General features: G+C 71.3%; 101 protein-coding genes, 2 rRNA genes and 2 pseudogenes (1 of these 105 cut by a window edge). 64 read left to right on the plus strand and 41 right to left on the minus strand.

The window, feature by feature from the left end; genetic code table 11:
* The 4 genes from LJ657_RS28255 to LJ657_RS28270 form a co-directional block, all read left to right on the plus strand.
* Window positions 1-101 (plus strand): 23S ribosomal RNA (locus LJ657_RS28255); the annotation flags it as partial.
* Window positions 102-205: 104 nt separating this feature from the next.
* Window positions 206-322 (plus strand): 5S ribosomal RNA (gene rrf, locus LJ657_RS28260).
* Between the two features lie 197 nt (window positions 323-519).
* Window positions 520-1,689 (plus strand): hypothetical protein, encoded by a 1,170-nt coding sequence (locus LJ657_RS28265; protein WP_232651827.1) that lies wholly within the window; start codon window positions 520-522, stop codon window positions 1,687-1,689.
* Entirely contained in the window at window positions 1,626-2,384 is a 759-nt protein-coding gene (locus LJ657_RS28270; protein ID WP_232651828.1) for a tetratricopeptide repeat protein, read from the plus strand. Before LJ657_RS28265 ends, LJ657_RS28270 begins: the two co-directional genes overlap by 64 nt.
* A gap of 55 nt (window positions 2,385-2,439) precedes the next feature.
* Here the strand turns inward: LJ657_RS28270 and LJ657_RS28275 are convergent, their stop codons facing one another.
* On the minus strand, window positions 2,440-3,732 hold the full coding sequence (locus tag LJ657_RS28275) for a DUF1015 domain-containing protein (protein ID WP_232651629.1): 1,293 nt from the start codon (window positions 3,730-3,732) through the stop codon (window positions 2,440-2,442).
* Between the two features lie 72 nt (window positions 3,733-3,804).
* Between LJ657_RS28275 and LJ657_RS28280 the strand changes: the two genes are divergently transcribed.
* The 4 genes from LJ657_RS28280 to LJ657_RS28295 all read left to right on the plus strand — a co-directional run bounded on the left by LJ657_RS28280 (window position 3,805) and on the right by LJ657_RS28295 (window position 7,887).
* The gene (locus tag LJ657_RS28280) at window positions 3,805-4,833 is read left to right on the plus strand and encodes an HAD hydrolase-like protein (protein ID WP_232651630.1); all 1,029 of its coding nucleotides are present in this window, start codon (window positions 3,805-3,807) and stop codon (window positions 4,831-4,833) included.
* A gap of 101 nt (window positions 4,834-4,934) precedes the next feature.
* On the plus strand, window positions 4,935-5,978 hold the full coding sequence (locus LJ657_RS28285) for a FecCD family ABC transporter permease (protein ID WP_232651631.1): 1,044 nt from the start codon (window positions 4,935-4,937) through the stop codon (window positions 5,976-5,978).
* Window positions 5,975-7,012, plus strand: a complete 1,038-nt coding sequence (locus tag LJ657_RS28290) for a FecCD family ABC transporter permease (protein WP_232651633.1) — start codon at window positions 5,975-5,977, stop codon at window positions 7,010-7,012. Before LJ657_RS28285 ends, LJ657_RS28290 begins: the two co-directional genes overlap by 4 nt.
* A complete protein-coding gene (locus LJ657_RS28295) occupies window positions 7,009-7,887 on the plus strand; it encodes an ABC transporter ATP-binding protein (protein WP_232651634.1) in 879 nt (292 codons plus the stop codon). Before LJ657_RS28290 ends, LJ657_RS28295 begins: the two co-directional genes overlap by 4 nt.
* On the opposite strand, the gene LJ657_RS28300 is transcribed toward LJ657_RS28295, so the two are convergent.
* Window positions 7,871-8,218 carry an SCP2 sterol-binding domain-containing protein gene (locus tag LJ657_RS28300; RefSeq protein WP_232651635.1) on the minus strand — a complete coding sequence of 116 codons (348 nt, stop codon included), beginning with the start codon at window positions 8,216-8,218 and terminating at the stop codon, window positions 7,871-7,873. The two genes, LJ657_RS28295 and LJ657_RS28300, sit on opposite strands and share 17 nt — an antisense overlap.
* A gap of 42 nt (window positions 8,219-8,260) precedes the next feature.
* Here LJ657_RS28300 and LJ657_RS28305 point away from each other — a divergent pair, with 42 nt between their 5' ends.
* The 5 genes from LJ657_RS28305 (at window position 8,261) to LJ657_RS28325 (ending at window position 13,752) form a co-directional block, all read left to right on the plus strand.
* Window positions 8,261-8,584 (plus strand): hypothetical protein, encoded by a 324-nt coding sequence (locus tag LJ657_RS28305; protein ID WP_232651637.1) that lies wholly within the window; start codon window positions 8,261-8,263, stop codon window positions 8,582-8,584.
* A 7-nt stretch (window positions 8,585-8,591) separates the two neighbouring features.
* Window positions 8,592-9,407: a TlyA family RNA methyltransferase gene (locus LJ657_RS28310; RefSeq protein WP_232651643.1), complete on the plus strand. Its 816-nt coding sequence runs from the start codon at window positions 8,592-8,594 to the stop codon at window positions 9,405-9,407.
* Complete coding sequence (locus LJ657_RS28315) at window positions 9,404-10,309, plus strand: NAD kinase (protein WP_232651647.1); 906 nt, start codon at window positions 9,404-9,406, stop codon at window positions 10,307-10,309. The genes LJ657_RS28310 and LJ657_RS28315 overlap by 4 nt, the downstream gene beginning before the upstream one ends.
* Before the next feature lie 204 nt (window positions 10,310-10,513).
* Window positions 10,514-12,232: a DNA repair protein RecN gene (recN, locus tag LJ657_RS28320; RefSeq protein ID WP_232651829.1), complete on the plus strand. Its 1,719-nt coding sequence runs from the start codon at window positions 10,514-10,516 to the stop codon at window positions 12,230-12,232.
* Between the two features lie 383 nt (window positions 12,233-12,615).
* Entirely contained in the window at window positions 12,616-13,752 is a 1,137-nt protein-coding gene (locus LJ657_RS28325; protein ID WP_232651648.1) for a glycosyltransferase family 4 protein, read from the plus strand.
* A gap of 10 nt (window positions 13,753-13,762) precedes the next feature.
* Here the strand turns inward: LJ657_RS28325 and LJ657_RS28330 are convergent, their stop codons facing one another.
* The 3 genes from LJ657_RS28330 to LJ657_RS28340 all read right to left on the minus strand — a co-directional run bounded on the left by LJ657_RS28330 (window position 13,763) and on the right by LJ657_RS28340 (window position 18,962).
* A complete protein-coding gene (locus tag LJ657_RS28330) occupies window positions 13,763-15,418 on the minus strand; it encodes a PucR family transcriptional regulator (protein ID WP_232651650.1) in 1,656 nt (551 codons plus the stop codon).
* Between the two features lie 292 nt (window positions 15,419-15,710).
* A complete protein-coding gene (locus tag LJ657_RS28335) occupies window positions 15,711-17,093 on the minus strand; it encodes an FAD-binding oxidoreductase (protein WP_232651651.1) in 1,383 nt (460 codons plus the stop codon).
* A 66-nt stretch (window positions 17,094-17,159) separates the two neighbouring features.
* On the minus strand, window positions 17,160-18,962 hold the full coding sequence (locus LJ657_RS28340; RefSeq protein WP_232651830.1) for a glycoside hydrolase family 15 protein: 1,803 nt from the start codon (window positions 18,960-18,962) through the stop codon (window positions 17,160-17,162).
* A gap of 508 nt (window positions 18,963-19,470) precedes the next feature.
* Between LJ657_RS28340 and pyrG the strand changes: the two genes are divergently transcribed.
* From pyrG to LJ657_RS28400, 12 genes are all read left to right on the plus strand, one after another.
* Complete coding sequence (gene pyrG, locus LJ657_RS28345) at window positions 19,471-21,138, plus strand: CTP synthase (RefSeq protein ID WP_099927835.1); 1,668 nt, start codon at window positions 19,471-19,473, stop codon at window positions 21,136-21,138.
* A 97-nt stretch (window positions 21,139-21,235) separates the two neighbouring features.
* Window positions 21,236-21,862 carry an NUDIX domain-containing protein gene (locus tag LJ657_RS28350; RefSeq protein WP_232651652.1) on the plus strand — a complete coding sequence of 209 codons (627 nt, stop codon included), beginning with the start codon at window positions 21,236-21,238 and terminating at the stop codon, window positions 21,860-21,862.
* A 161-nt stretch (window positions 21,863-22,023) separates the two neighbouring features.
* On the plus strand, window positions 22,024-24,096 hold the full coding sequence (locus tag LJ657_RS28355) for a tetratricopeptide repeat protein (protein WP_232651654.1): 2,073 nt from the start codon (window positions 22,024-22,026) through the stop codon (window positions 24,094-24,096).
* A 135-nt stretch (window positions 24,097-24,231) separates the two neighbouring features.
* Entirely contained in the window at window positions 24,232-25,356 is a 1,125-nt protein-coding gene (gene ald, locus LJ657_RS28360; protein ID WP_232651657.1) for an alanine dehydrogenase, read from the plus strand.
* 369 nt (window positions 25,357-25,725) lie between these two features.
* Entirely contained in the window at window positions 25,726-26,901 is a 1,176-nt protein-coding gene (locus LJ657_RS28365) for a ParA family protein (protein WP_232651658.1), read from the plus strand.
* Window positions 26,886-27,473 (plus strand): hypothetical protein, encoded by a 588-nt coding sequence (locus LJ657_RS28370; RefSeq protein WP_232651659.1) that lies wholly within the window; start codon window positions 26,886-26,888, stop codon window positions 27,471-27,473. The genes LJ657_RS28365 and LJ657_RS28370 overlap by 16 nt, the downstream gene beginning before the upstream one ends.
* A 633-nt stretch (window positions 27,474-28,106) precedes the next feature.
* Window positions 28,107-29,189, plus strand: coding sequence for a segregation and condensation protein A (locus LJ657_RS28375; protein WP_269787054.1), 1,083 nt, complete (start codon window positions 28,107-28,109; stop codon window positions 29,187-29,189).
* Window positions 29,186-29,839 (plus strand): SMC-Scp complex subunit ScpB, encoded by a 654-nt coding sequence (gene scpB / locus LJ657_RS28380; protein ID WP_232651662.1) that lies wholly within the window; start codon window positions 29,186-29,188, stop codon window positions 29,837-29,839. The genes LJ657_RS28375 and scpB overlap by 4 nt, the downstream gene beginning before the upstream one ends.
* Window positions 29,839-30,960 (plus strand): pseudouridine synthase, encoded by a 1,122-nt coding sequence (locus LJ657_RS28385; protein WP_232651663.1) that lies wholly within the window; start codon window positions 29,839-29,841, stop codon window positions 30,958-30,960. Before scpB ends, LJ657_RS28385 begins: the two co-directional genes overlap by 1 nt.
* Before the next feature lie 106 nt (window positions 30,961-31,066).
* On the plus strand, window positions 31,067-32,029 hold the full coding sequence (locus tag LJ657_RS28390; protein WP_232651664.1) for a sigma-70 family RNA polymerase sigma factor: 963 nt from the start codon (window positions 31,067-31,069) through the stop codon (window positions 32,027-32,029).
* Window positions 32,026-32,583, plus strand: coding sequence for a TIGR03086 family metal-binding protein (locus LJ657_RS28395; RefSeq protein WP_232651665.1), 558 nt, complete (start codon window positions 32,026-32,028; stop codon window positions 32,581-32,583). The genes LJ657_RS28390 and LJ657_RS28395 overlap by 4 nt, the downstream gene beginning before the upstream one ends.
* A 54-nt stretch (window positions 32,584-32,637) precedes the next feature.
* Window positions 32,638-34,053: an MFS transporter gene (locus tag LJ657_RS28400; protein ID WP_232651666.1), complete on the plus strand. Its 1,416-nt coding sequence runs from the start codon at window positions 32,638-32,640 to the stop codon at window positions 34,051-34,053.
* Here the strand turns inward: LJ657_RS28400 and LJ657_RS28405 are convergent.
* Entirely contained in the window at window positions 33,936-34,907 is a 972-nt protein-coding gene (locus tag LJ657_RS28405; RefSeq protein ID WP_232651667.1) for a DUF72 domain-containing protein, read from the minus strand. The two genes, LJ657_RS28400 and LJ657_RS28405, sit on opposite strands and share 118 nt — an antisense overlap.
* Before the next feature lie 115 nt (window positions 34,908-35,022).
* Here LJ657_RS28405 and LJ657_RS28410 point away from each other — a divergent pair, with 115 nt between their 5' ends.
* From LJ657_RS28410 to LJ657_RS28420, 3 genes are read left to right on the plus strand one after another with little or no spacing between them, the layout of a single operon-like run.
* Entirely contained in the window at window positions 35,023-35,739 is a 717-nt protein-coding gene (locus LJ657_RS28410) for an NUDIX hydrolase (RefSeq protein ID WP_232651668.1), read from the plus strand.
* Window positions 35,736-36,758: an ADP-ribosylglycohydrolase family protein gene (locus tag LJ657_RS28415; protein WP_232651669.1), complete on the plus strand. Its 1,023-nt coding sequence runs from the start codon at window positions 35,736-35,738 to the stop codon at window positions 36,756-36,758. The genes LJ657_RS28410 and LJ657_RS28415 overlap by 4 nt, the downstream gene beginning before the upstream one ends.
* A gap of 3 nt (window positions 36,759-36,761) precedes the next feature.
* A complete protein-coding gene (locus LJ657_RS28420) occupies window positions 36,762-37,511 on the plus strand; it encodes a nucleotidyltransferase domain-containing protein (protein ID WP_232651670.1) in 750 nt (249 codons plus the stop codon).
* Here the strand turns inward: LJ657_RS28420 and LJ657_RS28425 are convergent.
* From LJ657_RS28425 to LJ657_RS28440, 4 genes are read right to left on the minus strand one after another with little or no spacing between them, the layout of a single operon-like run.
* Window positions 37,443-38,180 carry a nucleotidyltransferase domain-containing protein gene (locus tag LJ657_RS28425; RefSeq protein ID WP_232651671.1) on the minus strand — a complete coding sequence of 246 codons (738 nt, stop codon included), beginning with the start codon at window positions 38,178-38,180 and terminating at the stop codon, window positions 37,443-37,445. The genes LJ657_RS28420 and LJ657_RS28425 overlap by 69 nt on opposite strands.
* A gap of 22 nt (window positions 38,181-38,202) precedes the next feature.
* Window positions 38,203-38,610, minus strand: a complete 408-nt coding sequence (locus LJ657_RS28430) for a Rieske (2Fe-2S) protein (RefSeq protein ID WP_232651672.1) — start codon at window positions 38,608-38,610, stop codon at window positions 38,203-38,205.
* Window positions 38,607-39,191, minus strand: a complete 585-nt coding sequence (locus LJ657_RS28435) for a DUF6529 family protein (RefSeq protein ID WP_232651673.1) — start codon at window positions 39,189-39,191, stop codon at window positions 38,607-38,609. The genes LJ657_RS28430 and LJ657_RS28435 overlap by 4 nt, the downstream gene beginning before the upstream one ends.
* Window positions 39,192-39,216: 25 nt before the next feature.
* Window positions 39,217-39,873, minus strand: a complete 657-nt coding sequence (locus LJ657_RS28440) for a hypothetical protein (protein ID WP_232651674.1) — start codon at window positions 39,871-39,873, stop codon at window positions 39,217-39,219.
* A gap of 231 nt (window positions 39,874-40,104) precedes the next feature.
* On the opposite strand from LJ657_RS28440, the gene aroH reads away from it, so the two are divergent.
* From aroH to der, 5 genes are all read left to right on the plus strand, one after another.
* Window positions 40,105-40,467, plus strand: a complete 363-nt coding sequence (aroH, locus tag LJ657_RS28445; RefSeq protein ID WP_232651675.1) for a chorismate mutase — start codon at window positions 40,105-40,107, stop codon at window positions 40,465-40,467.
* Window positions 40,464-41,558 (plus strand): prephenate dehydrogenase, encoded by a 1,095-nt coding sequence (locus tag LJ657_RS28450; protein WP_232651676.1) that lies wholly within the window; start codon window positions 40,464-40,466, stop codon window positions 41,556-41,558. The genes aroH and LJ657_RS28450 overlap by 4 nt, the downstream gene beginning before the upstream one ends.
* A 215-nt stretch (window positions 41,559-41,773) precedes the next feature.
* Window positions 41,774-42,460 carry a (d)CMP kinase gene (cmk, locus tag LJ657_RS28455; protein WP_232651677.1) on the plus strand — a complete coding sequence of 229 codons (687 nt, stop codon included), beginning with the start codon at window positions 41,774-41,776 and terminating at the stop codon, window positions 42,458-42,460.
* Window positions 42,461-42,513: 53 nt separating this feature from the next.
* Entirely contained in the window at window positions 42,514-43,101 is a 588-nt protein-coding gene (locus tag LJ657_RS28460) for a lysophospholipid acyltransferase family protein (RefSeq protein ID WP_269787058.1), read from the plus strand.
* Window positions 43,102-43,179: 78 nt separating this feature from the next.
* The gene (gene der / locus LJ657_RS28465) at window positions 43,180-44,655 is read left to right on the plus strand and encodes a ribosome biogenesis GTPase Der (RefSeq protein ID WP_232651679.1); all 1,476 of its coding nucleotides are present in this window, start codon (window positions 43,180-43,182) and stop codon (window positions 44,653-44,655) included.
* A gap of 51 nt (window positions 44,656-44,706) precedes the next feature.
* On the opposite strand, the gene LJ657_RS28470 is transcribed toward der, so the two are convergent.
* Both LJ657_RS28470 and LJ657_RS28475 read right to left on the minus strand, forming a co-directional pair.
* On the minus strand, window positions 44,707-45,057 hold the full coding sequence (locus tag LJ657_RS28470; RefSeq protein WP_232651680.1) for a hypothetical protein: 351 nt from the start codon (window positions 45,055-45,057) through the stop codon (window positions 44,707-44,709).
* A 61-nt stretch (window positions 45,058-45,118) separates the two neighbouring features.
* Window positions 45,119-45,901 (minus strand): DUF8842 C-terminal domain-containing protein, encoded by a 783-nt coding sequence (locus LJ657_RS28475; protein WP_232651681.1) that lies wholly within the window; start codon window positions 45,899-45,901, stop codon window positions 45,119-45,121.
* A gap of 511 nt (window positions 45,902-46,412) precedes the next feature.
* Between LJ657_RS28475 and LJ657_RS28480 the strand changes: the two genes are divergently transcribed.
* Window positions 46,413-47,060 (plus strand): LysM peptidoglycan-binding domain-containing protein, encoded by a 648-nt coding sequence (locus LJ657_RS28480; protein ID WP_232651682.1) that lies wholly within the window; start codon window positions 46,413-46,415, stop codon window positions 47,058-47,060.
* Window positions 47,061-47,172: 112 nt separating this feature from the next.
* The gene (locus LJ657_RS28485; protein WP_232651683.1) at window positions 47,173-47,820 is read left to right on the plus strand and encodes a LysM peptidoglycan-binding domain-containing protein; all 648 of its coding nucleotides are present in this window, start codon (window positions 47,173-47,175) and stop codon (window positions 47,818-47,820) included.
* Here LJ657_RS28485 and LJ657_RS28490 read toward each other — a convergent pair.
* The 3 genes from LJ657_RS28490 to LJ657_RS28500 are packed head-to-tail and all read right to left on the minus strand — an operon-like array spanning window position 47,720 to window position 51,632.
* Window positions 47,720-48,430, minus strand: coding sequence for an ATP-binding cassette domain-containing protein (locus LJ657_RS28490; protein ID WP_232651684.1), 711 nt, complete (start codon window positions 48,428-48,430; stop codon window positions 47,720-47,722). The two genes, LJ657_RS28485 and LJ657_RS28490, sit on opposite strands and share 101 nt — an antisense overlap.
* On the minus strand, window positions 48,427-51,144 hold the full coding sequence (locus LJ657_RS28495; protein ID WP_232651685.1) for an ABC transporter permease subunit: 2,718 nt from the start codon (window positions 51,142-51,144) through the stop codon (window positions 48,427-48,429). The genes LJ657_RS28490 and LJ657_RS28495 overlap by 4 nt, the downstream gene beginning before the upstream one ends.
* An 11-nt stretch (window positions 51,145-51,155) precedes the next feature.
* Window positions 51,156-51,632: a hypothetical protein gene (locus LJ657_RS28500; RefSeq protein ID WP_232651686.1), complete on the minus strand. Its 477-nt coding sequence runs from the start codon at window positions 51,630-51,632 to the stop codon at window positions 51,156-51,158.
* A gap of 135 nt (window positions 51,633-51,767) precedes the next feature.
* Between LJ657_RS28500 and LJ657_RS28505 the strand changes: the two genes are divergently transcribed.
* The 4 genes from LJ657_RS28505 (at window position 51,768) to LJ657_RS28520 (ending at window position 55,629) form a co-directional block, all read left to right on the plus strand.
* Window positions 51,768-52,343, plus strand: coding sequence for an MTB12 C-terminal domain-containing protein (locus LJ657_RS28505; RefSeq protein WP_232651687.1), 576 nt, complete (start codon window positions 51,768-51,770; stop codon window positions 52,341-52,343).
* On the plus strand, window positions 52,312-53,613 hold the full coding sequence (locus LJ657_RS28510; protein WP_232651688.1) for an ABC transporter substrate-binding protein: 1,302 nt from the start codon (window positions 52,312-52,314) through the stop codon (window positions 53,611-53,613). Before LJ657_RS28505 ends, LJ657_RS28510 begins: the two co-directional genes overlap by 32 nt.
* A gap of 108 nt (window positions 53,614-53,721) precedes the next feature.
* Window positions 53,722-54,531, plus strand: a complete 810-nt coding sequence (locus LJ657_RS28515; protein WP_232651689.1) for a hypothetical protein — start codon at window positions 53,722-53,724, stop codon at window positions 54,529-54,531.
* Window positions 54,532-54,585: 54 nt separating this feature from the next.
* Window positions 54,586-55,629 (plus strand): helix-turn-helix transcriptional regulator, encoded by a 1,044-nt coding sequence (locus LJ657_RS28520; protein WP_232651690.1) that lies wholly within the window; start codon window positions 54,586-54,588, stop codon window positions 55,627-55,629.
* Here LJ657_RS28520 and ctaD read toward each other — a convergent pair.
* A pseudogene (gene ctaD, locus LJ657_RS28525) lies at window positions 55,529-57,196 on the minus strand (aa3-type cytochrome oxidase subunit I); the annotation flags it as partial. The gene LJ657_RS28520 and the pseudogene ctaD sit on opposite strands and share 101 nt — an antisense overlap.
* A 460-nt stretch (window positions 57,197-57,656) precedes the next feature.
* Between ctaD and LJ657_RS28530 the strand changes: the two are divergent.
* The gene (locus tag LJ657_RS28530; protein ID WP_232651691.1) at window positions 57,657-57,872 is read left to right on the plus strand and encodes an I78 family peptidase inhibitor; all 216 of its coding nucleotides are present in this window, start codon (window positions 57,657-57,659) and stop codon (window positions 57,870-57,872) included.
* A 91-nt stretch (window positions 57,873-57,963) separates the two neighbouring features.
* On the opposite strand, the gene LJ657_RS28535 is transcribed toward LJ657_RS28530, so the two are convergent.
* Both LJ657_RS28535 and LJ657_RS28540 read right to left on the minus strand, forming a co-directional pair.
* Entirely contained in the window at window positions 57,964-58,986 is a 1,023-nt protein-coding gene (locus LJ657_RS28535) for a phosphatase PAP2 family protein (protein WP_232651692.1), read from the minus strand.
* Window positions 58,987-59,236: 250 nt separating this feature from the next.
* Window positions 59,237-60,487 (minus strand): mannosyltransferase family protein, encoded by a 1,251-nt coding sequence (locus tag LJ657_RS28540; protein WP_232651693.1) that lies wholly within the window; start codon window positions 60,485-60,487, stop codon window positions 59,237-59,239.
* Window positions 60,488-60,748: 261 nt separating this feature from the next.
* On the opposite strand from LJ657_RS28540, the gene LJ657_RS28545 reads away from it, so the two are divergent.
* Together LJ657_RS28545 and LJ657_RS28550 are read left to right on the plus strand one after the other, a co-directional pair.
* A complete protein-coding gene (locus LJ657_RS28545) occupies window positions 60,749-62,350 on the plus strand; it encodes an MFS transporter (protein WP_232651694.1) in 1,602 nt (533 codons plus the stop codon).
* A gap of 168 nt (window positions 62,351-62,518) precedes the next feature.
* Entirely contained in the window at window positions 62,519-63,709 is a 1,191-nt protein-coding gene (locus LJ657_RS28550) for an acyl-CoA dehydrogenase family protein (protein WP_232651695.1), read from the plus strand.
* Window positions 63,710-63,745: 36 nt separating this feature from the next.
* Here the strand turns inward: LJ657_RS28550 and LJ657_RS28555 are convergent, their stop codons facing one another.
* Window positions 63,746-64,186 carry a cell division protein SepF gene (locus tag LJ657_RS28555; protein ID WP_232651696.1) on the minus strand — a complete coding sequence of 147 codons (441 nt, stop codon included), beginning with the start codon at window positions 64,184-64,186 and terminating at the stop codon, window positions 63,746-63,748.
* Between the two features lie 311 nt (window positions 64,187-64,497).
* On the opposite strand from LJ657_RS28555, the gene LJ657_RS28560 reads away from it, so the two are divergent.
* From LJ657_RS28560 to LJ657_RS28600, 9 genes and pseudogenes are all read left to right on the plus strand, one after another.
* A complete protein-coding gene (locus LJ657_RS28560; protein WP_232651697.1) occupies window positions 64,498-65,661 on the plus strand; it encodes a DUF5685 family protein in 1,164 nt (387 codons plus the stop codon).
* 771 nt (window positions 65,662-66,432) lie between these two features.
* Window positions 66,433-66,981, plus strand: a complete 549-nt coding sequence (locus tag LJ657_RS28565) for an ABC transporter permease subunit (RefSeq protein ID WP_232651698.1) — start codon at window positions 66,433-66,435, stop codon at window positions 66,979-66,981.
* Window positions 66,978-68,732 (plus strand): FAD/NAD(P)-binding protein, encoded by a 1,755-nt coding sequence (locus LJ657_RS28570; RefSeq protein WP_232651699.1) that lies wholly within the window; start codon window positions 66,978-66,980, stop codon window positions 68,730-68,732. Before LJ657_RS28565 ends, LJ657_RS28570 begins: the two co-directional genes overlap by 4 nt.
* A 31-nt stretch (window positions 68,733-68,763) precedes the next feature.
* Window positions 68,764-68,910 (plus strand): annotated as a pseudogene (locus tag LJ657_RS28575) (ATP-binding cassette domain-containing protein); the annotation flags it as partial.
* Between the two features lie 50 nt (window positions 68,911-68,960).
* Window positions 68,961-70,040, plus strand: coding sequence for an LLM class flavin-dependent oxidoreductase (locus tag LJ657_RS28580; RefSeq protein WP_232651700.1), 1,080 nt, complete (start codon window positions 68,961-68,963; stop codon window positions 70,038-70,040).
* Window positions 70,037-71,401 (plus strand): NtaA/DmoA family FMN-dependent monooxygenase, encoded by a 1,365-nt coding sequence (locus LJ657_RS28585; RefSeq protein ID WP_232651701.1) that lies wholly within the window; start codon window positions 70,037-70,039, stop codon window positions 71,399-71,401. The genes LJ657_RS28580 and LJ657_RS28585 overlap by 4 nt, the downstream gene beginning before the upstream one ends.
* Window positions 71,402-71,585: 184 nt before the next feature.
* Window positions 71,586-72,485 (plus strand): S1 family peptidase, encoded by a 900-nt coding sequence (locus LJ657_RS28590; RefSeq protein ID WP_232651702.1) that lies wholly within the window; start codon window positions 71,586-71,588, stop codon window positions 72,483-72,485.
* 111 nt (window positions 72,486-72,596) lie between these two features.
* Window positions 72,597-73,508 carry a slipin family protein gene (locus LJ657_RS28595; RefSeq protein WP_232651703.1) on the plus strand — a complete coding sequence of 304 codons (912 nt, stop codon included), beginning with the start codon at window positions 72,597-72,599 and terminating at the stop codon, window positions 73,506-73,508.
* Window positions 73,509-73,739: 231 nt separating this feature from the next.
* Window positions 73,740-74,819 (plus strand): S1 family peptidase, encoded by a 1,080-nt coding sequence (locus tag LJ657_RS28600; RefSeq protein WP_232651704.1) that lies wholly within the window; start codon window positions 73,740-73,742, stop codon window positions 74,817-74,819.
* Between the two features lie 89 nt (window positions 74,820-74,908).
* Here the strand turns inward: LJ657_RS28600 and LJ657_RS28605 are convergent, their stop codons facing one another.
* A complete protein-coding gene (locus LJ657_RS28605; RefSeq protein ID WP_232651705.1) occupies window positions 74,909-75,943 on the minus strand; it encodes an ABC-2 transporter permease in 1,035 nt (344 codons plus the stop codon).
* A 152-nt stretch (window positions 75,944-76,095) separates the two neighbouring features.
* Here LJ657_RS28605 and LJ657_RS28610 point away from each other — a divergent pair, with 152 nt between their 5' ends.
* Window positions 76,096-79,608: a DNA polymerase III subunit alpha gene (locus tag LJ657_RS28610; RefSeq protein ID WP_232651706.1), complete on the plus strand. Its 3,513-nt coding sequence runs from the start codon at window positions 76,096-76,098 to the stop codon at window positions 79,606-79,608.
* Window positions 79,605-80,579: a DNA polymerase Y family protein gene (locus tag LJ657_RS28615; RefSeq protein WP_232651707.1), complete on the plus strand. Its 975-nt coding sequence runs from the start codon at window positions 79,605-79,607 to the stop codon at window positions 80,577-80,579. Before LJ657_RS28610 ends, LJ657_RS28615 begins: the two co-directional genes overlap by 4 nt.
* A gap of 17 nt (window positions 80,580-80,596) precedes the next feature.
* On the opposite strand, the gene LJ657_RS28620 is transcribed toward LJ657_RS28615, so the two are convergent.
* Window positions 80,597-80,971, minus strand: coding sequence for a cupin domain-containing protein (locus LJ657_RS28620; RefSeq protein WP_232651708.1), 375 nt, complete (start codon window positions 80,969-80,971; stop codon window positions 80,597-80,599).
* A gap of 107 nt (window positions 80,972-81,078) precedes the next feature.
* Here LJ657_RS28620 and LJ657_RS28625 point away from each other — a divergent pair, with 107 nt between their 5' ends.
* Window positions 81,079-81,525: a MarR family winged helix-turn-helix transcriptional regulator gene (locus LJ657_RS28625; protein WP_232651709.1), complete on the plus strand. Its 447-nt coding sequence runs from the start codon at window positions 81,079-81,081 to the stop codon at window positions 81,523-81,525.
* Between the two features lie 172 nt (window positions 81,526-81,697).
* Window positions 81,698-82,567 (plus strand): esterase/lipase family protein, encoded by an 870-nt coding sequence (locus LJ657_RS28630; protein ID WP_232651710.1) that lies wholly within the window; start codon window positions 81,698-81,700, stop codon window positions 82,565-82,567.
* A gap of 60 nt (window positions 82,568-82,627) precedes the next feature.
* Here LJ657_RS28630 and LJ657_RS28635 read toward each other — a convergent pair whose 3' ends face one another.
* Window positions 82,628-83,596 carry a lytic polysaccharide monooxygenase auxiliary activity family 9 protein gene (locus LJ657_RS28635; protein WP_232651711.1) on the minus strand — a complete coding sequence of 323 codons (969 nt, stop codon included), beginning with the start codon at window positions 83,594-83,596 and terminating at the stop codon, window positions 82,628-82,630.
* Window positions 83,597-83,764: 168 nt separating this feature from the next.
* On the opposite strand from LJ657_RS28635, the gene LJ657_RS28640 reads away from it, so the two are divergent.
* Entirely contained in the window at window positions 83,765-84,214 is a 450-nt protein-coding gene (locus LJ657_RS28640; protein ID WP_232651712.1) for a GNAT family N-acetyltransferase, read from the plus strand.
* Between the two features lie 30 nt (window positions 84,215-84,244).
* Here the strand turns inward: LJ657_RS28640 and LJ657_RS48265 are convergent, their stop codons facing one another.
* Window positions 84,245-84,379: a hypothetical protein gene (locus LJ657_RS48265; RefSeq protein WP_123964172.1), complete on the minus strand. Its 135-nt coding sequence runs from the start codon at window positions 84,377-84,379 to the stop codon at window positions 84,245-84,247.
* A gap of 139 nt (window positions 84,380-84,518) precedes the next feature.
* Here LJ657_RS48265 and LJ657_RS28645 point away from each other — a divergent pair, with 139 nt between their 5' ends.
* Window positions 84,519-85,133, plus strand: a complete 615-nt coding sequence (locus LJ657_RS28645) for a class I SAM-dependent methyltransferase (protein WP_232651713.1) — start codon at window positions 84,519-84,521, stop codon at window positions 85,131-85,133.
* A gap of 4 nt (window positions 85,134-85,137) precedes the next feature.
* Here LJ657_RS28645 and LJ657_RS28650 read toward each other — a convergent pair whose 3' ends face one another.
* Both LJ657_RS28650 and LJ657_RS28655 read right to left on the minus strand, forming a co-directional pair.
* On the minus strand, window positions 85,138-85,638 hold the full coding sequence (locus tag LJ657_RS28650) for a ribonuclease FAU-1 family protein (protein WP_232651714.1): 501 nt from the start codon (window positions 85,636-85,638) through the stop codon (window positions 85,138-85,140).
* Window positions 85,619-86,551: a GNAT family N-acetyltransferase gene (locus LJ657_RS28655; RefSeq protein WP_232651715.1), complete on the minus strand. Its 933-nt coding sequence runs from the start codon at window positions 86,549-86,551 to the stop codon at window positions 85,619-85,621. The genes LJ657_RS28650 and LJ657_RS28655 overlap by 20 nt, the downstream gene beginning before the upstream one ends.
* A 71-nt stretch (window positions 86,552-86,622) precedes the next feature.
* Between LJ657_RS28655 and LJ657_RS28660 the strand changes: the two genes are divergently transcribed.
* On the plus strand, window positions 86,623-86,991 hold the full coding sequence (locus tag LJ657_RS28660; protein ID WP_232651716.1) for a GntR family transcriptional regulator: 369 nt from the start codon (window positions 86,623-86,625) through the stop codon (window positions 86,989-86,991).
* A gap of 257 nt (window positions 86,992-87,248) precedes the next feature.
* Here LJ657_RS28660 and LJ657_RS28665 read toward each other — a convergent pair whose 3' ends face one another.
* Entirely contained in the window at window positions 87,249-88,019 is a 771-nt protein-coding gene (locus tag LJ657_RS28665; RefSeq protein WP_232651717.1) for a DUF72 domain-containing protein, read from the minus strand.
* Window positions 88,020-88,052: 33 nt separating this feature from the next.
* Complete coding sequence (locus LJ657_RS28670; RefSeq protein ID WP_232651718.1) at window positions 88,053-89,162, minus strand: DUF5925 domain-containing protein; 1,110 nt, start codon at window positions 89,160-89,162, stop codon at window positions 88,053-88,055.
* A 212-nt stretch (window positions 89,163-89,374) separates the two neighbouring features.
* On the opposite strand from LJ657_RS28670, the gene LJ657_RS28675 reads away from it, so the two are divergent.
* Window positions 89,375-90,796, plus strand: a complete 1,422-nt coding sequence (locus LJ657_RS28675) for a GH39 family glycosyl hydrolase (protein ID WP_232651719.1) — start codon at window positions 89,375-89,377, stop codon at window positions 90,794-90,796.
* Window positions 90,797-90,843: 47 nt separating this feature from the next.
* Here LJ657_RS28675 and LJ657_RS28680 read toward each other — a convergent pair whose 3' ends face one another.
* From LJ657_RS28680 to LJ657_RS28700, 5 genes are all read right to left on the minus strand, one after another.
* The gene (locus LJ657_RS28680; RefSeq protein WP_232651720.1) at window positions 90,844-94,704 is read right to left on the minus strand and encodes a lipopolysaccharide biosynthesis protein; all 3,861 of its coding nucleotides are present in this window, start codon (window positions 94,702-94,704) and stop codon (window positions 90,844-90,846) included.
* On the minus strand, window positions 94,697-95,497 hold the full coding sequence (locus tag LJ657_RS28685) for a polysaccharide deacetylase family protein (RefSeq protein WP_232651721.1): 801 nt from the start codon (window positions 95,495-95,497) through the stop codon (window positions 94,697-94,699). The genes LJ657_RS28680 and LJ657_RS28685 overlap by 8 nt, the downstream gene beginning before the upstream one ends.
* Window positions 95,490-96,491, minus strand: a complete 1,002-nt coding sequence (locus tag LJ657_RS28690) for a glycosyltransferase family 2 protein (RefSeq protein WP_232651722.1) — start codon at window positions 96,489-96,491, stop codon at window positions 95,490-95,492. Before LJ657_RS28690 ends, LJ657_RS28685 begins: the two co-directional genes overlap by 8 nt.
* Window positions 96,488-97,309, minus strand: coding sequence for a glycosyltransferase family 2 protein (locus LJ657_RS28695; RefSeq protein WP_232651723.1), 822 nt, complete (start codon window positions 97,307-97,309; stop codon window positions 96,488-96,490). Before LJ657_RS28695 ends, LJ657_RS28690 begins: the two co-directional genes overlap by 4 nt.
* A gap of 345 nt (window positions 97,310-97,654) precedes the next feature.
* Window positions 97,655-98,218 carry a hypothetical protein gene (locus tag LJ657_RS28700; protein ID WP_232651831.1) on the minus strand — a complete coding sequence of 188 codons (564 nt, stop codon included), beginning with the start codon at window positions 98,216-98,218 and terminating at the stop codon, window positions 97,655-97,657.
* Between the two features lie 56 nt (window positions 98,219-98,274).
* Between LJ657_RS28700 and LJ657_RS28705 the strand changes: the two genes are divergently transcribed.
* A complete protein-coding gene (locus tag LJ657_RS28705) occupies window positions 98,275-99,081 on the plus strand; it encodes an SGNH/GDSL hydrolase family protein (protein ID WP_232651724.1) in 807 nt (268 codons plus the stop codon).
* On the opposite strand, the gene LJ657_RS28710 is transcribed toward LJ657_RS28705, so the two are convergent.
* From LJ657_RS28710 to LJ657_RS28725, 4 genes are all read right to left on the minus strand, one after another.
* Window positions 99,082-100,707, minus strand: coding sequence for a serine/threonine-protein kinase (locus LJ657_RS28710; RefSeq protein ID WP_232651725.1), 1,626 nt, complete (start codon window positions 100,705-100,707; stop codon window positions 99,082-99,084). It abuts the gene before it with no gap.
* A 63-nt stretch (window positions 100,708-100,770) separates the two neighbouring features.
* Window positions 100,771-102,459, minus strand: coding sequence for an urease accessory protein UreH domain-containing protein (locus LJ657_RS28715; RefSeq protein WP_232651726.1), 1,689 nt, complete (start codon window positions 102,457-102,459; stop codon window positions 100,771-100,773).
* Window positions 102,456-103,982: a tetratricopeptide repeat protein gene (locus LJ657_RS28720; RefSeq protein ID WP_232651727.1), complete on the minus strand. Its 1,527-nt coding sequence runs from the start codon at window positions 103,980-103,982 to the stop codon at window positions 102,456-102,458. The genes LJ657_RS28715 and LJ657_RS28720 overlap by 4 nt, the downstream gene beginning before the upstream one ends.
* A gap of 170 nt (window positions 103,983-104,152) precedes the next feature.
* Window positions 104,153-105,685: a DUF4331 domain-containing protein gene (locus LJ657_RS28725; protein WP_232651728.1), complete on the minus strand. Its 1,533-nt coding sequence runs from the start codon at window positions 105,683-105,685 to the stop codon at window positions 104,153-104,155.
* Window positions 105,686-105,961: 276 nt separating this feature from the next.
* Between LJ657_RS28725 and LJ657_RS28730 the strand changes: the two genes are divergently transcribed.
* From LJ657_RS28730 to LJ657_RS28740, 3 genes are all read left to right on the plus strand, one after another.
* On the plus strand, window positions 105,962-106,504 hold the full coding sequence (locus LJ657_RS28730) for a sigma-70 family RNA polymerase sigma factor (protein WP_232651729.1): 543 nt from the start codon (window positions 105,962-105,964) through the stop codon (window positions 106,502-106,504).
* Window positions 106,501-107,322 (plus strand): anti-sigma factor, encoded by an 822-nt coding sequence (locus LJ657_RS28735; RefSeq protein ID WP_232651730.1) that lies wholly within the window; start codon window positions 106,501-106,503, stop codon window positions 107,320-107,322. The genes LJ657_RS28730 and LJ657_RS28735 overlap by 4 nt, the downstream gene beginning before the upstream one ends.
* A 126-nt stretch (window positions 107,323-107,448) precedes the next feature.
* Window positions 107,449-107,718, plus strand: coding sequence for a hypothetical protein (locus LJ657_RS28740; RefSeq protein ID WP_232651731.1), 270 nt, complete (start codon window positions 107,449-107,451; stop codon window positions 107,716-107,718).
* 212 nt (window positions 107,719-107,930) lie between these two features.
* Here LJ657_RS28740 and LJ657_RS28745 read toward each other — a convergent pair whose 3' ends face one another.
* Window positions 107,931-108,713 carry an ABC transporter permease gene (locus LJ657_RS28745; protein WP_232651732.1) on the minus strand — a complete coding sequence of 261 codons (783 nt, stop codon included), beginning with the start codon at window positions 108,711-108,713 and terminating at the stop codon, window positions 107,931-107,933.
* Window positions 108,710-109,657 carry an ATP-binding cassette domain-containing protein gene (locus LJ657_RS28750; RefSeq protein ID WP_232651733.1) on the minus strand — a complete coding sequence of 316 codons (948 nt, stop codon included), beginning with the start codon at window positions 109,655-109,657 and terminating at the stop codon, window positions 108,710-108,712. The genes LJ657_RS28745 and LJ657_RS28750 overlap by 4 nt, the downstream gene beginning before the upstream one ends.
* A 63-nt stretch (window positions 109,658-109,720) precedes the next feature.
* On the opposite strand from LJ657_RS28750, the gene LJ657_RS28755 reads away from it, so the two are divergent.
* Window positions 109,721-110,434, plus strand: a complete 714-nt coding sequence (locus LJ657_RS28755) for a TetR/AcrR family transcriptional regulator (RefSeq protein WP_232651734.1) — start codon at window positions 109,721-109,723, stop codon at window positions 110,432-110,434.
* Window positions 110,435-110,522: 88 nt separating this feature from the next.
* Here LJ657_RS28755 and LJ657_RS28760 read toward each other — a convergent pair whose 3' ends face one another.
* The 3 genes in view from LJ657_RS28760 to hmgA are tightly spaced (at most 40 nt apart) and all read right to left on the minus strand, a layout consistent with a single transcriptional unit that may run on beyond the window.
* Entirely contained in the window at window positions 110,523-111,683 is a 1,161-nt protein-coding gene (locus LJ657_RS28760; RefSeq protein WP_232651735.1) for a type ISP restriction/modification enzyme, read from the minus strand.
* 40 nt (window positions 111,684-111,723) lie between these two features.
* Window positions 111,724-112,473 carry a GntR family transcriptional regulator gene (locus LJ657_RS28765; RefSeq protein ID WP_232651736.1) on the minus strand — a complete coding sequence of 250 codons (750 nt, stop codon included), beginning with the start codon at window positions 112,471-112,473 and terminating at the stop codon, window positions 111,724-111,726.
* A gap of 27 nt (window positions 112,474-112,500) precedes the next feature.
* Window positions 112,501-112,651 carry the 3' portion of a homogentisate 1,2-dioxygenase gene (gene hmgA, locus LJ657_RS28770; protein ID WP_232651737.1) on the minus strand. It continues 1,166 nt past the right edge of the window, so only the last 151 of its 1,317 coding nucleotides appear in the window; its start codon lies beyond the right edge, outside the window — the gene reads right to left on this strand; its stop codon occupies window positions 112,501-112,503.

Below are 112,651 nucleotides of genomic sequence, written 5' to 3' on the forward strand. Positions count from 1 at the left end.
TGGGGTAAGGCTCCCAGTAGACGACTGGGTTGATAGGCCGGATCTGGAAGCACCGCAAGGTGTGGAGGTGACCGGTACTAATAGGCCGAGGGCTTGTCCTCAGTTGCTCGCGTCCACTGTGTTAGTTCTGAGACAACGACCGTTGTCGGCTTTGAGCAGAATGCATAACAGAAGAGTGTGCTTGTTCGCTCGAAACCATTAGGGTTTCGGTGGTTATAGCGTGAGGGAAACGCCCGGTTACATTTCGAACCCGGAAGCTAAGCCTTACAGCGCCGATGGTACTGCAGGGGGGACCCTGTGGGAGAGTAGGACGCCGCCGAACAATCTTTGGAAGGACCCCTGGTCCCAGCGTTCAGCTGGGACCAGGGGTCCTTTTGTTTTTACTATGCTTGCAGTACCGAAGACAGGAGTCACCGATGTCCACCAACTCTCCCGACGACCGACCGGAGCGCGACCAGCGGCGACGGGACAGTGGGGACCGCGGGGACCGTGGCGGGTTCCGTCGGGACGACCGGCGTGATGACAACCGCGGTGGTTCCGACCGCGGTGGCCACGGCCGCCGGGACGACAACCGGGGTGGCGGACACGGCCGGCGTGACGACCGCCCGCGTGACGACCGCCCGCGTGATGAGCGCGGGGACCGTGGCGGTTTCCGTCGGGACGACAACCGGGGTGGCGGCTACGGCCGGCGGGATGACCGGCGCGAGGGTGACCGTGGCCCTCGTCCGGCGTTCCAGCGCGACGATCGCGACCGTGGGCCGCGTCGGGACGACCGGGACCGTGACCGTGGCTTCCGTCGGGACGACCGCGGGGACCGTGGGGACCGCCCCTCCTTCCGCCGTGACGACCGTGGCGGCGAGCGGCGAGACAACGACCGCGGTGGTTTCCGTCGGGACGACAACCGGGGTGGCGGCTACGGCCGGCGCGACGACCGCCCGAGCGATGCGCGTGGGGACCGCGGGGACCGTGGCGGGTTCCGTCGGGACGACCGGCGTGATGACAACCGCGGTGGTTCCGACCGTGGCGGCTACGATCGACGCGACGACCGCAGGGACGACCGTGACCGTGGCTTCCGGCGCGATGACCGTGGGGACCGTGGAGAGCGTCCGTCGTTCCGCCGTGACGACCGTGGGGACCGCCCCTCGTTCCGCCGTGACGACCGCGGAGAGCGTCCGTCCTTCCGCCGTGACGACCGCGGCGACCGCGGAGAGCGTGGGGACCGTCCGTCGTTCCGCCGTGACGACCGTGGCGACCGTGGGGACCGCCCCTCGTTCCGCCGTGACGATCGCGGCGACCGAGGAGAGCGTGGTGACCGTCCCCCCTTCCGTCGTGATGACCGGGGTGACCGTCCTCCCTTCCGTCGTGATGACCGGGGTGACCGTCCCCCCTTCCGTCGTGATGACCGGGGCGAGCGTCGGGAAGGCGACCGCGGGGGCTTCCGTCGGGACGACAACCGGGGCGAGCGCGGTGGGTTCCGTGGCCGTGATGACCGTGGTGGACGCGGGGGCCCGCGTCGGGACGACCGTGGTGGCCGCCCCGGAGGCTTCCGTGGGCGTGACGACCGGGGCGGTGGCGGCGGTCGGTTCCGTGACGAGCGGGACCGCGACCGTGAGCCGATCAAGCGGCTGCCCATCCCCGAGGACGTCACTGGCGAGGAGATCGACAAGGACGTACGGCAGGAGCTGCTGAGCCTGCCCAAGACGCTCGCGGAGGATGTCGCCAAGAACCTGGTGATGGTCGCCCGGCTCATCGACGAGGACCCCGAGGGCGCCTACGCCTACTCCAAGATCGCGCTGCGGCTGGCGTCACGCGTCGCCGCCGTACGCGAGGCGGGCGGGTTCGCCGCGTACGCGAACCAGAAGTACGCCGAGGCGCTTGCGGAGTTCCGGGCCGCGCGGCGGATGACCGGCAGCGTGGAGCTGTGGCCCGTCATGGCCGACTGCGAGCGGGGGCTGGGGCGGCCGGAAAAGGCGCTGGACATGGCCGGGGCGCCCGAGGTGCAGAAGCTGGACAAGGCCGGGCAGGTCGAGATGCGGCTCGTCGCGGCCGGCGCCCGGCGCGACATGGGGCAGCTCGACGCCGCCATCGTGACGCTGCAGAGCCCCGAGCTGGCCTCCAGCTCCGTACAGCCGTGGACCGCGCGGCTGCGCTACGCGTACGCCGACGCGCTGCTCGCCGCCGGTCGTGAGGGCGAGGCTCGGGAGTGGTTCGCGAAGGCCGTCGAGGCCGACAAGGACGGCAGCACGGACGCCTCGGACCGTCTTGCCGAGCTGGACGGCGTGGAGTTCGTCGACGCCTTCGACGAGGGCGACGAAGGTGACGCGGGCGACGCCACGGAGGCCGAGGTCGAGGCCAAGGCCGAGGTCGAGGACGACAAGGACTGAGCTGTGAGCAAGGGCGGGACCGTGAGGTCCCGCCCTTTCGCATGTCCAGAGGGACTCAGAGGTCCAGCGCGCGCAGCACCAGTCCTGACGCGGGCTTCGGGCCGAACGACGTCGACTTGCGGGGCATCGTCACGCCCTGGCGGGCCAGGTCGCGGACGACCTCCTCGCGGACCGGGTGCATCAGGACAGCCGTACCGCCGTCGCGTTGCGCCTTCTCGACCGTCGCGGCCGTGTCGTGGATGTAGGCGATACGGGCCGGGTCGTCCTCGGGGATGTGCCAGACATGGTCGAGGAGCGTGGCGTGCAGGACCGTGGCGTCCAGGGTGCGCCAGGCGGCGGGGCGTTCGGCGGGGATCGTACGGGCCAGGAGGTCGGGATCCGGGCGGTCGATCAGGTGGAAGGCTCCGTCGCCGGTGAGCAGGAAGGCGTTGCCGGCGCAGGCGGCGTCCGCCAGTGCGTCCAGGGCCTCCGGCAGGGGCACGGGCAGGTGCCGTATGCGGAACAGGCCGTCCAGGGCGGCCAGGGCGTCGGCGACCGGCAGGCCGTGCAGGAGGCGGTGGATGGCGCGGACGCGCAGCGGGTAGCGGGCCGTGTCGACCAGGAGGACGAGACCGTAGTCCCAGGGGCTCGGCGAGGTGTGCTCGGTGCGGAGGCGGCGATATGTCGCCCAGCGGTGGTGGCCGTCGGCGATCAGGGCCTGGTGCTGGGCCAGGTCGGACTGGATGCGGGCGAGGTCGGCCGGGTCGGTGACCGACCACAGGCGGTGGCTGAAGCCGTCCTCCGTGGTGGTGGCCAGGAGCGGGGGATGCCCGGCGACGCGTTCCACGACCTCGATCGCCGAAGACGTCGAGCCGTTGCCGCGGTAGGTCAGGAGCAGGGGCTCGAGGTTCGCTGAGGTGGCGCGCATCAGGGCCGCGCGGTCGGCGACCACGTGCGGCATGACGTCCTCGTGCGGCAGGACCACGCCCTCCGACGGGTCCGAGATGCGCAGGGCGCCGATGATGCCGCGCTGCAGCATTCCGTCGCCGTCGCGCTGCTCGTAGACGTACAGGCCGGGTTCGGGGTCGGTGGTCAGGACGCCCTCGGAGAGCCAGCGGCGCAGGGTGTCGGCGGCCTGTTCGTTGCGGGCCGTGGGGATGGTGGCCTGCGGCAGGATCAGGCGGACGATGTTGTGCGGGTCGGCGGACTGGAGGTGGTGCAGGCCGTCGGGGCGTACGACGACGTCGTACGGCGGGGACGTCACGGCGGCGAGGCTGCCGACCCGGTCGGGGTCGTAGCGAAGGCCTCGGAACGGGGTGAGTTCCAGGCCTCGGCGCGCCGTTGCTTCCGGGTGACCTGCTGTGTTCATCCCGGCATCGTACGTGTGTCAGTGGCGTGAGGGATGATCGGGGGAAAGCCGTCGAACGAGGAGCGATGTGGAATGAGCCAGAGCGTCAGGACGAGGCCCGAGGGCAGTGGGCAGGCCCTGAGCGAGGCGTATGACACGGCGCTGCTCGATCTGGACGGGGTGGTGTACGCGGGGGGCAACGCCATCTCCTACGCGGTCGAGTCGCTGGCCACGGCTCGGGCGGGCGGGATGCGTCTCGCGTACGTCACCAACAACGCACTGCGGACGCCGGACACCGTGGCGGATCACCTGACCGAGCTGGGGATACCGACCGGCGCCGATGACGTCATCACCTCCGCGCAGGCGGTCGCACGGCTGATCAGCGAGCAGGTGCCGGCCGGGGCGCGTGTGCTGGTCATCGGCGGGGAGGGGCTGCGGGTGGCGCTGCGGGAGCGGGGGCTCGTGCCCGTCGAGTCGGCGGAGGACGAGCCGGTGGCGGTCGTGCAGGGGTACGGCGGGCCCGAGTTGCAGTGGGCGCGGTTCGCGGAGGCCTGTTACGCCATCGCGCGCGGGGTGGCCTGGTACGCCTCCAACACAGACCTGACGATTCCGAGTGCGCGCGGGATCGCACCGGGCAACGGCGCCGCGGTGGAGGTGGTGCGGATAGCGACCGGTGCCGAACCGCAGGTCGCGGGCAAGCCGCTGCCGCCCATGCACCGGGAGACGATCCTGCGGACCGGCGCCGAGCGGCCGTTGGTCGTCGGGGACCGGCTGGACACGGACATCGAGGGCGCGTTCAACGGGGAGGTCGACTCCCTGCTCGTGCTGACCGGTGTCACCGACGGCGCGCAGCTGCTCGCCGCGCCGCCGCAGCACCGGCCGACCTATGTCGACGCGGATCTGCGCGGGCTGCTCACGGGACAGCCGGAGGTCGTCGAGGCGGGGGACGGCTTCCGGTGCGGGGGCTGGACGGCGACGGCGGGTGTGGAGCGGCTTGAACTGGACGGTGACGGGGAGGCGTTGGACGGACTGCGGGCGTTGTGCGCGGCGGCCTGGACGGCGGCCGGCGAGGGCGTGTGCGAGCTGGATGCGGGGAAGGCGCTGGCGCGGCTGGAGTTGTGAGGCGACACACCGGGCGGGTGGCGGACGGGGAACCCGTGGTTCGCCCGGCCGTCCGGACCGGGGATCGAGAGGCGATGCAAGGGTAGGCTAACCTAACTTACGTGTTGGTTGAGAGTCCTCCAGAACAGCGCGCGGAGACCGCCCCCGCGCCCCCAACCCGCCGGGCGATACGTGCCTTTGGGCTCGTTGTATCGGTCGCCGTCCTGGTGCTCTTCGCGCTGGCGAGCATCGCGATCGGGGCGAAAGGGCTGTCCCTGGAGCAGGTATGGCACGGGCTGTTCCAGGACACGGGGACGTACGGCGACGTCGTGGTCGACGAGCGGCTGTCGCGGACCGTTCTCGGGCTGCTCGCCGGCGCGGCACTGGGCCTGTCCGGGGCGGTGCTGCAGGCGCTCACCCGCAATCCGCTGGCCGACCCCGGGCTGCTCGGCATCAACGCGGGCGCGTCGGCCGCGGTCGTCACCGCCATGACGTACTTCGGTGTCACGACCCTCAACGGCTATGTCTGGTTCGCCTTTTTCGGGGCGGCCGCCGTCGGTGCGCTGGTCTGGTTCCTCGGCGGCAGCCGGGGCGCGACCCCGGTGCGGCTCGCGCTCGCCGGTACCGCCGTCAGCGCCGCGCTGTACGGCTATCTGCAGGCCGTGATGATCACGGACGACGCGGCGCTCAACAAGATGCGCTTCTGGACCGTCGGTTCGCTCTCTTCGGCGACCGACTCGACCATCCTTCAGGTGCTGCCGTTCCTCGCGGTCGGCACGCTCCTCGCCCTCCTGCTCGCCCGGCCGCTCAACGCCGTGGCCATGGGCGACGACACCGCCAAGGCCCTCGGCGCGAACCTGAACCGCACCCGGGCACTGTCGATGCTCGCCGCCGTCGTGCTGTGCGGTGCGGCGACCGCCGCCTGCGGGCCGATCGCCTTCGTCGGCTTGATGGTCCCGCACGTCGTGCGGTCCTTCACCGGCCCCGACCTGCGCTGGATCCTGCCGTACGCCATGATCCTGTCGCCCGCGCTGCTGCTCGGTGCCGATGTCATCGGCCGGGTCGTCGCCCGTCCTTCGGAGCTCCAGGTCGGCATCATCACCGCGGTCATCGGCGGTCCGGTCTTCATCTTTCTGGTACGGCGACGGAGGACGGCGCAGCTGTGAAGAGCAACCGTGTGCTGAGGACGCCGGGCGGGCTCTCCCTGCGCCTGGACGTCCGGGCCGTCACCGTCGTCGCCCTGCTGCTGCTCGCCGCGCTCGCCGCGAGTGTCCTGCTGATCGGCACCGGCGACTTCCCGATCCCGGCCGGCGACGTACTGAAGGCACTGGCCGGGGACGGAAACGCCGGACAGGAGTTCATCGTCAACGAGTTGCGGCTGCCGCGGGTCCTGGTCGGGCTGCTGGTCGGTGCCTCGCTCGGGCTCGGTGGGGCGCTGTTCCAGGCCGTCACCCGCAATCCGCTGGGGAGTCCGGACGTGCTCGGCCTCGGGCAGGGAGCGACGGCCGGGGCGCTCGTGATGATCGTGCTGTTCTCCGGGAGCGCGGCCCAGGTCACCATCGGTGCGCTCGTGGGGGGTCTGGCGACCGGGCTGGCCATCTATCTGCTGGCCTGGAAGCGGGGCGTGCACGGTTATCGGCTGGTCCTGGTCGGTATCGGAGTGTCCGCGATCGTCACGGCCGTCAACAGCTATCTGCTCACGGTGTCCGACATCGCCGACGCCGCCCGCGCGGTCGTCTGGATGACCGGGTCCCTCAGCGGCCGCGACTGGGACCAGGTCTGGCCGCTGCTCGGGCTGTCCGCCGTACTCGTACCGCTGGTCCTAGCCAACGCCCGCGGGCTGCGGATGATGGAGATGGGCGACGACGTCTCGAACACCCTCGGGGTGCGGGTGGAGCGCGTACGGGCGCTGCTGATGGTGGCCGCTGTGCTGCTCACCGCGACCGCCACCGCCGCGGCCGGGCCCGTCAGCTTCGTGGCGCTCACCGCGCCGCAGCTCGCCCGCCGTCTGACCCGCTCGCCCGGCCCCAACCTGCTGTCGTCCCTGTGCATGGGCGCCGCCCTGCTGGTCACCGCCGACTGGATCTCGCAGCGGGCCTTCGGCGCCGACCAGTTGCCCGTGGGTGTGGTCACCGGCGTCCTCGGCGGTGTCCATCTGCTGTGGCTGCTGGTCATCGAGCGCAGGGCGGCCCGGATATGAGCGCCCCCTCGAAGCCGGACACGAGCGGCCCGAAGAACACGTACACCCCAAGGAGCACCGTGAACCGCCTGTCCGCCGAGAAGGTCACCCTCGCCTACGACCAGCGGGTCATCGCCGAGCAGCTCTCGGTGGAGATCCCCGACGGTTCGTTCACCGTGATCGTCGGCCCGAACGCGTGCGGCAAGTCCACCCTGCTGCGGGCCCTGTCGCGGATGCTGAAGCCGAGCCGGGGGCGGGTGCTGCTGGACGGGCAGGTGATCCAGTCGATGCCGGCGAAGAAGGTCGCGCGGACGCTGGGCCTGCTGCCGCAGTCGTCGATCGCGCCCGACGGCATCACCGTCGCCGACCTGGTGGGCCGTGGCCGTTATCCGCACCAGGGCATCCTGCGCCAGTGGTCGGCCGAGGACGAGCGGGTCGTACAGGAGGCGATGGCGCAGACCGGGACCGCCGCACTCGCCGATCGCCATGTCGACGAATTGTCGGGCGGTCAGCGGCAGCGCGTATGGATCGCCATGGCGCTCGCCCAGCAGACCCCGCTGCTGCTGCTCGACGAGCCGACGACCTTCCTGGACATCCAGCACCAGATCGACGTCCTCGACCTGTGCGCCGAGCTGCACGAGGAGCAGGGCCGCACGCTGGTTGCCGTGCTGCACGACCTCAACCACGCCGCCCGGTACGCCACCCACCTCATCGCGCTGCGCGACGGGCGGGTCGTCACCGAGGGCGCGCCCGGCGAGATCGTCACGTCCGATCTGGTCGAGGAGGTCTTCGGGCTGCGCTGCCAGGTGATCGACGACCCGGAGACGGGGACGCCGCTGGTGGTGCCGGCGGCGCGGAAGGCACGCGCGCGCGTGGTGGCTACAGAAGCTTCCTGAGCTGGAACAGGTCGCGCAGGCCGGCCTCCAGCTTGACCCGGCCCGAGCCCCAGGCCTTGGCGAAGTTCAGCTCGCCGTTGACCATCGCCACCAGGTCGTCGCCCTTCATGGTCAGTCTGATCTCGGCCTTCTCCCGTGGTGGGCCCTGGATCGTGTCCTGCACCACGATCCGGCCGCCCGTCATCCTGCCGACGAACGTGATGTCGAGGTCGGTGATCCGGCAGCTCACCGAGCGGTCCAGGGCCGCGGCCGTGCGGACGTCCCCCTCGGCGGTCTGCATGTTGTCCGAGAGCTTTTCGAGTGCGGCGCGGCACTCCTCGATCGTGGCCATCGCGATCGACGGTACCCCAGCCGTTCGGGGTAGCGTCTGGGCATGAGCGACTCTGTGCCCGACGCCACGGTGGGGGACGAAACGGTCGAAGTCGAACCCGAGCAGGAACCCGAGTACGACCCCGCCGCCCCCGCGCCGCTGAACGTGCCCCGCACCCCGACCGGCAACGCCGAGGTGGACGCCCAGCTGGAGCGCCTCGGCGACGCCGACCACCTCGCCACCGACGGCCACCTCGAGGTGTACGAGGATGTACACCGGGGGCTGCGCGACGCGCTCACCGCGCTCGACGCCCGCCCGGGACCCCCGGCGCCCTCGCCGTCGTACGACGCGAGGACGCCTTCACCCTCGTATGGCCATAGGAGCTGAACCGAACGTGGCAGGAGTCGCACGCCGCCGTCTGGACGCGGAGCTGGTCCGCCGGAAGCTCGCGCGCTCGCGCGAGCACGCCAGCCAGCTGATCGCGTCCGGGCGGGTCACCGTCGGCAGGACCGTCGCGACCAAGCCCGCCACGCAGGTGGAGACCGCGGCGGCGATCGTCGTCAAGGCCGACGACAGCGATCCCGAGTACGTGTCCCGGGGCGGGCACAAGCTTGCGGGCGCGCTGCAGGTGTTCGTGCCGCAGGGGCTGGTCGTCGAAGGACGGCGGGCGCTGGACGCGGGCGCTTCCACCGGCGGTTTCACGGACGTCCTGCTGCGCGCGGGCGCCGCGCATGTGGTAGCCGTCGACGTCGGATACGGACAACTTGCCTGGACTCTTCAGAGTGATGAACGCGTCACCGTCAAGGACCGTACGAACGTACGCGAGTTGACGCTTGAAGAGATCGATGGGGAGCCTGTGGATCTTGTCGTGGGGGATCTGTCCTTCATCCCGCTCGGGCTGGTCCTGCCCGCCCTGGTGCGGTGTGTGAAGCCGGACGCCGACCTGGTGATGATGGTCAAGCCGCAGTTCGAGGTGGGGAAGGAACGGCTGGGGAGTGGGGGAGTCGTACGGAGTCCGCAGCTGCGGGCGGAGGCCGTGCGGGGGGTGGCCCACAAGGCGTGGGAACTCGGGCTCGGGGTGAAGGGTGTCACCGCCAGTCCGTTGCCCGGACCTTCCGGGAATGTCGAGTACTTTCTGTGGCTGCGGACCGGGGCACCCGAACTGGACCCGGCCGACGTTGACCGTGCAGTGGCGGAGGGGCCGCGTTGACCCAGAACCGAGCTCGTACTGTTTTCCTGCTCGCCCACACCGGGCGGCCCGCGGCCATTCGCAGCGCCGAACTCGTGGTCAAGGGGCTGATGCGCGAGAACATCGGCGTGCGTGTCCTGGCGTACGAGGCACGTGATCTGCCGCTGCCCGAAGAGGTGGAGCTGGTCGAGGAGGCCACTCCGCAGTGCCTCGACGGGTGCGAGCTGCTGATCGTGCTCGGGGGTGACGGGACGCTGCTGCGGGGCGCCGAGTTCGCCCGGGCGTCCGGGGTGCCGATGCTCGGCGTCAACCTCGGGCGGGTCGGGTTCCTCGCCGAGGCCGAGCGGGACGATCTCGACAAGGTCGTCGACCGGGTGGTGACGAAGGCGTACGAGGTCGAGGAGCGGATGACCGTCGATGTCGTCGTTCACCAGAACGGGAACATCGTGCACACGGACTGGGCGCTGAACGAGGCGGCGGTACAGAAGGCCGGCGCCGAGAAGCTGCTCGAGGTCGTGCTGGAGATCGACGGGCGGCCGGTGACCGGGTTCGGGTGCGACGGGATTGTGCTGTCCACGCCGACGGGGTCGACCGCGTATGCGTTCTCGGCGGGTGGGCCCGTCGTGTGGCCTGAGGTTGAGGCGCTGCTGATGGTGCCGATTTCTGCGCATGCGCTGTTTGCGAAGCCCTTGGTCACGTCGCCGGATTCTGTGCTGGCGGTTGAGGTGCTGCCTCATATTCCGCCCGGGGTTCTGTGGTGTGACGGGCGGCGGACTGTGGAGTTGCCGCCGGGGGCGCGGGTCGAGGTGCGGCGGGGGGCTGTGCCGGTGCGGCTGGCTCGGCTGCACCACGCGTCGTTCACAGACCGGCTTGTGGCCAAGTTCGCGTTGCCCGTTTCCGGGTGGCGAGGGGCGCCGCACTAGCGCTCTGCAGGGGGCAGGGGTTTTTGCGCGTCTGCGGGTTGTTTGTGGTTGCTCGCGCAGTTCCCCGCGCCCCTGAAACCCCACTCGCCCGGGTGATAATGCGCAGCCGATGCACATTCGTCACCTGCACCTTCACACAAGGGGCCCGGGGGCCGTCGCACTCCCTGCCCCCGACCTCGTAAGGTCGTGTTCGTGCTGGAAGAGATGCGGATACGGTCGCTCGGAGTCATTGACGACGCGGTCGTCGAGCTGTCGCCCGGGTTCACTGCCGTCACCGGTGAGACGGGTGCGGGCAAGACCATGGTGGTCACCAGCCTCGGGCTGCTGCTGGGCGGGCGGGCGGACCCGGCGCTCGTGCGGATCGGGGCCGAGAAGGCGGTCGTGGAGGGGCGGATCGCCGTTCCCGCGGGCGCCTCGGCCGTCGTACGCGCCGAGGAGGCCGGAGCCGAGCTCGACGACGGGGCGCTGCTGATCAGCCGTACCGTTTCCGCCGAGGGGCGGTCGCGGGCGCATGTCGGCGGGCGCAGCGTGCCCGTGGGGCTGCTCGCGGACCTCGCCGACGACCTGGTGGCCGTGCACGGGCAGACCGACCAGCAGGGGTTGCTGAAGCAGTCCCGGCAGCGGCAGGCGCTGGACCGGTATGCCGGGGACGCGGTCGCGGGGCCGCTCGCGAAGTACGGCGAGGCGTACCGGCGGCTGCGGGCCGTCTCCGTGGAGCTGGAGGAGATCGTCACGCGCGCGCGTGAGCGGGCCCAGGAAGCCGACATGCTGCGGTACGGGCTCGACGAGATCGCCGGTGTGGAGCCGAGGGCCGGGGAGGACGTGGAGCTGGCGGAGGAGGCCGAGCGGCTCGGGCACGCGGAGGCCCTGTCGTCCGCCGCTACGGCCGCTCATGCCGCCATGGCCGGCAATCCGGAGGATCCCGAGGGCATCGACGCCGCCACGCTCGTCGCGGGGGCTCAGCGGGCGCTGGACGCCGTACGGTCGCACGACCCGGCCCTGGCCGCGCTCGCCGACCGGATCGGGGAGATCGGGATCCTGCTGGGTGACGTCGCCGGGGAGCTGGCTGGGTACGCCGACGACCTGGACGCGGATCCCCTGCGGCTCGCGGCCGTTGAGGAACGGCGGGCGGCGCTCACCGGTCTGACCCGCAAGTACGGGGAGGACATCAACTCGGTGCTCGCCTGGGCCGAGCAGAGTGCCGCGCGGCTGACCGAGCTGGACGGCGACGACGAGCGGATCGACGAGCTGACCGCCGAGCGGGATGCGTTGCGGGCCGAACTGGGCGGGCTGGCACAGGCGTTGACGGATGCGCGGGCGGAGGCGGCGGAGCGGTTCGCGGCCGCTGTGACAGCGGAGCTCGCCTCGCTCGCGATGCCGCACGCGCGCGTGTCGTTCGACATCCGGCAGACCGAGGACCCGGAGGGCGTGGAGGTCGGCGGGCGTACGGTCGTCTACGGGCCGTCCGGTGCCGACGAGGTCGAGCTGCTGCTGGCCCCGCATCCGGGGGCGCCGCCGCGGCCCATCGCCAAGGGTGCCTCCGGTGGTGAGCTCTCGCGCGTGATGCTCGCCGTCGAGGTCGTCTTCGCGGGGACGGATCCCGTGCCGACGTATCTCTTCGACGAGGTGGACGCCGGTGTCGGCGGCAAGGCGGCGGTCGAGATCGGGCGGCGGCTGGCGAAGCTCGCGAAGACCGCACAGGTCGTGGTCGTGACCCACCTTCCGCAGGTGGCCGCCTTCGCCGACCGGCAGTTGCTGGTCGAGAAGACGAACGACGGGTCCGTGACACGGTCCGGTGTGAAGGTGCTCGAGGGCGAGGAACGGGTGCGGGAGCTGTCCCGCATGCTCGCGGGCCAGGAGGACTCCGAGACCGCTCGGGCGCATGCGGAGGAGCTGCTGGCTACGGCCAGGGCGGACGGTTAGCGCCGCCGGGGGAAGGACTACGCCGGTCGTACGGCCGAGTCGTGGGCGGGACCGGCTGCTGCGCGGTGGGTGTCGCCTTGGCGGGCGGGCCCGGCCCGCCGCCGGGTTCGCCGTGCCGGTCGGGGGCACCGGCCCCGGTCGAGGGTTCAGGCAGTACCTCAGCCCGCCCCGGAAGCGCCTCTTCCTCACCCGTGTGAGTGAGTCCTCACCCCGTTCAGGGGCGCCTCCGGTGGGTTCCCGCCCCGTCCGCGTTGCAGGAACACCCGTACGTCCTGGCATTCTTGGCGTAGTACGTGGAGGAAACCGCGCGGTACACCCCCTCCGCTCGATCCTTCTGTACTTTCTTCGTGACCGCCCGACGCCGAACCAGGAGCCCCGGCCACGTGAGCCCCGTGACCAGCCACTCACCGCCCGGTCAGTCACCGCTGCGCACCGTGCAGGTGCTGGGCGGCGGCAACGCCGGCAGCAGCGCGCACGTGCGTTCGCTGACGGCGGGGCTGGTCGCGCGGGGCGTGCGGGTCACCGTGTGCGCTCCTGTCGAGGCCGATCGCGCCTACGACTTCACGGGTACCGGCGCCGAACACGTGCACGTGCCGCGCAGCAGCGACCCGGGAGCCGTGGCCGCGCTGCGGGACGCGTGCAAGGACGCCGACCTGGTGCACGCGCACGGGTTGCACGCCTCCTTCCGTGCCGCGCTGGCCCTCAGCGGCCGGCGCACCCCGCTCGTGGTCACCTGGCACGACCGCGCGCACGCCGAGGGGGCGCGAGCGCATCTGCTGCGGCTGCTGGAGCGGCGGGTCGTGAAGGCCGCCACCGTGGTGCTCGGCACCTCCTCGGACCTCGTGGACCGGGCCCGTCGGACCGGGGCACGGGACGCTCGGCTGGCCGCCGTGGCGCTGCCGGGTCCGACTGCGGCCGAGGAGCCGGAGGACCCCGACCGGCCGAGCCCCAAGATCCGGGCCGAACTGGGTGCCACCGGCCGTCCGTTGCTGATGGCCGTCGGCTCCCTCGACCGGCACCGCGGGTACGGCACCCTGCTGGACGCCACGCGCGCGTGGCGGCTTCTCGACCCCGTGCCGCTGGTGGTGATCGCGGGGGAGGGCCCGCTGCGGACCGTTCTGCAGCGCCGTATCGAGGACGAAGGACTGCCCGTCCGGCTCATCGGGCGGCGCGACGACGTGCGGGCGCTGCTCGCCGCCGCCGACCTCGCGCTGCTGCCCAGCAGCTGGGAATCGCGCTCCGTGCTCGCCCAGGAGGCCCTCCACGCGCGCGTGCCGCTCGTCGCGACCCGGGTCGGCGGCATCCCCGAACTCGTCGGCGACGCGGCCGAGCTCGTCCCGTACGGGGACGCGGAGGCCCTCGCCGACGCCGTCACCGGTCTCCTCGGCGACCCGGAGCGTCGTGAGCTGCTCACGGAGAAGGGCGTCCGGCAGGCCGCCACCTGGCCCACCGAGGACGAGACGGTCGCCCAAGTGCTCAGCGTCTACGACGAGTTGACCCAGCATCGGCCGCTCGTTTGAGGGGCTGGTCCTAGGAGGCGTGCCGGCGTGCTCGCAGTGCCAGGCTCAACGCCAGTACCGTCTGCGGGTCGTCGAGGTCGGTGCCGAGCAACTCGCCGATCCGGGCGAGCCGGTTGTAGAGGGTCTGCCGGTTGAGGTGGAGTTCGCGGGCGGTCTCCGCCTTGCGGCCCGCGTGTGCCAAGTACGTCTCCAGAGTGGGCAGCAGGGGCGGCCTGGAGCGGTTGTCGTGGTCGCGGAGCGGACCGATCGCACGGTCCACGAAGGCCGCCAGGTCCGGGTGGTCGCGCAGCCGCCACAGCAGCAGGTCGATGTCGAGGCGGCGGGCGTCGTACCAGGGGCGGTCCGAGAGGCCCTGCGCCGCCGTCGCCGTCTCCGCCGCGTGTCTGAGGCCGGCCGACGCCGCCGCCCAGCCGCCGGCCACCCCGACGACCACCACCGGCGGCTGCGCCCCGGGCCGGTGCATCCCGGCCCGCTCCACGCCCGCCCGCAGCGCCGCCGCGACCCGGTCCGCGACCGCCGTCCGCTCCGTCTCCGCACGCAGGCCCAGCAGCAAGGGCACCCGGCCCTCGACAGGCCGTACGCCCAGCAGGACCGGAACCCCCACCGCGGCCAGCTCCTCCGCGACCGCGCGGGCCAGCACCGCCCAGCCCCCGCCCGGCGACAGGGTGTCGCCCAGCCGCATCACGACCGGCAGCAGCGGGCTGTTGCCGGGCTTGAAGCCCAGCACGCGCGCCTGCGCGGGGGCGTCCTCGGCGGCGATGCGGCCCTCGGCGAGGTCGGTGAGGAAGTCCCCGCGACCGCGCGCCGCCAGCTCCTCCTCCTGGCGTGCCTGCATCAGGACGACGGCCAGGATGCCGGCCGTCCGCTCGGCCGCGATGCGGTGCACCGGGGCCAGCGGGGCCCGTACGGGGAGGAGGACCAGGCGGGCCCGGACCGAGCCCGTTCCAGGGCCGCCCCCGGGCACGTCCACGAGCACCGACCCCGAGGGCGGCGGGGCGTCCTTGTGGTGGCCGCGCAGCCCCTCCCACACCTGGAGCGGGTCCGCGCCCTCGGGGCCGGCCCCGGCGGCGTACAGCAGCTGCCCGTCCGTCGTCTCCAGGAAGACCGGGTTGCCGCTGAAGTCGGCCAGGATGCCCAGCACCTGCGGCACTCCGCCACCGCCCAGCAGGGCCTCGGTGCAGCGGCGGTGCACCTCCTCGGCCCGCTGCAGCAGCGCGTAGTGGCCGTTGACGATCTCGGTGTGGACCTCCTCCGTGACCGCCACGAAGGGCACCTCGCGGTGCAGTTGGACCAGGGGCAACCCGGCCGCGCGTGCGGTGTCGACAAGCGCGGCGGGCAGGCGGGTGAAGCGCGGTCCGAGCTCCACGACGAGAGCCGCGATGCCGCGCTCGGCCAGGGTGCGCACGAACGCCCGCTGCTCGGCCGGCCGGGTGCCGAGCCCGTAGCCCGTGGTCAGCAGCAGCTCGCCGCCCTTCAGCAGCGAGGCGATGTGCGGCACCTCGCCCGCGTGCACCCAGCGCACGGTGCGCTGCAGCCGGTCGGCGCCCGCGAGGACCTCGGGCAGCCCGCTGCGCAGTCCGGGCAGCTCCAGCGCCCGCTGCACGGTGATCCCGGCGCCCTGCGTGTCGAATCTGCTGCCCGTACCGCTGCCCGTACCGCTGTCCATGAGCCGGACGCTACCCGCGCGAGTGCCTCCGGGACATCTCCGGGCGGGGTTGGACCGCCGTCGGCCGGGTTACTCGGGTTTGCCTCGCGATGTCTGTCCCGGTCATGTCGGCCGACCTGCTTTTCTGCCGGGGTTCCGGGGTTGTGCCCCGGCCCGCGGCGGACGGGCCGTGGAGAGCGTGCACAGGCGGCCCGCGGCCGTACTGGACCGCCGGGCGAGGCCGGACCGGACGAGATCGCCCTCGTACCGGCGACGGCCGGCGATCCGGTGGGGGAGCGCACGCTGGAGGTGCTCAGGCCGGCTTGACGTTGTGGTTGAAGCGGAACACGTTGTCCGGGTCGTAGCGCCGCTTCAGCGCCGCCATCCGTGCGGTGTTCTTGGCACCCAGGCCTGCCACCACGCGCTCCGGGCCCTCGTCGCCGATGAAGTTGAGATAGGTCGCGCCGGTGCTCCACGGCCGGACGTCGGCCCGGACGCCCCGCACCCACTCGATGCAGCGCGCGTCGTCCACGGGGTCCGCCCACATGCCGAAGGGGTGCACCGCCCATGGCGCGCCCCGGTACGGCACCGGGTACTCGGTGGGCCCGTCGGCGATCGCGCCGCCCTGCGGGAACAGCACGTGCTGGGTGCCGGTCGGCACGGGCACCGAGTCCCCGCGGGCGCAGTAGACGTCCACCAGCTCGTCGGGCAGACCGGTCAGATACTCCGCCGACCAGTAGTTCCGCAGGTCCGGCGGGTCGTCGAACATCGTCTGGAAGTCGGCGTACGGCACCCCGCCGACGATCTCCGCCTCGTGCGGCAGCGCCAGCAGCGGCTCGGCCAGCTTGCGCATGTCCTCCTCGCCGCCCACGTACGTCAGGACCGCACCGCACATCAACGTGCCGACCAGGTGCGGCGGTACGAACTCCTCGGGCGGGCCGGTGACGTAGAGGACGGCGCCGGACGCCTCCACCGGCGCGGCCGTGATGATCTCGCGGAAGGTGCGGACGGTGTCTCGGCCGAACTCCGGGAGGTACAGCACCAGCGCCATCGAGAACCGGGGGAGTTCATGCAGCGCCAGGGTGATCGCGGTGGCGATGCCGAAGTTGCCTCCGCCGCCGTGCAGCGCCCAGAACAGCTCGGGGTTCTCGTCGGCGCTGGCGTGCACCTGGCTGCCGTCGGCGGTGACCAGTTCGACGCCGAGGAGGTTGTCGACGGCGAGGCCGAAGGAGCGGTCCAGCCAGCCCGTGCCGCCGCCCAGGACATAGCCGCCGACGCCGGTCGTCGAGGCCCGGCCGCCGGTGGTGGCGAGGTGGTGCGGCTCGGTGGCGCGGTCCAGATCGCTCATGGTGGCGCCGCCCGCGATCCGTACCGCCTCGGCCGCGGGGTCGACGACCACGGCACGCATTTGGCGCAGGTCGACGACCAGCCCGCCGTCGTTCACCGCCATGCCCGCCACACTGTGCCCGCCGCCGCGCACGGCGATCTTCAGGTCGAGCTCCCGGCCGAAGCGGACGGCCCGCACGACGTCGGCCGCGTCCACGCACTGAGCGATCACCGCCGGACGCCGGTCGATCATCGCGTTGAAGACGGTCCGGGCCTCGTCGTAGCCCGTGTCTCCCGGGGCGAACACATCGCCGACCAGATCCTCGCGCAGCGCGGCGAGGGCCGCGCCCGCCTTCGATGGGGAAGCCATGCGGCGCCCCCTTCCGTGCAGGGGCTGTTGGCTCCAGCGTAGGCGGGCCCGGCTCGGCGGTCCTGTTCAGCCGCCGTACGCCCCGGACGCCGTCAGGCGCAGTGCCGTGTCGATGAGCGGGACATGGCTGAAGGCCTGCGGGAAGTTGCCGACCTGGCGCTGGCGGCGCGGGTCCCACTCCTCGGCGAGCAGGCCCAGGTCGTTGCGGAGCGAGAGCAGCTTCTCGAACAGCTTGCGGGCCTCGTCCACGCGGCCGATCATCGCGAGGTCGTCCGCCATCCAGAACGAGCAGGCGAGGAAGGCGCCCTCGTCACCGGGCAGCCCGTCGACGCCCTCGTCCGCACCCTCGGTCGGGTAGCGCAGGATGAATCCGTCGGACGTGGACAGCTCGCGCTGGATGGCCTCGATGGTGCCGATCACGCGCTTGTCGTCGGGGGGCAGGAAGCCCATCTGCGGGATCAGCAGCAACGACGCGTCGAGCTCCTTCGAGCCGTACGACTGCGTGAAGGTGTTGCGCTCCTTGTCGTAGCCCTTCTCGCACACGTCCCGGTGGATGTCGTCGCGCAGCTCGCGCCAGCGCTCCAGCGGACCGTCGGCGTCGCCGGACTCGATGAGCTTGATGGTGCGGTCGACGGCGACCCAGGCCATGACCTTGGAGTGCACGAAGTGCCGGCGCGGGCCGCGCACCTCCCAGATGCCCTCGTCCGGCTCGTCCCAGTGCTGCTCCAGGTAGCGGATCAGCTTGAGCTGGAGCAGCGAGGCGTAGTCGCTGCGGGCCAGGCCGGTCATGTGGCCCAGGTGGAGGGCCTCGGTGACCTCGCCGTACACGTCGAGCTGGAGCTGGTGTGCCGCGCCGTTGCCGACGCGGACCGGTGCCGAGCTCTCGTAGCCGGGCAGCCAGTCCAGCTCGGCCTCGCCGAGCTCGCGCTCGCCCGCGATGCCGTACATGATCTGCAGGTTCTCGGGGTCGCCTGCGACCGCCCGCAGCAGCCACTCGCGCCAGGCGCGGGCCTCCTCGCGGTAGCCGGTGCGCAGCAGCGAGGACAGGGTGATCGCCGCGTCGCGCAGCCAGGTGTAGCGGTAGTCCCAGTTGCGGACGCCGCCGATGTCCTCGGGCAGGGAGGTGGTGGGGGCGGCGACGATGCCGCCGGTGGGGGCGTACGTCAGCGCCTTCAGCGTGATCAGGGAGCGGATCACGGCCTCGCGGTACGGGCCGTGGTACGTGCAGTGCTCCACCCACTCCCGCCAGAAGTCCTCCGTCGCCTCCAGCGAGGCCTCCGGCTCCGGCAGCGGCGGCGGCTCCTTGTGCGAGGGCTGCCAGGAGATCGTGAAGGCGATGCGGTCACCGGGGGCGACCGTGAAGTCCGAGTAGGTGGTCAGCGACTTGCCGTAGGTCTCGCACTCGGTGTCGTACCAGACCGAGTCCGGGCCGGCCACGGCGACCGTGCGGCCGTCGTGCTTGTGCACCCACGGCACGACCCGGCCGTACGAGAAACGCATCCGCAGGGCCGAGCGCATCGGGACGCGGCCCGAGACGCCCTCGACGATGCGGATCAGCTGGGGGGCGCCGTCGCGCGGGGGCATGAAATCGGTCACTCGGACCGTGCCGCGCGGGGTGTCCCACTCGGATTCCAGGATCAGCGAGTCGCCGCGGTAGCTGCGCCGGGCCGCCGTGGGCGGCTGGGCGTCGGAGGCGTGCGCGGGGCCGAGCCGCCAGAAGCCGTGTTCCTCGGTGCCCAGCAGGCCGGCGAAGACGGCGTGCGAGTCGAAGCGGGGCAGGCACAGCCAGTCCACTGTGCCGTCCCGGCAGACCAAGGCGGCGGTCTGCATGTCTCCGATGAGTGCGTAGTCTTCGATGCGCCCGGCCACGTGCAACTCCAGTCGAACGGCCACGTCACCCCCGCGGAAAGGGGGCTGTCGCTAGTGCGGTCAAGGGGTCGTTGTAATGCGTCGTTGAGCGGTGAAGCAAAGCAGTCGTCCTGGCCGTGTGGCAAAACGACAATTGATGCTCAACGAACTGACGAGCTCTCGTTGTTCCGGTCATCACGTGCGGGGGTGGTGACGTGTACCCGGCCGGGCTCGGCAGCGAGTGTCCGAGCAGGATACGACGCACGTAGATGATCTGCGTGCCGCTCCGGGCAACCCGAATACGCCGAACGGGTGAGCAACGAGTGAGAAACGCGAAGGACCGTGCGGGTCCGTGGTGACTCGTGTGCGGTGCGTGGCCGGAAGCCATCTCCTTCCGGCGCTGATACCCTGGTAGCCCGTGGACCGGTGGGCACGAAACCCCCGAACCGCAGCGACGGCACCCCCGGAAATCTCCGGTCGGCAGCCGCACAGCACCCCAGACCGCGACCACGGGAGCCCCCCTTTGGCCATGCCGCCCGCTGCTTTCCGAAACAGCACAGCCACGACGACCAAGCACATCTTCGTCACCGGGGGTGTCGCCTCCTCGCTCGGCAAGGGCCTCACCGCCTCCAGCCTGGGCATGCTCCTGAAGGCGCGGGGCCTGCGGGTCGTGATGCAGAAGCTCGACCCGTACCTGAACGTCGACCCGGGCACGATGAACCCCTTCCAGCACGGTGAGGTGTTCGTCACCAACGACGGCGCCGAGACCGACCTGGACATCGGACACTACGAGCGCTTCCTCGACCGTGACCTGGACGGCAGTGCCAACGTCACTACGGGCCAGGTGTACTCGACGGTGATCGCCAAGGAGCGGCGCGGCGAGTACCTCGGTGACACCGTTCAGGTCATCCCGCACATCACCAACGAGATCAAGCACCGTATCCGGCGCATGGCGACCGACGAGGTCGACGTCGTCATCACGGAGGTCGGCGGCACGGTCGGCGACATCGAGTCGCTGCCGTTCCTGGAGACGGTCCGCCAGGTCCGCCACGAGGTCGGCCGGGACAACGTCTTCGTCGTCCACATCTCCCTCCTGCCGTACATCGGCCCGTCGGGCGAGCTGAAGACGAAGCCGACCCAGCACTCGGTTGCGGCACTCAGGAACATCGGTATCCAGCCTGATGCCATTGTCCTGCGCTGCGACCGCGAGGTCCCCACCGCGATCAAGCGCAAGATCTCGCTGATGTGCGACGTCGACGAGGCCGCCGTGGTCGCCTGCCCCGACGCCCGCTCGATCTACGACATCCCCAAGACCGTGCACGGCGAGGGCCTGGACGCCTATGTGGTCCGCAAGCTGGACCTGCCGTTCCGCGATGTGGACTGGCGGACCTGGGACGACCTGCTCGACCGCGTCCACAACCCCGACCACGAGATCACCCTCGCGCTGGTCGGCAAGTACATCGACCTGCCGGATGCCTACCTCTCGGTGACCGAGGCGCTGCGCGCGGGCGGCTTCGCCAACAAGGCCCGCGTCAAGATCAAGTGGGTCACGTCCGACGACTGCAAGACCCCGGCCGGCGCCGCGGCGCAGCTCGGTGACGTCGACGGCATCTGCATCCCGGGCGGCTTCGGCGACCGCGGTGTGCTCGGCAAGGTCGGCGCGATCAAGTACGCCCGCGAGCACAAGATCCCGCTGCTCGGCCTCTGCCTGGGCCTGCAGTGCATCGTGATCGAGGCCGCGCGCAACCTGGCCGGCATCACCGACGCCAACTCCACCGAGTTCGACTCCGCCACCGGCCACCCGGTCATCTCCACCATGGCCGAGCAGCTCGACATCGTCGCCGGCGAGGGCGACATGGGCGGCACGATGCGGCTGGGCATGTACCCGGCGAAGCTGGCCGAGGGCTCGATCGTGCGCGAGGTCTACGACGGCAAGGAGTACGTCGAGGAGCGCCACCGGCACCGCTACGAGGTGAACAACGCCTACCGCGCGGAGCTGGAGAAGAAGGCCGGCATCCTGTTCTCCGGCACTTCGCCCGACGGCAAGCTCGTCGAGTACGTGGAGTACCCGCGCGAGACGCACCCTTACCTGGTGGCGACCCAGGCGCACCCCGAGCTGCGCTCCCGCCCGACCCGGCCGCACCCGCTGTTCGCGGGTCTGGTGAAGGCCTCGGTCGAGCGGAAGAATTCCAAGTAACACACCAGTTGTACGGTGGCCGGGGCGCTCGCATTCAAAAGGTGAGCGCCCCGGTTTCACTTGGCGTGTGTTTCGAAAGTGTGCGGAAGGACAGGGCATGACGATCAAGGACATCCCCGAGGAGTGGGAGATCCGGGCGACGAAGACCCCTTTCGTGGGCAACAAGACCTCCGTCCGCACGGACGACGTGGTCATGCCCGACGGACACGTGGCCGCCCGCGACTACCAGGTCCACCCCGGCTCGGTCGCCGTCCTCGCCCTCGACGAGGCGGGACGGGCCGTGGTCATCCGCCAGTACCGCCATCCCGTACGCCACAAGCTGTGGGAGATCCCGGCCGGCCTGCTCGACGTGCCCGGCGAGAACCCGCTGCACGCCGCCCAGCGGGAGCTGTACGAGGAGGCGCACGTCAAGGCCGAGGACTGGCGGGTGCTGGCCGACGTCTACACCACGCCCGGCGGCTGCGACGAGGCCGTGCGCATCTTCCTCGCCCGCGATCTGTCCGAGGCCGAGGGCGACCGCTTCGAGGTCGAGCACGAAGAGGCCGACATGGAACTCGAGCGGGTGCCCGTCGAGGAGCTCGTACGGGGCGTCCTGGCGGGCGAGCTGCACAACAACTGCCTTGTCGTGGGCCTCCTTTCGCTGATCGCCGCACAGCAGGGCGACGGGCTCGACGCACTGCGCCCTGCCGAGGCGCCGTGGCCCGCGCGTCCCTTCGAGTCCTGAACGCCGCCCTCTCCGTACCGGTGTGACCATCTGCTGATCCGATCGGGGGATGTGCCCGCCGCGCTCCGCCAGGATCGTTGCAGAGCGTGAACTAGGCTCTGTTGATGCCCGGTACCGGAGTCCCGGCGGGCTTGCGCGTGCGGTGGGACGGGAGTGTGCCCGTGACGGATCAGGCGGTCAACACAGCCGGTGCAGGGCTGTCGGGGCACGCTGCTGACGAGAGCCGGTTCCTGGGCCGTACAAGGGAGTTGAAGGAACTCCGAGCCGACATCGAGCGGGCGGGGCTGGACACCCTCTCCGGCCGCAAGGCCCCACGCGCGCGCGTCCTGCTCATCGCGGGCAGGCCCGGCTCCGGGCGCACGGCCCTCGCCGAGGAACTGGTCCGGCAGGTAGCGGACCGTTACGACGACGGGGTGCTCCGGGCGCGGCTCAGCGAGCCCGACGGCACGCCCGTTCCCGTCGAGGAAACCGCCCGCGAACTGCTCGCCGCGCTGCGGCTGCCCACCCCCGCCGGAGCCGCGGCGGACGACCTGGCGGAGGCCCTGCGCACCGCCCTCGCCGACCGCCGGGCCCTGGTGCTGCTCGACGACGCGGCGGACGCCGAGCAGGTCGACGCCCTGCTGCCGGACACGCCGGACTGCCTGGTCGTGGCCGTGTCGAGCGGTCCCCTCACCGGCATCTCCGACGTCCGCCCCTGCACCCTCGGCGGCCTCGACACCAAGTCCGCCCTGGAGCTGCTCACCCGGCACACCGGCTCGGTCCGCATCACCGTCGACCCCCGCGCCGCCGAGGGTTTGGTCGAGGAGTGCCAGGGCCACCCTGCCGCGCTGACCCTGGCGGGCAGCTGGCTCGCCGCCCGCCCCAAGGCTGCCGTCGCCGACCTGGCCAAGCATCTGCACACGGAGGGTGAGGGCACTCCCCTCAGCCGGGTCTTCGGGCTCGTCTACACCTCGCTGCCCGCGCCGTCCGCCCGGATGCTGCGGCTGCTCGCGCTCGCCCCGGCCGGCCTGGTCGACCCGCACACCGCGGCCTCGCTCGCGGGCTGCTCGGTCGGCGACGCCCACGCCGCGCTGGACGAGTTCGTCGCCCTCGGCCTGCTGCGGGCCGTGGACTCGCCGTTGCCCCAGTACCAGGTGCCGGGCTGTGTGCACCCCCTGCTGAAGACGCTCACCCAGAGCCAGGACCGCCCCGGCGAGCTGCAACTCGCCCGCGCCCGCATGCTGGAGCGGACGGTACGGCTGCTGCAGTCGTGCCGGGTGATCACCGAGACGGACAGCCCCGAGGCGCGGGACAAGCTCCACGGCATGCCGCGCTCCCTGCGCTTCCCCAGCCCGCGGGCCGCCGAGGACTGGCTGCGGCTGCGCAGGCCCGCGCTGTTGGCCGCGGCCCGGCTGGCGGTCGCGGACGGGGAGCTGGACACCCTCGCCCGACGTCTGATGTCCCAGCTGGTCAAGGCGATGGTGGCGCACTTCGGCACCCGGGCCGCCGCTCCTGACCTGTACGGCATCCACCGGCTCGTCCTGGACGTGGCCGAGCGGCGCGACCTGCCCCGCGAGAAGGCCGCCGCGCTGCTGAACCTCGGCGATCTCGACGCCCAGACCGGCCGCACGACGGACGCGCTGGTGCGTTATCGGGCCGCGCTGGACGCCGGACGTGAGGCGAATGACCCGTACGCGAGCGGTCGCGCGATGGAATCCGTAGGCGGTGCGCACCTGGAGCTCGGGGACTACGACCGGGCCGCCGACTGGTTCGGCCGCGCCCTCGCCGAGCGGCTGGCCCGGGGCGAGCGTGCGGCCGCCGCCCGGCTCTACGGCCGTATCGCCGCGGCCCACACCTATGCGGGCCGCTACGGCGAGGCACAGCGCGGCTGGCGCACGGCGATCGCCCGGCACCGCAAGAACGGCGACATCGCCTCCCACGCGCGGGCGTTGAGCGAACTCGCGCGCGTCCAGGAGTACGCGGGACGGCCCGAGGAGTCGCTGCGCACCTGCCACGAGGCGGTGGAGTACGCCCGGCGTGCCGAGGACGTACGGCTGCAGGCGGCGCTGCAGCTGCGGCTCGCCGACACGCTCGAGCGCCTCGGCGATCCCGCCTCCGCTCAGCTGCACCGGGGCACGGCCGAGCGGCTGCTGGGGGAGGGGCGCGAGGAGGGTGAACCGGATTCGAAACCCCTTGATCCCTTGGAGCAGGACGATGACACCTGCGAAATCCGTAGTGCATCCGACGAAGATTGATGCAATGAAAGGCTAGACAGAGAGAACGCCTTCATTAGACTGGCTCTGCCGCACCTTCTCCTGCGGTGCCTCCCGGTGTGCTCATGCATGCCTGGGTATGTGTTGTATTGCCCCACATCCACTGAGCCAAGGACCGTGATCGACGTGAAGGTCGGCATCCCCCGCGAGGTCAAGAACAACGAGTTCCGGGTGGCCATCACCCCCGCCGGGGTGCACGAGCTCGTGCGCCACGGCCACCAGGTCGTCATCGAGCAGGGCGCCGGTGTCGGATCGTCGATCCCGGACGGCGAGTACGTCGCCGCCGGTGCGCAGATCCTGCCGACCGCCGACGAGGTGTGGGCCACCGCCGACCTGCTGCTGAAGGTCAAGGAGCCCATCGCCGAGGAGTACCACCGGCTGCGCAAGGACCAGACGCTCTTCACCTACCTGCACCTCGCGGCCTCCAAGGAGTGCACCGACGCGCTCATCGAGTCCGGCACCACGGCGATCGCCTACGAGACCGTCGAGCTCCCGGGCCGCGCGCTCCCGCTGCTCGCCCCCATGTCCGAGGTCGCGGGCCGGCTCGCCCCGCAGGTCGGCGCCTACCACCTGATGCGCTCGGTCGGCGGCCGTGGCGTGCTCCCCGGCGGTGTCCCCGGCACCCAGCCCGCGCGGGCCGTCGTCATCGGCGGTGGCGTCTCCGGCTGGAACGCGGCGCAGATCGCGGTCGGCCTGGGCTTCCACGTCACGCTGCTCGACCGCGACATCAACAAGCTGCGCGAGGCGGACAAGGTCTTCGGCACCAAGGTCCGGGCGATCATGTCCAACTCCTTCGAGCTGGAGAAGGCCGTCCTGGACGCCGACCTCGTCGTCGGCGCGGTCCTGATCCCGGGCGCCAAGGCCCCGAAGCTGGTCACCAACGAGCTCGTGTCACGCATGAAGCCCGGGAGTGTCCTTGTCGACATCGCGATCGACCAGGGCGGTTGCTTCGAGGACTCCCGTCCGACCACGCACGCCGAACCGACCTTCCAGGTCCACGGCTCGGTCTTCTACTGCGTCGCCAACATGCCGGGTGCGGTGCCCAACACCTCCACCTACGCGCTCACCAACGCGACGCTGCCCTACATCGTCGAACTCGCCGACCACGGCTGGGTGGAGGCGCTGCGCCGCGACCGCGCGCTCGCCAGGGGTCTCAACACCCATGACGGCAAGGTCGTTTACCGCGAGGTCGCAGAGGCGCACGGCCTGGAGCACGTGGAGCTCGAGAGCCTGCTCGGCTGAGCGGGGAGTCGTCGAGCCGCTAAGTCACCATTCGGTAAAAGGCGATACGTCAACACAGGTCGTCAACAGCGCACACCAGGCCGGACCTTGCACGATAAGGTCCGGCCGGATGTGTGTATGGTCACTTTGCGGCTCTAGGTCAACTCGCCTCGAACGTAACCCTTCGACCGATTCGCACACCCGCGAAACCTGCCGTGCGACGGCCGTACGCCCTTGACAGAGGGATGTTTCATTGCCGACACATCCTGCCGGGTCCGGCGGATTGTGTTGCTGCGGATGCCCGACACGCCATAGAGTCGCCAACCGTCGGCATGGTGTCACGCCGACCTGTCTAGAAGTTTCCTGGTCACCAAGGAGGTAAGACGACTTGTGAATGAGTCGACATTTTCTCCCGGGGGTGGTCAACCAGGAGCGCCTGTACGGGACCAGGGTCCCGCGGGGTTCGAGGCTGTCGGCTCCGTTGCTGTGCGCACCTTCGCAGCCCGACAGAGCCCGGGTCCGCAGGTGATCCGGACAGCACACAAGAGCATGGATGGCCATCACGTGAACGCCATGGCCGGCGACGGAAGTGGCGCGCCCCACAACCAATTCGCCGACTACGACGAACTGCCCGAAGGGCACTTCTACGATCCCGACGCCGAGTACGAGCCCGACCCCGAGTACGCGGCCACGCTCGCACCCGACGCTGCCCGGCAGCGCCGTGAGCGCATCGGCCCGACCGGGCGTCCGCTGCCGTACTTCCCGATCCCGGGCCCGCTGACCGACCACGGCCCCGCGAAGATCATCGCGATGTGCAACCAGAAGGGCGGCGTCGGCAAGACGACGTCGACCATCAACCTGGGTGCCGCGCTCGCGGAGTACGGACGCCGCGTGCTGCTCGTGGACTTCGACCCGCAGGGCGCGCTGTCGGTGGGCCTCGGCGTCAACCCGATGGAGCTCGACCTCACCGTCTACAACCTGCTCATGGAGCGGGGCATGGCGGCCGACGAGGTGCTCCTGAAGACGGCGGTCCCGAACATGGACCTGCTGCCCAGCAACATCGACCTGTCCGCCGCCGAGGTCCAGCTGGTGAGCGAGGTCGCGCGCGAGTCCACGCTCCAGCGCGCCCTGAAGCCGCTCATGGCCGACTACGACTACATCGTGATCGACTGTCAGCCCTCACTCGGCCTGCTCACCGTCAACGCGCTGACGGCCGCGCACAAGGTGATAGTCCCCCTGGAGTGCGAGTTCTTCGCCCTGCGTGGCGTCGCACTGCTGACGGAGACCATCGAGAAGGTCCAGGAGCGGCTCAACCCGGAGCTGGAACTCGACGGGATCCTGGCCACGATGTACGACTCGCGCACGGTCCACAGCCGCGAGGTCCTGGCCCGTGTGGTCGAGGCGTTCGACGATCACGTCTACCACACGGTCATCGGACGCACGGTCCGCTTCCCGGAGACCACGGTCGCCGGTGAGCCGATCACCACGTACGCCTCCAACTCCGTCGGTGCCGCCGCCTACCGCCAGCTCGCCAGGGAGGTGCTCGCCCGGTGTCACGCCGAGTGAGTCTGCCGGGGGCCGACGAACTCTTCCGTACGACAGGGGGAACGGCGCTCCAGCCGTCCACTCCGCGGCGGGGGGCCAACGGCGAAGCCCGTGTCCCCGCGCCCGCGGGGGAGAGCGATCCGGCCGCGGCCGGGTCGCCCGAGGACGCACCGCAGTCGGTGCCCGCGCAGGGCGGCGACGGCGAGGGCCCGGAGCATGTGGCCGCGGAGCCGGAGCCGGCCGACACCGGTGAGTCCCGCAGCCGTGCCGCGGGCCAGGAGCGCTCCGGGCGACGCCAGGGCGTGCAGGAAGGTTCTGCCGCGTCCTCCGGCAATGCCCAGTCCCGCAAGCGCGGCCGGTCCTCGCCCTCGCGCCGGCCCAGTGGCCGGGAGCGACACGACGAGAAGATCACCGTGTACGTGTCCGCCGAGGAGCTCATGGACCTGGAGCACGCACGCCTGGTGCTCCGCGGTGAGCACGGCCTTGCGGTCGACCGCGGGCGGATAGTCCGCGAGGCGGTCGCCGTGGTCCTGGCCGACCTGGAGTCCCGCGGGGACGCGAGCATCCTCGTACGTCGGCTGCGTGGGCGGTAGCGGTAGCCTGCGGGGGCCATGACCTCGAACGACGTTCCCGCCCCCGGCGCCCCCGCCGGCCGTCGGCGCGCCCTGGGAAAGGGCCCGGGCGCGGGCGCTCCGCGGGTCGAACGGCCCACACCGCCCACGGAGGAGCCGCCCGCCTCGGAGCCGGTTCGTGAGCCCGAACCGGAGGCTGTGGCCCCAGAGCCGGCCCTCGGGCCCGAGCCGGGGGCCGAGGTGCGCGAGATGCTTCCGGGGCGGTCCCTGAACCCGGTTCATGAGCCCGAGCCCGCTCGGGACGCCTTGGCGCCTGGGCATCCTGCGCCGCAGTCTGTGAGCCGGGGGCCGGTGTCCGGGGCCGTGCCGGAGGCGGTGGCCCCGGAGTCGGGCCGTGGGTCTGAGCGGGATGTCGTGGCGTCGGAGTCGGGCCGTGGGTCTGAGCGGGACGCCATCGCGCCGGAGCCGGTCGTCGAGCCGGAGACCCTGGCCCCCGAGGCGGCTCCCGAGCGGGGAGCCGCAGTCCCTCAGACGGTCTCTCAGCCGCCGAAGGTTCCGGGCGGGGCGCCGGTCGCCGAGCTTGAGGCCGTGGGCTCCGAGCCGGCTGCCGAGCCGGGGGCGGCCGTCCCGCATCTGGCCCCCGGACCCAAGACCCTGGGCTCGGAGTCGGGTCCCGAGCAGGAGGCTGTGGGCCGGGCGGTGGTCGCCGAACCGGAGGCCGTAACACCGGAGTTGGTTGCTGAGCCGCGCGTCGTCGCGTCGGAGGCCCCCGGGGCGGACGCCGTGGGCTCGGAGTCGGCCGCCAAGGACCAGGCCGCAGTCTTGGAGCCCTCGGTCGGGCCTGAGGTCGAACCTCCGGAGTCCTTCGCCGTGGCAGTGGGCGTCGGCTCGGAGGCGGGAGCGGGGGCCGGTGGTGCCGAGGACGCCGCTGACGGGGTGTTCAAGGTTCGGCTCTCCAACTTCGAGGGGCCGTTCGACCTGCTCCTTCAGCTGATCTCCAAGCACAAGCTGGACGTCACCGAGGTCGCGCTGTCCAAGGTGACCGACGAGTTCATGGCGCACATCCGGGCGATGGGGCCGGACTGGGATCTGGACCAGACGACCGAGTTCCTCGTCGTCGCCGCCACCCTGCTCGACCTCAAGGCTGCCCGGCTGCTGCCCTCCGCCGAGGTCGAGGACGAGGCCGACCTCGCCCTCCTGGAGGCGCGGGACCTGCTGTTCGCACGGCTGCTGCAGTATCGCGCCTACAAACAGATCGCCGACATCTTCAACCAGCGGCTGGAAGAGGAGGCCCGGCGCTACCCCCGTACCGTCGGCCTCGAACCGCACCACGCCGAGCTGCTGCCCGAGGTCGTCATCAGCATCGGGGCGGAGGGCTTCGCGAAGCTCGCTGTCAAGGCGATGCAGCCCAGGCCCAAGCCGCAGGTGTACGTGGATCACATCCACGCACCGCTGGTCAGCGTGCAGGAACAGGCCGGGATCGTGGTCGCGCGGCTCAGGGAGCTCGGCGAGGCCAGCTTCCGGGCACTGGTCGAGGACACCGACGACACCCTCACCGTCGTGGCACGATTCCTCGCCCTGCTGGAGCTGTACCGGGAGAAGGCCGTCGCGCTCGACCAGGAGACGGCGCTCGGCGAGCTGATCGTGCGGTGGACCGGCGGGGAGGGCGAAGCCCAGCCGATGGTGACCGACGAATTCGACCGACCGCCCGAGCCACCCAAGGAGGACAAGGCGTGAGCGAGGACACCACCGGCCTCCCGGCAGGGCTCCGCACCGTCGCCGACCTCGACCTCAAGCCAGCCCTGGAGGCCGTCCTCATGGTCGTGGACGAGCCCGCGACCGAGGAACATCTCGCGAAGATCCTCCAGCGGCCGAAGCGGCAGGTCGCCGACGCCCTGCGGGAACTGGCCGACGAGTACGCCGTACAGGGCCGCGGATTCGAGCTGCGGCTGATCGCCGGCGGCTGGCGCTTCTACTCCCGGCCCGAGTACGCGGCGGCCGTCGAGGGCTTCGTACTGGACGGCCAGCAGGCCCGGCTCACCCAGGCCGCGCTGGAGACCCTCGCCGTCGTCGCCTACCGCCAGCCGGTCAGCCGCAGCCGGGTCTCGGCCGTACGAGGAGTCAACTGCGACGGGGTCATGCGCACCCTGCTGCAGCGGGGTCTGGTCCAGGAGGCGGGCACGGAACCCGAAACAGGTGCGATCCTGTACACGACGACGAACTACTTCCTGGAGCGGATGGGCCTGCGCGGTCTGGACGAGCTCCCGGAGCTCGCGCCCTTCCTCCCGGAGGCGGAGGCGATCGAGGCCGAGACACTGGAAGGGGTCCCGTCGTTCGATCCGGACGCTCCGGATTCAGAAGACGCAGACGACAAGACGGAACTTTGATGCGAAGCAGCAGCGGCAGGAACAGCAGCGGAAACAACGGCGGGAGCCGTGGTGGCAACAGCGGCGGCCGCGGCGGAAGCAGCGGGGGCCGCGGTAATCCCCGTGGCGCCGGTGGCAACCGCGACGACAAGCAGGGCGGCCGGCCGAAGAAGCCCCGCCCGGAGGAGCGGCGCTACGACGTGGGCCCCGGCGGCACCCAGGACGGCCCGAAGTCCGGGCGCGGCGCCTCGGCACGAGGCGGTGCCAAGGGCGGTCCCAGGCAGGGCCAGGGCACCGGGCGCGGCCGTTCGGTGCCCGCGACCTCCCGCGAGTACGAGGCGCGTGCCGAGGAGCGCAACCGGGAGCGGTACGCGGGCAAGAAGGACGTGAAGCCGCCCAAGACCTTCCCGGGCGCCGAGCAGGAGGGCGAGCGGCTGCAGAAGGTGCTCGCGCGGGCGGGCTACGGCTCCCGGCGCGCCTGCGAGGAGCTGGTCGAGCAGGCCCGCGTCGAGGTCAACGGCGAGATCGTCCTGGAGCAGGGCAAGCGCGTCGACCCGGAGAAGGACGAGGTCAAGGTCGACGGGCTGACCGTCGCGACGCAGTCGTACCAGTTCTTCTCGCTGAACAAGCCCGCCGGTGTCGTGTCGACGATGGAGGACAACGAGGGACGGCAGTGCCTCGGTGACTACGTCACCAACCGTGAGACGCGGCTCTTCCACGTCGGGCGGCTGGACACCGAGACCGAGGGCGTCATCCTGCTCACCAACCACGGCGAGCTGGCGCACCGGCTGACCCACCCCAGGTACGGCGTGAAGAAGGTCTACCTCGCGCACATCGTGGGCCCGATCCCGCGCGACCTGGGCAAGCAGCTCAAGGACGGCATCCAGCTGGAGGACGGGTACGCGAAGGCGGACCACTTCCGGGTCGTCGAGCAGACCGGCAAGAACTACCTGGTCGAGGTGACCCTCCACGAGGGCCGCAAGCACATCGTGCGGCGCATGCTGGCCGAGGCCGGCTTCCCGGTCGACAAGCTGGTGCGGGTCGCCTTCGGCCCGATCACCCTGGGCGACCAGAAGTCGGGCTGGCTGCGGCGGCTGTCGAACACCGAGGTGGGCATGCTGATGCAGGAAGTCGACCTCTAGGCACTGCGAGCTGTCTGAACGGCCGGTTCCGGATCCTCTCCGGGGCCGGCCGATTCGTTTTCGGTCCCTCGCCGGTCTGTACTCGTGACCGGCGAGAGGAATGGCCATGCCTGCTACGACGACGGACCGCGACGAGTTCGTCCGGCTGACGGACCCGTACCGGCGGGAGCTGCTCGCGCACTGCTACCGGATGCTGGGCTCGGTCGACGAGGCCGAGGACCTGGTGCAGGAGACGTATCTGCGGGCCTGGCGCTCCTACGACGGCTACGAGGGCCGCGCGTCCCTGCGGACCTGGCTGCACCGCATCGCCACCAACACGTGTCTGACGGCGCTGGAGAGCCGCGCGAGGCGTCCCCTGCCCGCGGGGCTCGGTGGGCCGTCAGAGGCGCCTGAGGAGCCGCTGAGGGCCCCTGCGACGGATGTTCCGTGGCTGCAGCCACTGCCGGACTCGCTCGTCGACCCGGCGACCGTCGTGGCCGCCCGCGGCAGTCTGCGGCTCGCGCTGGTCGCCGCGCTCCAGCACCTGCCCGCGCGCCAGCGGGCCGTGCTCATCCTGCGGGACGTGCTGGCGTGGCGGGCGCCCGAGGTCGCGGCCCTGCTCGGGACCTCGACGGCGGCCGTCAAGAGCAGCCTGCAACGCGCGCGTGCCCGGCTCGACGAGGTCGCCCCCGACGAGGACCTGGTCGTGGAACCCGAGGCCGCGGCGGACCGCGAGGTGCTCGACCGGTACATGGCCGCCTTCGAGGGCGCCGACATGGACGCGCTGCTCGACCTCCTCCAGGACGGCGTCGAGCTGGAGATGCCGCCCAACCTGGAGTGGTTCCACGGGAAGAAGGACGTGCTGCGGTTCCTGCGGGCCAGGGGACACGGAGAGGGCAGCTACCGGATGCTGCCCACGCGCGCGAACGGGCAGCCCGCCGTCGTGATGTACGTGCGCGGGGTGGACGGCGTGCTGCGCGCGCACTCGGTGCAGGTGCTCACCGTGGCGGGCGGCACACTGGCCCGCATCACGGCCTTCATCGACGTGGACCAGGTCGTCCGCTTCGGGTTCCCCCGGGTGCTGTCGTGAACTGCGGGGAGCTGCTGGAGCGTTCGCTCGCCTACGCGCTGGGGAGTGTGGCCGGAGTCGGGCCCGGGAGTCTGGAACGGGGCACTCCGTGCGCGGAGTGGGACCTGGGGGAGCTGCTCGGCCACCTCGACGACTCGCTGGACGCCCTGCACGAGGGGCTGACGGGCGGGCGGATCAGGCTGTCGCCGGGGCGCCCAGGGGGAGATCTCGCGTGCGCGTTCCGCACGCGCGCGTGCGCAGTGCTCGGCGCCTGGGTGGGGGCCGGCCGGAGGGAGCCGGTGCTGGTGGGCGAACTGCCGCTGGACGTGCGGGTGATGGCGGCTGTGGGAGCGGTGGAGATCGCCGTGCACGGATGGGACGTGGCGCAGGCCTGCGGGCGGCCCCGGCCCCTACCGGACCCGCTGGCGGCCGAGCTGCTGCCGGTGGCGCGGTGCGTGGTCGCTGACGGGGACCGGGGCGTGCGGTTCGGTGCGCCGGTGGCCGTACCGCCGGATGCGGGGCCCCACGCGCGGCTGCTGGCCTTTCTGGGGCGGCGCGATTCCTTTCCGGGGTGAGGGTGGTCTGCCTTCCGTGAGCGACCTCAAGAGCTCATGGAAGGAACCCCCGTCATGACCGACACACTGAGTGTCTCCGTTCGCAAACCACTCCCCGAGCAGGTCCCGCACCGACGCGGGTGGACCGTCGTCCTCGCCGGGCTCGGCGCGCTGCTGTGCTCCCTGGACGTCGTGGTCGTCGCGACGGCGCTGCCCGCCCTGCGGGCCGATTTCGGGGCGAGCCTGTCGGACCTGGAGTGGACGATCAACGCCTACAACCTGGTCTTCGCCTGTCTGACCCTGACCGGCGCCGCGCTCGGTGACCGGTTCGGGCGGCGGCGGATGTACGTCGCCGGGCTCGCCGTCTTCACCCTGGGCTCGGCCGCCTCCGCGCTGGCGGGCGGCCCGGGCCAGCTCATCGGCGCGCGCATGGTGCAGGGTGCCGGTGCCGCCGTACTGCTTCCCCTCACGCTGACCCTGATCAGCGAGGCGTTCCCGGCCGAGAAGCGGGGTGTCGCCATCGGAGTGTGGGGAGGGGTGACCGGCCTCGGCGTGGCGGCCGGGCCCGTGCTCGGCGGGGCCGTCACCGAGGGCCTGTCCTGGCAGTGGATCTTCTGGCTGAACGTGCCCATCGGGCTCGCGATGCTGCCGCTCGCCGCGACCAGGCTCCGCGAGAGCCACGGCACGCGGCCCCAACTCGACCTGGTGGGACTGGTGTTGGCCGCCTTCGGCGTGACGGGACTCGCCTGGGCGCCGGTCCGGGCGCCGCAGGCGGGCTGGGGGAGCGCCGAGGTGCTGACCGCACTCGCCGCCGGGATCGTGTTCCTGGGCGCCTTCCTGCTCTGGGAGCGCGGGGGAGCCCGCTACCCGATGCTGCCGCTCGCGCACTTCCGCAACCGCGGCTTCTCCGTCGCCAACGCGGCCGCCTTCCTCGTCTTCGGGTCCCTGCTCGGCGCCCTCTTCATGATCACCCAGCTGTTCCAGACCGGGCTCGGCTACTCCCCGCTCCAGGCAGGGGTGCGCATCCTCGTGTGGAACGCGATGCCGCTGCTGGTCGCCCCGGTCGCGGGCGCCCTCGCGGACCGCTTCGGTACCAGGCCCTTCATGTTCGGCGGCCTGGCCCTGCAGGCGCTGGGCCTCGCGTTGCTGGCCCGGCAGGTCGAACCCGGCGTGGGCTACGGGCAGCTGGTCGCACCGCTGATCATCGCGGGCATCGGCATCTCCATGGTCTTTCCGAGCGTCGCCAACGCCGTGACCTCCGCCGTCCCCCTCGGCGACGCGGGCGTCGCGGCCGGCGTCAACAACGCCCTGCGCGAACTGGGCGGTGTCTTCGGCATCGCCGTCGCCGCCCTGGTCTTCACGCAGTACGGCGGCTACGGCTCACCCGCGTCCTTCCTGGACGGCTGCGCGCCGGCGCTGTGGGTGTCGGCGGGGGCCGCCGGGGCGGGGGCGCTGGTGGCGGCCTTCGCGCCGTCGCGCACGCGCGTGTGAGCCCACTCCGCGCCGTCGAGCAGCCCCTTCATGGTCTCGGCGGCGCGGACCGCGGCGGCACCGCAGCAGTTGTTGAACAGCACGTGGAGCTGCTCCGTCCGCCCGGCCGGCGACCGCAACCGGGGCAGCCAGTCGGTGAGTTCGTCGACCCCGTAGGCGTACCGGAACCGGTCCTCCTTGCTCCCCGACCCCCAGGCCGCGCTCCGCCCGTGGAACCGGACGACGGACAGCCGCGGCGCGGCGACCGGCGTGACGGGCGGGACGGACAAGGGAAGCGACTGCGTCATGTCCACCGCCACGGCGGTCATGCCGTACCGGGTCAGTAAGGCGCGCGTGGCCTGCGCCCACTCCGGCCGCCACCACCCGGGATGCCGGAACTCCACGGAGACCGGCCACCCTTCGGTCCGCTCGGCGCACTCCCGCAGGAACTCCCCGCACCGCTTTCCGGGGCTGAACCACGGCGGCATCTGGAACAACACGCTGCCGAGCCGCCCGGCCGCTCGCAGCGGCTCGATCCCCTCGGTGAACCGCGCCCACACCTCGTCGAGCACCTTCGGATCCCGGTGGTCGGCGGGAAGCCCGTCCGGCATCACCGAGTCCCGCGTCGGGTGGCCGGTGAGCAGCGAGAACGCCTTCACGTCGAAGACGAAGCCGTCCGGCGTCCGTTCGGCCCACAGGAGGCTGTTGCGGGCGCTCGGCAGTGCGTAGTACGCCGAGTCGACCTCGACGACCGGGAACCGCTCGGCGTAGTGCCTCAGCCGCCCCTCCGCGTCCTCGCGCCCCGCCGGATACCAGCCGCTGCCGACCAGCGCCCGGTCCGTCCACGAGCACGTGCCCACGAGGATCTCGCCCATGCGGTGCCGGTTACCCCTCTCTGGGCCGCGGAAGCGCTCGGGGTTGTGGAAGCACAGACCTCGTGTTTATAGTCGATGTGACCATTAAGGAGTTCCGGGGTCGGAGGCCGGTGGCATGGAATACGACAAGTACGCCTACGAACCCTTCGCCGTCACCGTCGACCTCGCCGTCCTGACGATCCGTGACGGCGCCCTGCACGTCCTCCTCGTGGAGCGCGGCCAGGACCCCTTCGCCGGCCACTGGGCACTGCCCGGCGGCTTCGTGGAGCCACGGGAGTCGGCGGAGACGGCCGCCCGGCGCGAACTCGCCGAGGAGACCGGCCTCGCGGACGTCACCGGGCTGCATCTGGAGCAGCTGCGGACGTACAGCGAACCCGACCGCGACCCCCGGATGCGGGTCGTGTCCGTCGCCTTCACCGCGCTGCTGCCCGACGCGCCCGAACCGCGGGCCGGCAGCGACGCGGCGCGGGCGAGCTGGCTGCCGTACGACTCGGCCCGGCCGCTCGCCTTCGACCACGAGACGATCCTGGCCGACGCCCACGAACGGGTCGGCGCCAAGCTCGAGTACACCTGTCTCGCCACCGCCTTCTGTCCGCCCGAGTTCACGCTCGGCGAGCTCCAGCACGTCTACGAGACGGTCTGGGGCACGGCTCTCGACCGGCCCAACTTCCGCCGCAAGGTGCTCGCCACGCCCGGCTTCGTCGAGGCCGTGCCGGGCGCCGCCCGGCTGACCGGCGGCCGGGGCAAACCCGCCGCGCTCTATCGCGCCGGACCGGCCACCGCACTGCACCCACCCCTCCTCCGACCGTCCCGGGAAGGACGCCCCGCATGACCGCCACCATCGTCGACAAGCAAGCAGCCACCGGGGCGTTGACCGGCCTCGCACTCGGGGACGCGCTCGGCTTCCCGACCGAGTTCAACGACGTGCCGTCGATCCTCGCCAAGTTCGGGCCGTGGCGGCAGATGCGGCTGCCGAAGCCCGCGATCGTCACGGACGACACGCAGATGACGCTGGCGGTGGGGCGAGGCCTGCGCACGGCCATGGACCGCGGAGTGCTCGCCCCCGAACGGCTGGAGCGGCCGCTGCGCGAGGAGTTCGTGGACTGGTACCAGTCGCCCGAGAACAACCGGGCGCCGGGGAACACCTGCCTGCGGGCGTGCAGCCTGCTGAAGGACGAGAGCCGTCCCTGGCAGCACGCAAGCGTGATCGGCTCCAAGGGCTGCGGCGCCAACATGCGGGTCGCGCCCGTCGGGCTCGTCCCCGGCCTGAGCGACGAACAGCGCGCGGGCGCCGCCCAGTTGCAGTCCGGCCTGACCCACGGGCATCCGACGGCGCTCGCCGCCTCCGACCTCACCGCCCGGGCCGTACGGCTGCTCGCGCAGGGCGCCGAGCCGACCGGTCTCGTCGGCCTGCTGCGGTCGTACGCCCTGGAGAACCGCAGCCGCTACCACCACGCCTGGCTCGGCGACCTGTGGACCCGTGCCGGTGACGCCACCCCCGAGCAGTTCATCGCGCGCGGCTGGGACGAGTGCCTTGAGATCCTCGGCCGCCTTCAGGACGCCGTACGCACGGTCTCGGTGGAGACCGACCCGTGCCTGGCCACCGGCGCGGGCTGGACAGCCGAAGAGGCCCTGGCGACCGGCCTGTTGTGCTTCCTGTTCTTCGTCGACGAACCGGTGACGGCCCTGCGGCGGGCCGCCTGTACCTCGGGCGACTCGGACTCCATCGCCTGCCTGACGGGCGCCTTCGCCGGCGCGTACCTGGGCGCGGACGCCTGGCCGACCGAGTGGGCCGACCGCATCGAATACCGCACCGACCTCCTGACGCTCGGAGCCCTCTGGGACGCTTGAGCCGTGATCGGCTCCCTGGACCTCGACCTGACGCCGGTGGTCGCCGAACAGCCCGACCCGGTGCTGTTCGCGACCGTTTCCGGCGCGCACCTCTACGGCTTCCCGTCCCGCGATTCCGACGTGGACCTGCGGGGCGTGCACCTGCTGCCGACAGCGGACCTGCTGGGATTGCGGGAGCCGGACGAGACCCGGTCCCGGATGTGGGACCGGGACGGCGTCGAGATGGACCTGGTCACGCACGACCTGCGCAAGTTCGTACGGCTGATGCTGCGCCGCAACGGCTATGTGCTGGAGCAGCTGCTCTCGCCCCTGGTCGTGCACACCACGGACGCGCACGGCGAGCTGGCCGCGCTCGCGCCCGGCGTGCTCACCAGCCATCACGCCCACCACTACAGAGGGTTCGCCAACACTCAGTGGCGGCTGTTCGAGAAGACCGGTGAGCTGAAGCCGCTGCTCTACACCTTCCGGGTCCTGCTCACCGGGATCCACCTGATGCGCAGCGGCCAGGTACAGGCCTATCTGCCCACGCTGCTGGGCGAGTCGGACGCCCCCGCCTATCTGCCGGACCTGATCGCGGCGAAGGCGGAGCAGGAGCACGGGGGCGCCGATGTCGACCACGCGCGCGTGCAGGCCGACGTCGAGCAGCTGCACGGCGTGCTGGACGCGGCGCAGGAAAGTTCGGCGCTACCCGACGCCCCCGCCGGGTACGACGCCCTGCACGACTTCGTCGTACGCATCCGGCTGGAGCGCTGAGGCGCGGCGGACGCGGACGAGGAAGGCCTCGACGCGGGGTCGGTCCGGCTCCTCGGGGAGGGGGCTGTGGCGGGACGCCTCGTCGGCCTCCGTCGCCAGGCGGTTCATCCAGGACTCGACCTCCGGCCACGGCACCTCGCCGCGCTTCACGGCCAGGAGGGGCTCGCGCTGCTCGCTCACGTCGATGGTGAGAGCGCCTGTGCGCAGCAGGTCGCGGGCGCTCATCAGGAGGCGGAGCAGGTGCATGGCGTGCTTCCAGCGCGGGGCGCCGTGGATGCGGACATCCGCCTCCAGTTTCGTGCGCTGGCCGAGGGCGTAACGCGTGAACGTCTTGTGGGCCCGGCGGGAGAGGAACGCCCCGCGCAGCGCCAGGAGTTCACGGCCGGTGTCGTCGACGTACTCCACGAGCGGGGAGTGCAGGCACTCCAGGATGTTCGGGTTGGCGCGCAGGGCCAGCTCGCAGAAGCGTTCCAGCTCCCAGCTGAACTGCTCCTGAGCCGGGCCCTCGACATGCGTGGGCGGCTTCTCGAAGCGCCAGAACAGGGGAGTGGGCGCCACGAACACGCCCCGGCGGTCGGTGTCGCTGCCGTCCGTCGCCAGACCGAAGGCGCGCGAACCCATCACGCAGGCGTAGATCGTGTGGTCGCGCACCAGGGTCTCGGGAAGCATGTCCCGGAGCGTACGCGGCCCCTCACGCCAGCCGGATCGAATTTCCCTCCACCTTGATCTGCTCCGCGGGCAGCGGCTTCGGCGCCGGGCCCCCGGCCACGGAGCCGTCCGCGATGCGGTACTTGCTGCCGTGGCAGGGACAGTCGATGGTGCCGTTCGAGATGGTGCTCACCGTGCAGCCCTGATGGGTGCAGATCGCGGAGAAGGCCTTGAACTCGTCCTTCTTCGGCTGGGTGACCACGACCTTCTCGTCCTTGAAGATCTTGCCGCTGCCGACGGGGATCTCGGAGGTCTTCGCCAGCTCCTGCCCGCCGGAGGCGTTCGCGGAGGACCCGGAGCCGCTGTTGTCGCCGTACTTGCTGCAGCCCGTGGCGAGCGTCACCGCGCCCGTCGCGAGGAGAACCGTGCGCCGCGTCGAGCGGTGGGTCATGTCGTCACTCCGAACGTGCGGAAGAACCAGAGGGCGGACGTCAGCCAGATGAGGGTGAGAACGGTGAAGACCAGCCCGCCGACGAGCGGCAGCAGCCAGCCGGGGAGCCGCTGTGAGCGGAGCAGCAGCATCTTGGCACTGAAGGCACCGAAGAAGAAGCAACCCAGGGCGGAGTGCCACATCACCCGCGTTCCGTACGTCTGATAGCCGAGCGCGTAGAGACAGTGCACGGCGACCGGGACCGCCACCAGGAACGCGATCCGGCCCGACCAGCGGTGCAGTGCCGCCGCCCAGCGCGGGCCAGGCAGCTTGCCGTACACCATGAACGCGCTGACCAGCTGGACGAGCGCGAAGAAGAACGCCGTCGACGCCAGCCACGACTTCACGGCGCCCGTGCTGCTGAAACCGGCCAGGTTGAAGGCCGTCCCGGTGGGGTCGTGGACCTTGCCGTACACCCCGAGGCCGACGGCCACCGCGGCGGCGACCAGGGCCGGGACCAGATAGCGGGCGGGGCCGGGGGCACGATGTGCGGGTCCGGAGGGCGGGAAACTCTGGGTCGCGGCGTTCGGGTCGACGGTCATGGGGTCGTCTCCCAGGTCAGGAGGATCAAGGAGTTACGGGGTGTGCCGTCAGATGCTGTCCGTCGACCGTCACCGCGCCCGTCCCCGGGTCGATGACCGGCGCGGCCGAGGGCTTCCCGTCGCGGGTGACGATGCCGACCTGCCTGCCGCCCGGCAGGACGATCCAGCCGCCGACGATCCTGGCGCCGGCGACCTGGCTGTTCGCCCGGTAGATCCCGGACGGCTTCCGCGCCCTGTCGAGGGTGAAGGCGTAGTGCCCGCCGCCGACCTCGGCCGTGCCCCGGATCTGCCTGCCGCCCTTCAGCGTGCCGTTCAGCTGCGCCCCGTGGTCACCGGTCAGGTGCAGGCTGCCGTCGTCCTTCACCGTGCCCTTCAGCCACGACTCGATGTTGTGGCCGTCGCAGAAGTACGCGATCGCTCTGCCGCCGCGCAGCGAGACGGCCACGGCGGACGAGTCGTCGTCGGTACGGCCGGTGTAGACGCCGGCTGCGGCCTTGCGGGACGGCGACGGGCTGGGTGACGCGGTGGCCTTCGAGGGAGTCGGCGACGCCGTGACGCCGGGCGACTTCTCCTTGTACGGGGACGAGGCGCTCCTCGTCCCCGTCGTCGCGTCGAGCGACAGCATGAACAGGCCGAGCAGCAGTCCTGCGAGCAGTGTGAGCAGCGGTCCGGGGCGCTTCATACGGCCTCCCCCGAGGCGAGTGTCCTGCCATCAGAGCGGACGGGCGGCCCCGACGTAAAGAGGCGCACAGGGGCGAGCCGCCCCAAGTAGCGAAATTGGGGCGATTCGGTGACATTGGCAGGGCATCTCAGCGGCCGTCTCAGCGGGCGGGCGTCGCGCACCCGCCCGCCGCGGGCTGACTAGGCTGGACGGTCGAGGAAACCGATCCGTACATCAGTGAGGAGCAGAGCCGTGGCGGTACGAGCGGTCCGGGGAGCCGTCCAACTGGAACGGGACGAGGCCGGGCACATGGACGAGCAGGTCGGGGCCCTGCTCACCGCCATTCTCGAACGGAACGCCCTGAGCGCCGACGACCTGATCAGCATCTGGTTCACGGCCACGCCCGATCTGCACAGCGACTTCCCGGCGGCCGCCGCCCGCAAGCTCGGCATCGTCGACGTACCGCTGATCTGCGCCCAGGAGCTGGACATCGAGGGCGCCATGCCGCGCGTCGTACGCGTCCTCGCGCACATCGAGTCCGAGCGGCCCCGCGGCGACATCGCCCATGTCTACCTCGGCACCGCGGCCGCCCTGCGCAAGGACATCGCCCAGTGAGGACCGCGCTCGTCATCGGCACCGGGCTGATCGGTACGTCCGCCGCCATCGCCCTGTCCCAGCGGGGCGTCGTCGTCCACCTCGCCGACCACGACCCCGAGCAGGCCCGTACGGCCGCCGCGCTCGGCGCCGGCACCGACGAGGCCCCTGCCGGGCCGGTCGACCTCGCGATCATCGCCGCGCCTCCCGCCCATGTCCCCGGGGTGCTGGCGGACGCCATGCGCCGGGGCGCGGCCCGCGGCTACCTCGACGTGGCCAGCGTCAAGGGCGGCCCGCGCCGCGAGCTGGAGGCGCTGGGCCTGGACCCGTCCGTGATGTCGAAGTACATCGGCACGCACCCCATGTCGGGCCGCGAGAAGTCCGGTCCGCTGGCGGCGACCGGCGACCTCTTCGAGGGCCGCCCCTGGGTGCTGACACCGACGCGGGACACCGACACCGAGGTGCTGAACCTCGCTCTGGAGCTGGTCTCGCACTGCCGGGCCGTCCCGGTCGTCATGGACGCCGACGCCCACGACCGCGCCGTGGCGCTGGTCTCGCACATGCCGCACCTCGTCTCCAGCATGGTCGCCGCGCGCCTGGAGAACGCCGAGGAGGCGGCCGTACGACTGTGCGGTCAGGGCATCCGGGACGTGACCCGGATCGCCGCCTCCGACCCCCGGATGTGGATCGACATCCTGTCCGCGAACCCCGGACCGGTCGCCGACCTGCTCTCCGACGTCGCCGCCGACCTGGAGGAGACGGTGCAGGCGCTGCGCTCCCTGCAGTCCTCGGACGAGGCCAAGCGCGGTGCGGGGGCCCTGGGCATCGAGGACGTCCTGCGGCGCGGGAACGCCGGACAGGTCCGCGTCCCCGGCAAGCACGGGTCCGCTCCGCGGGCGTACGAGGTCGTCGCCGTCCTCATCGACGACCAGCCGGGCCAGCTGGCACGCATCTTCGCCGACGCGGGCCGGGCCGGGGTCAACGTCGAGGACGTACGCATCGAGCACGCGACCGGGCAGCAGGCGGGCCTGGTCCAGCTGATGGTGGAGCCGCAGGCGGCGCCGGTTCTCACGGCGGCGTTGCGGGAGCGAGGGTGGGCGATTCGGCAGTAGCGCCGGGCGCCCGCCCGGGGGCTGCCGCCCCCAGGCCCCCGCCATCGGCCTGAACGGCCTCGTCCTCAAACGCCGGACGGGCTGAGATTGCCGACCGGCGGCGGTGAGGCCGAGGCCCTGCGCGTCCGGACGAGTGACGCGCACCCAGTAACCTTGTGCAGGGCACGATCGCGGCCCCCTACACCCACCACACCGCATCAGGAAGGTGTCCCCCCGTGGAAAACGGCGTCGCCAAGCCCGTGATTGTCGCCATCGACGGTCCGGCCGGCACGGGCAAGTCGAGCACGTCGAAGGCCGTCGCCGCGCAGCTCGGTCTGAGCTACCTGGACACCGGCGCCCAGTACCGGGCGATCACCTGGTGGATGGTGAACAACGGGATCGACATCGACGACGCGTCCGCGATCGCCGCCGTGGCCGGCAAGGCCGAGATCGTCTCGGGCACGGACCCAGCCAATCCGACGATCACGGTCGACGGCACCGACGTGGCCGCCTTGATCCGCACCCAGGAGGTGTCCTCCAAGGTCAGCGCGGTCAGCGCGGTGCCCGAGGTGCGCGCCCGGATCACCGAGCTGCAGCGCTCGCTGGCCACCTCCGCCGAGTACGGCATCGTCGTCGAGGGCCGTGACATCGGTACGACCGTGCTGCCGGACGCCGATCTGAAGATCTTCCTCACCGCGTCGCCGGAGGCGCGTGCCGCCCGCCGCAGCGGTGAACTCAAGGGCGCCGACGTGCACGCCACCCGCGAGGCGCTGATCAAGCGCGACGCGGCCGACTCCTCCCGCAAGACCTCGCCGCTCGCCAAGGCGGACGACGCGGTCGAGGTGGACACCACCGATCTCACGCTCCAGCAGGTCATCGAGTGCGTCGTCACCCTCGTCGAGGAGAAGCGGGCCGGGAAGTGACTCAGCCTTCGGAGCGGGGCGCCGAGGTCGGGCGGCGGATCGGCGTCGGCCTGATGTACGGGCTGTGGAAGCCGCGCGTGCTGGGCTCCTGGAAGGTGCCCGCCACCGGCCCGGTGATCTTCGCCGTCAACCACTCCCACAACATCGACGGGCCGATGGTCATGGGCGTGGCGCCCCGGCCGACGCACTTCCTGATCAAGAAGGAAGCGTTCATCGGCCCGCTCGACCCGTTCCTGCTGGGCATCGGCCAGCTGAAGGTGGACCGCTCGGTCGCCGACCGCGGGGCGATCACGCAGGCCCTGGACGTGCTGTCGGCCGGGGGAGTCCTCGGTATCTTCCCGGAGGGCACCCGCGGCGAGGGCGACTTCGCCTCGCTGCGCGCCGGCCTCGCCTACTTCGCCGTACGCGGTGGAGCACCGGTCGTCCCGGTCGCCGTACTGGGAAGCACCGAGCGGCGGGGACGGTTGATAAAGGGGCTGCCTCCGCTGCGCAGCCGTATCGACGTCGTCTTCGGCGACCCCTTCGAGGCGGGCGACGGCAGCGGACGGCGGACGCGCAAGGCGCTCGACGAGGCGACCGAACGCATCCAGAAGCAGCTCACCGCGCACCTGGAAAACGCCAGGCGACTGACCGGTCGCTAGGCGACACTGAGTAGTGGATCAGCCGGAGAAACCGGATGTTCCACCGATCACCACGATGAACGACGAGGTACGGACTTCATGAACGACCACATCCACTCCGAAGGCTCGGGCGAGGAGCACGACCACGGAGCACTTGGCGACGCCGAGTACGCGGACTTCATGGAGCTCGCCGCGGAAGAGGGCTTCGACCTCGAGGACGTCGAGGGCGCCATCGAGGAGGCCGGTCACGGCCCTCTGCCCGTGCTCGCCGTCGTCGGCCGCCCGAATGTCGGCAAGTCGACTCTTGTGAACCGCATCATCGGCCGGCGCGAGGCCGTCGTGGAGGACAAGCCCGGCGTCACCCGCGACCGCGTCACCTACGAGGCCGAGTGGTCGGGCCGCCGTTTCAAGGTCGTCGACACCGGCGGCTGGGAGCAGGATGTCCTCGGTATCGACGCCTCTGTGGCCGCGCAGGCCGAGTACGCGATCGAGGCCGCCGACGCCGTCGTGTTCGTCGTGGACGCCAAGGTCGGCGCGACCGACACCGACGAGGCGGTCGTACGGCTGCTTCGCAAGGCCGGCAAGCCGGTGGTGCTGGCGGCCAACAAGGTCGACGGGCAGAGCGGTGAAGCGGACGCGGCCTACCTGTGGTCGCTGGGCCTGGGCGAGCCGCACCCGGTCTCCGCCCTGCACGGCCGCGGCACCGGCGACATGCTGGACGCCGTTCTGGAAGTCCTGCCGGAGGCCCCCGAGCAGACCTTCGGCACCGCGATCGGCGGCCCGCGCCGCATCGCCCTGATCGGCCGCCCGAACGTCGGCAAGTCCTCCCTCCTGAACAAGGTGGCGAACGAGGAGCGCGTCGTCGTCAACGAAGTCGCGGGCACCACCCGCGACCCCGTCGACGAGCTGATCGAACTCGGCGGTGTCGTCTGGAAGTTCGTCGACACGGCGGGCATTCGCAAGCGCGTCCACCTCCAGCAGGGCGCCGACTACTACGCCTCGCTGCGCACCGCGGCCGCGGTCGAGAAGGCCGAGGTGGCGGTCATCCTGATCGACGCCTCCGAGTCCATCTCGGTGCAGGACCAGCGGATCGTGACGATGGCCGTCGAGGCCGGGCGCGCGATGGTCATCGCGTACAACAAGTGGGACACCCTCGACGAGGAGCGCCGCTACTACCTGGAGCGGGAGATCGAGACCGAGTTCGGCCAGGTGGCCTGGGCGCCCCGGGTGAACGTCTCCGCGCGCACCGGCCGCCACATGGAGAAGCTGGTTCCGGCGATCGAGGCCGCGCTGGCCGGCTGGGAGACCCGCGTCCCGACGGGCCGTCTGAACGCCTTCCTCGGCGAGCTGGTCGCTGCCCACCCGCACCCGATCCGCGGTGGCAAGCAGCCCCGCATCCTCTTCGGCACCCAGGCCGGCACCAGGCCCCCGCGGTTCGTGCTGTTCGCCTCCGGGTTCATCGAGGCGGGTTACCGGCGCTTCATCGAGCGCCGCCTGCGCGAGGAGTTCGGCTTCGAGGGGACGCCGATCCATATCTCGGTGCGGGTGCGCGAGAAGCGCGGCAAGAAGAAGTAGGCCGGACATGGGGAAGGGCGGTCCCGATCGGGACCGCCCTTCCCCATGTCGTCAGCGCACACCGCGTGGGCCGGGTGGCAGTGCGGCGGGCAGGCGCTGCCACTGCGACTGCTGCCGGGCGCTGTAGGCCCCGGCGCTGTAGGCGCTGTACGAGCTGCTGAACGACCCCGGCCGGTGACCTCCGTGCTGCTCCGAACTGGTCGGAATGTTCCCGAAGGCGATGAACCCCAGGTTCTCCTCGCCGCTGCGGTCGCCCGGCAGCGTACGGAAGGACTTGACGTACTCGGACCAGAGCGCGTCGTAGATGGGCGTGGCCGAGTGACTGCCCGAAAAGTCCTGGGCCGAGCGGGCGGAGGGGATCGGGTGGAAGGACTGGCGGCGAGGAATGTCGTATGCGTGCACGTATGTCCAAACGACCCCGAACTTCAAGGGATGCGGTTCGGACCTGCCTCTTTGGGGGCGCTCACGTCCCCGCGAGAGGCATGGCGACCCCGACCAGCTTCCCGTTGGCCGCCGCCTTGTCCAGCGCGTCCCGCAACAGGTCCTCCCGGGGCTGACGCCCGATGGACCCCACCGGCGCGGCGAACATGAGCACCTGCTGATGCTTGTTGGCGGCGGTCCGCCAGCCGTCGGTCACCTGGAGTGGCTGATGCGCCTGCCACCACGCCACCGGCTGCCCGCCGTTCGTGCCGGGCTGCAGTACGGCGTGCAGCCGGCCCATGGCGAGCAGTACCGACCAGCCGTGCAGCACGGGCGGCACCTCGGTCAGCTCCATGAGCGGCATGAACCCCTGCTCGATCAGCAGTGGCAGGAAGTCGTCGCCGAGCCCGGTCGTGCCGGGCCGCACGATGGGTCCCGTCGGCTCGACGACCAGCGCCGGGTGCAACTCCCCGGCGAGCAGGACGAGTCCGCTGGTCACGCCGAGCACGGCCTGCTCGGGGACGACCTGCGCGGGGTCCAGGTCCACGGTGTCCCCGGAAATGGACCGCACGGCCCCCCGCAGCTGCTCCTCGGTGACCTGGACGACCTGTGAGGGCAGGCAGGTGGCGTGGGCGAAGGCGAGGACGGCGGTCTCCTCGCCGACGAACAGGACGGTGCTGGTGCGCTCCTGTTCGGAGTCGCCCGGGGTGCGGCAGGAGGTGCAGTCGTAACTGCCGGGGGCGTTCTCTCCGGCGAGCAGCCGGTCGGCTTCCTCGTCGCCGATCTCGGCACGTACCTCGTCGCTGACGTCGAGCATGCGTGGCACGGGTGGCTCCCCTCGGGAAGTGTGAACCGGGCGGGTCCCGGGCTCATGAAGGAGACAACGGGCGATCTGTGGCCGGAGTCACGCTCCAGGGCGAACGGAATCGAACCATCCACCGCACAGGGTCACCTCGGGTGCGGAATCGACCACTCAGAGTCAATCCCTTGGAAACTCAAGGAAGTTGGTTGCGTGAAGTGGGTCACAGGCCGCCGCGACTCATGGTCGATAAATCGGGAAATCAGCGAATTAAGTGGGTGGCCGGAAATTGCCGATACCTGCGGTAACGGCGAACTGGCCTGGAATGACAAGCAGTTGGTTGCTGACGCCGCGACAGGCTCCTTAGATTCCTCCGCCGTGTGCAACGAGCACCGCTCGGGACGTCCGCCGACCGCACCAGCCAGCAGTACCCAGCACCACGCGATCACCGGCGGACGGGGTGGAGCGCGGCGACCGGCCCATGTGCCGTGAGCGCGCCCCGCCTTGGGGGAGCCCGGGTGTTTCGAGAGGGAATTACATGTCCGAGTGTGCCGATACCACCCGTGACCACGTCCGCAAGACCCGTACGACGGCGCTCCTCGCCGGGGCGGCACTGCTCGCTCCGCTCGGGCTGCTGGCCGCGACCGGCAACGCCGCGGCGGCGGACGACGGGGTGTGGGACCGCATCGCCCAGTGCGAGAGCGGCGGCAACTGGCACATCAACACCGGCAACGGCTACTACGGCGGGCTCCAGTTCTCCGCCGGCACCTGGCGCGCGTACGGCGGGTCGGCCTATGCGCCGACGGCCGCCGGGGCCTCCAGGGACCAGCAGATCACGGTGGCGACCAAGGTCCAGCACGCCCAGGGCTGGGGTGCCTGGCCGGTCTGTTCGGGACGGGCCGGAGCGTCCGGCAGCGCACCCGCGGCCTCCGCCGGCTCCGGAACCACCACATCCTCATCGGTCGTCAAGGCGCGGCCTGCGAAGCCGTCGAAGGCGCCGGCACGTTCGACGGGCCACCCGGCGCGCGGTGCCTCGCGTGGCGACTACACCGTCCGCGAGGGCGACACCCTGAGCGGGATCGCCGCCCGGCACGGGACCACCTGGCAGCGGCTGTACGCCGTGAACAAGGCCGTCATCGGCGGTGATCCCGACCAGATCGTGCCCGGGCAGCAGCTCAACCTCTGAGCGGCTCCCCCTCACCGAGTGGGCCCCGTCCGGTCGTCCGACCGGGTGGGGCCCTTCGGCGCACCGGACGCGCCGGAGCGTTCGCGGGCCGCCCACTGCTTACCGTGGCCCGATGCTCCGCACGCACCGCACGCACCGCACGCACCTCGCACTCGCGCTGGCCGCCGCCCTGTTCAGCGCTCTCGTCCCCGTCACCGCGCAGGCGGCACCGCCGCCGCCGCTGCCGGGAGAGCTTCCGGTGCGCCTGTCCTACGCCTGCGCCAAGGACCACTGGCCCTGGGGCTGCATCGCGGACTGTGAGAGCAGCGGGCGCTGGGACATCAACACCGGGAACGGCTTCTACGGCGGGCTGCAGTTCCGGCAGTCCACCTGGAAGTACTTCGGCGGGCTGAAGTTCGCGCCGCGTGCGGATCTCGCCACCCGCGAGGAGCAGATCTCCGTCGCCGAGAAGGTGCTGGCCTCCCAGGGGTGGGAGACCTGGCCGGCCTGCTCCCAGCGCTACCGGCTCCAGGGGCGTGTGCACGCCGTACACGCCGGCGAGACGCTGGTGTCGATCGCGGACCGCTACGGCATCGACGGCGGCTGGCTGGCGCTGTACCGGGCCAACAGGGACATGGTCGGCGAACGCCCGAAGCGGCTGAACGTCGGCACGCAGCTGCTCATCCCGGGGGGCTCGGCCCGCGCCCAGGAGCCCTACCAGGACGTCGAGACGGCCGGCCCGCCGCTGTCCGACGCTCCCGTTCGCCCGCCTCTCCGCTGAACACGACGGTGCCGCGGCGCAGTTCGTACACGAGGACCCCCGTCCGCTCCCGCAGCCCGGGTGGCAGCCGCTGCTCAGCGATGAGGACGCAGGCGTCGAGGGCGCCCAGCAGGTCGTAGGTGCGGGCCGCGACCGCGGGCGACATGCCCTGCGCGGGCTCGTCGACGAGCACCACGCGCGCGCGTGCCAGCAGAGCGCGGGACAGGGCGAGCATCCGCTGCTCGCCGCCGGAAAGGGTGTTGGCCCGGCGCGCCAGCAGGGGCTCCAGCTGTGGGTAGGCATCGAGGGCGAAGCCGTAGTCCCCGGCCGTCAGTTCGAGGTTCTCGTGCACGGTGAGGGACCCGAACACGGCCTGCCGCTCGGGCACCAGGCACAGCCCCCGCCGGGCCCGCTCGTGGGCCGGGGTCCGGCTCACGTCGACGCCGTCCCACACCACCGCGCCGCCGGACAGCGGTACGAGGCCGGCCAGCGCGCGCAGGGCGGTCGTACGGCCGGATCCGTTGCGCCCGAGCAGGACGGTGAGGCCCGGGCCGGGGGCGGCGAGGGTGATGCCGTGCAGGGTCTCCAGGGGGCCGTAACGCACGCGCGCGTGGCGCAGGGAGATGGTCATGTGCCCGCCTCTGTGGTGCCGAGGGCGTCGAGTACGTGCCCTGGTGGGCCGGAGGCGACGATGCGGCCCGCCGTCATGACGTGCACGACGTCCGCGAGGTCGGCGACCAGGTCGAGGTCGTGCTCCACCACCAGGAGGGCGGTGCCGTCGGCCGCCAGGGCCTTCAGCACCCGTGCCAGAGCGGCGACCTCGGTGTTGTCGAGGCCGGCTGCGGGCTCGTCGAGCAGCAGCACGCGGGGGCTGCCCGCGAGGGCCCTGGCCAGTTCCACGCGCCGCAGCGTGCCGGTGGGGAGGTCTGCGGCGGGCAGGGCCCGTACGGGGCCGTCGAGGGCGAGCAGGCGCAACGCCCGTTCCAAGGCGCCGGGATCGTTGAGGCGGCCCTGCTCGGCACCTACCAGGACGTTTTCGGCCACGGTCAACGACGGGAAGACGGCGAGCTGTTGGAAGGTGCGGGCGATTCCCAGGCGGGTGCGGGTGTGGGCGGCGAGCCGTGTGATGTCCCGTGTGCCCAGGCGCACTTGCCCGTGGGTGGGGTGCAGGGTGCCTGCCAGGCAGTGGAACAGGGTGCTCTTGCCCGCCCCGTTGGGGCCGACGATCGCGGTGATCCGGCCCGGGGGGACGGTGAGGTCGACTCCGTCGAGGGCTTTGTAGCCGCCGTAGCGGGCGTGGAGGGTGTGGACTGTGAGGACCGGTGCGGGTGCGGGTGCGGGTGTTCGGGGGTGCATCCGGCCTCCGGCCGGGTTCGGGTTCCCACCCGCACCGCCCGTGCGGCTTCCGTGGTCGGGTGCGGGTGGCCCCTGTGGGGGCTGAGCGCCGTCGGCTGCCGCGGGTTGTGCTCGTGGGGGGCCGGGCCGTGGCTCCGCGCGGCGCAGTCTCGCCCGTACCCGCGCCCCTGTCGGCGTCAGACTCGCCCTCCGCCCGAGCCGCAGTCGACCCGTCGCCCTCCGCAGGGCCTCGTACGGGCCGCCGGGGAAGCGGCCGACGAGTACCGCCAGTACGCCGATCAGTGCCGCTGCCACGCCGCCCCGGGCGCCCGCGTCGAGGCCTACCAGGAGGGCGGCCGCGGCCAGGGCGCCCAGGGTGCTGTCGGCTCCCATCACCACGACGGCGGCGAACCAGAGCAGGCCGCGGACGGGGTCGTAGGCGCCCGGGTCGAAGGCCCGCAGGCCCATGCCGAGCATGCCGCCGCCGAGCGCGGCCAGGGCGGCGCCCGAGACGAAGGCCAGCAGCTTGAGCGAGGGGACCCGGACGCCGGCTGCGGAGGCGCCCGACTCGTGGTCCCGCATGGCGGCCAGGGCCCGGCCCGTGCGGCCTCGGCGCAGCGCCCGGGTGGCCAGCAACGCGGCTGCCAGCAGGGCCAGTTCGAGGACGTAGTAGGCGCGGTCGCCGTCGAAGCCCGCCGGGCGGTCCAGGGAGAGGCCGGACGTGGCGTACGGCTGCGCGAAGACGAACCGGCTCACGCCGACACCCACCGCGAACGTCGCCAGCGCGAGGGCGAGGCCCCGGCGGCCGATCGCCGGCCAGCCGGTCAGGAGGCCCAGAGGAGCGACCAGGACGACCGCCACGGCCAGCGCGGCCAGTTCGGGCAGGCGCGGCAGACCCGGGAAACGGCCTGCCGCCAGGAGGGCGGTGAACAGGGCGCCCAGCCCCGCGTACGCCGCCTGGCCGAGGGAGATCTGGCCGCCCCGTCCGGTGACCACCACCAGGGACAGCAGGACCACGCCCAGCGCCGGCACCTGGACCGAGGTGTGCAGGTCCGAGCCCGCGAAGCCCAGCGGCAGCAGGAACAGCACCACCGCCACGATCCACGCGCCCGGCGGTGTCGGCACGCGCGCGGTGGCCGTGCGCGGGAGGGCGTCACGGGCGCCGATCCGCGGGAGCGCCAGGGCCGCGACCAGCAGGGCCACCACGAACAGGTTCGCGCCCACCGCCTGCAGCAACGACTCGCCCCAGCCGGAGGGATGCAGCCGCGTCAGCTGGCTCTGTGCGATCCCGATGCCCAGCGCCACGACGACGGCCACCGGCAGGCTCCGCATCCGCGCCGCCACCGCGACCGCCACCACCTCCATGACGAGCAGCGGCAGGCCGTACGGGTCCAGGCGCACGTACGGCGCCAGCAGTACGCCCGTCAGGCCCGCCGTGAACGCGCCGAACGCCCAGCCCGCCGCCGCCACCCGGTCCGCGTCGATCCCGCCGAGCACCGCGAGCTGCCGGTCGTCGACCACGGCCCGCAGCTCCCGCCCGAACCGCGTCCAGCGGATCACGGCCCCGACGCCCACGGCCAGCACGAGCACCACGGCCAGTTGGCCCCAGGGGTCCTGCGAGACCAGTTCCGGGGCATCGTCCCTGGCCCCCTGCCCCCACACCAGCGCCGCCCCGCCGACCAGCAGCACAAAGACCCCGATGGACGCGACGAGCGTCTGTGCCGGGTCGCTGCCCAGGACGGCGAGCGGCCGGAAGACGAACCGTTCCAGGGCCACACCGATCGCCGGGGCCAGCACCACGAGCGTCACCGTCGCCCCCAGCCACAGCGGCCAGCCCCACTCGGCCACGCACTGCCGCAGCAGATACGCGCACACCATCGCGATCGCACCGTGCGCGAAGTTGAGCACGCCGGTCGCGCGGTACGTCACGATCAGGCCGATTCCGGTGAGCGCGGCCGCGCTGCCGACGGAGAGGCCGGCGAGGGTGAGGTCGTACGTCAGGGAGGACATCGGAGAGGACTTCAGTCGGTCTCGTCGGCGGGTTCGCAGATCGGGCACGGGCCCAGCTCGCCGCTCGTCAGCAGCTTCGCGTCGACCGGTACGGCCTCCGCCTTCCCCGAGACCAGCGGGCAGTCCGCGCGATGCCACAGCGTGCCGCCGGGCACCATCAGCAGGTCACCGCTGACCGCGAGGGGCAGGGCGGCGGCCTGCCGGGACTCGTCGGCGTCGGCGGACTCGGCGGCGACCAGGAGGCCGTACAGCTCCTCCACGCGCGCGGCGGCGAGGGCGCCCCGCCCATGGGTGAGCAGCACCGACCCGGCGATGATCAGCGCGGCGCCGGGGACCGTGCAGGAGGCGAGATAGGGCAGCTGACGCTCGGCGTAACGCTCACCGGAGATGCCGTACCAGCCGACGACGCACAGCACCGCACCGGCGGCGAGCGCGGCCCAGCCGGCCCACAGGACGGGGTGCACGGTCCGCAGTCGGCCTGTCCGCATTTCTGGCTCCCACACGTCGCGTGTTGGTGCATGTGCCTGTCCATGTCAGCCAATGGCTTGCACTATGCCCTTTGGAAGCTGACCCTGAAAGCACCGGGCGCACCTTGCCCGGACCGACACCCGGTGGTGAGCCAGATGGTTCTCGGGAGCGACCTCAGGCGGGGGAAGGCAACAAGGGGGCGCGGCCCAGGGGCGGCGGGACGGGGCACGGCGTTCGCGGCCGCCCTTGTTCTCATCTTCGCCCCGGTCCTCGCGGCGTGCAGTGACGGCAACGGCGGCGGCAGCGCGAGCGCACCCCCGACTCCCTCCGTGGAGAAGACGACGAGCGCGCCCGCCACCGCGCCCGCCGACCCCGCGGCGGCCAAGCAGGAGATCAGCAGGAACTGGCAGACGTTCTTCGACCCCAAGACGTCCCTTAGCCAGAAGCAGAAGGTCCTGGAGAACGGGGAGCGGATGGCTCCGGTCCTGAAGGCCTTCAGCGGGGACAAGCGCGGCGGGCAGGTGCAGGCGAAGGTCCAGAAGATCGAGTTCACCTCGCCGGCCGGGGCGACCGTGACGTACACGCTGACCCTGAACGGTGCCACCGCCCTGCCGAACGCGTCCGGGACCTCGGTCGAGCAGAACGGCACCTGGAAGGTGTCCGTCAACACGCTGTGCGCCCTGGTCCAGCTGAGCGGCGATGCGTCGCACTCGCCCGCACCGGGCTGCTGAGGGCGCGGCCGCCGCGGCGCTGCTGCTCCTGCTGGGCACGGCCTGCGGCAGCCGCCTGCCGGAGAGCGACTTCGAGCACGGCGGCCGGTCGAACGCGCCCGCGCCCAGCAGCAACGCACCCGTCCGTGTCGGCATCATCACCAGCGCCACCAGTCCGGTCGGCGGCAACGCCTTCACCGGCCCGCGCGACGGCGCCAAGGCGTACTTCGACCTGCTCAACGCGCGCGGGGGCATCGACGGGCATCCCGTCGAGGTGCGGGAGTGCGACGACGGCGGCAGCGGCGTCGGCAACAACACCTGCGTGCACCGGCTGATCGACGAGGACCAGGTGGTCGCCCTGGTCGCCACCACCGCCCTCGACTACGCGGGCGCCTCCCGCGTCTCCCACGCGCGCGTGCCCGACATCGGCGGCCAGCCCATCGGCGCCGCCTACGACACCTGGCCGCACCTCTACGGCATCTACGGCAGCCTCGCCCCGAGGAACGGCACCCCCGGCTGGGACGGGAAGCTCTACGGCGGCACGGAGGTCTACCGCTACTTCAAGCGCGAGAAGGGCGCCCGCACGGCCGCGGTCGTCTCCTACAACCAGGCCGCGTCCGCCGCCTACGCACGCCTCGTCGAGCAGGGCCTGAAGGCCGAGGGCTACAAGGTGGTCACCGAGCAGGTCGACTTCGCGCTGCCCAACTTCCGCGCTGCCGCGGCCGACCTGAAGGAACAGGGTGCCGACCTGGTCTTCGACGCCATCGACACCCACGGCAACGCCCAGCTGTGCAAGGCGATGGACGAGGTCGGCGCCAAGGTCATCGCCAAGGTCACCAACGTACAGAACTGGACGTCCACCGTCCCCGACGACTACAAGGACTCCCCGCGCTGCCGCAACGCCCTCTGGGCGACCGGCTCCAGCCGCAACTACGAGGACACGGGCAACGCGGCCGTACGGCGGTTCCGGGACGCCACGCGGGGCCTGAAGACGCACTCCCAGTGGCAGGTGGAGGGCTGGGCGGCCGCCCTGTGGTTCACGGACGCGGCGAAGTCCTGTGCACGGACGGGCATCACGCGCGCGTGCGTCGACGCCTTCATGAACCGCAGCGAGGACTACACCGCCGGCGGCCTGCTGCTTCCCGTCGCGTTCGAGCGGCTGGCCGAGCCGCCGAAGGACCGAAGGACCTGCTTGTCGGTGGCCCGCTGGCAGGACGGCAGGGGCTGGGTGTCCCAGGGAGACATGAACAGCAACTGCTTCGACGTGCCGCAGCTCTCCTACCAGCCGTAGTCCGGTACCGGCGTGGTGCGCCATCAGCTTGGTCCGGGTAAAGGGCAACCAAAGCGCCTGTCCGAGGGTCTAACCGAGAAGCACAGGCCGAGAAGGGATCCGTACCGCATGACGACGGTGGCTCCGCAGTCCACGCCGCTGCGCGCCGACTGCATCGCCGACTCCGCGGGCGGGCTGACCTTCGACGTCCGCGCGGTGGGGGAGATGGCCGCGGCCCTGCTCGTGCTGCGCCGCCGCGACAGCCACGACGAGGTGTACCTGCCGCTGACCCCCGCCGCGGACGGCCGGCTGCGCGCCGCGCTGCCCAGCATCGTCGCCCTCCCCGAGGGCCGCTGGGACGCCTACGCGCGCGTGGACGCCGGTGAGCCGCGCCGCCTGGCGCCCGAGGTCACCGATCTGCGCTCCCTCGCCGCCCGGACGCCCAGCGGCTCCGGCGGCCACGTCGCCGTCCGCATCCCGTACGCGACCCGGCAGGGCAACCTCACCGTCCGCAGCTGGCTGCGCGCCCCGCACGCTGAGGCGGGCGAACTGCGCATCAGACAGGGCGTGTTGACGGTGCCGGGGCGGGTGTACGGCATCGGGCTCGGCCCCGACGCCCATGCCGAGCTCCGCGGCCGGCACGCGCCCGTCCCGGTGCGCCGGACCGAAGTCCTCGCCGACCGCACCGAGTTCCGCTTCAAGGTGGTGTACGGCGCCCTGGAGCCGGGCCTGTGGGATCTCTGGCTGCGGCCCGCGGGGGAGGCGGGACCGGCGGTGCGGATCGCGCGGCTGCTCGACGACGTGGCCGACAAGAAGCCCGTGTTCACCTATCCACGCGTGCGCGTGGACGCGCCGTACGGCCCGGTGGAGGCCGGGCCCCACTACACGCGGGACAACGACCTGTCGGTGTCCGTCACCGCGGTGAGCCCACCTCTTTAGGACAGCGGCTCTTCAGGACAGCAGCGGTCCGCAACGGCTGGCAGACTCGGACCCATGTTGGAGACCTCGGCACGACTGCTGCGCCTGCTCTCGCTCCTCCAGGCCCACCGCGAATGGTCCGGCGCCGACCTTGCCGACCGTCTGGGTGTCACCCCGCGCACCGTCCGCCGGGACGTCGACCGGCTGCGCGAGCTGGGCTATCCCGTCAACGCCAGCCCCGGCACCGGCGGCGGCTACCAGCTGGGCGCGGGCGCCGAACTGCCGCCGCTGCTGCTCGACGACGACGAGGCGGTCGCGGTCGCCGTCGGACTGCGCACGGCCGCCGGGCAGGGCATCGAGGGCATCGGCGAGACCTCCGTACGGGCCCTCGCCAAGCTGGAGCAGGTGCTGCCCAGCCGGCTGCGCCGCCGCGTGGGCGCCCTGAACGCCTTCACCGTGCCGATGCTGCGCGGCCCGCAGTCCTCCGCCGTCGACCCGGCCGTCCTCACCGAACTGGCCAACCTGTGCCGGGACTCCGAACGCCTGCGTTTCGAGTACCGCGACCACGAGGGCGCCCCCACCCGCCGTACCGTCGAACCCCACCGCCTGGTGTGCTCCGAGCGCCGCTGGTACCTGGTCGCCTGGGACCTCGACCGAGAGGACTGGCGTACGTTCCGAGTCGACCGCGTCACGCCGAAGCCACCGCACGGCCCGCGCTTCGCGCCGCGCACCCCGCCCGCCGAGGACCTCGCCGCGTACGTCTCGAAGGGCGTCTCCACACGCGCGTACGCCTCACATGCGGTCGTCCGGCTGCTGGTACCCCTGGAGGAGGCCACGGAGCGCATCTCGCCCTCGGCGGGGCAGCTGGAGGCGGACGGCCCCGGTGCCTGCGTGCTGCGCACCGGGGCCGCGAGCCTGGACGTCATGGTGATCCACGTGATGATGACGGGCTTCGACTTCGAGGTCCTGGAGCCCGCCGAGCTCACCGAGGCGATCAGGACGGCCCGGGACCGGCTGTCCCGCGCTCTTCTCCGAGAGGCTCCTCGGGCGTCGCCGCGAACTCGGGATGGTGCAGGTCGAACGCCGGGGACTCGGAGCGGATCTTCGGCAGGACCGTGAAGTTGTGCCGCGGCGGCGGACACGAGGTCGCCCACTCCAGGGAGCGGCCGTAGCCCCAGGGATCGTCGGTCTCGACCTTCTCGCCGTACTTGGCCGTCTTCCAGACGTTGTAGAGGAACGGCAGCGTCGACATGCCGAGCAGGAACGCGCCGATCGTCGAGACGGTGTTGAGGGCCGTGAAGCCGTCGGCCGCCAGATAGTCGGCGTACCGCCGGGGCATGCCCTCCGCGCCCAGCCAGTGCTGCACCAGGAACGTGGTGTGGAAGCCGACGAAGAGCGTCCAGAAATGGATCTTGCCCAGCCGCTCGTCGAGCATCCTGCCGGTGAACTTGGGCCACCAGAAGTAGAAGCCGCCGAAGATCGCGAAGACGACCGTGCCGAACACGACGTAGTGGAAGTGCGCCACGACGAAGTAGGTGTCCGAGACATGGAAGTCCAGCGGCGGCGAGGCCAGGATCACCCCGGTCAGACCGCCGAACAGGAACGTCACCAGGAAGCCGCACGCCCACAGCATCGGCGTCTCGAAGGACAGTGAGCCCTTGATCATCGTGCCGATCCAGTTGAAGAACTTCACGCCGGTCGGCACGGCGATGAGGAACGTCATGAAGGAGAAGAACGGCAGCAGCACCGCACCGGTGACGAACATGTGGTGCGCCCACACCACCACCGACAGCCCGGTGATCGACATCGTCGCGGCGACCAGCGTGAGATAGCCGAAGATCGGCTTGCGGCTGAAGACCGGGATGATCTCCGTGATGATGCCGAAGAACGGCAGGGCGATGATGTACACCTCGGGATGGCCGAAGAACCAGAACAGGTGCTGCCACAGCAGCGCCCCGCCGTTGGCCGAGTCGAAGACCTGCGCGCCGAACCGCCGGTCCGCCTCCAGACACAGCAGGGCGGCCGCGAGTACCGGGAACGCCATCAGGATCAGGATCGACGTGAAGAGCGTGTTCCAGGTGAAGACCGGCATCCGGAACATCGTCATGCCGGGGCAGCGCATCCCGATGATGGTGGTGATGAAGTTGACCGCGCCGAGGATCGTGCCGAAGCCGGCCAGCGCCAGCCCCATGATCCACAGGTCGGGTCCGACACCGGGTGAGCGCACCGCGCTGTTGAGCGGCGCATAGGCGAACCAGCCGAAGGCGGCTGGACCGCCGGGCACGAACAACGAGCTGAGCACGATCAGGCCGCCGAACAGGAAGAACCAGTACGACAGCATGTTCAGCCGCGGGAAGGCGACGTCGGGGGAGCCGATCTGCAGGGGCATCAGCTCGTTGGCGAAGCCCGCGAACATGGGGGTCGCGAAGAGCAGCAGCATGATCGTGCCGTGCATGGTGAACAGCTGGTTGAACTGGTTGTTGTCCATGATCTGCAGCCCCGGCCGGGCGAGTTCGGCGCGCATCAGCAGCGCCATCACCCCGCCGGTCAGGAAGAACAGGAACGAGGTGATCAGGTAGAGGTGCCCGATCTTCTTGTGGTCGGTGGTCGTCAGCCAGTCGACGATCACCCGGCCCTGACTGGTCGGCACGGGTCGCGCCGCCGACTGCACGGTCTGGGTCCCCATCGCTCGCTCGCCCCTTCGCTCGTCGCGCCCCGGGCCCTCTGAAGCCCGCGCCACGCACGCCCGCGAGCTCACGTCATGATGCGCGCGCCGTCGCGCGCTCCGACAGGGGCGTGCGGGGGTCCTGTGCTGAAACCGAGCATTTCCTACGCGGTGTCAGCTCTCACGAACCCACTCGGATTCGGACCGGAAAGAAGTCCGGGGTCAGTTCTCACGGCACTTTCCGACGGGCTATTCGGAGAGCGGTCACGACACGCGGGAATTACGTTCGAATGACTGCGGAAGGCCTACGGAACAGGCACGGAACCGCTCGTACGTGTGACACTCGTTACGCAGCAGTTGATGTCGCGCGGACCGAAACACCTGTCGTGATCCTGTGACAGAAGTGTGACCGGAGGGGGATACGGGCCGGGTGGGACCGCCCCGCCTTCCCTGGCCGCCGGACAGGGCCTAGCGTGGCGGCATGGCACCGATTCCCACTCCGCAGGCGGAGCCCCAGGACAGTCCGGACGCGTATGTCGGCCTCGATGCGACCGGCGCCGAGCGGCGCGCGCGGGAGCGCGGATGGTCCACGGTGCGCTCGCTGCCGCCGGGGGCGATCATCACGATGGAGTACCGCACGGGCCGGCTGAACTTCGAGGTGGAGGACGGCCGCGTGATGCGGGCCTGGAAGGGCTGAGATGTGACGAAGGCCCCGGTTCCCGAACGGGAACCGGGGCCTTCGCTGTGCGCGGGGTGGCTGTGCGTACCGGCCCCGCTGCCCTGTGGCCTCAGCCGCCCGTCAGGGGGCGGGCCGGCGTGGTCGTCGCGCCGCGCGGGACGCGGTCCGAGTGCGGCGGGCGGCGGCTGCCGGCCGGAGTGACCGGCGTGCGCTCCGAGCGGGCCGAGTGCGGGCCCGGGGCCAGGTGGACGGGCGCCCGGGCCGAGCGGGCCCCGGAGGTGACCGTCTCGCGTGCGGCGACCTCGTCCTGCGGGGCCGTACGCGGCTTGAGCAGCACCGGAGCGCCGACGGGGGCGGCCGGCACCGTGGCCCCCTTGCGGGCGCGCCAGCGGTCGCGCAGGTCGAACAGCGCGACCTCGGCCCTGGCGATCGTCGGCTCGCACCAGGGGAGGGCCAGCAGGATCAGCAGGCCGGCGGCCCAGCCGAGGAGCACGTCGCTCAGCCAGTGCGTACCGAGGTAGACCGTGGCCATCCCGACGCCCAGCGAGGTCACCGCGGAGATGGCGGACAGCCAGCGGCGGGCTCGCGGGGTGGAGGCCAGGTAGGCCAGGATTCCCCAGGTCACGACGGCGTTGGCGGTGTGGCCGCTGGGGAATATATCGCCGCCCGCGCCCATCTCGTTCGAGCCGATCACGGTCGCGTAGTGGGGGCCCAGGCGGCCCATGCCGTACTTGGCCGCGCCGACCGTGATGTTCAGCAGCAGCAGGGAGGCGCCCAGCGTCAGCAGCGGCCGCAGAGTGTGCTGCCGCCAGGAACGCCAGCCCAGCCAGGCCGCGACCATCACCGCGGTCGGGCCGCGCTGGCCGAGCACGACGTAGTAGTCCACGAACCAGTGGATGCCCTGCCACTGCTGGTAGGGCCGGAAGAACATGACCTGCCAGTCGAAGCGGACCAGCCACGACGTGGTCACGACGAGCCACACGATGGCCAGATAGAAGGCCAGGGTCCCGGTCAGCAACGCGACCCGGTGCCGGCTCATCTTCGGCACATCGATGTTGGCCGGTCGTTCCGGCTCCCGGTCCAGCCTCGCGAACACCCGGTCCAGACGGGTGAGGTTTCGTTCGGTACGCACCCAATCGACGTTACAGCGAGTGAGGTAAGTTCTCCGTCTCTTCAGCTGCTTTGTGATGACGATGTGATGTGGGATTCCTCTCAGGGTCCGGTTTACATCCGGGGAATCCGCAATGTCCGGCGACTGCTCCCGTCAATTCCTTTGATCATTTCGGGAATCAGTTTTATGGGACTTATGAATTCGTTCACCGAATGCTGGGGTGGATTTCTCCGTACGCTCACCGCACGCTCACCGCGCCCAGACGAGTCGATCATGGGGGACCGGAGCCGTTCAGCCAGAACGCTCCGTACACGGCCGACGCCACCGCGACACCGCCCACCACCAGTGCAGACCGGGACGTGCGCAGCCGGGACAGGGCCAGGGCCAGGGGCAGCAGCAGCGGGAACGCCGGCAGCAGCAGACGCGGTTTCGAGCCGAAGTAGCTCGACGCGCACAGCGCGAGCGCGGTGACCACACCCGCGTAGACCAGCAGCGGGAGCGGCTGGCGCTGCCGTACGCAGACGACGTACAGCCGGACCACCAGCCCGACCCCGACGAGGATCCCGGCGCCCGCGAGGGCCGACGGGAACGACGTGAACTTGTCGGCGACGAAGCGGGCGAAGGCCAGGCCGCCGTCGAAACCGTTGCGCCAGCCCGCCTGGACGTCGAGGTAGCCCACCGGGCCCCTGCCGGTGCGGTGGCCCACCCACAGGACGTAGCCGGCGGCACCCAGCGGGGCCAGGAGCATGGCCAGGGCGCGTCGTACGACCGCGGGGGCGCGCGGTGCGTCCGGCGCTCCGCCGGATGATCCGACACGCTGCGTGGAGCCGTCTCCGGGCGGCGTGGGAGCGCGTTCGCCCGCGCGCGCGTCCGCCGTGCTCCTCTCTCGCACGAACGAGGTGACCCCGGCCGCCCAGACGGCCGCGACGACGGCGAGCCCGACCGGCCGGGTCAGCCCCGCCAGCGCGGCCAGCGTCCCCGCCGTCAGCCAGCGGCCGGTCAGGACCGCGTACAGCGACCAGGCGGCGAGCGCCGTGAACAGCGACTCGCTGTACGCCATCGACTGCACGATCGCGACGGGCAGGACGGCCCACAGCAGCACCGCGCACACCCCTGCCCGGCGGCCGTGCACATGCTCCGCGACCGCGAAGATCCCCCAGGCCGCCGCGAGCGAGGCGAGCAGGCTGACGACGAAACCGGCGTCGGCGCAAGAGAGGGGGCTCACCGCCGCGAGGACCCGCTCCAGCCAGGGCAGCAGCGGGAAGAAGGCCAGATTCGAGTGCACGTCGCCGTTCGGCAGCCGCACCTCGTAGCCGTAACCGAGCTCGGCGACCCTCGTGTACCAGAGCGCGTCCCAGCGGGCCGTCAGCAGCGTGTACGCGCTCTTGCCGCGCGCGGCGCTCCACAGGGCCAGCACGAGCAGGCCCAGAGCGCGCACGGCCACGTACCCGAGGAGGGCAGGGGCGGCACGCCGCGGGGCCGTCCCGCGAGGCGGCGCGACGCGTGTCAGAAGGTCGGTCACGGGCTCGATTATCGACGGCCGACTGAACCGGAGGGCCCGGCGGGGCATGGCCAGGGAGGAGGGGGAGTGGCGTACGCCACACCGGTCTGTGCGAAGTCTGAGAGGTCCGCCACGTGACCTTTACACGAACTCGCGTACGCTGACCAGTCACTCGCCTTCGTTGCGCGGGCCGGAGACCACCGCTCCTCTCCGGCCGAGATCACGGGGAGTCCCCACCCCGTGTGCCCGCCGACCGCGAGGGAACATCTGGGAGGTACGTACATGTCCGGGACGACCACGGCCGCCGCTGCGCTGCGCCGTCGGGCGGCCGGGGCCGGCGCCAACCGCTGGGTCGTCCTCTTCGTCCTCTGCACGAGCCTGCTGCTGGTCGCGGTCGACGCGACCGTGCTGCACGTGGCGGTCCCCGCCGTCACCGAGGACCTCAAGCCCGGCGCGATAGAGCTGCTCTGGATCGTCGACGTCTACCCCCTCGTCTGCGCCTCGATGCTGATCCTCTTCGGCACGCTCGGCGACCGGGTCGGCCGCAGAAGGATCCTGCTGCTCGGCTACGGCCTCTTCGGCGTCGCCTCCGGCCTCGCGGCCCTCGCCCACGACCCGCAGGTACTGATCCTGGCCCGGGCGCTGCTCGGCGTCGGCGGCGCGATGATCATGCCCGCGACGCTCTCGATCCTCCGCCAGGTCTTCCCCGACCGGCGTGAACGGGCCCTCGCGATCGGCGTCTGGAGCGCGGTCGCCGCGGTCGGCGCGGCGGTCGGCCCGCTGCTCGGCGGCTTCCTGCTGGAGCACTTCTGGTGGGGTTCGGTCTTCCTCGTCAACATCCCGCTGATGCTGGTCAGCCTGCCGGTGGGCCGGCTGCTGCTGCCCGAGTCGCGGGGCGCCGGCGACGGCCCCTGGGACGTGGTCGGCGCACTGATGGCCGCGGCCGGCCTGTTCGGCGTGGTGCTCGGCGTGAAGCGCCTGGGCGGGGGCGAGCCGGGCGGATTCACCGTGGTGCCGCTGATCGTGGGCGCGCTGCTGCTGGTCCTCTTCGTACGACGACAGCGGCGCCGTGCGCATCCGCTGGTGGACCTCGGGATGTTCGCCCGTCCCGCGTTCAGTACGGCTGTCGGCTGCATCGTGCTGGCGATGCTCGCGCTGGTCGGCCTGGAGCTGATCGCCGCGCAGTATCTGCAGCTGGTGCTGGGGCTGTCGCCGCTGGAGACGGGGCTGCGACTGCTGCCGCTGACGTTCGCGGCGATGGCGGCGGGGCTGGCGGGCGCGCGGATGCTGCGCCGCTTCGGCCCGCGCCGGATGGTGTGCTTCGGGTTCTGCCTGACCGCCGGGGCCGTGGTGCTGCTGACCGCGATGGGCGGGACGGACAACGCCGGGCTGATGGTGTCCGTGTTCCTGCTGCTGGGCTTCGGCCTGGAGACCACGCTCTTCGGGGCGTACGAGTCGATGCTGAGCGAGGCTCCGCCGGCGCAGGCGGGTGGGGCGGCCGCGATCGGCGAGACCTCGTACCAGCTCGGGGCGGGGATCGGTATCGCGCTGCTCGGGAGCGTGATGAACGCGGCGTATGCGCCCGGACTGGCGTCCGTTCCGGGGGTTCCTTCGGCGGCCTCGGCCTCGGCGGCGCAGTCGCTGGGGGAGGCGTACCAGGTTGCCGCGCAGCTGGGTGGGGGTCTCGGGGCTGCCCTGCGGCGGGCCGCGCAGGACTCGTTCGTGCACGGGCTGCATGTGACCTTGCTGGTCAGCGCAGTGCTGTTGCTGCTGGGGGCGGTGATGGCGCTGCGGTTGCCGCGGGTCATGCAGTGCGGGTCGCCTGCGGCGCCTGTGGAGGTGCCGGCGCCACGGGAAGTTGCTGACTCCCGGGTATCGGCCTGACCCTGCCGTAACCGGTCGTCGGTTTGCTGCGGCGCCCCTGTGGCTGGTCGCGCGGTTCCCCTCGCCTCGTCAGGGCGCGTGTACTGGACGTGGAGGAGACTGCACCGTAACGTCGGCCTCAAAGTCGTAACTAGCGGTGCTAGTTTTTCGTGCGTGCCGGAGGGTCCTATGTCTGCGTCCTCGAAACTGCCCCCCTTTGACCCGGCCGATCCCCTCGGCATCGACGACCTGCTGGAACCCGAGGACCTCGCCGTCCGGGACACCGTGCGCGCCTGGGCCGCCGACCGGGTTCTGCCGCACGTCGCCGACTGGTACGAGCAGGGGGAGCTGCCTCAGATCCGGGAGCTTGCCCGCGAACTCGGCGGCATCGGGGCCCTCGGGATGTCGCTCAGCGGGTACGGGTGTGCGGGGGCCAGTGCCGTGCAGTACGGGCTTGCCTGTCTGGAGCTGGAGGCCGCCGACTCCGGGATCCGGTCCCTCGTCTCCGTGCAGGGGTCCCTCGCGATGTACGCCATCCACCGGTTCGGCAGCGAGGAGCAGAAGCAGCAGTGGCTGCCGCGGATGGCCGCCGGTGAGGCCATCGGGTGCTTCGGGCTGACCGAGCCCGATCACGGGTCCGACCCCGCCTCGATGCGCACGCACGCCAAGCGGGACGGCGGCGACTGGGTCCTCAACGGGCGGAAGATGTGGATCACCAACGGGTCAGTGGCGGCCGTCGCCGTGGTGTGGGCCCAGACGGAGGACGGGATCCGCGGGTTCGTCGTGCCCACCGACAGCGCCGGGTTCTCCGCGCCGGAGATCAAGCACAAGTGGTCCCTGCGGGCCAGTGTGACGAGTGAGCTCGTCCTCGACGACGTTCGGTTGCCCGCCGATGCCGTACTGCCCGAGGTCTTCGGCCTCAAGGGTCCGCTCAGCTGTCTCTCGCACGCCCGGTACGGCATCGTCTGGGGAGCCATGGGGGCGGCCCGCAGCTGCTTCGAGGCCGCCGTCGACTACGCGAAGTCACGGGAGCAGTTCGGGCGGCCCATCGGGGGGTTCCAGCTCACCCAGGCCAAGCTCGCCGACATGGCGGTCGAACTGCACAAGGGGATTCTGCTCGCCCACCATCTGGGGCGGCGCATGGACGCCGGCCGCCTGCGTCCCGAGCAGGTCAGCTTCGGCAAGCTCAACAACGTACGAGAGGCGATCGAGATCTGCCGTACGTCACGGACGATCCTCGGCGCCAACGGGATCTCGCTCGAATACCCCGTCATGCGGCACGCGACCAACCTCGAGTCGGTGCTGACGTACGAAGGCACCGTCGAGATGCACCAGCTCGTACTGGGCAAGGCGCTCACCGGACTCGACGCCTTCCGGTAACCCTGCGCGGGGGCAGGGCCGGTGAGCGGCCCTGCCTCAGCTCTGGTTGAAGAAACCGTCCGAACGGTGCTGCGCCGGCTCCCCGCTGACGATTTCCGTGTCGGCGGGCGTGAGCAGGAACACGCGGTTGGAGACGCGGTCGATCGAACCGCGCAGGCCGAAGATGAGCCCCGCGGCGAAGTCGACGACGCGCTTGGCGTCGCCCGCCTCCATGGCGGTGAGGTTCACGATGACCGGAACGCCCTCGCGGAACAGCTCACCGATGGCGCGGGCGTCCCGGAAGCTGTCCGGGGTCACCGTGCCGATACGGCGGTCCTTTTCCTCGGCGGCGTCCGAGGCCACCTTGACCCGCGGGTCGGTGACCCAGGCATCCCCGGGCTGCTCGGTCCCTTCGGAGTAGTCGTCGTCGTAGTAACGCTCGTCATCGTTGTCGTCAACGAGGCCAAGCCAGGCACTCGCCTTGCGTACCGATCCCATGGACGCCTCCTCTCACAGCGGTCCTTCTGCTTTCCGCATCCCTATCGTCATCCATGATGCGGTTGGCGCGCCAAGTGGATAGACGCCGCACGGGGGGTTTGTGACGGTACTGGTGCAGAGCGAATCCGTCGAGAGCCCGCGTTTCCCAAGGGTCTTGCTGTACACGGATGCTGACTGTGAGTGAAATATGATTCTTCACGGCGTACGGGTGACGAGCGGTGCGTACGGGTGAACGGAGCGGTCGATACGATGCGGCAGCTCAACGCCGTATCAGCGGCATCGGAAGTCGCACGCGTCACGGGGGGATCGTCGTGTTCGGAATCGTCAGGCCCTGCCGGCATCGGCTCGGTGAGAGCCTCAAGTCCCAATGGGTTGCGCATTTGTGTGGACTGTGTCTCGCGTTGCGCAAGGATCACGGGCAGTTCGCGAGAGTGGTGACCAACTACGACGGGCTGCTCATATCGGTTCTGACGGAGGCTCAGGCCGAGCAGGCGGCCGGCCGGCGGCGTACGGCCGGGCCCTGTCCGCTGCGCGGGATGCGTACCGCGTCCGTCGCGCAGGGAGAAGGAGCGCGGCTCGCGGCCGCCGTGTCGCTGGTCCTCGCCGCGGCCAAGGTGCGGGACCACGTTGCCGACGGGGACGGGCTGCTGGCGCGGAAACCGGTGGCGCTCGCCGCGCGCCGGGTGGCCTCGAGCTGGAGCGCGGCGGGGGCCCGTACCGGATCCGATGTCGGGTTCGACACCGCGGTGCTAGTGGACGCCGTGGACCGGCAGATCGGTGTCGAGGCGCTCGCCGGGCCCGGGACGCCGGTGCTGACGGTCACCGAACCGACCGAGACGGCGACCGCGGCGGCCTTCGCGCACACCGCCGTCCTGGCCGGACGGCCGGGCAACGCCGAGCCGCTCGCCGAGGCCGGGCGGCTGTTCGGACGGCTCGCGCATCTCCTGGACGCCGTGGAGGACAGAGAGGCTGACGCCGCGTCGGGTGCCTGGAACCCGCTCACTGCGACCGCGACCCCGCTCGCCGAGGCCCGGCGGCTCGCCGACGACGCCCTGCACGGGATACGGCTCGCGCTGCGTGAGGTGGCGTTCGCCGACAGCAGGCTCGCCCACCGGCTGCTCGTGCACGAACTGCGCACCTCCGTCGACCGTGCCTTCGGTACGGCGCACGGGTCTGCGCCGTCGCTGTCGGGGCCGTACGCGCCGCCCGGCGGTCCCGGCGGGCCGTTCCCGCCGCCGCGACGCGACCGGCGCGGACTGCTGGCGGGTTGCGCGGTGTGGGCCGGCCTCGCCTGCACGTGCCAGATGTGCTGCGGCGAGTACGAGGATCCGTGGAGCCGTGAGCGCAAGGAAGGCTTCTGCAACGACACCGACTGCGGCGACTGCGGCGACTGTTGCGATTGCTGTGACTGCAGCTGCGACTGCTGCAATTGCTGTGATGGGTGCGATTGCTGCGACTGCGGGTGCGACTGCTGATTGCGCCCAAGCGGTGGGTTGCGATGGTGCGTTCGCGGGTGCGGGGCGGTCGTGGTTGCTCGCGCCCACTTGGCGGAGCCGTAAATCGACACAGCCCCGCGCCCCTTCGGGCGCGGGGCGCGTGCCGTCAGTTTTTCAGTTCCGGAGGCGAGATCTGGGACTTCGTGATCGCCGAGCCCGTCGTGCCCCACTTCTGGTCCGTCACCATGGAGAGCCCGCTGTCCTTTCGGGTGGCGAAATCCTGGCCGTCGTTGATGTCTCGTCCGCACCCGAGCCGCATGCCGTGAGCAGCAGAGTGGCCGACGTGATCAGGGTGAAAGGTGCAAAGAGATTTCTGCGGGTGCGCGTGAGCGGGCGCATCGTGTGCGGTCTCCTGGAAGCAGGGAGGAGTGAAGAAGGCGCGAGGGGAGGGGTGCGTGCGCGTGTGAAGGAGAAGCGGGAGAACGCGAAAGGCACCCGGTCAGGGCGCGCAGTGGGGTCGGCTCAACAGGAACAGGACCACACTCGACCGAAGTCGATGTGGGAGCGCGTGACCAGCCACTGCTGTGGATGCATGGGCCAAGTGGAACAGGCATCCGGTTCCGCGTCAACTGACCTGAGACGCGCGGCTCACATGCCGGACAGCCTTGACAGTGAGGGGAAACGGCCCCGTACAGTCGACGGACGGCCCTGCTGAGGGGCTCGGCCGTATCGCGCTGCCGCTGTGCGCAGCCCGGCGCGTCCGTGTGAAGGCATCCACCGTGTTCGACCTACGCGTCACGGAGCCTTCCCATGTCCTCCGACACCCTCGCCAAGATCCCCGCCGCGCCGGACATACCTGAGCGCGCGGACGCCCTTCCCATCGTTCCGCAGCGCCGGTTCGGCCAGTGGGCCGCCGCAGTCCTCGTTCTGGCGTTCCTGGGGCTCGCACTCAACTCCGCACTGCGCAACCAGGCGTTCCAGTGGGACGTCGTCGCCGACTGCTTCACCTCGGACTCGGTGCTGCGCGGACTGTGGTTCACCCTGTGGCTGACCGCGGTCGTGATGGTGCTCGGCCGGTGGCGGCGCCGGCGGCGGATCGTGCTGCCGCAGGCGATGCGCTCCATCGTGCCGCCCGCCGGGAACATGCTGATCGGCACCCTCAAGGGCACCTCCACCGTCAGCGTCTTCGCGGTGAACGACCTGCTCTTCTCGGCGCAGCTGATCTACCACCGCACGTACCAGGTCATTCCGCTGCTGATGGTGGCCACCCTCTGGTACACCGTCGTCACCTCGGTGCTCGGCGTCGGCCAGTACCACGTGGAGAAGCACTACGCCCGCGGTTCGGAGCGGGCGCGATGAGGCCCTCCCTGGTGATCGTCGGGGCCGGTCCGCGGGGGACCGGCCTCATCGAGCGGATCGCCGCCAACGCGCCCGAGCTGTACGCCGGTCCGGGCCTCGACATCCATCTCGTCGACCCCCATCCGCCGGGCTCCGGACGGATCTGGCGCGCCGCGCAGTCGCCGCTGCTGTGGATGAACTCCCATGCCGAGGACGTCACCATGTTCACCGACGAGACGGTGGCCATGGAAGGCCCGGTGCGGGAGGGGCCCACGCTGCACGAGTGGGCCGGCATCGACGGTCGTACCTTTGCGGACCGGCAGCTGCAGGGGGCCTATCTGCGCTGGGTGCACAAGGAGGCCGTGGCGGCGCTTCCCCCGTCGGTCACCGTCCACCATCATCCTCGGCGCGCCCTGCGGGTCGGCGGGCCGCGCGAAGGGCGCCAGCAGGTGTGGCTGGAGGGGCGGCCGCGTCCGCTGCTCGCCGACCTGGTCGTGCTCGCGCTCGGTCACCTCGACGCCGAACTCGACGAACAGCAGGACGAGTTGGCGGAGTACGCCAGGATCCACGGGCTCGTTCATCTGCCGCCCGACTTCACCGCCGACAGCGACCTGTCCTCGCTGGGGGCCGGCGAACCCGTCCTGGTGCGCGGGTTCGGCCTGGCCTTCGTCGACCTGATGGTCCTGCTCACGGAAGGGCGGGGCGGACGGTACGAGGGCGACACCTATGTGCCGTCGGGACAGGAGCCGGTGCTGTACGTCGGATCGCGGCGCGGAGTGCCGTACCACTCCAAGATCGGCTACGACTGGAGTGGTGAACGGCCACCGCTGCCGCGGTTCTTCGGACCGGCCGAGGTCGGGGAACTGCTCGGCCGGGCGGGCGGGTTCGACTTCCGGCGGGACGTGTGGCCGCTGGTGGAGAAGGAGCTGGGGTTCGCCCACTACCACCGGCTGTTCACCGTGCATCCCGAGCGCACGCGCATGGCCTGGGCCGACTTCGAGGAGAAGTACGCCGCCGGGAACGCGGCCGAGGTCCAGGCGCTGGTGTCGTCCGCCGTGCCCGATCCGGCCGACCGGCTGGACCTCGCCGCCCTCGACCATCCGCTGGACGGAGTGCACTACGGGTCGTCCGAGGAGTTCCAGGACGGGCTGCGCACCTATGTCGAGCATGACCTGAGCCGACGTCATGATGCCGAACACAGCCCGGACCTGGCGGTCTTCCTCGGGCTGCTCTCCGTCTACGGGCAGCTCGTCCGGCTCGGGGACATCGGGCCCTGGTGGCACGGGTTCTTCAGCTATCTGGCCTCCGGTCCGCCCGGGCCCCGGCTGCGGCAGCTGCTCGCGCTGTCCCGGGCCGGGGTGCTGAGGTTCGTGGGCGCCGACATGGCCGTCACCGCCGAGGACGGGGTGTTCCGGGCGACGAGCCCGACCGTGCCGGGTGCCGTCGTCGAGGCGCGGGCGCTGGTGGAGGCACGACTGCCGGAACCGACGGTCGGGCGGGCGCTGGACGCGCTCCTGCGGGAGCTGAGCGCCGACGGGGCCGCCGAGACGCCGCAAGGGCTGTTGCGCGTGGCGCCGGGCGACGGACGGGTCCTCGACCGGGCCGGGCGGCCGCATCCCCGGCGGTTCGCACTCGGTCCGTTCACCGACGGACGTACGCCCGGAGCCTTCACCCGGCCGCGCACCGGCGGGCCCGCGTTCCGGCAGAACGACGCGGCCGCGCGAGCCGTACTGCGGTTCCTGGCCGCACTCGCCTCCGAGGCGGCCGCATGACATCCCCGAACCGACTGCGAGGAACCCCGCGATGAGCGTCATGGCCGACATCAGATCCGTCCACAGGAGCTTCGGCGCGCTCGAAGTCCTCAAGGGCATCGACCTGGAAGTGCGCACCGGAGAGTTCACCGTCGTCCTCGGCCCCTCCGGCTCCGGCAGGTCGACGCTGCTGCGCACCACGCGGACACGGGCGTTTCTCTCCAAGGTTCTCTGAAAGGTTCCCCCCACATGACCTCATCGAACGGCCGGGGGCGGTTGCACCTGGCCGCCGCTCTGGACCAGGCGGCGGTGTTCGACGCGGGCTCCCACGTCGAGCTGGCGCGGCTCGCCGAGCGCGGCGGCCTGGACTTCGTCACCCTGGACGACACCTTCGCCCGCCCCGGCCCCGACGCGCTCGCCGTCCTGTCCCGCGTCGCCCCCGCCACCGCCCGCATCGGCCTGGTCCCCACCGTCACGACCACGCACACCGAGCCCTTCCACGTCCAGGCCGCCGTCGCCACCCTCGACTGGGTCAGCCGCGGCCGGGCCGGCTGGCGGATCGAGGTGTCCACCACCGAGGGCGAGGCCCGCCTCTTCGGCCGCCGGCATGCCGTACCCGCCGACGAGCTGTGGCGCGAGGCAGGCGAAGTCGCCGACGTGGCCGCCAGGTTGTGGGACAGCCGGGAGGACGACGCCGAGACACGGGACCTGACGACCGGCCGCTTCATCGGCCGGGACAAACTGCACCACGTCGACTTCGCCGGGGGCGGCTTCTCGGTGAAGGGTCCCTCGATCGTGCCGCGGCCCCCGCAGGGCCACCCCGTCCGCGTGGTCGACGCCACCGAGGGGCATGCCCGGCGCACCGCCGCCCGGTACGCCGACGTGGCCCTCGTACGGGCCGCGAGCCCCGCGCAGGTCGCCGCCGTCCGCGACCAGCTCCGCCAACTGGCCTCGGAGTTCGGCCGCAACCCCGACACGCTGCGCGTCCTCGCGAGCCTCCTCGTCGACCTCGGCGGCGGCGAGCACGCGGCCGAGCCGGGCCACGGAGGAGGCGGCCCCCGGCAGACCGTGCAGGGCCCGCTGTACCGGGGTGGCCCCGTGGACCTCGCCGAGCTGATCGCCGGCTGGCACGCGGACGGTGTCGTCGACGGCTTCCACCTCACGCCCACCGAGCCGCGCCGTGACCTGGAGCGGCTCGTCAACGGCACGGTGGCGCTGCTCCAGCACCGCGGTCTGTTCCGCACCTTCTACCCGGGCAGCACCCTCAGGGAGCACCTGGGTCTTGCCAGGCCCGCCAACCGGTACGCCGTGACAGGGGGAGCGTCATGACCGTACGAAGCGAACCCCGCGGCCGGAGGCCGTTCAAGAAGCACTGCCACCTGGCCGCGTACTTCCCCGGCGTCGACAACACCACCGTATGGGCCGATCCGCGCTCGAAGTCGCAGATCGACTTCTCGTCCTTGGAACACCTCGCCCGCACCGCCGAACGCGGTCTGTTCGACTTCTTCTTCCTCGCCGAGGGGCTGCGGCTGCGCGAACACCAGGGCCGTATCCACGACCCGGACGCGGTGGGCCGGCCCGAGTCGCTCACCGTGCTGAACGCGCTGGCCGGAGTCACCGAACACCTCGGCCTCGCCGCCACCGTCAACGCGACCTTCAACGAGCCCTACGAACTCGCCCGCCGACTGGCCACCTTGGATCACCTCAGCGGTGGTCGCGCGGCCTGGAACGTGGTGACCTCCTGCGACGCCTCCACCGGCGAGAACTTCCGCCGCGGCAACTTCCTCGACCGGGCGGACCGCTACACCCGGGCCGCCGAATTCGTGGGCCTGGCAAGGAAGTTGTGGGACTCCTGGACCCCCGACGGCGTCTCCCGGCCGTTCGCACACCGCGGACAGCACTTCGACATCGCGGGCGAGTTCACCGTGCCCCGCTCACCGCAGGGGCACCCGGTCGTCATCCAGGCCGGGGACTCCGACGAGGGACGGGAGTTCGCCGCCGCCACGGCGGACATCGTCTTCACCCGGCACGGCACGCTGGAGGCGGGGCGTTCCTTCTACGCCGATGTGAAGCGCCGCCTGGAGAAGTACGGCCGTACGCCGGACGAACTGAAGATCATGCCCGGCGTCACCGTCGTCCTCGGCGACACCGCCGCCGAGGCGCAGGAGAAGGCCGCCGAGATCCGGCGGCAGCAGGTGTCCCCGCAGAACGCGATCCGTGCCCTGGAACAGGTCTGGGGTGCCGACCCGTCGGCGTACGACCCCGACGGCCCGCTGCCCGAGACCGTCCCGGTGGCGGACTCCGCGATCACCCAGGGGCGGACCCGGCGCGGCGACACCGTCGCGATCGCCGAGACGGGGGTCCCCCCGCTCGAGCGGAGTCCGAGGGTGGGGGAGGCGCGCCCGTCCAAGGAAAAGGGGCTGCCCATCCGGCAGACCGCGATCGAGGCGGGCGGCCGGCAGTCCTTCGTCGGCACTCCCGAGGCCGTCGCAGCCGAACTCGACGAGTTCGTGCGGAAGGACGCCGCCGACGGCTTCATCCTCCAACCGCTGATCACCCCGGTCGGCCTCGACGAGTTCGTGGACCGCGTGGTGCCGCTGCTGCAGGAGCGCGGCGCGTTCCGCACGGAATACCAGGGCACCACTTTGCGGTCACATCTCGGGTTGCCCGACCCGGCATGGCGGGGCTGACGGTTCGTTGAGGGCTTGACGGCCGAAAGGCGCCCTTGCGTCTACCGGCCGTTCGGCCGAATACTCCCCGCAAGCGCTTGTCAGGGGCACGGCGTGTCCGGAAACCGGACGATCACGGCCCTGGCTGCGCCTCACGGGCCCCGACCCCACGCGGGCCCCCGACTTCCCCTTGGGAGGAACGAACGTGAGGATCAAGCGCACCGCCCCCCGCAGCGGCATTGCGAGACGGAGCCGGCTGATCGCCGTCACCACCGGTCTCGTGGCCGCAGCCGCGATCGCGGTCCCCAGCGCGAACGCGTCCACCGCCACCCCCTTCAGCACGGCCCAACTGAAGAGCGCCGACGCCTCGGTGCTCAAGGCCGACGTCCCGGGCACCGCCTGGGCCGTCGACAGCAAGAACCACCGTGTCGTCGTCACCGTCGACAGCACGGTCTCCAAGGCCGAGATCGCCAAGATCGAGCGGCAGGCCGGAAGCAACGCCGGCGCCCTCACCATCAAGCACACGTCCGGCAGGTTCAAGCCGCTGATCAGCGGCGGCGACGCCATCTACGGCGGCCAGTACCGCTGCTCCCTCGGCTTCAACGTGCACAGCGGGAGCACCTACTACTTCCTGACCGCCGGCCACTGCGGTCAGGTCGCCTCCACTTGGTACTCCAACTCGGGCCACAGCACGACCCTGGGTACCAACGTCGGCTACACCTTCCCAGGCAGCGACTACGCGCTGGTGCGCTACACCAACTCCTCGGTTTCGCACCCGAGCACGGTCGGCAGCCAGACCATCTCCAGCGCGGCCACCCCGAGCGTCGGCACCACGGTCTACCGCCGTGGCTCCACCACCGGCACGCACAGCGGCCGGGTCACAGCCCTGAACGCCACCGTCAACTACGGCAGCGGCGACGTCGTCTACGGCCTGATCCAGACCACGGTCTGCGCCGAAGGCGGCGACAGCGGCGGTCCGCTCTACGGCGGCACCGTGGCGTACGGTCTGACCTCCGGCGGCAGCGGCGACTGCACCTCCGGTGGTACGACCTTCTTCCAGCCGGTCACCGCGGCCCTCAGTCACTACGGCGTGAGCATCGGCTGACATTTCCTCCGAGCGGCCCCCGTAGGCAACCGGCGTGCGGGGGCTCCCTCTTGTTCGGGTGACGGAGTTACCTTCGAAGTACACATAGGGCTCAGTCCCCTGGGGGCCGGCATGGTCGAGGAGCTGGTGGCGGCGGGAGCGACCCTCGCGTCCGCCGCTGTGGTGTACGTGATGGCGGCCGCGCGGGTCGTCAAGCAGTACGAACGCGGTGTGGTGTTCCGGCTCGGCAGGCTCCGCGACGAGGTGCGCGGGCCGGGGTTCACGATGATCGTGCCGTTCGTGGACCGGCTCCAGAAGGTCAACATGCAGGTCGTGACGATGCCGGTGCCCGCGCAGGAGGGCATCACCCGGGACAACGTCACGGTACGGGTGGACGCCGTCGTCTACTTCAAGGTGACCGGGCCGTCCGAGGCGATAGTCCGGGTCGAGGACTACAGGTTCGCCGTCGCGCAGATGGCGCAGACCTCGCTCAGGTCCATCATCGGCAAGAGCGAACTGGACGACTTGCTGTCCAGTCGGGAAAAACTCAACCAGGGGCTGGAGTTGATGATCGACAGCCCGGCCGTGGAGTGGGGCGTCACCATCGACCGCGTCGAGATCAAGGACGTGTCCCTGCCCGAGACCATGAAGCGCTCGATGGCCCGGCAGGCCGAGGCCGACCGGGAACGCCGGGCCCGGGTCATCAACGCCGACGCCGAACTCCAGGCGTCGAAGAAACTCGCCGAGGCCGCGCAGCAGATGGCGGACACCCCGGCCGCGCTGCAACTGCGGCTGCTGCAGACGGTGACGGCCGTCGCCGCCGAGAAGAACTCCACGCTCGTCCTGCCGTTCCCGGTGGAGTTGCTGAGGTTCCTGGAGAGGGCACAGCAGCCGGCCGGGGCGCCTCAGCCGGTCCCGCAACAGCCGGTGCAGGCGCAGCAGCAGCCCGTGGAGGCGCGGCCGCAACCGGTGCAGGAGCAACTGCCGCCTCCCGTGCCGCGCTTGGATTCCGCTCCCGAGGGGTCGAATTCCAGACAGGACTAGACCTCACACACCGCGTACGGGTCACGTGCTCGTGGTGTTTGCAGAGCGAAGACGCGGGGTGACCGTGGACTGTCAAAAAATGCGGGGGCGTGCAGACCGCGTTCTACGCGCGTCCTGAAGACGCCCTTGTGTGCTCCCTGTCGGCCTCGGGATAGTAGTCGCTGTTCAACGCCTTCCGGTTCGCGAGGTCCCCACAACCTCCCGGACCGACCCCCCACAGGAGGACGTGAGTTGAAGCACCGACGCATACCCAGGCGGCGTGCAGCCGTGGTAGGTGCGGGTATAGCCGCACTGGTAGCCGCGGGAGTCACCTTCCAGACTGCGAACGCCAGCGAGCCCTCGAAGACCTCCGCGCCCGAGACCCTGTCGGCCGCGGCGGCCGGAAAGCTCGCCTCGGCCCTCGGCAGGAACCTCGGTACCGACGCGGCGGGAACGTATTACGACGCGAAGGCCAAGAGCCTCGTCGTGAACGTCCTCGACCAGGCCGCGGCCAAGACCGTCGAGGCGGCCGGCGCCAAGGCCAGAGTCGTCGAGAACTCCCTCGCCGAACTCGACGGCGCCCGTACGACGCTGACGAAGGACGCCACCATCCCGGGCACGTCCTGGGCGACGGACCCCGTCAGCAACAAGGTCGTCGTCACCGCCGACAAGACCGTTTCCAAGGCCCAGTGGGCCAAGCTCTCCAAGGTCGTCGACGGGCTCGGTGCCAAGGCCGAACTCAAGCGCTCGAAGGGGGAGTTCAAGCCCTTCATCGCGGGCGGCGACGCCATCTCCGGCTCGGGCGGGCGCTGCTCGCTCGGCTTCAACGTGACCAAGGGCGGCGAGGCGTACTTCCTCACCGCCGGGCACTGCACCGACGCCATCAAGACCTGGTCGGACTCCAGCGGCAACCAGGTCGGCCAGAACGCCGACTCCCAGTTCCCGGGCAATGACTTCGGCCTGGTCAAGTACACCGCCGGCGTGGACCACCCGAGCGAGGTCGACCTCTACAACGGCTCCACCCAGAAGATCACCAAGGCGGCCGAGGCCACGGTCGGCGAGAAGGTGACCCGCAGCGGCTCCACCACCCAGGTGCACACCGGCACGGTCACCGGTCTGAACGCCACCGTGAACTACTCCGAGGGCTCGGTCAGCGGTCTCATCCAGACCGACGTCTGCGCCGAGCCCGGCGACAGCGGCGGCTCGCTCTTCGACGGCGAGTCGGCGATCGGCCTCACCTCCGGCGGCAGCGGCGACTGCACCTCCGGCGGCGAGACCTTCTTCCAGCCGGTCACCGAGGCGCTGTCGGCGGAGGGTGCCCAGATCGGCTGACCGGCACACCGGCTCGTAGCGCCGAGTTGCTCGAAGTCGCGTGAAGTCCCGCCCCGCGCGCGAGGGGCGGGACTTTCGCGTACGGGGTGCTACTGAGCATGAGCCGCCGACGGCTCGCCCGCGCGCCTCTCGCGCAGCACCGCCGCCACCAGCGTGATCGCGATCCCGGCCGCCGCCCAGGCCGACAGCACCAGCAGGGCGTCGGTCGTGTCGTTGCCGTCGAAGTACGCGATCGACCGCGCCACCCAGGTCCCGGCACCCGGCGGCAGCGCCGGCCCGATCGCCTTCCAGAACGGCGGCAGCATCGGCAGCGGGAAGGCGCCGCCCGCGCTCGGGTTGCCCGCGATCACCACGAGCAGGATCGCCAGACCGATGCCGACGATCCCGAAGATCCCCTGGAGCGCGAGCGTCGCCGCCCCGACGGCGAAGGTGATCAGCGCGCCCAGCCCCCACAGGGCCATCACGCTCCCCGGCAGGGCGCCCAGGATCGGGCCCACGATCACCGCTCCGCCGAGCCCGCCGACGATCGACACCAGCGCCATCACGACCAGCCGGATCCCCGCGCGGCGCGGGTTGGCGGGCCGGGCGCCCGTGCTGATCGCCAGGATCGAGGCGCACAGATAGCCGCCGACGCACCAGCCCACGACCACGTAGAAGGAGGACAGCCCGTCGAAGTCCTGGGACGAGGCCGGGGCCACGTCCACCGTCCGGACGGTGCGCTGCTGAGAGGCCTCCAGGAGGGTGAGGTACTGCTGGAGGGTGTTGGCGAGAACGGTGCCGCCGCCGCTGGCGACCAGGAGCGTGTCGGTGGTGCGGGCCGGGTTGATCAGCAGTGCGCCGTCGATGTCCCGGTTCAGGATCTGTGCGCGCGCCGTCGCTTCGTCCGCCACCACCCGTGGGTCGAAGGGCGAGCCGTGCAGCTTGTCCAGCCGGGCCACCGCCTGCTCGGCCGCCGCCTTGGGCGCGACGACTCCGAAGGGCACGTCCGTGGGCTTCGGATCATGCAGCGCGCCGACATAGGAGGCGATGAACAGCAGCTGGAGGGCGATCACGCCGACGACCAGCAGTGTGGCACGCGGGGTGACCGCGTCCTTCACCTCGGCGAGAAAGCTCCTCTGTGCCATGTCCTCACGGTCCGGGGCGGCGGACGTTTCCGCAGGTGGGGGAGGGCCGAACGGTTGTCGCACACTCGTTCGGTTTTTGGTCTATGGTGGGGGTGAGGCAGTCGGGAACAGATGTTCGATAGCGGGGACGGCTCAGACAGCGGGAGGTGCGGATGCCTGGCTTCACACATCTGCACACCGCCTCCGGGTTCTCCCTGCGCTACGGCGCCTCGCACCCGGAGCGGCTGGCGGAGCGCGCCTCCGAGCGGGGCATGGACGCCCTCGCCCTCACCGACCGCGACACCCTCGCCGGCACGGTCCGCTTCGCCAAGGCCTGCGCCAAGGCGGGCGTCCGCCCGCTGTTCGGCGCGGAACTGGCGGTGGAGCAGCCCGCCCGGCTGCGGGAGGACGATCCCGTACGACGGGAACGGCGCCGCACCCCCGTACGCGGCGGTGCCTTCATCGACGAGTCGACCCCCCGGGTCACCTTCCTCGCCCGGGACGGCGCCCGCGGCTGGGCGGACCTGTGCCGCCTGGTCACCGCGGCGCACTCCGCCGAGGGCCCGCCCCTGCTGCCCTGGACCGAGAACCGGGCCGACGGCCTGACCGTCCTGCTCGGCCCCGCCTCCGACGTCGGCCGTGCCCTCGCCGCCGGCCGCCCCGACCGCGCGGCCAGGCTGCTCGCCCCCTGGCGCGAGATCCACGGCGACGCCCTGCGCCTCGAAGCGGTCTGGTACGGCCGCCAGGGCACCGGCCCCGGCTCCCTGCGCCTGGCCGCCCGCACCGTGGGCTTCGCCGCCGAACAGCGCATCCGCCCGGTGCTCAGCAACGCCGTCCGCTACGCCGACCCCGGCCTCGGCCCGGTCGCCGACGTCCTGGACGCGGCCCGCCGCCTGGTCCCCGTCGACCCGGCGAAGGAGCTGGACTCGGGCGAGGCCTGGCTCAAGGGCGCGGGCGACATGCTGCATGCCGCCGAGCGGATCGTCGAGGCCGCGGGCTACCGGCGCGACACCGCCCACCGCCTGCTGGAGCAGACGCAGGCGACGGCCGCCGAGTGCCTGGTCGACCCCGAGGACGACCTCGGCATGGGCGCCGTCCACTTCCCCGAGCCGCACCTCGTCGGCGCCGGCCGCCGCACCGCCCAGCGGGCACTGGCCTCGCGGGCGGTGGCCGGGATGGTGCTGCACGGCTACTCCGGCAGGCGTGCCTACTGGGAGCGGATGCACCAGGAGCTGGACATCATCGCCCACCACGGCTTCGCCTCCTACTTCCTGACGGTCGCCCAAGTGGTGGACGACGTACGGGACATGGGCATCCGGGTCGCCGCCCGCGGCTCCGGCGCGGGTTCCCTGGTCAACCACCTCCTCGGCATCGCGAACGCCGACCCGGTCGAGCACGGACTGCTGATGGAGCGCTTCCTGTCCAAGGAGCGGGTCGTGCTCCCCGACATCGACATCGACGTGGAGTCCGCACGACGGCTGGAGGTCTACCGCGCGATCATCGGCCGGTTCGGCGAGGAGCGGGTCGCGACGGTCGCGATGCCGGAGACGTACCGCGTCCGCCACGCGATCCGTGACGTCGGCGCGGCCCTGTCCATGGACCCGGCCGACATCGACCGCATCGCCAAGTCCTTCCCGCACATCCGGGCCCGCGACGCCCGCGCGGCACTGGAGGAACTGCCCGAACTCAGGGAGCTTCAGCGGGAAGGGGCGAGATACGGACAGCTCTGGGAACTGGTCGAAGCACTCGACGCCCTCCCGCGCGGAGTCGCCATGCACCCCTGCGGGGTCCTGCTCTCCGACGCGTCCCTGTTGAGCCGTACGCCGGTCATGCCGACCAGTGGCGAGGGCTTCCCCATGTCGCAGTTCGACAAGGACGACGTCGAGGACCTCGGACTGCTCAAACTCGACGTGCTCGGGGTGCGGATGCAGTCGGCGATGGCCCACGCGGTCGCCGAGGTGGAGCGGGCCACGGGGGAGCGGATCGACCTGGACTCGGTCGAGGGCGGCGACCCGGCGACGTACCGGCTCATCCGTTCCACCGAGACGTTGGGCTGCTTCCAGATCGAGTCGCCGGGCCAGCGGGACCTGGTGGGGCGCCTGCAGCCGGCCACCTTCCACGACCTCGTCGTCGACATCTCCCTCTTCCGCCCCGGCCCGGTCGCCGCCGACATGGTGCGGCCGTTCATCGAGGCGCGGCACGGCCGGGCGCCGATCCGCTATCCGCACCCGGACCTGGAGGAACCGCTGAAGGGGACGTACGGGGTCGTCGTCTTCCACGAGCAGATCATCGACATCGTCGCGATCATGACCGGCTGCGGACGCGGCGAGGCGGACCGGGTGCGGCGCGGGCTGTCGGACCCGGAGTCGCAGGGGCGGATCAAGGTGTGGTTCGCACAGCACGCGGCGGCCAACGGCTATGACGCGGAAACGATTCGGCGGACCTGGGAGATCGTCGAGGCCTTCGGCAGTTACGGCTTCTGCAAGGCGCACGCGGTCGCCTTCGCCGTGCCCACGTACCAGTCGGCGTGGCTGAAGGCGCACCACCCGGCCGCCTTCTACGCCGGGCTGCTCACGCACGACCCCGGGATGTATCCGAAGCGGCTGTTGCTGGCGGACGCGCGGCGGCGCGGGGTGCCGGTGCTGCCGTTGGACGTGAACCGGTCGGCGGTCGGCCACCGTATCGAACTGGTGTCTGAATCTAATGGACCCGATGGACCCGATGGACCCGATGGACCCGATGGACCCGATGGACCCGATGGACCCGATGGACCCAAGGGGTCCAAGGGCGTGTGGGGGCTGCGGCTGGCCCTCTCCGACGTGTACGGCATCAGCGAAGTCGAGGCGGCGCGGATCGCGGAGGGGCAGCCGTACGCCTCGCTGCTCGATTTCTGGGAGCGGGCGCGCCCGAGCCGCCCGCTCGCCCAACGTCTTGCCCAGGTAGGCGCGTTGGACTCCTTCGGCGCCAACCGCCGTGATCTGCAACTGCACTTGACCGAGCTGCACCGGGCTGCGCGGGGCGCGGGCGGGGGCCAACTCCCGCTGGCGGGTGGGCGGAAGACGGCACCGGCCGGGCTGCCGGACCTGTCGGAGGCGGAGAAACTCAGCGCCGAGCTGGGGGTGCTGTCGATGGACGCCTCGCGCAACCTGATGGACGACCACCGGGCCTTCCTCGACGAGTTGGGCGTGGTCTCCGCACGTCGGCTGCGAGAGGCGAGGCACGGCGAGACGGTCCTGGTGGCGGGCGCCAAGGCGGCGACGCAGACCCCGCCGATCCGCTCCGGCAAGCGTGTCATCTTCTCCACCCTGGACGACGGCACGGGCCTGGTCGACCTCGCCTTCTTCGACGACTCCCACGATGCCTGCGCCCACACCGTCTTCCACTCCTGGCTGCTGCTGGTGCGCGGAGTGGTGCAGCGGCGCGGTCCGCGCAGCCTCAGCGTGGTGGGCGCCGCCGCCTGGAACCTCGCCGAACTGGTCGAACTGCGCGCCGATGGCGGCCTCGACGAGGTGGCGAAGCGGCTGGCGCAGCCGCTGCCGGAGGGTGGCGGGGATTCGGCCCACGGCAGGCGAATCCACCTGCCCACCGGATACGAGATGAACCCGTGGGCCGATCTGCGACCGGCGGGTCAAGAGCCCGCGCAGGTACGGAAGTTGTGGCACCAGAGCCCGGGGAGCGCGGGATGACCATCGTATGCGTACGTTTCCAGCTGCCTTTGGCGTCCGAGGCCGCGCTGCCGGGGCTGCTCGGGCTGCTGGAGGAGTTCACCCCGGTTGTGGAGGCGCTGCCGCCGGACGCGGCGCTGGCCGATCTGCGGGGCGCCGAGCGGTACTTCGGGCGCGGCGCGGTCGAGCTGGCGGCGGTGATCCGGGTGCGCGCCCTCGCCCTGTACGGCGTCGACTGCGTGATCGGCGCCGGGCCCGGTCCGATGCTGGCCCGAGTGGCGCTGGGTTCGGCCGGGCCCGGGCTGACGTGCGAGGTCCCCGGCGATCCGGACGGCATCGCGGAGTTCCTCGCGGACCGCCCGGTCACCGCGCTCCCCGGCGTCGGCACGGCCACCGCCCGCACCCTGGGCGAGTACGGCCTGGACACGCTCGGCCGGGTCGCCGCCGCCCCCCTCTCCACGCTCCAGCGCCTGATCGGTGCGAGGGCGGCCCGCGAACTGCACGAGAAGGCGAACGGCGTCGACCGCGGCCGGGTCGTCCCGAACGCCGTCTCCCGCTCCCTCGCCGCCGAACGGCCCTTCACCCGCGACGAGTTGTCCCCGGACCGGCACCGCCGCGCGCTGCTCTCCGCCGCCGAGGAACTGGGCGCCCGGCTGCGCGCCCTGGACAAGGTCTGCGGCACGCTCACCCTCACGGCGCGCTACGCCGACCGCACCGCGACGACCCGCACCCGCACCCTCAAGGAACCCACCGCCCACTCGGCCGCCCTGACCAGGACGGCGTACGACATGTACGAGTCCCTGGGCCTCCAGCGCGCCCGCGTCCGCGCCCTCACCCTCCGCGCCGAGTCCCTCGGCCCCGCCGAACAGGCCTCCTACCAGCTCACCTTCGACCCGGTGGACGAGAAGGCCCGCCGCATCGAGGAGGTCGCGGACCGGGTCCGGGCGAAGTTCGGACCGGGAGCGGTGCGGCCGGGGGCACTGGCGGCGTAACTCGTCCTGCCAGTGGATCAGTTGGCCCACGGGGGCGTGATCCGGCTGCCGTCCTCCAGTACCGCCTCCAGGCCGATGGACGTGGTGACCCAGGAGATGGCCGTCTGATCGGTGGGGTTCTCGACGCCGAGGGTCGCGCCGGGGTTGACGATGACCGTGTCGCCCGCCGTGATGCGGTCGGTGCGGCCGTCGAGGGTGATGAGCAGTTCACCGATGAGGAGATGGAAGATCTCCTCGCGGCTGACGGTGTGGACCGGCGCCCTGGTCCCGGCGGGGATCTCGCCGCGCCAGGCGCAGAGTTCCTTGCTTCCGGCGAGCGGGGTGGCGTACGAGACGAAGCGGGCGCCGTGGATCTCGTGGGTGACGGCTTGGGACGTGCGGACGACGGGCATGGGTGTCCTCCAGGTTGAGACAGGTCGAGAGATGGTCAAGTAGCTTGACCATCCCGGCCCATAGTCAAGCTGCTTGACCAATTCGTCAAGGGTGTTTCAATGCCTTCGTGCAGAACTCCGAGGCCATGGCCCTGTCCGCCGCCCTGCTCGCCGTCGCGGGCGGGCTCACGCAACGCATCAACGAGGGCGTCGTTGCGCGCGGCTTCGAAGGGCTCCGGCCCGCCCATGGCTTCGCCTTCGCGCGGCTCGCCCCCGACGGGGCGACCGTCACCGACCTGGCCGCCCATCTCGGGGTCACCAAACAGGCGGCCAGTCAGCTCGTCGACGAGATCGTGCGGAAGGGCTATGCCGAGCGGCGTGTGCATCCCCTGGACGCGCGCGCCAGGCTGATCGTGCTGACCGAGCGAGGGTGGGCCTGCACGAGGGCCGCGGAGGAGGCGGCCGCGGAGGTGGTGCGGGGGTGGAGCGATGTGCTCGGTGAGGGTGAAGTGCAGGCGCTGCGCGAACAGTTGGGTCGCATTGCTCCCTATGGGCCCATCAGGCCCGCCTGGTGATGACTCAGCGCCGGCTACTGGTGAGTCAGTTACCACTGGAAGTTTTTACTGACGCGTAACTTCACACTTGCGCTACTCGCCCGTAACTTGACGAGTGAACAGCATCCTTCGTGATCCGGATCACAGGGCGTAAGACCATCGCAACTCCCTTGAGCCGCAAGGAGATCACACGATGCTGCCCTGGAAACGAGTGCTCAGACCCCTGACCGCGCTGCTGCTGACCGCCGCGGTCGCCACCGTCCCCGTCACCGCCGCCCACGCCGCCGACGCGACCGCGACCTCGTCGAGCGGTTGGAACGACTACTCCTGCAAGCCGTCCGCCGCTCACCCCCGCCCCGTCGTCCTGGTCCACGGCACCCTCGCCAACTCCGTCGACAACTGGCTGGCCCTCGCGCCGTATCTGGAGGATCGCGGCTACTGCGTCTTCTCCTTCGACTACGGCCAACTGTCGGGCGTCCCCGTCTTCTACGGCCTCGGCCCCATCGACAAGTCGGCAGAGCAGCTGTCCGCCTACGTCGACAAGGTGCTCACGGCGACCGGTGCCGCCAAGGTCGACCTCGTCGGCCACTCGCAGGGCGGCATGATGCCCCGCTACTACCTCAAGTTCCTCGGCGGAGCCGCCAAGGTGAACGCCCTCGTCGGCATCGCGCCCGACAACCACGGCACCGACCTCGACGGGTTCACCAAGCTGCTGCCGTACTTCCCCGGCGCCGCGGACCTGATCTCCGCCTCGACGCCCGGGCTCGCCGACCAGATCGTCGGATCCGCCTTCCTCACCAAGCTCAACGCGGGCGGGGACACCGTTCCCGGCGTCCACTACACCGTCATCGCCACCAAGTACGACGAGGTGGTCACGCCGTACAGCAGTCAGTTCCTGAGCGGTTCCGACGTGCACAACGTGCTGCTGCAGAACCTGTGCTCACTCGACCTCTCCGAGCACGCCCTGATCGGGCTGACCGACCGGATCGCCTTCCACGAGGTGGCGGGCGCCCTCGACCCGGCGCACGCCACCGCCACCACCTGTGCGTCGGCACTGAGCTGACGCACCTCTCGGGGCCTGTCCGACCTGAGCCGCCGGACAGGCCCCGCGCTCTCGGGCCGGTCAGCGGCCGTGCCGTCCGCCGTCGCCGGTCGCGCGGCGGCGGACCGAGGCGAACAGGGCTGCCGCACCGAGGGCCAGGGCCGCCGCACCGCCGATGGCGAGGTACGGGGCGCTGTCGTCGGCGCCCGTCTCGGCCAGGTTCTCCGAGGTCCCGGCCGCCTCTGGCTCGTTGGCCGCGACAGCGGCGGTCGTCGGATCCGCCGAGGTGCTCGCGTCACCGTGACCGTGGTGCTCGACCGTCGACTTGTCGGCACCCGCCTCGATCTGCTCGTCGGAGGGGGCGGAGGCACTCGGTGCCGGGGACGAGCCGCTCGTCGTACCGCCACTGCCGCTGCGCCCGCCGAAGGTGACGTCCGAGCAGGAGTAGAACGCCTCCGGGCTGTCCGAGCGTTGCCAGATCGCGTACAGGAGCTGCTTGCCGGAGCGCTCGGGGAGGGTGCCGGAGAAGGTGTAGAAGCCGCCCGAGGCGATCGGGTCGGTGGCCGTCGCCACCGGGTGGTCGAGGTCCAGGTCGGACCAGGCCGGCGAGTGCGCCGGGTCGTAGCCGGCCCTGGTGACGTACACCTTGAAGGTGCCCTTGTGCGGTGCTGTCACGCGGTACTTGAAGGTGTACGAGCCGGCGCTCACTCTCGTCGCCGGCCAGTCGGCGCGGGGCAGGTCGAGCCCCTTGAACTCCTCGTTGTTCGCGCTGCACAGCTTGCCGTCCGGGATCAGCGTCCGGTGCTGCCCGTTCGCGTCGCCGATGCGGATGCCGTTCCAGTCGTAGAGCGCCTGGGTGCCGCCGGCCGCGACCGCCGCCCTGCACGCGGCCGACTTCGGGCTCTCCGGGCCCTCCGCGTAGCACTGCGAGACCCGGCTGACCGGGTCGCCCATCGTGCCGTGCGCGGCCGCCGGGGCGGCGGCGAGTGCGGTCAGCGCGAGCGGGGTCGCGCCGAGGACGGCGACGACGGCCTTGCGGCGTGCGGGCATGGGGAACTCCTCGGAACGGTCACCGGGATCGCGGCTGGAAACCCGTGGGGGCGATCAGAAGCTAGCCCCAAGACACCGTGAAATCGCCTGCTGGAGGCGGGTGACGGAGATCCTTATGGTGGCGTTAAGGGAGTGCTCAGCCTGGGATCAGGTAATACCGTGCGCGGCATGACCGACAAGGAGATCCGGGCGGCCGTCGCCGCCGACGTACCGGCCGTGAAGGCCCTCACCGACGCCGCCTACCACCACTACATCGAGCGCATCGGAGTGGTGCCGCAGCCCATGGAGGCGGACCACGCGGCGAACGTGGCCGCGGGCAGAGTGTTCGTGACGGGTGACCCCGTGATCGGCCTGATCGTGATCGAGGAGCACCCGGACCATCTGTACCTCGACAACATCGCCGTCCACCCCGACGCGCACGGCAGGGGCGTCGGGCGGCGGCTGCTGCGGTTCGTGGACGCACGCGCGCGTGCGCTCGGTCTGCCCGAGGTCAGGCTCCACACCAACGCCATGATGTGGGAGAACCAGAAGATCTATCCGAAGTTCGGCTATGAGGTCGTGGAGCGGCGGGTGAACGGCCCCTACGACCGCATCCATTACCGCAAGCGGCTGGACTGACCGACCGGTATTTGGCTGGACCGACTGCTGTCAGCCGTCCGGCCACCACGTTCGTGCGATGTCCTTGCGGACCTCCGGGCGCCCGGCGGGACGCTCGTCGGCCTCCTCGCGGACCTTGCGGGAGTCCGTCTTCCTCAGGGGCTTCTGCACAGTGGTGCGGCGCATGGCTGCCTCCTTCAGGTTCCACCGGGTTCCGCGTTTTCACGGAGGTAGACCCTTTCCGGGAGGGTGACTCATCGGTCTGGGTCTGTCTGTGGTGGCTGTCACGAATCGACTGTCAGTGGCGGGTGTCACTCTTGGCCGCATGACGAATGACAATGACGCGCTGAGCTGGGCGGCTGTGGACTGGGACGCGGAGGCCGCCTCCTTCGACGACGAACCGGATCACGGTCTGCGCGACCCGCGGGTGCGCCGCGCCTGGGCCGAGCGGCTCCGCTCCTGGCTCCCGGAACGGGCGAGCGACGTCCTCGACCTCGGTTGCGGCACCGGCAGTCTGTCGCTCCTCGCGTCCGAGCAGGGACACCACGTGACCGGAGTGGACAGTTCCCCCGTCATGGTCGACCTCGCGAGAGCCAAGCTGGCCGGACGTGACGCGGCGTTCCTCGTCGGTGACGCGACGGTGCCGCCGGTGGGGGAGCAGCGCTTCGACGTGGTGCTCGTACGGCACCTGCTGTGGGCGCTGCCCGACCCCGGCCGGGTTCTGCGGCACTGGCGGGAGCTGGTGCGCCCCGGAGGCCGGCTCGTGCTGGTCGAGGGCGTGTGGGGGACGATCACGCCGGTCGGCATACCGGCCGACGTGCTCAACGGCCTCCTCGCACCGCTCGCCCTTGAGGTGCGGGTGGAGCGGCTGTCGGAGGACACCCTGCTGTGGGGGAAGGAGGTGGCGGACGAGAGATACGCGGTGGTGGCGCTGGTGTGAGTCCTCAGGCCAGCAGTGCGTCGAAGCCGCCCTCGCGGGCCAGCGTCTCCAGCTCGTCCAGGGCGGCGACGGCGGCGGCCGCGGCCTCCGGGTCCCTCTCCGGGAGGCCGCTCTCGGCGAACTCGTCCTCGTCCAGTCGGCGTACGTCACTGCCGTCGGCGGAGTGCCACAGGTCCAGGTCGAGGTCCTCGACGACCAGTTCGGTGCCGGAGAGGGCGGCGGGGCGGGTGATGTCGCAGTACCAGCCCTTCAGGGTGCCCGCGGAGTCGCGGACCTCCTTCACCGCGTACCAGCGGTCGCGCCAGTAGTACTCGGTGAAGACATCGCCCTTCTCGAAGCGGACGAAGCCGAAGTCGCGGACGCCGGCGCCCGCCCAGGGGGCGCGGACGACGACGCGCGTGCCGTCGTCGTCCAGCAGCTCCGCACCGTAACGGATCTTCGTCCGGCCCGCCTTGACCAGGACGACGTCCAACTGCCTTGACTGATCAGGCGAGTTCGCGGACATACCGCACCTCCGATGCGCAGATCTCGTATCCGAACCACTTGTTGATCGCGAGCATGGGCTCGTTTCCGGAGTCGTTGCCCGTGAGGGCCACCGTGTATCCGGCGGCGCGGGCGCCGTGCAGGGAGGCGTTCTTGGTGAGCTTGGCCAGGCCGCGGCGGCGGTGGGCGCGGGCGGTGCCGGTCATGGCAGTGGCGTAGCGGCCGGTGGCGGCGTCCGTCCAGGCCAGGCTGAAGGCGGCCGGGCGGCCCTCGACGAGGGCGACCGTCGTCAGCTCCCGGTTGAGCAGCGGGGCCTTCCAGGTCTCCTCGATCCAGACCTCGTAGTCGGTGAGCTCGGCGTCGACGTCGCTCGGTTCGTCCGACACCGTCATCGCGTCCAGCTCGAACAGCGGGCGCGGGTCGTCCGCGAAGTCGGCGGCGGAGCGCAGCTCGACGCCCGGCGGCGGGGACTGGAGCGGCGGGAGCGTCCCGCCGGTCAGATCGAGGCGGAGGAAGTGGGCGGAGCGGCTGGCGCGGTAGCCGCGCCGTTCCGCGAAGGTCCGGTTGGCGGGCTCGTCCAGGACCCAGGCGAACAGCTTCGTCGCGCCGTGTCCGGCCAGGTGTTTCTCCGCCGCGCGGACCAGCAGGTCGCCGGCGCCCCGGCGGGTCCGGTCCGGGCGCACATAGATGTTGAGCATCCCCTGGCCCGGCTCCGGGCTGTCGTGCGCCAGTTGCACCTGCGCCGTGCCGACGACCTCGCCGTCCTCCTCCGCGACCAGAGACCTGAAACGGGCGTCGGGGTGGGTGTGGGCGAGGCGGTGGACGATGGCTTCCGGGGTCCACAGGATGTACGGGAGAGCGAGATGCCGTACCCGGGCGAAGCCCTCGACGTCGGCCGGGTCGTCGGGGCGGAGATCGCGAACGAGAACTGTCATGTGCGCGGACGCTACGTGGGGACGTGTGAGGGCGCCTCCTATTTTGCGGTGGGTGCGGGAGAATCGGCAGCGTGACCTTGAAGATCCACATCGACGACAGTGGCGCGCCGTACGAGCAGGTGCGGGCGCAGATCTCCGAGCAGGCACGCGCGGGGGTGCTGCCGGTGGGGTACCGGCTGCCGACCGTGCGGGGGCTGGCCGAGTCGCTCGGGCTCGCGGCGAACACGGTCGCCAAGGCGTACCGGGCGCTGGAGAGCGACGGCGTGATCGAGACACGGGGGCGCAACGGCACGTTCGTCGCTGCCGCGGGCTCGGCGGCGGAGCGGGAGTTGGCGTCGGCCGCTCAGGCTTACGTCGAGCGGGCCCGGCGGCTCGGTCTCACGGAGGCGGACGCGCTGGCGGCGGTGCGGGATGCCCTGCGGGCGGCTTACGAGGGGTGAGCAGTCCTCGGGTGTGCGATCCCCGCGGGGTGCCTGCGGGCGGCTTGCGAGGGTGGGCGGTCCGTGGGTGCTGCGATCCCCGTGGGGTGTCCTGCGGGCGGCTTGCGAGGGTGGGCGGTCCGTGGGTGCTGCGATTTCCGTCGATCGGCTGCGGGCCCGTCGTGGCTGGTCGCGCAGTTCCCCGCGCCCCTTTTGGGGCGCTGGACCTGCCCGGCACTGTTCCCTGCAGCCGCTTCGGTCCGCCGGACAGGTCCCGGTCAGCGTCGTGCGGTCAGTTCCGGTGTGCGTGTCACCGTGAGCCCCGCCCTGGTTGCCGTCCGGCCGAAAGTCACCGCGTCCTCCACTGCCGCCCCGCCGGGGTCGTTGTTGAAGTACGCGTACACGTCCCGGGCGTCGGACCACGTGGTCGCGATCCGGTCCACCCAGGTCTCCAGGGAGCGGCGGCCGTAGCGCGGCCACGGACGGGCGCGGCCCTCGTGGAAGCGGACGTAGCCCCAGTCGGTCGTACGCCACAGCTCAGTGGTGGGGTGGGCCTGGACATCGGCCCAGCACAGGGCCGCGCCCCGGGACTCCAGGACCTTCCGGACCTCCCGTGTCCACCAGGAGTCATGGCGCGGTTCGACCGCGACCCGGGTCGACGACGGGAAGCAGGCCAGACACGCGTCCAGCAGCCCCGCGTCGGCCTTCAGCGTCGGCGGGAGCTGCAGGAGCACCGGGCCGAGGCGGTCGCCGAGGCCCGCCGCGTGGCTCATCAGACGGTCGACCGGCTCCTGAGGATCCCGTAGCCGCCGCATGTGGGTCAGATAGCGGCTCGCCTTCACCGTGACCACGAAGTCCCGCGGCACCCGGTCCCGCCAGTTCTCGAAGTTCTCCCGGGTCGGGAGCCGGTAGAACGCGTTGTTGATCTCCACCGTGGCGAAACGGGCCGCGTACTCCTCCAGCCACAGCCGCGTCGGACACCCGGCCGGGTAGAGCACTTCCCGCCAGTCCTTGTACTGCCATCCCGACGTTCCGACGAACAGGGTCATACCTCCATCAAAACACCGGTCGCCCAGAGGCCCCTAGAGGTACAGACCGGCGTCCGCCCCGTCCCGCGGCTCCGGCAGCGCCGTCGGCGAGGTGCCCCGGCGCAGCGCGTACAGCTCCGCCAGGGTCGCGCCCTCGCGGCCCACGGCATCCTCCCGGCCATGGGCCTCCCTGCCCAGCCACTTCACCGCCTCCGCGCGGGTGAGCGACCCCACCTCGATGCGGGCCAGACAGCGGCCCGGACGGACCACGGCCGGGTGCAGGCGCTCCAGGTCCTCGTTGGTCGTCACCCCCACCAGCACGTTGCGGCCCTGGCCGAGCAGGCCGTCGGTCAGGTTGAGCAGCCGCGACAGCGCCTGGCCCGCGGTGTGCTTCGCCTCGCCGCGGATCAGTTCGTCGCAGTCCTCCAGGAGCAGCAGCCGCCAGCGGCCCTTGCCCGTCCCGTCCTCCTCACCGATCGCGATGTCCATCAGATAGCCGACGTCGGAGAACAGGCGCTCGGGGTCGAGCACGCAGTCCACCTGGCACCAGTCCCGCCAGGAACGGGCCAGCGTGCGCAGCGCGGAGGTCTTGCCGGTGCCCGGCGGCCCGTGCAGCAGGAGCAGGCGGCCCGCGATGTCCTCCGGAGTCGTCTTCATCACGCGGTCCATCGCGTCCGCCACCGGCGCCGTGTAGTTCTCCCGCACCTCGTCCCAGGTGCCCGCGGAGATCTGCCGGGTCGTGCGGTGCGGGCCGCGCCTCGGGGAGACGTACCAGAAGCCCATCGTCACGTTCTCCGGCTGGGGTTCGGGCTCGTCCGCCGCGCCCTCCGTCGCCTGGTCGAGGACCTTCTGCGCCAGCTCGGCGCTGGTCGCCGTCACCGTGACGTCGGCGCCCCGGTTCCAGCGGGAGATCAGCAGGGTCCAGCCCTCGCCCTCCGCCAGTGTCGCGCTGCGGTCGTCGTCGCGGGCCATGCGCAGCACACGGGCGTCCGGCGGCAGGAGGGTCGCCCCCGACCGGACGCGGTCGATGTTCGCCGCATGCGAGTACGGCTGCTCGCCCGTCGCGAAGCGGCCGAGGAACAGCGCGTCGACGACGTCGGACGGCGAGTCGCTGTCGTCGACGTTGAGCCGGATCGGCAGAGCGTCGTGTGGGTTCGCAGACATGGCGCCCATGATCCGGCACGAGGGCGCCGCGTGCACCCGGTTTCCGCGGTGCGCCGGGTGTGTCGGGCGTGTCCGGTGCCTCCGGTATGTCTGCCCCCGTATCGCCCCCGTACCGCCTGCGTATCCCCGCTGTATCCCCTCCGTCCTGTTACGGAGTTGTCTGTTCACAACATCTGCCATACCTGGCATTCCCACGGTTACTGTTGCCCTCGATGGGACGTCATGAGTGGAATTCGGGGGCACGGCGGTGGCGGCTCACCGCGCTGCTCGGAGTGGGCGTGGCCGCACTGGCTCTGATCGTGACCCTGATCAACACGCTTCCAGGGGGCGGCGCCGGCACCGCGGGCACCTCGCGCAACGGCGACACGGTGCACGGCACCCCGGCGACCCCGCCCGACCAGGACCGGCCCGAGGTCGGCTGGGGCTTCACGCACACCCAGTACAGCGCCGACGAGGGCAGCTCCGCCGCCACCGAGCGGGTCGCGGGGCTGGTCTCGGACGCCGGGGGGATGCCGCAGGACCAGGCGATCATGGGCTGGGGAGCGGACAACCCCGAGCCGGTGAAGGGGCGTTACGACTTCGGCGCGATGGACCGCCGTATCGACTTCATCCGCAAGTCCGGCGGCACCCCGGTGGTCACCCTGTGCTGCTCCCCGGACTGGATGAAGGGCGGCAAGGCCGGCGTCGACAACACCAACTGGAGCCAGTCCGCCCTGGAGACGGCCCCGCGGCCCGAGCACTACGCGGACTTCGCCGCGCTCGCCGCGACCGTCGCCAAGCGCTATCCGGACGTACGCCACTTCATCGTCTGGAACGAGTTCAAGGGCTTCTGGAACGACGCCAAGGGCCGCTGGGACTACGAGGGCTACACCGAGCTCTACAACCTCGTCTACAAGGCCCTGAAGAAGGTCGACAAGGACATCATGGTCGGCGGGCCGTACCTGGTCATGGACAGTGTCGACCCGCGCGCGGACGAGGCGTCCAAGACCTTCAAGGGCCCCTGGGGCGCCATGGACCAGCGCATCCTCGACGCCTTCGACTACTGGAACAAGAACAAGGCGGGCGCCGACTTCGTCGTCGTGGACGGCTCCAGCTACACCAACGACGACGAGATGCTGCCGAACGAGTTCGCGGCGACGGACAAGTTCACCGCCGTCGGCAAGTGGGTGCGGCAGCAGACCGGCAACCTGCCGCTGTGGTGGTCCGAGTACTACGTCGAGCCCGCCGACGGCAACGACGACCGCAAGGGCTGGTCCGAGACCCGCCGTGTCGCCGTCCAGGCCGCCGGAATGATCGCCATGGTCAAGGGCGGCGCCTCCTCCGGCTTCTACTGGAACCCGGAGGACGAGAAGGGCACCGACTGCGCGGGCTGTATGTGGACGCCCACCGACAGCGCGGACGGCGGCGGGAAGCTCCCCATGTTCGACCTGGTCTCCCGCTTCCACCAGGAGTTCCCGCCCGGCACGAAGTACACGACGGTGTCGGTCGCCGCGGACGACGTGCCCAACGTCCGCGTCCTCGCCACCGGCAGGACCGTCCTGGTGGTCAACACCCTCGGCCGCTCGATCAGCGCGCAGGTCGACGGGAAGCGGTTCGGGATGCAGGCCTACGAGGTGAGGTGGCTCAACCGGTAGGCCCGTGGGGCCACTTCACCGGCTGAGCCACCTCACGACACGCGCTCTCACTTCATCGTCACGAACCGCTGCACCAGCGAGGCCAGCAGCACGGCCAGCAGCGGCAGCGAGAACCAGAAGCTGCTCTGCAGCCACCGCAGCTGCCGCACGCCCGGCCGCACCGCGACCCGCACCACCTCGCGCGCCGTCAGCATCAGGATCAGCGCGAGAGCCGCCAGGGCGCCCACGACCGACCAGGGCGTCCAGGTGATCTGCGGTCCGATCGGGCCCGGGGCCGGCTGCGGCACCTTGCCCTCGGGCTGCTTCCGGAGGGCGTAGACGGTGGCGTCGTCGTTGACGTAGACCTTCTTCAGCTCCGGCCGCTGGTCCAGGTTCTGGATGAGCCGGGGCTCCCAGGTGCCCGAATAGCCCACGTCCATCTGGAGATAGGTCGTCTGGCCCGCGTTGACCATCAGATACGAGTTCGGTCCCGCGTCCTTGAGCGCCTTGACCAGCCCCGACACGAGTACCGGATCGGCCGGTGCCAGCGTGGGCACGTAGTTGACCCGCTCCATGTCCTCAGCGCCCCACGGCATCGCCGGCGTCACGTCGTTGACCGTGTCGTTGCTCAGCCACAGCAGGCGGACGGTCGGCTTGTCGTGGGCGTACACGTAGTCCATGGCCGCGACCTCGCCCGGCCGGACCCGCTCGAAGGGCTCGTTGCCCCAACGGGCCACCAGGAAGCCGCCCATCAGGACCAGGCCCGCCATCAGCGCGGCCAGCGGCGCGAGGGAGACGCGGTCCTTGTCGCGTTCCTCGGCGGTCACTCCGGTGCGCGGGAACAGGGCGAGGCCGGCCAGCAGGGCCGCACCCGGCACCGCGAACATGAAGACACGCAGGGCCATCTCGCCGCCGTACGACTGCATGCCGAAGCCCAGGAACGGGACGAACGTCAGCACCAGCAGCGAGCGTTCCCGGTACTTGTGGTCGCGCCGCCGCCACCAGCCCCAGCAGGCGAACGCCATCACGCCGCCGGCCAGCAGCACGCGCGCGTACAGCACGAGCTTGTGGGTCGAGTCGCCGCCCTGGATGCGGCCGGAGACCGAGGTGGAGACATTGCTGCTGACGCCGCCGACCCCGCCGAACAGCTCGTTGAAGTGCCCGGACCAGTACGGCTCGGCCATGAAGCCGATCCACACCGCCACCACCACGGCGAACAGGATGGGCAGCCCGCGCAGTTCGGACCGGCCGACCAGGACGAGCACCGCGAGCACGCCCAGCATCACGAACGGGGTGAGCTGGTGGGCGGGCACGCTCGCCATGAACAGGCCGATCAGCACACCGAGCAGGACGGCCTTCTGGCGCCGGTTCGCCGGCTCGACCTCCGCCTCACCCGGCCGCCTCTTCGTCCAGATCACCCGCGGCTCGCGGAACCAGACCAGCAGGATGGCGACGAAGGCGAGGTAGAGGAGATAGGTGAAGCCCTGCGGGGAGAAGTAGTCCTGGCCCACCCAGCTGCAGAGGACGAAGACCCAGATGCCGGTCCACTTGGCCCGCCAGCTCGCCCGCAGGGAGCGTACGAGCAGGAACATCGGGGCCAGATAGAGGAGCTGGATGGTCAGCGGCCACCAGCGGATGACGTCGGTGAGGTCGGTGACTCCGCATGCCTTCGTGACGAACGCGGCCACCGCGAAGAAGCCCGGCCAGCTCCAGCGCGCGTCCAGGTCCGGTACGGCGGACCCGGTGCGGTCGATGTAGTCGAGGAACCCGAGGTGCTGCCAGGCCGTCGGGAACCGCGGCTCGGTCTCGATCACCGCGGGCAGCGCGTGCAGCGACACCACGGTCGCCAGCAGCGTGACGAGCAGCAGCGCCTTGTGCTCCCGGCCCAGCCAGAGCAGCGAGGCGAACACCGAGACCAGCAACACCGCCCCGACCAGCGTCGGCAGTGGCAGCACCGAGATCAGGCCGAGCCCGCCCATCCGGTCTAGGTCGGCCTCGCCCAGGCGCAGCGCGGGCACCCAGTAGAGCAGCAGCGCGGCCACCAGCAGACAGCCGAGGACGACTCCGGGACGGGTGGGCCGCAGCCGCTCGCGCCAGGACAGCGGCGGCGCCGACTCGGGCCCGTGGGCGGGTGCCTCTTCCGGTACGAGCGACGCCTGCGCCTCCTGTACGACCTTCCCGCCCGCGTCGAAGCCTCTCGCGAAGCCCCTCTCGAAGCCCGTGTCGAAGCCGGGCTCGAACTCGGTCTCGAACGGGGCGTCCACCTCCGTCTCGGCCGGTCCCAGAGAGGCCTCCGAGCCAGGCTCGCGCTCCTCCACGGGCAGACCGACCTCCGGGTTCTTCGCCCAGGTCGGCCGGTGGTCGGCGGGCACCACGGACGTGCCGGTGGGTGGGGTGCCGGGCCCCGGGCGGACGTCGGGGCGGCGCTCCTGGTGGTCGAAGTCGACGTGGATGCCGAGCGCGAGGGTGTCGCTGTCCAGCGCCCACGCCGGGCCCCGCCTGCGGAGCTGGTCCGGGACGGCGACCTCGCGCGCCCCCAGGTCGGCGAGGTCCCCGTCGGGCGCCGTCTCCTCGGGGACGGCGTCGGCCGGTGCGGCCCGGACGGTCCGGTACAGCTTGGGCGCGGCGATGGTGACGATCACCGCGAGCGAGGAGATCTCGGCGACGCCCGCGCCGGTCAGCCCCATGCGGGGGAGCAGCAGCAGCGTCAGACCGAGCACCAGGACGCACAACAGGCCCTGCAGCCAGGCCAGTCCCGCGGTGCGGCTCTGCGCGCGCAGCACGGCGAAGTAGGTCTCCATGACGACCCTGAGCAGCGCGCCGACCGCGAACCAGCGCAGCAGCGGCGTCGCCGCGTCCGCGTAGCCCGCGCCGAAGACGCCCAGGATCCACGGCGCGCCGATGAACAGCAGCCCGCAGATCGGCAGCATGATCCGCGCCATCCGCCTGAGCGCCGCCCGGGTGTTGGAGGCCAGCCGGGCCGGGTCGTGCGAGCCCTCGACGGTCAGTGAGGCGCCCATGTTGATGGCGAGCAGGTTGACCGTGCCGCCGATCGTCGTGGTGATGTAGAAGTACGCGTTGTCCTCGGAGCTGACCTGCGAGGCGATGATCACCGGGATCAGATAGACCACGGCGAGCGAGAACAGCGAGCCGGTGTAGTCGCCGGCCAGGAACCTGCCGATCTCCTTCAGCGTCGGCGGCTTCGCGTGGTCGGCCGTGGCCTCGATGTGCCGGGGGACCAGCCGCCGGAACACCAGCAGGCCGAGCGGCACCACGGAGGTGGCGATCGCCAGCACCCACGAGACGAACACGCCGGTCGTCGGCATGCTGGCGGCGAGACCGACCAGCAGCGCCAGCTTCACCGCTGAGAACACCGTGTTGCCGACCGGCACCCACGGCGCACTCCGCAGCCCGGTCAGCACCCCGTCCTGCAGCGTCAGCAGGTTCCAGGAGGCCACGGCCATGATGAAGCCGAGGCCCTTGATCGGCCCGTGCAGGAAGCTGTACGACGGCCCCCAGCTGCTGAGGGTCAGCAGGAAGATCCCCGCGGCGAACGACACCACCACACAACTCGCCGCGTACGTACGGAAGATGAGCCGGCCGGTGGCGCGACCGGCGACCGGGATGAAGCGGGCCAGGGCGCCGGTCAGGGTCACCGCCGTCAGCCCGGCCAGCAGTTTCATCGCGGCGATCGCGGCCGAACCCTGGCCCACCGCGGACTCGGAGTAGTAGCGGGCGGCGATCAGCCAGTACCCCAGGCCCAGCACCGCGGAGATGCCGGTGTTGAGCATCAGGGCGTAGGCGTTGCGGAACAGCGGGCTGCCGCCCTCGGACCTGCCCAGCCCGGGCAGCCGAAGACGGCGCCCCGGCTGCTCGGGCGCCTCGGTCGCGGCCTGCTCGGCCTCGGTCGTTGTGGTCGTGTCAGACACGGGAACGGATGGCCTTCCGGCGGACCTGTCGTGCTCTGCGGAGCAGGGCGTACCCCTTGGTGAGGGCACGGTCCCTGGCGAAGGTGCGGGCGATCGCGCGGCCCTCGACCAGCCGCTCGAACTCCTCGATGCCCGTGCTGCGGCGCACGGTCACACGCTGCAGGGCGTACGGCCCCTGCCGGCGGCGCGCGAGGCTGTTGCCGACGGCGAGCGCCTGGGCGTACCCCGTCTCCCGGACCGCCTCGCGCACCCGGCGGCTGGAGTAGCCGTAGGGGTAGGCGAAGGAGGCCGGGACGGCGCCCAGTTCGTCGGCGACGATCTCCCTGCAGTGGATCAGCTCGTGCCGCAGCGAGTCGTCGTCGAGCCGGTCCAGTTGCGGGTGGGTGTGGCTGTGCCCGCCGATCTCGACGTCCGCGGCGGCCAGTTCGCGCACCTGCTCCCAGTCCAGCATCGTGTCGAGACCGCCCCCGGTGTCGTACGCGCCCCTGATCCAGCCGGTGGAGACGAACAGCGTGGACGCGAAGCCGTGCTTGGCGAGCACCGGGAGGGCGTGCCGGTGCACGCCTTCGTAGCCGTCGTCGAAGGTGATCAGGACCGGACGCGGCGGCAGCGAGCGGCCCGACCGCCAACTCGCCGCCAGTTCAGCCGTGTTGACCGGGGTGAGTCCCAGGTCGCCGATCACCGCCATCTGCTCGGCGAACGCCTCGGGCGCGACCGACAGTGCGCGCGTGGCGTCGTTCGGCGCGGTCGCGACCGAGTGGTACATGAGAACCGGCACGGGTTCATCAGCCATGAGATCCCCCCTGACCTCCATCACCGATCTGCACGACGGAGAACGTGGCACCGCCCTTGCGGGCGCGGACGCTCCCCACGACGTACCCACCGGCCGCCGTCAGCACCCCGGCGACGATCGCGCCCGCCCGCCCCGCACCGCCCGGCCGGGCCAGCACCGCGTCCCGCAGACCCCGCACCACACCGGCGGGCAGCACCCGGGTGGTGTACCGGCGCTCGGACTCAAGTCCCCTGTCCGCACCCACACTTCGCGCCACCAGCGCCTTGGACAGGCCCTCGGCGTAGGCGCGCGTGCGGAAGTACCCGAAGTGCTCACGCGCCTCGGGCACCCGGTGGTGGATCACCGCACGGTCGTCGATCAGCAGGATCGCGTCCGGTCTGACGCGGGTCAGACGGATGCACAGCTCCGTCTCCTCGCAGCCCAGCGGGCGCTTGTCGCCGTCCCGCCCGATGCCGGTGGCGAAGCCCCCCGCGTCGTCGAACGCCGTACGACGGAACGAGGCGTTGCCGCCCAGGACGTTGCGCACCCGGACCAGGCCCGGCGGCAGCCCCTTGTACGTGCAGCCCACCACCCAGTCGAACTCCTCCGGGAACCAGGCCGGACGGCGGCCCGAGGCCCAGATCGGCATCGTACGGCCGCCGACGGCCATCACCCGCGGATCCGCGTACCCCTCGGCGAAACGGCGCAGCCACTCCCGCTCGGCCACGGCGTCGTCGTCGAGGAACGCGATCACCTCGCCCCGCGCGGCCGCGATGCCGGTGTTGCGGCCGGCGGACAGACCGCGGGGGCCCGCGTTGGCGAACACGCGGACCTCGTCGACTTCCTTGTACTCCTTGGCCAGTCGGTCCAGCAGCGCCGGATTGTGGTCGACGACCAGCAGGGTCTCCAGCGCGCGGCGGGACTGCGCCCGCACCGAGGAGACCGCCGCGAGGATGTCCTCCCAGCGGTCCTCGGTGTAGACGCAGATCACGACGGAGATGTCGAGATCGCTCAAGACACCTCTCCCCGCACCGAGTCGAGCATCGGAGAGTGGTGTTCCTGGCTGCGCAGTTCGCGCCGGTTCGACCGCTCCTTGAGGATCACCTTGAGCACCCGGAACCCGTCCCGCACGGCCCGCAGATTGCTCGCGCCGTGGATGCGGAGGTACTCGTGACTCGGTATCTCCTGCACCTTGAGCCCCGCCTTGACCACCCGGATGTTGATCAGGGTCTCGATCTCGAAGCCGGTGCAGTCCAGGGAGATCTTGTCCAGGCAGTGCCGCCAGAACGCGTTGTAGCCGTAGCACAGGTCGGTGTAGCGGGCGCCGAACTTGCGGTTGACGATGGTGCACAGCGCCCAGTTGCCGAGCTTGCGGATGAACGTCATGTCGTCGGTGCCGCCGCCGTTGGCGAAGCGGGAACCCTTGGCGAAGTCCGCGCCCGAGACCAGGGCGGAGACGTACGACACGATCTCGTTGCCGTCGGCCGAGCCGTCCGCGTCGACCATCACGATGATGTCGCCGGTGCACGCCTCGAACCCGGTGATCAGGGCATCCCCCTTGCCTTTGCCCTGCTGCTCGACGACCTTGACGTTCGGCCACAGGCCGCGGGCCACTTCGACGGTGTCGTCCGTGGAATTGCCGTCCACCAGAACGACTTCGTGTATCCAGTCCGGAAGTGTCTTGAACACGTACGGGAGATTCTCCGCCTCGTTCATGGCGGGAATCACCACACTCACCGGCGGCGCGATGGCCAGGTGAGAGGAGATCGGCCGGTATTGGCCGGCAAGTGACGGGCCTTGGCCCGTGGCCGCCGGCCGCAGAACAGAACTCATGAGTCTGGTCCCTCTCGTCCGGTGGACCGCCCGCCCCTGGGCGGCCCGGTTATGTGTCCGGTTCGAAAGGGGGGTTTCACGCCTGTGGCATGACGAATGGGATCTCCGTGCACGCCGATGGCGAGCTGGCAAAGCTGCCGGTCTGCCGTGGAACGGCAGCCGGTCGCGCGGCACGACTCGGTCACAAGTGCGGTCACCGAGCACGGCACCCCCCTACCGCGCCCCACGCCGGGAACCATCGCGGTCCTGAGCCCTCCCCTGGGCCGCTCGATGATGGACCGATGCGGGTGAGATGTACGACGGTATTGACGATTGAACCTGTATGGCAAGGCCTGGAACGAGGCCTCACCTTTTTGTTGGTTTGACCGTTACACAACTTAGAAGTAGGAAAAAGCTGATCACGGTCACCGCGATGACTCCGCCGCGCACCGACCAGCGGTGAACGGCCAACATCCCTTGCGCCACCAGCATGTTGAGCACGATCGCGCCCGCGACCGCCGCGAGTGTCCGGCCGAAGGGCTCCAGCCCGCGCAGCGCGGCCCCGATGGCCGTCGCGGGCGCGGCGAGGAGGAAAAACAGGGTGAGCGGCCCGCGCAGGGGTGAGTCCGAGTCGGCCAGCGCCAGCAGCGCGCCGAATCCCCCCACGGCCGTCGCGGCGCCCGCGAGCAGTGGCGACAGGTCCCTCCCCGGTCCTGGTCGCGCCCGCTCGGTGCCGTCTGTCGAAGATCTGCCGTCTGTCGAGGTTCTCTTGACGGGCCTCTTGATGCGGATCGTCTGCATTGGCGACTTTGCCCCCCAGCGCGCCGGATGCCGGGCTTCAATGTCGCGCAGCGCACGGAGAGGCGTCAAGACGCGGAAGCGGCCCGCGCCCGTCAGAGGTTGAAAAGTCTTGACATGGACACTTCCCATCGACACGTGTAATTGGTACGACGGTTACGGCAGAGATCCTGCTAAAGGGAGGTTCCATGAGACGTTCCCGAATTGCCGTTTTCGTGAGCTCGATCCTCCTCGCCGCCGGCACGGCCCTCACCGGGGCCACGGCGGCGCAGGCGTCCCAACAGGCCGCAGCCACCGGCTATGTGGCCCTCGGCGACTCCTATTCCTCCGGGGTCGGGTCGGGCAGCTACATCAGCGCCAGCGGCGACTGCAAGCGCAGCACGAAGGCCTACCCCTACCTCTGGGCCGCCGCCCACTCACCCTCGACGTTCGACTTCACCGCCTGCTCGGGCGCCCGTACGGGTGATGTTCTGTCCGGACAACTGGGCCCGCTCAGCACCTCCACCGGCCTCGTGTCCATCAGCGTCGGGGGCAACGACGCGGGCTTCTCCGACGTCATGACGACGTGTGTGCTCCAGTCCGACAGCGCCTGTCTCTCCCGGATCGACACCGCGAAGGCGTACGTCGACTCGACGCTCCCCGGACAGCTGGACAACGTCTACTCGGCGATCACCGCCAAGGCCCCGAACGCCCACGTCGTCGTCCTCGGCTACCCCCGCTTCTACAAGCTCGGCACCACCTGCGTCGGCCTCTCCGAGACCAAGCGGAAGGCGATCAACGACGCGGCCGACCACCTGGACACCGCCACCGCCAAGGCCGCCGCCGACCACGGCTTCACCTTCGGTGACGTCCGCACCACCTTCACCGGCCACGAGATCTGCTCCGGCAGCTCCTGGCTGCACAGCGTCGAGTGGCTCAACATCGGCGAGTCGTACCACCCGACCGCGGCCGGCCAGCTGGGCGGCTATCTGCCCGTCCTGACCAGCGCGGCCTGATCACTGCGAGGGCGACGACGAAGTACTGGGGGAGGCCCCGCCCGTCGGGGTCTCCGCCACACAGGTCACCGAGAACGGAACCGAGTTGGACGTCGTCTGCTTCGGTGAGCGGACCTCGACACTGATCGAGTTCCGGAAGGTCCCCGTGTTGTTGTAGGTCGTCACGAACGCCCTGTCCTGCTTGGTCTTCGTGCCGCCCTCCGGGAAGGACAGGGTCTTCCATCCCGGATCCATGATCTGGCCGTCCTTCGACACCCACCGGTAGCTGACTTCGGCCGGCAGCCGCCCCACCGTGAAGGTCGCCGTGAACGCGGGCGCGTCGCTCCGGGGCGGCGGACAGGCGCCGGAGTAGTCCGTGTTGGAGCCGGACAGGGTGACGCTCACGGACTGGGGGGCCGCCGTGGAGGCGCTGCCGCTCGGACTGGGCGTCGGGCTCGCGCCTCCGCCCGGGTTGCTGTGCGTGGCGGTCGACGGAGTCCCCGTGTCCGACCGCGGGGTGTCGGCATTGTTGTTTCCTTTGCCGCCGTTGTCGCGGTTCAGCAGTGCGTACGTCAGCCCCGCGATGGCCAGGGCGAGGACGACCAGTCCCACGACCAGGACGACGGCTGCCCGGCGGTTGCGCTCCGGCGGCGGTGCGCCCGGAGCGGTCGTCGCCGGCCCCGCCTCGGGCTGCGTCCGTCCGGCCGGGTACGGCATCGGAGGCGTCGGCGTCTGAGGCTGCGGGAAGGCCGCGATCGTCGGGGCGTACGGCGACGCCTGCGCGCCGTACGCGTGAGGAGTGCCTCCCCCAGAGGGGGTACCCCCAGCTGCGATGATCCGCAGGTCCTGCTCGGCCCGGTCGGCAGGCAGCCGCTCGGCCGGGTCCTTGCGCAGCAGCCCCTCGATGACGGGGGTCAGCGGACCGGCCCGGTAGGGCGGCGGCAGCTCCTCGTCGACGATCGCGCGCAGGGTGCTGAGCGGGGTGTCCTGGCGGAACGGCGAGTTGCCCTCGACCGCCGCGTACAGCAGCACACCGAGCGACCACAGGTCGGACTCCGGGCCGGGCGTGCGGCCCAGCGCCCGCTCCGGCGCCAGGAACTCGGGCGAGCCGATCACCTCGCCGGTCATGGTCAGTGCCGAACTGCCCTCGACCTGCGCGATACCGAAGTCGGTCAGTACCACCCGGTCGTCGTTCGACAGCAGCACATTGGCCGGCTTCACATCCCGGTGCAGCACGCCGGCTTCGTGCGCCGCCCGCAGCGCGGAGAGCACCTCGGCACCGATGTGCGCGGCCCGCTGCGGCTCCACCGGGCCCTCGGCGTCCAGGAGTTCGGCAAGTGAGATACCGCGGACCAGTTCCATGACGATCCACGGCCGGCCGTCCTGGGTCGCCACGTCGTACACCGTGACGACGTTGCGGTTGGCGACCCGCGCGGCCGCCCACGCCTCGCGCTCCAGCCGGGCGTACAACCGCTCCACGTCCGCGGCCGCCAGCCCGGCGGGGGCACGCACCTCCTTGACGGCGACCTCGCGGTGCAGGACTTCGTCCCGGGCGCGCCACACGGTTCCCATGCCGCCCTCGCCGAGGGGTGACAGGAGACGGTAGCGGCCCGCGATCAGACGTTCACTGCCCGATTCTTCGGACACGGGCGTCCCCCATTCGCATCCGCGTGTTTTCTCCACTCCGTGCGTTTTCTCCCCCAACGTAGCTCAGCCGAGTGCGGATGCCGCCCCCTTGAGCACCAGTCCGATCCCGAGTGACACGACGAGGAACGCCGAGCCCAGAGGGGCGGTCCTGCGGATCAGGACCGCCATCGGGTGGGTGGTCCAGCGGGGGCGCCGGTCCAGCACACGGTTCATCCCGGTACCCAGCTTGACGACGGCGAACCCCGCCGCGGTGAGGGTGAGGGCGAGCCCGACGCCGTACGCGACGACGAGCAGCAGCCCGAACCAGGCCTGCCCGAGCGCCGACGCGCCCACGAGCACGACGACCGCGGAGGGACTGGGCACGAGGCCCCCGGCGAAGCCCAGCAGGATCGTGCCGCGGAGGGTGGGGGCGACGGAGTGGGTGTGGGTGAAGCCGCCGTGGGTGTGCTCGACGGTGTGCGGGTGAGGGTGGTCGGAGTGGTGGGTGTGGCTGTGGTCGTGATCGTGGCTGTGGGGGTGCTCGTGGTCGTGGTCGTGTGGGTGGCCGGGGGAGTGCGTGTGGGTGTGGGTTTCGGCAGTCGTCGTGGCGGGTTCGGCGTGGGCGGCGACCAGGACCAGGGCGCGTTCCCCGGGCTCGGCGGTGGTGTGCGGGTGCGTGTGCCCGCCGGGGCCGTGCGGGTGCGGATGGTCGTGGTCATGGGTGTGTCCGTGCCCGGGGCCGCGGTTGCGCCAGGCCCGGCGGACGAGTGTCGCGCCCGCGCAGGTCACCATGACGCCGCTCGCGATGCCCAGCCAGGCGATCACCGAGGGGGCCGCCGCCGAGCCGGCCGTGACCAGGAGGCCGAGGGCGACCACGCCCAGGGTGTGGGTGACCGTGACCGAGGCCGCCAGGGGCATGACGTCCTTGAGGCGGGCCCGGCCGCCGCGGGCGGCTGCCGTCGCGGCCATCAGGGTCTTGCCGTGGCCCGGGGCGAGCGCGTGCATGGCGCCCAGGACGACCGCGATCAGCAGCGAGAGCGCGGCGAAGCCGAAGGTGAGGTCGTGCCGGGCGACCAGGTTGTTCAGGGCCTGTGTCCAGCGGTCCGCGCCGCGCGGCAGCACGGAGGCGGCGGGCGCGTCCTGCCGCTCCTCGACCAGCGCCGGTCCGCCGGGGCGCACGCGCAGGGAGGCGGTCGAGGTGTCGGCGGGGGAGGAGAGCAACTCCTTGGGATAGCTGGTGAGTTCGTGGGAGACCGACGTCCTGGGTACGTCCGTCGCGGTGAGCGTCATACGGTCGCCGCGCGCGGTGATCTCCCGCCAGCCGGGCCCGGAGGTGGCGCCCTCGCTGTGGAAGCCGACGGCCACGGTCTCGCCCTCGGGGAGCGGCGCGGTCAGCCGGCACTCCACTCTGAGGGTGTTCAGCCCGGCCTGCCCGGGCCGCAGCTGCGCCCTGCTGCTGCCGACGGCCAGGGCGGCGGCCCGTCCGTCCACGGTCACCTTGCTGCCCTCGGCCGCCTTCGCGCACCGCTCCTTCGCCCACTCGGCCATGCCGAGCCGCTTGATGTCGGGCTTGGCCTGGGTGGCCGGGATCTCGGCAAGGTCCTCGACATGGTCGACGCGGAGCTTGCCCGGGGCGGCGACCAGGCCGTCGTAGCGGTTGACGGTGAAGTTGCCGAGGGGGTGCGCGCTCGCGCCGGTGGAAGGTACCAGCGCGAGCGCGCAGGCCGCCGTGAGGACGGCCCCGCTGGAGGCGAGCAATCGGCGAGGGGTCACTTCGCCGCCTCCAGGTCTTCGAGTGCCTTACGGGCCTGGCGGGCGCCCAGCGGTGAGAAGCCGGGGTTGAGTTTCAGCGCCGCCGTGAGGGAGTCACGGGCGTCCTTCGTGTGGCCGGTGGCGCGTTCGATCATGCCGCGGTGGTAGAGGAACGAGGCGTTGCGGTAACCGGTCGCGGTGGCCTGCTTCGCGTACGGGAGGGCCGCCGCGTCCTGGCCGTTGACGTGCAGGGCCCAGGCGAGGGCGTCCGCGGTGTGCACGGTGTGGCGGCGGGCCCACTCGGCGCGGGCGGCGCGCAGGGCCGCGGCCTTGTCGCCGTGGTCGGCCGCCGCGAGGGCGGTGTCGAGGTCGGCGTTGACGCCGTTGGCGCGGGCGAGCGCGATCCAGGCGTCGACCAGGGCGTACTGGTCGCGGGCCTTCTCCCGGTCGCCGTCGGCGCCTCGGTCCTCGTACATCTCGCCGAGTTCCACGAGGGGCTGGGGCAGCGGGTAGCGGGCGACGAGCTGCTCCATGTCCCTGAGCCCGGTCGCCTTGTCGCCGCTCGCGTACTCGGCGCGGGCGCGGCCCTCCAGCGCGGGCAGGTAGTTGTCGTCGGCGGCGAGGGCGCGGGCGTAGTAGCTGACCGCGGTCCTGTAGTCGCCCTGGTTCCAGGCGAGTTGGCCGATCTGGAAGGCGACGTAGGAGACGTCGCCCTTGGTGCTCGCGGTGCCGAGGGCCTGCTCCAGGACCCGGCGGGCCGTCTTCACGTCCCCGCGCAGCTCGTGCACGTACGCGTACCGGGTGAAGACGGGGATGCCCGGGCGCCGCGAGTCCGCGGTGTCGGCGGCCTTCGACGCGTCGGCGTAGCGGCCGAGTTCGACGAGTGCGTCGATGCGGGACGAGAGGGCGTTCTGGCTGTAGGGGTTCTCCTTCAGCACCTGGTCGGCGTAGTCCAGGGCGTCCTTGAAGTCGTGCCGGGCCGCGGCGAGGGCGGCCTGGCCGGTGATGGCCTGCTCGTTGCCGGGCTTCACGTCGAGGGAGCGCCTGAGGGCCTTGTCGGCCTGCGGATAACGGGAGGGGTCGCCCTTGGTGCGGGCCTGCTCGACATACGCCAGCCCAAGACTCGCCCAGCTCCCGAAATCCCTTGGCTGCGCCCTGAGATGGGCCTGCAGGGAGAGAATGCTCGCGTCGATGTTCCCGCTGTTCAGCAACGCCGGCGACAGCGCACTGGGCGCGTCGGAGACCGTCGTGGTGTTCCCGTCCCGGATGGCACCGTAAGCAATGGACCCACCGGTCAGCGCAACGGCCAACAGGGCTGCCAGCCCGGCCAGTTGCCCCACATGCCACCGACGCCCGACGGCAGCGACCCGACGGAAGGCGGCGACGCGTTCGTCGGCGGGGGCGGCTGTGCCGGACGCCGGTTCGTCAGCGCCCTGAAGGGGCGCGGGGAACGGCGTGACCAGCCCCGACGAGCCCGCGGACAAGTCCCGACCATCCGTGGCACTCTCTGTGAAGCCCTCGTTGTCATCAGTGTCCGGGGCCATGCCCTCTCCTAAAGTGCCGTGCAGAACAAGGAAGTTGCCGCCCGATGGCGGCGCGGCCCGCACCGTGGGGGATGACGTGCGGGCCGCGCCAGTCGGTGGACGGGCCGAAGCCCGCGGACCGGGCGGTGCCGCTCCGAAGAAGCCGCCCGGTCCGCCGGTCATGGTGCGGACTAGTACACGCGGCTCCGCATCCGACGCCACCACATGAGGCCCGCGCCGATCAGCGCGATACCGGCGGCTCCGCCACCGGCCGAGGCCGCGATCAGCGTGGTCTTGTCCATGCCGCCGGCCGACACGGGCTGCAGGGCGTCGCCGAGCTGGCTCTTGACGTCGCTGCCGCTGCTGACGCCCTTGGCGGTGGCACCGCGCGAACCGGACGTCGGGTTGGCCAGGTACGGGAAGTACTTGCCGAAGCCCTGGTCGTTCTTGTCGACCGCGTCGCCCAGGTCGTTCTTGGAGCCGACCAGTTCACCCTCCATGACCTGGAGCGCCTCGTCGATCACGTCGTCGGTGAGCCGGCGGCCGTTCGGGAAGCCCGCGTTGTCACCGTCGAGGACGCCCAGCCGCTTCGGGGAGGCGGCCGGCTTGATCGAGGTGTTCAGACGCAGTTCCTCGGCCGGGCGCACGTACGGCGGCTGGTTGAGGCCCTTGACGCCCTTCAGGAACACGTCGACGAGGTCGTTGCGCGGCTCCGACGGTGCCTTGATCTTGTAGATCGACTCGATGAGCTTCGGCAGCTCCGGGTTGGTCACGTTCTTCAGGAACTGCGCGTCGTACCGGGGCGAGGACGCGTTGAACTTGTCCTTGTCCTTCAGCGGGTTGACGACCTCGTTGACCAGCGGGTTGCCCAGGCGCGAGACCTGCTCGTAGTAGCCGCGGGCGTTCTTGCGCGCGACGGTCGACCAGACGCCGATGATCGGCTGCTTCCTCGACTCCGTGAGCATGTCCGTGGGCAGCTGCAGGGCGATCGAGTTGACGTTGTAGCCCTTGAGGGTGTCCCGGCCGACCTCGGAGAGGTTCCCGCCGTACAGCAGGTCGAAGACGCGCAGGTCGGCGAAGAACGGGTCGTCGGCCTGGCCGGCGAAGGTCTGGCCGCCGTTGGACAGCTTGTAGATCGCCTGGTCGCGCAGCTTGCCGTAGTCGGGCATCGACGCCTTGCCGACGTCCGACGGCGCCACCGGAATGTCGTCGGCGAGCCTGGTCTTCGAGAGGGCCCGCTGGCCCTTCAGCTTGATCAGGTCGATGTCGTACGTCTGCGTGATGTTCAGGTCCGGGTCGGTCAGGTTGCTGACCACGCCCGTGTTGTACAGGAACGACTTCTTGTTCCTCGTCTGCGTGCGGAACGTGTAGCGGAGCAGCAGGTCGTCCTGCGCGTCACCGTTGTTGTCTATATGGATGTCGTACTGGGCGTCGTCGCCGAACTGGTAGAAGTTCGGGCCGCCTGCCGGTTCCTCGAACGGGATGAAGTTCGCGATGACCGTCGTGGTGTCCGGCTTGTCCGGGCTGACGAACGCGTAGAGGTCCGTGTTGTCGTACTGGGGCTGCCCCGAGATCAGCGGGGCCTCCCGGTGACTGGAGGCGGAGGCCGCCCCCGGTGCCAGCGTGGCCACGCCGGCGGCCGCGAGCCCCCCGGCGGCCAGCGCCCCGGCTATCAGGGTCGCGATGCTCCCGCGTCCCGCACCGCTCCTGGAGATAGGTGTCATGCCGTCCGTCCTCAGTCCCAACTTGCCTGACGAACGCTGATTCGGAGCGGTCGGCAGGGTGGATTGGTCGAATCCCAAACGTTCTTACGGCGAACTTGGAATCTTGTTTCAGACGAACGTGAAGCTGTTTGAACGCGGATCCTGACGGATCGTCTTTGATCGGCCACCGACCCGCGTTTTGGGCGTGGCGATCCGTAACCCCATCCGGAGGTGCGTTCGTTGCGAATGCCTGGTGTGACGGGACGGGGCCCATGCGGGCGGGGAGAGGGGGACCGAGTGGAGGCCGACGAGCTTCTGGTACTCGTGGCAGGCGGCGACCAGAAGGCATTCGAGGAGCTGTACGGCCTGGTGTCCGGTCCGGTGTTCGGACTGGTCCGCCGGGTCGTACGCGACCCCGCGCAGTCGGAGGAGGTGGCCCAGGAGGTGCTGCTCGAACTCTGGCGGTCCGCCGCGCGGTTCGACCCCGGGCGCGGCAGCGCACTGTCCTGGATCCTCACCGTCGCCCACCGCCGCGCCGTCGACCGGGTGCGCAGCGCCCGCGCGGCCGTGGACCGTGAGCAGCGCGAGGCACGCCGGGCCCACCACCCCGCCTTCGACCAGGTCACGGAGGAGGTCGAGGCGGGCCTGGAACGCGAGTGGGTTCGCCGCTGCCTGGACCGCCTCAGCACGCTGCAGCGCCAGTCCGTCACCCTCGCCTACTACGACGGCTACACGTACCGTGAAGTGGCCGAGCGGCTCTCGCTGCCGCTGGGCACGGTCAAGACCCGGATGCGCGACGGACTCACCCAGCTGCGCAAGTGCCTGGGAGGTGTCGCATGAGTCTCCTCGCCCGACTGTTCCGCCGCGGGGATCTGCACTCGCTCGCGGCCCCCTACGCGCTCGACGCCCTGGGGCCCGGGGAGCGGGTCCGCTTCGAGCGGCACCTGAAGAACTGCGACCGCTGCGGTGCAGAGGTGCGCGCCCTGACCGAGGACGCCGTCCGCCTCGCCTGGTCCACGGCCGCCCCGCCGCCGGCCGCGATGCGCGACCGGGTGCTGGCCGCCGTACGCGCCACCCCGCAGGAGCCGGGGGTGTTCGCCCGGGAGCACACGCCCGTGCTGCCGCCGCACGTCTGGGGCACGCAGCCGCCGCCGGGACGCTCCCGTGCGCCGCGCGAGCGCCGCCCCTTCTTCGTGCCGTTCGCCACGGCGACGGCGGCCGCGGCCCTCGTCGTCGCCTCGCTCTTCGCCGTCCAGGCGAACCAGACCCAGGACAAGCTGGACGCCGAGCGCGCCCAGGCACGTGAGATCGCCCACGTTCTCGCAGCTCCCGACGCACGTGCGAGCACCCGCAGGGACACCCAGGGCCGAAGTATCGGAGCGGTCGCCTCCGCATCGGAGGGGCAGGCGGTCGTCACGCTCAGCGGATACGACGCCCTGCCCAGCGGACGCGTGCACCAGCTGTGGCTCATGCGCCCCGGTGCGCAACCACGCTCCCTCGGGCTCTTCGAGGGCGGCGACACGCCCTTGGTCGCGACCGACCTCAGCACATCGGCAACGTCACTCGCAGTGACCGTGGAGCCCGACGGTGGGTCACCGCAGCCCACCAGCCAGCCCATTGTCCAACTCGCCCTGAAATCGGTTGGATTCGGAGAGTAATCATGGAGGAGTCGTCAACACCCTTACGGGGAAGGTGAATCCTGTGACCGCGATACACGAGTGCCCCAAGGGAGCGATAGGGTTACCCTGCCCGGGCCGGGTGGACTCGTACGGGTGGGGAGTGACATGGAACAGATAACAATGCGCAGCAGGGCCAGGGTCCCTGCGATCACCTGCGGGAGCAGCGCGACCAGTTCGCGCCTCGACCGTCATCTCTCGGTGCTGGGCGGCCCCGCCGTCCCGCAGCGCGAGGCGGCCGAGGCGACCTCGCTGATGCGTGAGCTGACCGCGCGTGACACCCCACGTGAGCGCAGCGCCAGGGGCAACCGGATCAGCCGCGTGCTGCTCTTCGCGCCGCTGCGCCGACTGCGCCGTTCGCTGTTCGGCGGGCGCTGAGCGACACCGGCGCTCGTTCCGCAAGAGGCCGCGCCCGGGGCACCGCGTCGTCCGGCGCAGCGCTGCGATCCCGTCGTCCGTCATCCCCGCGGCATGCAGCGACATCCGGGCATACGCCCGGGCGTGGCCACGTCCTTCGATCCCTCGCCTCCGGTGCGTCCCACCCGCTCCGTACCCCGAGGCAACACCACCCACGTCACCGGCCGTTGAGGTCAGCGCTCCCCGTGCGCGTACCTCCGCACCGCCAGCGGCAGGAACACCCCGATCAGCACGGCGCACCACAGCAGTGACCCGGCGATCGGGTGCGCCACCGGCCAGGCGGCGTCCCCCGGCACCGGCGCGTTGCCGAAGAGGTCCCGCAGGGCCGTCGTCACCGCGCTGATCGGATTCCACTCGGCGACCGTGCGCAGCCGGCCCGGCAGGCCGTCGGTCGGGATGTAGGCGTTGGACAGCAGCGGCAGCACGAACGTCGAGGCGCCGAGCTGCCCGGCCGCATCCTCGCTCCGGGTGAGCAGTCCCAGGAAGATGCCGATCGAGGTGCACGCGAACCGGAACAGGAGCAGCAGCCCCACGGCGCCCACGGCCCGGGGCACGGACCCCTCGACCCGCCAGCCCGCCGCGAGGCCGACCAGGAGCAGTGGCACCGTCCCGATCGCCGTGACCACGAGATCGGCCACCGCCTGCCCGAGCGGTACGGCGGCCCGGCTCACCGGCATCGTCCGGAAGCGGTCCATCACACCGCGGTGCGAGTCGGCGGCAGCCTGGAACATACCGGTCATGAGCCCGCCCGCGGCCGTCGAGACCAGGAGTCCCGGCACCAGGAAGGACCGGTACTCGCGGCCGGGCATCGCGAGGGCGCTGCCGAAGACGTAGCCGAAGAACAGCAGCATGTTGATCGGCATGACCTGGGTGAGGATCGCCAGCCCGGGACTGTTGCGGACCCGCCGCAGCTGCCGGCCGACCATCGCGAGGCCGTCGTACGCCAACGTGCTCATGCTGCGGGCTCCTTGATGTCGGTGGTCAGCCGGATGAAGGCCTCGTCGAGCGTCGGCTGCCGCAGGCTCGCGTCGAGCAACGGCACGCCCGCCGCGTCGAGTTCGCGCACCAGGCGGGGCAGCGTGAGTGTCCGGTCCCTGGTGAGCGCGCCGAGGGCGTTGCGTTCGTGGTCGAACGACGGCTCGACGCCCGTGAGTTGATCGAGGACCCCCGCAGCCTTCACCATCACCTCCGCGTTCGTGACGACGACCTCGACGTGGACCCCGATGACCGCCTTGAACTGGGCCGGCGATCCCGTGTGCGTCACCCGCCCCCGGTCCACCAGGGCGATGTCGTCGGCGAGTTGGTCGGCCTCCTCCAGGTACTGCGTGGTCAGCAGCACCGTCGTACCGTCGGCCGTGAGCTCGCGCACGGCGTTCCAGATCAGATTGCGGCTGGCCGGGTCGAGGCCGGTCGTCGGCTCGTCCAGGAACAGCACCTCGGGCCGGCGGATCAGGCTCGCCGCCAGGTCCAGCCGGCGGCGCATTCCGCCGGAGTAGGTCGAGGCCGCCCGGCCGGCCGCCTCGGCCAGCGCGAACCGCTCCAGGAGCTCGTCGGCACGCTGCCCCGGCGCCCGCACCCGGTGCAGCCGCGCGAACAGCCGCAGGTTCTCCCGGCCCGTGAGGTCGCCGTCGACCGACGCGTACTGCCCCGTGACCCCGATCCTGCGCCGGACGGCCACGGGCTCCCGGACGAGGTCGTGCCCCGCGATCCGTGCCGAGCCGGCGTCCGGCCGCAGCAGCGTCGTCAGCAGTCGCACGGCCGTCGTCTTGCCCGCCCCGTTCGGCCCGAGGACACCGCAGACCGTGCCCTGGGCCACCGCGAGGTCCAGCCCGCGCACCGCGCGCACATCGCCGAATTTCTTCTCCAGACCTTCACTAAGTACAGCGTACGTAGAAGTCATGTCCCGACCATAGCCCACTACGTACGGTGTACGTAACTAGGATGGTGGTCGAGGTGATGATCGATGGCGGGCCGAGCGGCGGTACCCGAAGTGATCTGGGCGCGTCCCGAGCGGACGGGCCGGGGGCCGAGGCCTGCCTACACGCGGGCCGACATCGCGACGGCGGCGGTGAAGGTCGCCGACGAGGGCGGGCTGGACGCGGTGTCGATGCGGCACGTCGCGGCCGAGCTGGGCTGCGGGACCATGTCGCTGTACAACTACGTCCCCCGCAAGGAGGACCTGTACGAGCTGATGGTGGACGCGGTCGGCGGCGAGCACGAGCTGTGGGAGCCGTCGGGGGACTGGCGGGCCGACATGCGCCGGGTCGCCCAGCAGACGAGGGTGCTGATGCACCGGCATCCGTGGATGACGCGGCTGATGTCACCGGTGTACGGGTTCAGCCCGAACGCCCTGCGCTATCTGGAGCACTGTCTGGCCTGCCTGGATCCGCTCGACGCGCGCTACGGCATGAAGATGCAGCTTGTCGGGATGCTGAACGGGTGCGTGACGTCGTATGTGGCCACCGAGTTGGCCGCCGCCGAGCGGACGCGGTCGTTGCCGTGGTCGGCGGAGGAGGAGAGTGCGGTGCGGGTGGCCTATCTGGGGGGTGTCCTGGCCGGCGGGGCTTATCCGCGGATGGCTGCGGCGTTCACGGAGACCTCCGGGCCGATCGATCTTGACGGGGCTTTCGAGTCGATGCTGGAGCGGATGCTCGACGCCTTTGCGCAGCGGGGGTGAGGTTGTCCGCGACTGAGGGTCCGTTGTGGTTGACCGCGCCCACGCGGCGGAGCCGCAAACCGATACGGCCCCGCGCCCCTGAAGGCCGTCACAGCAACGCGAACTGGCCTTCTGGGCCCTCCTCGTGGTGGTCGAAGACCGAGGCTGGTTTGCGGGACGTTCCGGGCACGGGCAGGACGCCCGCCTTGCCCAGCTCGGCTGCTGTGATCGGAGCTGTCACGGTCAACTCTTCCTGCTGTGGCCGCAGTTCGGCCAACAAGGCCAGGACCGTGATCAGCTCCAGCAACTCCGACGTCCAGGTCTGCGGCCATGTCGGCGGACGGATCGCCGCCAGCGTTCCCGGCTCGGTCTCAGTCGTCCGCGTCGCGAACCACTGCTCCAGGACCCGGGTGCCGGACGCTTCGAAGTCCCAGGCCTCCGGTGGGACAGGGGAGATGCGGCCCTCGTCGAGCAGCAGGGTTTCCTCGTCGCGGTCGTAGGTGATCGTGAGGGGGTGGGACGGGAGCGGCGCGCGGACGTACGGGCGGCGGCCTCCCGGCAGCTTGGGGCGGGCGCCGTTGCGGCGTGTGAGCCAGAGGGCGCGGCTGCCCAACTCCACGCCGTGGGACCAGAGTTCGGCGTCCTCGGTGAGGGGCACCGTCAGGTCCGGGCGTACCGTCGCCACGGTCCAGGCGAGGAAGTCCAACGGGTCGGGGGAGTGGCCGAGACGGGCGCTCAGGTGGGCCAGCAGACCGGGGGCCAGGTTGGGTTCCGCGCCGCCCGGGCGCCGGTAGAGGGGGCGGATGCGGCCGGGGCGCAGGAGGGGGAGGCAGGACGTGGCGAGCAGGTGCGGGCCGGTGCTGTCCGTGGCCGTCTCGGCGACGAAGACCTGGTGTTCGTCCGCCACCCGCCACAGTTCGGGGCGGGCCGCGTCGATCAGGCGGTGGTCGGGGATCAGCCACTGTTCGTCGAACGGGGCGTTCAGGACGCGTACCGGCTCGGGGCAGGGGCCCGACGCGTGGATCAGTTTCTCCGTGCCGCTCGGCTGGCCCGGCAGCTGGCTGACCGCCGAGCGCAGCGTGCGGGAGCGGGTCGGCTCGAACAGGGCCTCACGGTCCGGTCCCCCGGCCTTCAGCAGGGCGTCCCAGCGGGCCTTCAGGGATGCGGCGTCGGGGCCCGTCGGCCACCCCCGGCCGAGCCGCGGCGGTGCGACGGACCACGGCATGAGGTCCGCGAGCAGCGGAGCGTCGTCGTGCGTCACGCTGGGCATCGTACGACGTGCCGCCGACAGGCAGTCGGGGTCGGTGACGTCATGTGGCGTCCAGCGTCACCGTGAAGGAGAAGCGGTCGCCGCGGTAGTGGATGACGGCCACGTCGAGGGCCCGTCCGTCCCCGTCATAGGTGACGCCCGTGTAGTGCAGGATCGGGCTCAGCAGCGGGACTTGGAGCAGACGGGCCGTCTCCGGGTCCGCCAGGCGGGCCTCCACGGTGTCCGTGATGCGGCTGATGTCCGCCAGGACGATGTCCCGCAGCACCTTGGTCATCGGCCGGTGCACCAGGTCGGCGGGGTCGAAGCGCTCGGCGAGTTCCGGGCGGACGTAGTTGCGGGCGTGGTTGGTCGGCTCGCCCGTCTTCTCGTCACTGCGCAGCCGGTGGTACGTGGCCACCTCGCCGGTCTGAGGGAAGTACTCGGCGAGTTCGGGCGGCACGGGCGCGTGGCCGTGGTCCAGCAGTTCCGTCACCATCCCGGACTGCTGGGCCACGATCGCGTCCACCGAGCCGAGCAGCCGCACGGGGGCGCCCCGCAGGGCGTCCGGCTCGATGAACGTGCCCCGGCGGCGGTGGCGGGTGATCAGGCCCTCGTCCTCCAGCTCCTTCAGCGCCTGCCGCATGGTCAGCACGCTCACCCCGTAGTGCCCCGCCAGCTGCTCCTCGGTGGGCAGCCGCAGCGGGTCCTGGGGCGAGCGGCCGAGTATCGAGGCGCGCAGGGACTGCGACACCTGGTACCAGAGCGGCAGCTTGCGGTTCAGGACGATCGAGTCCGGGGCGAAGGAGGTCACGGGCCTATCCGTACCGGTCGTACGCGATCAGTGCAACGGGCGGAAATGCCGCTCCATGCCCTGCCAGACGTCGTCGTAGCGCTGTTGCAGGTGCTCCGCGCCCGCCGCCTGCGGGGTGAGCGTCACCGGCCAGCGCGTCTCGAACATGAACGCAAGCCCGTCGTCCACCTTCTGCGGC

The organism is Streptomyces guryensis (assembly GCF_021261325.1).
Lineage (GTDB): Bacteria > Actinomycetota > Actinomycetes > Streptomycetales > Streptomycetaceae > Streptomyces > Streptomyces guryensis.

What these genes read in the sequence shown, in the direction of transcription:
- LJ657_RS28265 (WP_232651827.1), top strand. Translation starts at nt 520, where the DNA reads ATGACAACCGCGGTGGTTCCGACCGCGGTGGCCACGGCCGCCGGGACG.
- LJ657_RS28275 (WP_232651629.1), bottom strand. Translation starts at nt 3,732, where the DNA reads ATGAACACAGCAGGTCACCCGGAAGCAACGGCGCGCCGAGGCCTGGAA.
- LJ657_RS28280 (WP_232651630.1), top strand. Translation starts at nt 3,805, where the DNA reads ATGAGCCAGAGCGTCAGGACGAGGCCCGAGGGCAGTGGGCAGGCCCTG.
- LJ657_RS28295 (WP_232651634.1), top strand. Translation starts at nt 7,009, where the DNA reads ATGAGCGCCCCCTCGAAGCCGGACACGAGCGGCCCGAAGAACACGTAC.
- LJ657_RS28300 (WP_232651635.1), bottom strand. Translation starts at nt 8,218, where the DNA reads ATGGCCACGATCGAGGAGTGCCGCGCCGCACTCGAAAAGCTCTCGGAC.
- LJ657_RS28305 (WP_232651637.1), top strand. Translation starts at nt 8,261, where the DNA reads ATGAGCGACTCTGTGCCCGACGCCACGGTGGGGGACGAAACGGTCGAA.
- recN (WP_232651829.1), top strand. Translation starts at nt 10,514, where the DNA reads ATGCGGATACGGTCGCTCGGAGTCATTGACGACGCGGTCGTCGAGCTG.
- LJ657_RS28330 (WP_232651650.1), bottom strand. Translation starts at nt 15,418, where the DNA reads ATGGACAGCGGTACGGGCAGCGGTACGGGCAGCAGATTCGACACGCAG.
- LJ657_RS28335 (WP_232651651.1), bottom strand. Translation starts at nt 17,093, where the DNA reads ATGGCTTCCCCATCGAAGGCGGGCGCGGCCCTCGCCGCGCTGCGCGAG.
- pyrG (WP_099927835.1), top strand. Translation starts at nt 19,471, where the DNA reads ATGCCGCCCGCTGCTTTCCGAAACAGCACAGCCACGACGACCAAGCAC.
- LJ657_RS28350 (WP_232651652.1), top strand. Translation starts at nt 21,236, where the DNA reads ATGACGATCAAGGACATCCCCGAGGAGTGGGAGATCCGGGCGACGAAG.
- LJ657_RS28385 (WP_232651663.1), top strand. Translation starts at nt 29,839, where the DNA reads ATGCGAAGCAGCAGCGGCAGGAACAGCAGCGGAAACAACGGCGGGAGC.
- LJ657_RS28390 (WP_232651664.1), top strand. Translation starts at nt 31,067, where the DNA reads ATGCCTGCTACGACGACGGACCGCGACGAGTTCGTCCGGCTGACGGAC.
- LJ657_RS28400 (WP_232651666.1), top strand. Translation starts at nt 32,638, where the DNA reads ATGACCGACACACTGAGTGTCTCCGTTCGCAAACCACTCCCCGAGCAG.
- LJ657_RS28405 (WP_232651667.1), bottom strand. Translation starts at nt 34,907, where the DNA reads ATGGGCGAGATCCTCGTGGGCACGTGCTCGTGGACGGACCGGGCGCTG.
- LJ657_RS28410 (WP_232651668.1), top strand. Translation starts at nt 35,023, where the DNA reads ATGGAATACGACAAGTACGCCTACGAACCCTTCGCCGTCACCGTCGAC.
- LJ657_RS28415 (WP_232651669.1), top strand. Translation starts at nt 35,736, where the DNA reads ATGACCGCCACCATCGTCGACAAGCAAGCAGCCACCGGGGCGTTGACC.
- LJ657_RS28425 (WP_232651671.1), bottom strand. Translation starts at nt 38,180, where the DNA reads ATGCTTCCCGAGACCCTGGTGCGCGACCACACGATCTACGCCTGCGTG.
- LJ657_RS28430 (WP_232651672.1), bottom strand. Translation starts at nt 38,610, where the DNA reads ATGACCCACCGCTCGACGCGGCGCACGGTTCTCCTCGCGACGGGCGCG.
- LJ657_RS28435 (WP_232651673.1), bottom strand. Translation starts at nt 39,191, where the DNA reads ATGACCGTCGACCCGAACGCCGCGACCCAGAGTTTCCCGCCCTCCGGA.
- LJ657_RS28440 (WP_232651674.1), bottom strand. Translation starts at nt 39,873, where the DNA reads ATGAAGCGCCCCGGACCGCTGCTCACACTGCTCGCAGGACTGCTGCTC.
- LJ657_RS28460 (WP_269787058.1), top strand. Translation starts at nt 42,514, where the DNA reads ATGTACGGGCTGTGGAAGCCGCGCGTGCTGGGCTCCTGGAAGGTGCCC.
- der (WP_232651679.1), top strand. Translation starts at nt 43,180, where the DNA reads ATGAACGACCACATCCACTCCGAAGGCTCGGGCGAGGAGCACGACCAC.
- LJ657_RS28480 (WP_232651682.1), top strand. Translation starts at nt 46,413, where the DNA reads ATGTCCGAGTGTGCCGATACCACCCGTGACCACGTCCGCAAGACCCGT.
- LJ657_RS28485 (WP_232651683.1), top strand. Translation starts at nt 47,173, where the DNA reads ATGCTCCGCACGCACCGCACGCACCGCACGCACCTCGCACTCGCGCTG.
- LJ657_RS28490 (WP_232651684.1), bottom strand. Translation starts at nt 48,430, where the DNA reads ATGACCATCTCCCTGCGCCACGCGCGCGTGCGTTACGGCCCCCTGGAG.
- LJ657_RS28495 (WP_232651685.1), bottom strand. Translation starts at nt 51,144, where the DNA reads ATGTCCTCCCTGACGTACGACCTCACCCTCGCCGGCCTCTCCGTCGGC.
- LJ657_RS28500 (WP_232651686.1), bottom strand. Translation starts at nt 51,632, where the DNA reads ATGCGGACAGGCCGACTGCGGACCGTGCACCCCGTCCTGTGGGCCGGC.
- LJ657_RS28505 (WP_232651687.1), top strand. Translation starts at nt 51,768, where the DNA reads ATGGTTCTCGGGAGCGACCTCAGGCGGGGGAAGGCAACAAGGGGGCGC.
- LJ657_RS28510 (WP_232651688.1), top strand. Translation starts at nt 52,312, where the DNA reads ATGCGTCGCACTCGCCCGCACCGGGCTGCTGAGGGCGCGGCCGCCGCG.
- LJ657_RS28515 (WP_232651689.1), top strand. Translation starts at nt 53,722, where the DNA reads ATGACGACGGTGGCTCCGCAGTCCACGCCGCTGCGCGCCGACTGCATC.
- LJ657_RS28520 (WP_232651690.1), top strand. Translation starts at nt 54,586, where the DNA reads ATGTTGGAGACCTCGGCACGACTGCTGCGCCTGCTCTCGCTCCTCCAG.
- LJ657_RS28530 (WP_232651691.1), top strand. Translation starts at nt 57,657, where the DNA reads ATGGCACCGATTCCCACTCCGCAGGCGGAGCCCCAGGACAGTCCGGAC.
- LJ657_RS28545 (WP_232651694.1), top strand. Translation starts at nt 60,749, where the DNA reads ATGTCCGGGACGACCACGGCCGCCGCTGCGCTGCGCCGTCGGGCGGCC.
- LJ657_RS28550 (WP_232651695.1), top strand. Translation starts at nt 62,519, where the DNA reads ATGTCTGCGTCCTCGAAACTGCCCCCCTTTGACCCGGCCGATCCCCTC.
- LJ657_RS28555 (WP_232651696.1), bottom strand. Translation starts at nt 64,186, where the DNA reads ATGGGATCGGTACGCAAGGCGAGTGCCTGGCTTGGCCTCGTTGACGAC.
- LJ657_RS28565 (WP_232651698.1), top strand. Translation starts at nt 66,433, where the DNA reads ATGTCCTCCGACACCCTCGCCAAGATCCCCGCCGCGCCGGACATACCT.
- LJ657_RS28570 (WP_232651699.1), top strand. Translation starts at nt 66,978, where the DNA reads ATGAGGCCCTCCCTGGTGATCGTCGGGGCCGGTCCGCGGGGGACCGGC.
- LJ657_RS28580 (WP_232651700.1), top strand. Translation starts at nt 68,961, where the DNA reads ATGACCTCATCGAACGGCCGGGGGCGGTTGCACCTGGCCGCCGCTCTG.
- LJ657_RS28585 (WP_232651701.1), top strand. Translation starts at nt 70,037, where the DNA reads ATGACCGTACGAAGCGAACCCCGCGGCCGGAGGCCGTTCAAGAAGCAC.
- LJ657_RS28595 (WP_232651703.1), top strand. Translation starts at nt 72,597, where the DNA reads ATGGTCGAGGAGCTGGTGGCGGCGGGAGCGACCCTCGCGTCCGCCGCT.
- LJ657_RS28605 (WP_232651705.1), bottom strand. Translation starts at nt 75,943, where the DNA reads ATGGCACAGAGGAGCTTTCTCGCCGAGGTGAAGGACGCGGTCACCCCG.
- LJ657_RS28610 (WP_232651706.1), top strand. Translation starts at nt 76,096, where the DNA reads ATGCCTGGCTTCACACATCTGCACACCGCCTCCGGGTTCTCCCTGCGC.
- LJ657_RS28615 (WP_232651707.1), top strand. Translation starts at nt 79,605, where the DNA reads ATGACCATCGTATGCGTACGTTTCCAGCTGCCTTTGGCGTCCGAGGCC.
- LJ657_RS28620 (WP_232651708.1), bottom strand. Translation starts at nt 80,971, where the DNA reads ATGCCCGTCGTCCGCACGTCCCAAGCCGTCACCCACGAGATCCACGGC.
- LJ657_RS28630 (WP_232651710.1), top strand. Translation starts at nt 81,698, where the DNA reads ATGCTGCCCTGGAAACGAGTGCTCAGACCCCTGACCGCGCTGCTGCTG.
- LJ657_RS28635 (WP_232651711.1), bottom strand. Translation starts at nt 83,596, where the DNA reads ATGCCCGCACGCCGCAAGGCCGTCGTCGCCGTCCTCGGCGCGACCCCG.
- LJ657_RS28640 (WP_232651712.1), top strand. Translation starts at nt 83,765, where the DNA reads ATGACCGACAAGGAGATCCGGGCGGCCGTCGCCGCCGACGTACCGGCC.
- LJ657_RS48265 (WP_123964172.1), bottom strand. Translation starts at nt 84,379, where the DNA reads ATGCGCCGCACCACTGTGCAGAAGCCCCTGAGGAAGACGGACTCCCGC.
- LJ657_RS28645 (WP_232651713.1), top strand. Translation starts at nt 84,519, where the DNA reads ATGACGAATGACAATGACGCGCTGAGCTGGGCGGCTGTGGACTGGGAC.
- LJ657_RS28650 (WP_232651714.1), bottom strand. Translation starts at nt 85,638, where the DNA reads ATGTCCGCGAACTCGCCTGATCAGTCAAGGCAGTTGGACGTCGTCCTG.
- LJ657_RS28655 (WP_232651715.1), bottom strand. Translation starts at nt 86,551, where the DNA reads ATGACAGTTCTCGTTCGCGATCTCCGCCCCGACGACCCGGCCGACGTC.
- LJ657_RS28665 (WP_232651717.1), bottom strand. Translation starts at nt 88,019, where the DNA reads ATGACCCTGTTCGTCGGAACGTCGGGATGGCAGTACAAGGACTGGCGG.
- LJ657_RS28670 (WP_232651718.1), bottom strand. Translation starts at nt 89,162, where the DNA reads ATGTCTGCGAACCCACACGACGCTCTGCCGATCCGGCTCAACGTCGAC.
- LJ657_RS28675 (WP_232651719.1), top strand. Translation starts at nt 89,375, where the DNA reads ATGGGACGTCATGAGTGGAATTCGGGGGCACGGCGGTGGCGGCTCACC.
- LJ657_RS28685 (WP_232651721.1), bottom strand. Translation starts at nt 95,497, where the DNA reads ATGGCTGATGAACCCGTGCCGGTTCTCATGTACCACTCGGTCGCGACC.
- LJ657_RS28695 (WP_232651723.1), bottom strand. Translation starts at nt 97,309, where the DNA reads ATGAGTTCTGTTCTGCGGCCGGCGGCCACGGGCCAAGGCCCGTCACTT.
- LJ657_RS28700 (WP_232651831.1), bottom strand. Translation starts at nt 98,218, where the DNA reads ATGGGAAGTGTCCATGTCAAGACTTTTCAACCTCTGACGGGCGCGGGC.
- LJ657_RS28705 (WP_232651724.1), top strand. Translation starts at nt 98,275, where the DNA reads ATGAGACGTTCCCGAATTGCCGTTTTCGTGAGCTCGATCCTCCTCGCC.
- LJ657_RS28720 (WP_232651727.1), bottom strand. Translation starts at nt 103,982, where the DNA reads ATGGCCCCGGACACTGATGACAACGAGGGCTTCACAGAGAGTGCCACG.
- LJ657_RS28725 (WP_232651728.1), bottom strand. Translation starts at nt 105,685, where the DNA reads ATGACACCTATCTCCAGGAGCGGTGCGGGACGCGGGAGCATCGCGACC.
- LJ657_RS28735 (WP_232651730.1), top strand. Translation starts at nt 106,501, where the DNA reads ATGAGTCTCCTCGCCCGACTGTTCCGCCGCGGGGATCTGCACTCGCTC.
- LJ657_RS28740 (WP_232651731.1), top strand. Translation starts at nt 107,449, where the DNA reads ATGGAACAGATAACAATGCGCAGCAGGGCCAGGGTCCCTGCGATCACC.
- LJ657_RS28745 (WP_232651732.1), bottom strand. Translation starts at nt 108,713, where the DNA reads ATGAGCACGTTGGCGTACGACGGCCTCGCGATGGTCGGCCGGCAGCTG.
- LJ657_RS28750 (WP_232651733.1), bottom strand. Translation starts at nt 109,657, where the DNA reads ATGACTTCTACGTACGCTGTACTTAGTGAAGGTCTGGAGAAGAAATTC.
- LJ657_RS28755 (WP_232651734.1), top strand. Translation starts at nt 109,721, where the DNA reads ATGGCGGGCCGAGCGGCGGTACCCGAAGTGATCTGGGCGCGTCCCGAG.
- LJ657_RS28760 (WP_232651735.1), bottom strand. Translation starts at nt 111,683, where the DNA reads ATGCCCAGCGTGACGCACGACGACGCTCCGCTGCTCGCGGACCTCATG.